Consider the following 85183-nt stretch of genomic DNA (forward strand, 5'->3'; position numbering starts at 1 on the left):
CACCTTTTTCTTTTTTGGTGTATGTGGTTCTGTTTTGTTTTTGGGTGGTGTTTTTTTGGTCTCTAGTCGGTTTCATTTTAAAATTTAGGGGGGGGGGGCCCGTGGGCTCCTGCGGGCCCCCCTTCGTGTATCGGAACGCCCAGTGTTTCGGGGCGCACCGAAACGCGTCACACGCACGATGACGAGGACCAGATGACGGTGAAGCCCCTCTACCGACGTGTCTTGCTGAAAGCGTCGGGCGAAGCGTTGATGGGCGAGCAGCATTTCGGCATCGACGTATCGGTGGTCGACCGCATCGCCGCCGACATCGCCGAGGCCCGCGCATTGGGCATCGAAGTCGGTGTCGTCATAGGCGGCGGCAACATCTTCCGTGGCGTCGCGGTTGCGTCAAAAGGCGGAGACCGCGTCACCGGCGACCATATGGGCATGCTTGCCACGGTTATCAATTCGCTGGCGCTGCGCACCTCGCTCAACAAGATCGGCGTCGACGCCGTGGTGCTGTCGGCGATCGCCATGCCCGAGCTTTGCGAAAGTTTTTCGCAGCGTCAGGCGACCGCCTACATGAACCAGGGCAAGGTCGTCATCTTCGCCGGCGGCACCGGCAATCCGTTCTTCACCACCGATTCGGCTGCAGCCCTTCGCGCCGCCGAGATCGGCGCCGATGCTCTGTTCAAGGGCACCCAGGTCGATGGTGTCTATTCGGCTGATCCCAAGAAGGACCCGCATGCGACACGTTTCGAGCGGATCAGCCATGACGAAGTCATCAAACGCGGGCTTTCGATCATGGATACGGCGGCGATTGCACTTGCGCGCGAAAACAACATTCCGATAATCGTCTATTCGATCCACGAGAAGGGTGGCTTCGGCGATATCCTGAGGGGCGGTGGCCGTTGCACGGTTGTCGCAGACGATTGACCGGACCATGAACCCGAAAGGGACCGGTTGCGGATGAGGCTCGAACAGGGCCTAAGCAGTGAACCCGGGTTAACGGGTCGAGGAGACGATGATGAGTGGCGAGTACGACGATCTCAAACGGCGCATGGACGGGGCGATCGCCGCGTTCAAGCATGATCTGGCTTCGCTGCGCACCGGCCGCGCGTCGAGCAACCTGCTCGATGCCGTCCAGGTGCAGGCCTATGGCACCACCATGCCGATCAACCAGGTGGCAACAGTGTCGGTGCCGGAACCGCGCATGATTTCGGTTTCGGTCTGGGACAAGTCGATGGTCAGCGCAGTCGACCGCGCCATCCGTGAAGCCAATCTCGGCTTCAATCCTATCGTCGACGGTACCAATCTCAGGATTCCGCTGCCCGAGCTCAACGAACAGCGCCGCAAGGAGCTGGTCAAGATCTCGCACGGTTATGCCGAGAATGCCCGCGTCGCCGCACGCCACGTTCGCCGGGACGGCATGGACTTTCTGAAAAAGGCGGAAAAGGACGGCGACATCAGTGAGGACGACCACCGCAAACGGGCCGACCAGGTTCAGAAACTGACCGACGAGACAATCAGCACCATCGACCACCTGCTTTCCGACAAGGAAGCGGAAATCATGCAGGTCTAGGGTCTGGCCACGCCTGGCCCGGAAGCGAGAATATGGCAACGCCCGCGCATGTCGCGATCATCATGGACGGAAACGGACGCTGGGCCAAGGCGCGCGGCTTGCCGCGGCTGGCCGGTCACCGCGCCGGCGTCGAGGCGCTGCGCAAGACAGTGCGCGCCGCCCCCGGCCTCGGCATCTCCTTCCTGACCGTCTACGCTTTTTCGTCGGAAAACTGGTCACGGCCGAAATCCGAAGTCAGCGACCTCATGGGCCTGCTTAAGCTTTTCATCCGACGTGACCTCGCCGAGCTGCACCAGAGTGGGGTGCGGATCAGGGTCATCGGTGACAGGGCAGGGCTGCAGCCCGACATAAGGGGGCTGCTCGAGGAAGCCGAAACGCTCACTCTCGGCAACGAGGCGCTGACACTGGTCATTGCCTTCAATTACGGCGGGCGCGACGAGATCGTGCGCACCGCGCGCAAGCTCGCAGCGGCGGTGGCGCGCGGTGAGATCGAGAGCGAGGCGATCACGGCCGATTCCTTTGCCAGCTCGCTCGATACAGAGGGCATTCCGGACCCGGAACTGGTCATCCGCACCAGCGGCGAGCTTCGGCTGTCCAACTTCCTGTTATGGCAGGCCGCCTATAGCGAACTCGTTTTCCTGCCTTGCTACTGGCCCGACTTCAGTCGCGAGCACCTGTCCGATGCACTGCGCGATTTCGCCGGCCGCGAGCGCCGCTTCGGCGGACTTGCCGCCCAAGATGTCGCCTCAGGCTGAGGAATGAGCAACCTCCAACTCCGGGTCATTTCGGCCGTCGTGCTTGCCATCGTCACGCTTGCCCTGACCTGGCTCGGCGGACTGTCCTTCCGGTTGCTTTGCGCCGCCATGGCGGCGGTGATCTTCTACGAGTGGACGCGGATGAGCCGCCCCGTTGCCCCGGCAGGTGCTGGTGCTACGGCAGGTCTCGGCTTTCTGCCCGAGGCGCTGATCGTGGTCTTTATTGGTGCCCTCGTCGCCGGCCTGCCTGCGTCTTTGCTGCTGCCGCTCGTCGCGGCTCTGGTTGCTGTCACTGCCGTCGCTTCTTCCATGCGCAGGGCAGGACCGTGGGAAGCATCCGGCCTTGCCTATGCGGCCGTGTCCGGCTTGTCGCTGGCCTTCTTGCGTGACGGCGACCATTCAGGGCTGCTGGCCATTCTGTTCCTATTCGCCGTGGTTTGGGCGACCGATATCTTTGCCTATTTCGTCGGCCGCTCCATCGGTGGTCCAAGGCTGGCGCCGTCGATCTCGCCGGGCAAGACGCGGAGCGGGGCGCTCGGTGGGGTGGTCGGCGGCGTCGTGGCCGGGCTGCTTCTGGCCGCCGTAGCCGGAACGGGCAACCTCGTCGTGCTTGGCGTGGTCGCACTGGTGCTTTCGATTGTCGCGCAGGCCGGCGACCTGTTCGAATCATGGGTCAAGCGACGCCACGGCCGTAAAGATTCCGGCACGCTGATACCCGGCCATGGCGGCATCATGGATCGGGTAGATGGGCTTGTCGCGGCGGCTTTCGCCCTATACGTCATCGGCTGGATTTCCGCGACCGCCGACCATCCGGCACAGGGGCTGTTTCCGGTTTGAACGGCATCGTCGGTGGGCCGGCGCGGGGCTGCGTCATGGATTCGCCTGGATTGATGTCACAGTCGCGGCGTGATCTGTGCCGTGGATGAATTTGAGGGCATGAATTGAACGAGATTTTTCACGCGGTTTTCAGCACAGAGGGCTTTGTCCTCGGCACGCTGGTGCCTTTCCTGTTCGTGCTGACCGTGGTCGTTTTTGTCCACGAAATGGGCCATTACCTCGTCGGGCGTTGGTGCGGTATCGGCGCAAAAGCCTTTTCGATCGGTTTCGGCCCAGAGATCATCGGCTTCAACGATAGCCGCGGCACGCGCTGGAAGCTTTGCGCCATACCGCTCGGCGGCTACGTCAAGTTCGTCGGCGACATGAACGCGACGTCGAGCCAGCCCAGCTCGGAGGAGATCGAGGCGCTGAGCGACGAAGAACGCAAGGTTGCCTTCCACACGCAGCCGATCTGGAAGCGGGCGGCGACCGTCGTGGCGGGGCCGCTGTTCAACTTCCTGCTGACGATCGCCGTCTTTGCCGTGCTGTTTTCCGTCCATGGCCGGCCCGTGCTGGAGCCGATGGTGGCTGAGGTCACCGTCGGCAGTCCGGCCGCCGCGGCCGGCATCATGCCCGGCGACCGATTCGTCAGCGTCGACGGCAGCAAGGTCGAGACCTTTGCCGACGTCCAGCGTCTGGTCTCTGGCCGCGCCGGCGACAGCATCACCTTCGTCATGTTACGCGCCGGCAAGGAAATCACCGTCACGGCGACGCCGCGCTTGATGGAACAACAAGACGCACTGGGCAACAAGGTCCAGGTGGCCGTGATCGGCGTCGTCAACAACAAGGAACTCGGCCAGCCACGGCTGATCACCTATAGTCCGGCCGGGGCGGTCGGGGCAGCGGTCCAGGAAACCGGACACGTCATCCAGCGTACCGGCCAGTTCCTGCAACGTTTCGTTGTCGGTCGCGAGGACAAGTGCCAGCTGGGCGGCCCCATCAAGATCGCCAAGATGTCGGGTCAGGCGGCAAAGCTCGGCTTTGAATGGCTCGTGCAGCTTGTTGCATTCCTGTCAGTCGGGATAGGGATTCTCAACCTTTTGCCGATTCCCCCCCTCGACGGAGGGCATCTTCTGTTCTACGGCGTGGAGGCTGTCATCCGGCGGCCGGTGTCCGAACGCATGATGGAAATGGCTTACCGAAGCGGCCTCATATTGGTGCTCGGGTTCATGGGCTTTGTTTTCTGGAACGATCTGTTTGGGTGCTGAAATCATGAAGGAATTTGGCTTCGGCACGAGCAATGTTGAGACGCCGTTTACCATGCGTGGGGATATGCGTGACGCGAAAGCCACGCCTCAGGGTTAAGTAAATACAAATTAACCAGAAGCCTTGCGTGTAGGGAAAATCCGGTTAATACGGTAGGGGAAATTACCGCACGTCCGGTTTTCTCGCCGTGGGGACTTCGAGAAAAGGTACAAAAGCCCGATGAAGGCAGCATCCAAGTTTCTGAGCGCCGCGTCCGCGGTGGCTATGTCCGCCGCTCTGGTTGTACCAGGCGCGCTCGCAGTGCAGTTCGTTGCCACATCGGCCGCCGAGGCGGCTGTCGTCTCCAGAGTCGAAGTCACCGGCAATCAGCGTGTCGACGCGGACACCATCCGCAATTACGTGGCGATCAAGCCCGGCAAGGCGTTTTCCAGTTCGGATATCGACGATGCGGTCAAGGCGCTGTTTGGCACTGGGCTGTTTTCGGATGTGCAGATCAACCAGGTCGGATCGACGCTGGTCATCAAGGTGTCCGAATACCAGGTCGTCAACCAGGTGCTGTTCCAGGGCAACAAGAAGCTCAAGGACAACGCGCTTGAGGCCGCGGTGCAATTGAAGCCGCGCGGCACCTTCTCGCAACAGCAGCTCGATGCCGATGTCGAGGCGGTCAAGGCCGCATACCGGCGTATCGGCCGCGACGATGCCGCCGTGACCACCCAGATCATGGATCTCGGCGACAACCGGGTAAACGTGGTCTTCAACATCAACGAAGGCGGCCGCACCCAGATCGCAGCGATCAATTTCGTCGGCAACAGCGCCTATTCGAGCCGCCGTCTGTCGGACATCATCTCCACCAAGCGTTCGTCCTTCCTGTCGTTCGTGCTGCGCGACGATGTTTATGACGAGGACAAGCTGCGCGCCGACCAGGAGCTGCTGCGCCGCTTCTATTATAATCACGGCTATGCCGACTTCCAGGTCGTCTCGGCTGTCGGCGAACTCGACGACACAACCAACAAATACACCGTCACCATCACGGTGCAGGAGGGCGAGCGTTATACGTTCGGGGATGTCAGCGTCGAAAGCACGATCCCCGAGGTCGACGCCAAGTCGCTTGAATCGGTGGTCGAGACCCACAAGGGCGATGTCTACAACGCCAAGAACGTCGAGGACACGATCATCGCCTTGACCGAAAAGGTCGCTGGATCCGGCTATGCCTTCGCCCAGGTGACGCCGCGCGGCGACCGCAACTTCGAGAACCACACGATCTCGGTCGTCTATACGGTCGATCAGGGGACCAAGGCCTATATCGAGCGCATCGAGATTCGCGGCAACGATCGGACGCGCGACTACGTCATTCGCCGCGAGTTCGATGTCAGCGAAGGCGATGCTTTCAATCAGGTGCTCATCCAGCGCGCGAAGAGGCGGCTGGAAGCGCTCGATTATTTTGAAAAAGTCGAAATTTCCACCGTTCCGGGTTCTGAGCCGGACCAGGTTGTGCTGGTGGTCGATGTGGTCGAGAAATCGACCGGTGAGTTCACGGTCGGCGCCGGTTATTCGAGCGGCGGTGAAACGTCAGGTCCGTCCGTCGAAGGTTCCGTCAGTGAGCGCAACTTCCTCGGTCGCGGCCAATTCATCAAGGTGGCGGCGGGCGGTGGCAAGAACTCGCGCGACTACAGCTTCTCTTTCACCGAACCCTATTTCCTCGGCCGCCGGATCGCGGCCGGCTTCGACATCTACAAGCAGAGCCGAAACTACGACCATTACGACAGCGACACGACAGGCGCGACCGTCCGCTTCGGTCTGCCGATCACCGACAACATCTCAACGCAGCTGGCTTATAATATTGCGCAAGAGAAGTACGAGTTCGACGAGGGCTGCGTTCCCGTTATCAATGGTGGCACCTGCGACGTCTCCCAGGCGATCGTAAACGGCGTTGAAGAGAGCCCATGGCTCAAGTCCTCGGTCAGCCTCGGCCTGATCTACAATACCATCGACGACATGAAGAACCCGCATGACGGTATTTATGCCAATGTCGGCACCGAAGTGGCCGGCGTCGGCGGCGATGCCAAGTTCATCAAGGTCACGGCGCGCGGCAGCATTTATCAGACGTTGTCCGAACAATTGGACCTGGTGGGCCTCGTTTCGGGCGGCGCTGGCCATGTCCAGGGATATGGCAACGGCGATCTGCGCGTCTTCGACCATTTCCAGAGCAGCGACCGTATGATCCGCGGTTTCGAATATGGCGGCATCGGCCCGGTTGCTTCGGACAACAGCAATGACCATCTCGGCGGCACTACCTACTTCAATGCCTCGGCGGAAGCTCAGTTCCCGCTGCCGGTCATCCCCGAAAGCTTCGGTTTGCGTGGCGCTGTGTTCGCCGATGCGGCAACGCTCTACGGCAGCAAAATCGCAAGTGGCCTTGTCAATTCTTCGACAACCGGCATGGAATGGCGCGCTTCCGTCGGTGTCGGTTTGATGTGGGCATCGCCTTTCGGCCCGATCCGCATCGACTATGCGATCCCGGTCAAGAAAGAAAAGACCGACGACGTGCAGGAATTCAACTTCGGCATATCGACCCGCTTCTGATGTAGCGGGCAATGATGCTTCCGGCTCGTTTGGATCCGGATGGCAGTGATCCGACACTACAGCGCAGCGCGTCCTATCGGACGCGCAAAGGACGTTGTAGCACTTTGATTTGCGCATGATCCTTTCCGAGGGTCGATTTCCGATTTTCGGGGTCATGCGCTAGCTGGATATTGCTTCTGGAATGACCGATCCGGTGTTCTTCGCGCCCTCACGCCGGTATACGGCCGGCGAAGTCGCGAATCTGACCGGTTCGACGCTTGTTGATTCCGGTCTCTCCGATGTATCGATCGAGGCTCTGGCACCCGCCAACGAAGGCGGCGAGAACGCCCTTGTCTTCGTCGATGGCAGGCGCAATTTCGCCCTGATGCAGTCACTGCGGGCGGCGGCGGTTCTCTGCCCTGCCGAATTTGCCGGCAAGGCGCCGGCGGGCATCGCGGTGCTGGTGCATCCGCGCCCGCAGCAGGCCTTCGCAATGGTCGGGCGTCTGCTTTTTCCGGCGGCTGCAACGCCTGGACCGATGACCGGCGAAACCGGTATCTCGCCGCACGCCCATATCGATGCGACCGCCCATGTCGAGGCCGGTGCGATCATCGAAGCGGGTGCGATCATCGGACCTCGCGCTGCCATCGGCAGCGGGACCGTCATTGCCCCGCATGCGGTCGTCGGTCCGTCCTCGCAGATTGGCCGCGACGGCTATGTCGGTCCAGGTGCCAGCGTGCAATATGCGTTGATTGGCAATCGCGTCATCATCCATGGCGGTGCCAGGATCGGCCAGGATGGCTTCGGTTTCGTGGCCGGCTCCAAGGGTCCGGAGCGGGTTCCGCAGATTGGCCGCGTCATCATCCAGGACGACGTCGAGATCGGGTCGAATACGACCGTCGATCGCGGCGCCATGTCCGACACGATCATCGGCCAGGGCACCAAGATCGACAATCTGGTGCAGATCGCGCACAACGTTCGCATCGGCCGCAATTGCATAATAGCCGGGCTTTCGGGTATTTCCGGTTCCGTGACGGTAGGCGACAACGTCACCATGGGTGGCGGTGTCGGCCTTGCGGATCATTTGACCATCGGGTCCGGGGCCAAGCTTGCGGCAAGAAGCGGGTTTATGAGCAATGTGCCTGCCGGTGAGATTTGGGGAGGATATCCGGCGCAGCCGATGGCGGAAGCCATGCGCGAGATAGCGGCCTTGCGCAGACTTGCACGGACGCGCAAACAGGGTGAGGGGGGAAATGGCTGACATCGCAGCGGCGACGCTCGAAGCGGTTGACATAATGCGGCTGATGAAGCTCCTGCCGCACCGCTATCCGTTCTTGATGATCGACCGTATTGTCGACATAGATGGCGACGAATCCGCCATCGGCATCAAGAACGTCACCATAAACGAGCCGCATTTCCAAGGTCATTTCCCCGACCAGCCGGTCATGCCCGGCGTGCTGATCATCGAGGCGATGGCGCAGACGGCCGGCGCCATCTGCATCCGCAGCCTTGGTACGGAAAAGCCGTCGCTGGTTTATTTCCTGACCATCGACAATGCCAAGTTCCGCAAGCCGGTCGTTCCAGGCGACCAGCTGAAAATTCATGTGAAGAAAATCAAGAAACGCGGCAATCTTCTCAAATTCGCTTGCGAGGCCCTCGTCGATGGCGCCAAGGCGGCGGAAGCCGAGATCTCGGCGATGATGGTCGCAAGCGGCTGACAAACGAATGCTAATGAAAATCCAGACAGTCATCCATCCATCGTCGGTCATCGAGGCAGGCGCCCAAATCGGCGAAGGCGCCCGCATCGGGCCCTTCTGTCACGTCGGCCCCGACGCCGTGATCGGCGACCGCGTCGAACTGGTCAGCCATGTCTCGGTGATTGGCGCGACCACCATCGGTGCATCGACCAAGGTCTATCCGATGGCGATACTGGGCGGGGCGCCGCAGAACACCAAGCACAAGGGCGGCCGTACCACGCTAGTGATCGGCGAGAACTGCACGATCCGCGAAGGTGTCACCATGCATGTCGGCACCGATTCCAGCCGCGGCGAGACGACGATCGGCGACAACGGCAATTTCCTTGCCTATGCCCATATTGCCCATGACTGCGTGGTCGGCAAGAACGCCACCTTCGCCAATCAAGCGACGTTAGGCGGGCATTGCGAAGTCGGTGACAATGTCTACATCGGCGGCCTTACCGCGGTTCATCAGTTTGTCCGCATCGGCGATAACGCCTTTCTCGGCGGTTGCTCGGCGATCGTCGGCGACGTCATTCCTTACGCCATCGCCGTTGGCAACCGTGCCAGCCTTCGCGGCCTCAACATCATTGGCCTGAAGCGCGCCGGCCTGCCGCGTTCGGAGATCCACTTGCTGCGCAAAGCCTACAAGACGATCTTCGATCGCTCCCGGACCGTCGGCGAGAACATCGAATTCGCCAAGGCGGAATTCGCCTCGTCGCCGACTGCCATGAAGATCGTCGACTTCATCGCCGGTCGCGGCAAGCGGCACTACGCCGTGCCGTCGCTCAAGGGTAGCGACGGCGACGATACCGATGATGAAGACTGAGGGCAGATGACGAAGATTGAGGCTGCCGGAAAGGGCCTTGATCTCGCGCCAGATGCCAAGGTCGGCATCATCGCCGGCGGCGGCAGTCTCCCGGTCGAAATTGCCCGAGCGCTCGCCCGGCAAGGCAAATTGCCCTTCGTCGTGATGGCGGCCGGCGAGGTCGATCGCATAGCCGATTTCGAGCCCTATGAGCAGGCAACCTTGAGGCTGGAAGACGTCGGGTCGCTGCTGCCGATCCTTAAGCGGCATCACGTTACGCATCTCGTAACCGCGGGTCATATCACGCGCCGCCCCAGGCTGAGCGCCATGCGCCTCAATTTGGGCCTGCTCGCGTGGCTACCCAGCCTCTTCGTCGGTGTAACCCGGGGGGACGATACGGTTCTGAAACTGTTCGTGCGCAGGATCGAGCGCAGCGGCATCAAGGTCGTCGGCGCTGACGAGATCGTGCCGGAGCTGGTCGCCGCCGAAGGCCTGCTGACCAAGGCGGCGCCACGCAGATCCGACTGGCGCGACATCGAGGCGGCGCACGCGGCGGCAAAAGCCATCGGCGCGCTGGATATCGGCCAAGCGGCTGTTGCGGTCGGCGGCCGCGCCATTGCGTTGGAAGGCGTCGAAGGCACCGACGGGCTGCTCGAGCGGACAAGGGAGTTGCGCGGGCACGGCAGGCTGGCCGGCGGGAGCCGCGGTGTTCTGGTCAAATGCGCCAAGCCCGGTCAGGAACTGCGTGCCGATCTGCCCTCCATCGGCCCGCTGACCGTCGAGGCGGCGCATGCCGCCGGACTGGCCGGCATTGCCGTCGAAGCCGGTCGCTCGCTGGTGCTCGAAGGTCCCGCCACCATCGGACGTGCCAATGCGCTCGGCCTGTTCGTGATTGGCCTGCCTGCGGAGCCGGCGCATGGCGAATGAGCGGCCGTTGAAGATAGCCGTCGTCGCCGGCGAGGAGTCCGGCGACCTACTTGGCGCCGACCTTGTGCAGGCGCTCAAGCGCATGACCGGGCGCGAAGTTCGGCTTGTCGGCATCGGCGGCCGCCATTTGCAGGCGCTCGGCCTGGCGCCATTGTTCGACGGCAGCGAGATCGCACTGATGGGGCTTAGCGCCATCCTGCGCGACCTGCCGCGCCTGATGCGGCGGATCGGCCAGACGTCAAACGCGATTGCCGGTGAAAAGCCCGATTGCCTTATCACCATCGACAGTCCGGATTTCTCGCTGCGCGTCGCCAAGAAGGTGCGTGCCGCCGATCCGACTATCCCGATCGTCCACTATGTCTGCCCGAGCGTGTGGGCGTGGCGGCCGGGCAGGGCGGCGGCGATGAAGCCATATGTCGATCACATTCTTTGCATCCTGCCGTTCGAGGTGAAGGAACTCGCTCGCCTGGGCGGGCCGCCCGGCACCTATGTCGGGCATCGCCTTGCACACGATCCGGGCATAATCAGTGCCGCCAGGGCGCAGGCGCAGCCGCGTGACCTGTCCGCAGATCACGTCAAAACGTTGCTTGTACTGCCTGGTTCGCGTCGTGGTGAGGTGCGACGCATGGTCGGGCCGTTCGGCGAGACGGTGTCGATCCTGCGGGCGCGCGGGCACCGCTTGCGCCTGCTGTTGCCGACGGTGCCGCACGTCGCCGACCTGGTCAGGACCTCGGTCGCGAGCTGGGACGAGAAGCCGGAGATCATACTCGATGCCGAACGCAAATGGCAGGCCTTCGGCAAGGCCGATGCGGCGCTGATCGCATCGGGGACAGTATCGCTGGAACTGGCACTGGCGAGTGTGCCGATGATCTCCTGCTACCGGCTCGATCCGGTCATGCGCATGGCGCAGCCGCTGATCAAAGTATGGAGCGCAGCCTTGCCCAATCTCATTGCCGACCGGCCGGTTGTGCCGGAACACTACAATCAATATGTGCGGCCGCATTATCTGGCGCGGCAGTTGGAAGCGCTGTTCTCCGATACCGCCTACCGCACCTGGCAGAAGGACGGTTTTGCCGAAATCGCCAGGCGTATGGCAACCGACGAGCCGTCAGGCGAGATAGCCGCGGGTGTGGTGATGGGGATGGTGAGGAAGTGAGTGAATTGTGAATAGTGAATTGTGAATAGTGGTTTCTATGGACAGGGAGCGACGCTTCGCTACTCCCATTCACCATTCACCATTCACCATTCACCATTCACCATTCACCATTCACCACCTTCACCGCTTCGCGATTGGCACGTAGTCCCGTTCCGGCGCGCCGGTATAGAGCTGGCGCGGGCGACCGATCTTCTGGTGCGGGTCCTCGATCATCTCCTTCCACTGCGCGATCCAGCCGACGGTGCGGGCGACCGCGAACAGCACGGTGAACATGGTGGTGGGAAAGCCCAGCGCCTTCAGCGTGATGCCGGAATAGAAATCGACGTTCGGATAGAGCTTCTTCTCGATGAAATAGGAATCGGTCAGTGCGATCCTTTCCAGCTCCATGGCGATGTCGAGCAGTGGATCGTCCTTGATGCCGAGCTCGCCCAGGACCTCGTGCGCGGTCTTCTGCATGATCTTGGCGCGCGGATCGTAATTCTTGTAAACGCGGTGGCCAAATCCCATCAATCGGAACGGATCGTTCTTATCCTTGGCGCGCGCAATGAATTCCGGGATGTGATCGACATGACCGATCTCGCCCAGCATGTTCAGGGCTGCCTCGTTGGCGCCGCCATGTGCGGGACCCCACAGGCAGGCGATGCCGGCAGCGATACAGGCAAAAGGATTGGCGCCCGACGAGCCGGCCAGGCGGACGGTCGAAGTCGAGGCGTTCTGTTCGTGATCGGCGTGCAGGATGAAGATGCGCTCCATCGCGCGGGCCAGCACCGGATTGATCTTGTATTCCTCGCAAGGCACGGCGAAGCACATATGCAGGAAATTGGCTGCGAAATTCAGCTCGTTCTTCGGGTAAATGAATGGCTGGCCGATGTGGTATTTATAGGCCATCGCCGCGATCGTCGGCATCTTGGCGATCAGCCGCATTGACGCGACCATGCGTTGATAGGGGTCCGAGATATCGGTGGAATCGTGATAGAAGGCCGACAGCGCGCCGACCACGCCGCACATCACCGCCATCGGATGCGCATCACGGCGGAAGCCGGTGAAAAAGCGCGACATCTGCTCATGCACCATGGTGTGGCGCGTCACCCGGTAGTCGAAATCGTCCTTCTGCGCCTTGGTCGGGAGTTCACCATAGAGCAAGAGATAGCAGACTTCGAGGAAGTCGCCGTGCTCGGCCAATTGGTCGATCGGGTAGCCGCGGTGCAAAAGAATGCCGGCATCGCCATCGATGAAGGTGATTTCCGATTCGCAGCTCGCCGTCGACGTAAAACCGGGATCGTAGGTAAAGACGCCGGCGGTGTTGTAGAGCGAACCGATGTCGATGACGTCAGGTCCTACCGAACCACTTCGTATCTTGAATTCATGGATTTTGCCGCCGAGTTCCAGTTTGGCCGTCGATGCCTGGGTTTTGCCGCCAAATTCCATTTTTGTCGCAGGTTCGGTCATAGCAAACTCCTTTTTGTTTCCTCAGGCCGGCAAAGGCAAAATATCTGAACCCAACACGTCAAAAACATCGGAATACGCACATTTGCGCCCGCAATTAAATCTGCGCGGCAGATTAGGCCAAGACCCAATGTTGCACTGCGAAACACACCTTTCAATGCCAATCTTCTTGGGCCAGTTTGCTAATCGATTTGATCAGCGATCCGCGCCAGGCTTTCCTCGCGGCCAAGCACGGCCAGCACATCGAAGACACCTGGCGAGGTACTTTTGCCGGTGAGCGCGGCGCGCAAAGGTTGGGCCACGGCGCCGAGTTTATGGCTGGCGGCCTGCGCATAGTCGCGGATCGCGGCTTCGGCTGAGGCGGCAGACCACTCCGAAACCGTGGCTAGTGCCGCATGAGCGCCCCGCAGGATCGCGCGCGCCTCACCGCTGAGCAGCGCCGCCGCCTTCTCGTCGACCGGCAGCGGCCGCTCGACGAAAAGGAATGCAGCCCCTTCAACAAGTTCGACCAGCGTCTTGGCGCGCTCCTTCAGGCCCGGCAAAGCGGCAAGCAGTTGCGCCCTGCGTCTGTCGTCGAGGCGCGCCGCGATTGCCGGGCCGCCTTCAAGATAGGGCAGAGTGGCGATGAAGATGTCGAGCAGCGCCGCGTCGTTCATCCGGCGCATATGCACGCCGTTAAGCGCCTCGAGCTTGGCGAAGTCGAAACGGGCGGCGCCCTTGTTGACGTCGCCAATGTCGAACCATGCAATCATGTCGGCGATCGACATGATCTCATCGTCGCCGTGGCTCCAGCCAAGCCTCGCCAGATAGTTGAGCAGCGCCTCCGGCAGGTAGCCCATGGCGCGATAGGCTTCGACGCCAAGCGCACCGTGCCGCTTCGACAGCTTGGCGCCGTCGGCACCGTGGATCAGCGGGATATGCGACATCGACGGCACCTCCCAGCCCATGGCCTGATAGATTACGGTCTGGCGTGCGGCGTTGGTCAAATGATCGTCGCCGCGGATGATGTGGGTGATGCCCATGTCGTGATCGTCGACGACGACGGCATGCATGTAGGTGGGATTGCCGTCCGAGCGCAGAATAATGAAATCGTCGAGATCCTTGTTGGGAAAGCGCACGTCGCCCTGGACGCGGTCATGCACCACCGTCTCGCCGTCTGTCGGCGCCTTGATGCGGATCGCCCCCTTGGCGCCGGGCGGCGCCTCCGACGGGTCGCGGTCGCGCCAGCGTCCATCATAGCGGGGAGGCAGCCCCTTGGCCCGTGCGCTCTCGCGCATTGCCTCTAGCTCGGCAGGCGTCGCATAACAATAATAGGCCTTGCCCATACGAACGAGTTCCTCGGCCACCTCGCGATGGCGCGGCGCACGCTCGAACTGCGACACCGGCTCGCCGTCCCATGTCAGGCCAAGCCAGGAAAGCCCGTCGAGAATGGCCGCGCTTGCCGCATCGGTGGAGCGCTCGCGGTCGGTGTCCTCGATGCGCAGCAGCATCGTGCCGCCTGTGTGCTTGGCATACAGCCAGTTGAACAGCGCCGTGCGCGCGCCGCCAATGTGCAGATAGCCGGTGGGCGAGGGGGCAAAACGGGTGACGACCTTATCGGGCATGGAACTCTCAGGCGGGCGAAGGAAGTGGGTTTGCGGACTTTCGCGCGTTGCGCGTTCATGTAGCATAGGAGGTCGAGGGCGCAAGGGGCAGACCCGATGGCTGTGCGAGGCCGTGGTGCGGGCGAGGGCGAGGACGTTGGCAGCGGCGTCAGCGAACGCTTGCTGTTTGCCGCACCCCCGCCTGTCCTGCCGGCACCGGCATTGCTACCCGCTCCGCGCTTCGATGCTCCGTCGCTGCCGGCCAGCGACCCAGCAACGGTTCTCGTGCCCGCGGGCGAGCCCATCGTACGCCTGCCTAGGCGTTTCCGCCTCCCGTCACCGTCCCGTATCCGCAACAGCGTAACCTCGGCAGCCGGCCTGGAACTCGACCGCGGCATCGCCTTCCTGCTGGTGCCGGTGTTCCTCGCATGCGGGGTGGTCGTATATTTCGGGCTGTCGGTGGAGCCGGCCTTTCCACAGCCGATCGCAATCGCGCTCCTCGCGGCCCTTTGTGCCGTCGTCTCGCGGTCATGGCCCAGGACGCGCCTGTGCTTCATGGTGGCGCTGCTCTGCGCGCTTGGCGTACTTGCCGCCAAGTTCGAGACATGGCGTGTCGGAACGCATATGCTCGGCTCCGAAATCTCGACGCGGCTGACGGGTCGCGTCGTATCGTACGAGCCCATGGCGAGCGGCCGCATCAGGCTGACAATCGATGTGATCTCAACGGCCAGGCCGACACTGCGCTACATGCCGGAACGGGTCCGCGTTTCGGCGATGAAGATACCGGCTGAGCTGACCGCCGGTTCCGAGATCACCGGCTATGTGCGGCTGCTGCCGCCGACCGGCCCGGTGCGGCCCGACAGCTATGATTTCTCCTTCGACAGCTATTTCGCCGGTATCGGCGGCAGCGGCTTTTTTCTCGGCAATCCGAAAGTCGTGTCGTCGGGCAGCATGCCGCTTGCCGCGCAGCTTTCTTCCGCGATCGAAGACGCGCGCGAATCGATCGCCGACCATATCCGCAGCCGCATCGGCGGTGCCGAGGGCGAGATTGCTGCTGCGCTGATCGTCGGCGTGCGCGCCGGCATTCCCGAGGAGATCAACGAAGCGATGCGGCGCACCGGCATCTACCACATCATCTCCATCTCGGGGCTGCATATGGCGTTGGTCGCCGGCACCATCATGGCGCTGCTGCGGGGTGCCTTTGCGCTGTTTCCCGATTTCTCATCGCGACGGCCGGTCAAGAAATATGCCGCGGCCGCCGCGCTTTTTTCGATTGCGGCCTACCTCGTCTTTTCCGGCATTGTCGTTGCGGCCGAACGCAGCTTCATCATGCTGGCGGTGATGCTTATCGCCGTGCTGTTCGACCGGGCCGCGCTCACCATGCGCAACCTGGCGATCTCGGCCATCGCGGTCATCCTGGTGTCGCCGCACGAGGTGGTCGGTCCGAGTTTCCAGATGTCCTTCGCCGCGACGGCGGCCCTTGTCGGCGCCTATGCAGGCTGGTCCGATTACCGCGCCGGCAGGGCCACCACGCCGCCACCGCGGCGGTCGCCGCTACGCTTTGCCACTCGAAAGGTCCTGTTGGGCATGTGCGGTCTGGCGATGACCTCGATCATTGCAGGGAGCGCCACGGCGCTTTTCGCCATATGGCATTTCCAGCGCGTGGCGCCGCTCAGCCTGTTCGCCAATCTGGCCATCATGCCCATCGTCTCACTGGTCGTCATGCCCTTCGCCGTTCTCAGCGCGCTGGCGATGCCGTTCGGTGCGGATGGCCCTTTCCTCTATGTCATGGGCAAGGGGCTGACGGCGATGATCGCCCTGTCCGGGTGGATCTCGGAGCGCTCGCCGATCGATGCGGTCGGGCTGATTTCGCTGAGATCCGTCCTTCTGGTGACGATCGCCCTCGTCATTGCCAGCATGGCGACGACCTGGTTGCGGCTGGCGGCACTTCCTTTTGCGCTCGCCGGCTTGCTGACGACAACGCAGACACGCATACCCGACGTATTGGTCTCGGAGGACGCGCGGCTGGTCGCGCTGCCGATCGGCAGCGGTGAACTCGCGGTCAACCGGGCACGCCCGAATGAGTTCACCATCGACAACTGGAAACGCGCGCTCACATCAGAGGCCATCGTCGCGCCGGAAACGCCTGGAAAGAACGACCCGCAATTCGACATTGCCGATCCGGCCGACCTACCGCCGGGCATGCCGTTCATTTGCACGGACGGCCTCTGCCTTGCCATGCATCCATCCGGCGCGATCATCGCGCAAGCCAAGGACCGCGATACTGCGCGGCCAGCCTGCGCCTTTGCCAGCTTGATCGTCATCGACGACGCCACCGCCCATAACCCCTGCTACTACGACCGGCTGGTCCTCGTCGTCACCAAACGGCAACTGGCGCGCGCGGGAAGTGCCGCCGTCTATTTCGATCCACAAGCGGCAACACGCGCCGAGATCCGCTTCGCCGTCGAAAAATCATACCGGCCCTGGCACGTGCAGCGGAAATTTTCACGCGCGGCACGGGGCCTGCCGCCATACCGCAGGGCCGACAACCCCAAAGCCGGCGCCAAGGGCGGAGCTCAGTAGCGGCGGATCAGTCCGACGAGCTTGCCCTGCACCTTGACCCTGTCTGGTCCGAAGATGCGCGTCTCGTAGGCCGGATTGGCGGCTTCCAGGGCGATCGAGGCGCCCTTGCGGCGGAACCGCTTCAGCGTCGCTTCCTCCTCGTCGACCAGTGCCACCACGATCTCACCGGGGCTCGCCGTATCGGCATTGCGGATGATCACCGTGTCGCCGTCGAAAATGCCAGCCTCGATCATCGAATCGCCTTTGACCTCGAGCGCATAATGCTCGCCGCCCATGATCATATCCGGCGGCACCGAAATCGAATGCGTCTGGTGCTGGATGGCATCGATCGGCACACCGGCCGCGATGCGGCCCATTACCGGGATCGAAACGGCGGCGACGACATCGTCGTCATTGCCGGCTGCAGGGACACGCGACGATGTCGGCTTGCCCTGCCGAGGGGCGCCTTGCCCAAGGCTGCCCTGGATGACACTCGGCGAGAACTTGCGTGCCGCATTGAGGCCGGGGGCGATCGAGTCAGGCAGGCGTAGCACCTCCAGCGCACGGGCCCGGTTGGGCAAACGGCGAATGAAGCCGCGCTCCTCCAGCGCCGTAATCAGCCGGTGGATTCCGGATTTGGAAGCCAGATCGAGCGCTTCCTTCATCTCGTCGAATGAAGGCGGGATACCGCTTTCCTTCAACCTTTCGTGGATGAACATAAGCAGTTCGTGTTGTTTGCGTGTCAGCATAGCGACCCCCAACAGAATCAGAAAAACAAACCCAGAACAAACACTATCTGTTCCAGTTGTGTTCCGCAACTGTTTAAAGTTTAATGAATGCGTTAAGGCTCGGGAAACAAACGACGTCCCCTACCGGCGTACCGCATTTTCACCGCCGCGAGCCTCATCGCCTTGATTCTGCTTTCGTTTGCGCCCTTCTGGCCTCCTAGAAGGCGGCACTGGCATCGGCCGTCGGTCGGCAAAAGGCACGGAATTGAACCCGTATCGACTGTGCGGTTTGGTCAATGCACCGTGAACGAAACGAATTCAAAACGCCAACCTCGGGTTAAGTCCCGGTTTCCACCGCCTGGTCAGGCTGCTTCTCGCCGGTGGAGCCTTGCTGCGCGCAACCAGGTAATGGAAGAACAGTCGATGCGTGTCCGGCGTTGCGTTGGATCTTGGGGGAGCAGACAAATCATGACAGGAATTCCCGATCTCGTGGCCATAAAGGCGATGGATGCCGCGGATCCGTTGCGCGCGATGCGCGACCGCTTTGTGTTGCCGCAAGGAGTGATCTATCTCGACGGCAATTCGCTAGGAGCTGCTTCACGTGCCGCTTTCGATGAACTGCACAAGGCCGCGACCGAAGAATGGTCGCATGATCTCATCCGCGCATGGAACACGGCCGGCTGGTTCAACATGCCGCTTGAACTTGGCGACCAGCTCGGGCGCCTGATCGGTGCCGCGGCCGGCCAGACGGTGGTCTGCGACACGACATCGGTCAACATCTACAAGCTGCTGCACGCCGCCATGGCCATGCGACCGGAGCGGCAGGTCATCGTCGCCGAGGGCGATAGTTTTCCGACGGACCTCTACATGGCCGAGGGTGTGGTTTCGACGCGAAAAGATACGCTGCTGCGCCTCTCGGGGGTCGACGCGCCGACCATCGAAGAGCTGATCGACGAACGCACCGCCGTGGTGCTGGTCAACCACGTCAACTATAAGTCGGGCGAACTGCGCGACATGCCGGCGCTGACGCGCAGGGCTCAGGAAGCCGGGGCGATGATCGTCTGGGATCTCTGCCACACCGCCGGCGCGATGCCAGTCGAACTCGACAAGGCAAACGCCGATTTTGCCGTTGGCTGCACCTACAAATATCTGAATGGCGGCCCGGGCGCGCCTGCCTTCATCTATGCGGCTGAGCGGCATCTTTCCGACATCCAGCAGCCGCTCACCGGCTGGTGGGGCCATGCACGGCCCTTCGCCTTCGAGCCAGGCTATGCGGCCGGCACCGGCATCCGCCGGTTTCTGTGCGGCACGCAGCCGGTCCTGTCGATGCGCACGCTGAAGGGCGCGCTCGACATCTGGAACGATGTCGACATGACGGCGGTGCGCAAGAAGAGCATCGCACTGGCGGATCTGTTCATCGAGCTTGTCGAGGCAAAGTGCGGCACTTACGGGCTCACGCTCGAAAGCACGCGCGATGGGGAAAAACGCGGCAGCCAGATTTCATTCATGCATGAGCATGGCTACCAGGTCATGCGCGCGCTGATCGAACGTGGCGTGATCGGCGATTTTCGCGCGCCATCGACCATGCGCTTCGGCTTCACCCCGCTCTATGTCGGCTATGCCGATGTCTGGCAGGCCGTCGAAGTGCTTGAGGACATCCTGCGCACCGGTGCGTGGAAGGAAGCGCGCTTCGCCATCAAGGCGGCTGTCACTTGAGATTGATGCGAGAGCTGGAATCGTGAGGCTGGCGACGACGCGCCGCGCGATGCTCACGGCTACGTTGCAAGGCTATATTGCCAGGGAGGGCGCAGGGTGTTCGAACGTCACATTGCCGATTGGGACAACGCCTATGCCAACGGCGCCAACATAGCCGGCAGCGATCGCTGGCCGGCGGCCTGGATCGAGCCCGCGCGGGTTTTCCGCGACGTGCTTTCGACCGAGGGCAGGGCGCGGCTCGACATGGCCTATGGCGACAACCCACGCAACCGGCTCGATCTTTTCCTGCCGGCCATCAAGCCCAAGGGACTCGTGGTGTTCGTTCATGGCGGCTACTGGATGGCATTCGACAAGAGTTTCTGGTCGCATCTTGCCACTGGCCCTGTTGATCGCGGCTATGCGGTGGCGATGCCGTCCTACACGCTCTGTCCGCAGATACGCATTGGCGGCATCGTCAAGGAAGTCGGCGCGGCGATCGGCAAGGCGGCGGCGATGGTTCCAGGGCCGCTGATGCTGACCGGACACTCGGCCGGCGGCCATCTTGTTAGCCGGATGGTTACGGCGACGACGCCGCTGGCGCCCGAAGTGGTCCGGCGCGTTCGTCACGTGGTGTCGATCTCGGGGGTGCACGATTTGCGCCCGATCATGCGCACCGGCATGAACGAGACGCTGGCGATCGATGAGGCCGAGGCGCAGGCCGAAAGTCCGGTGCTGCTGCGCCCGATGGACAAGGCCCGCCTGACCTGCTGGGCCGGCGGCGGCGAGCGCGCCGAATTCCTGCGTCAGAGCGCGTTGCTGGCCAACATCTGGATCGGCCTGGGTACCGCGACCAGCTCGGTGGTCGAGCCTGACCGGCATCATTTCAACATCATCGACGGTTTGGCCGATCCAGACCATCCGCTGACCCGGACCTTGATTTCGGAGTGAGGCAGGTTCAGCGTAGCATCAGTACGTCGCAGGGGGAGCCCGCCGCCGCGGCAGGAGCGAACGGCGCGCGAACGATCAGCCCGTTGGCATCGGCCAGCATTTTCAGCATCGAGGAGTCCTGGATGCCGAACGGCGTCGCCACGAGCGTACCGGTGTCATCTATGACAACAGCCCGCACATAATCTTGCCTGAGATCGTTGGCCGGCATGGCAGCACCGAGCCGTGCCCGACGTATATCCTGCTGAAAGGCGCGGCCACCGAGCCGCGCCAGCAGCGGCTTCAGGAAGAGCTGAGTGCAGACCAGGCTTGCCACCGGATTGCCGGGCAGGCCGATGCAGCGAATGTCTCCCAGCCGCCCGAACATCAGTGGCTTGCCCGGCCGCATGGCGATCTTCCAGAAATCGAGCGTCATGCCTTGCCCGGTCAGCACGTCATGGACGAAGTCGTGGTCACCGACCGAGGCACCGCCCAGCGTGACGATGACGTTCGCGCCAGCCTTCACGGCCTTTTCAACCAGCGCAGCGATCGCCTCCCTGCGGTCCGGCGCGATGCCAAGGTCGAGCGCGCGCGCACCGACCGACTGTGCGGCAGCGGCGACACCATAGGCGTTGGAGGAGATGATCTGGTCGGGGCCAACATCGCTGCCCGGCGGCAGCAATTCGTCGCCGGTGGCGATGATGGCGACCAGCGGCCGTTTGACCACGCGCACCTCGGGGTGATTGGCCGATGCCGCCAGCGACAAGGCCGCCGGGTCGAGCAGGCGGCCTTTGGGCAGCAGGACATCGCTCTTGGCGAAATCGAGCCCGAGGCGGCGGATGTTGCGCCCCTGCACCGTCGGTTCCGTCACTTCGACGCTGCCGCCACCGAGATCGCGGACGTTCTCCTGGATGACGATAGTGTCGGCGCCTTCGGGAAGCGGCGCGCCGGTAAAGATGCGCACGGCCTGCCGCTGCTGCACCGTTCCGGCAAAGCCGCGTCCGGCCGGCGCCATGCCGACCACCGAAAGCCTTGCCGGTACGGACGCGATATCGGCCGCCCGCACGGCATAGCCGTCCATGGCGGAGGCGTTGAACGGCGGCTGGGTGCGGAGCGCCACAACCGGCTCCACCAGCACGCGGTCGGCGGCATCCAGCAGTGCGACGCGTTCGCCCGGCAGCGCTGCTGCGCCGTCCAGCAGGCGCTCGAGCGCCTCGGCAACTGGGACCAGCGCCATTATCGGCCTGCCTCGGTGGCCCCGTCTCCGGTGATCTTGTAGTCGCCGGATTTGCCGCCGGTCTTTTCAACCAGCCTGATGCCGGAGATGACCATGGCGCGGTCGACCGCCTTGGCCATGTCGTAGATGGTCAGGCAAGCGACCGAGACGGCACTCAGAGCCTCCATCTCAACGCCGGTCTTGCCGGTGACGCGGGTCAATGCTGTCACCTTCAGGCCGGGCAGCGCGGCGTCCGCCTCGATATCGACAGATATCCTGGTCAGCAGCAGCGGATGGCAAAGCGGGATCAGTTCATGCGTCTTCTTGGCCGCCATGATGCCGGCAATTCGCGCTGTGCCCAGCACGTCGCCCTTCTTGGCGTCGCCGGCGAGGATCATGTCCAGCGTCTCGGGCCGCATCGCGACAAAACCTTCTGCGACTGCCGTGCGCACCGTCTCAGCCTTGTCGCCGACATCGACCATGTTGGCTTCGCCCTGCGCGCCAAGATGAGTGAGGGCGGCCGCCATCCTCAAACGGCCTCTGCCGGCGCCTTGCCCGTCAACAGCAGGCGCGTTGCCGCGGCCACGTCCTGCTGGTGCATCAGGCTCTCGCCGACCAGGAAAGTCGCAATGCCGCTCTGCTCCAGCCGGCGGCAATCGTCGTGCGAAAAGATACCGCTCTCGCTGACCAGATGGCGGTCGGCCTGCACCATCGCTACCAGCCGCTCCGAGGTCTGTAGGCTGGTTTCGAAGGTCCGGAGATTGCGGTTGTTGATTCCGATCAGCCGCGACGACAGCTGCAGCGCGCGTTCCATTTCAGCCTCGTCATGCACTTCGACCAGCGCGTCCATGCCGAGCCCGAACGCTGTCGCTTCGAGTTCTCTTGCCAACGCGTCGTCGACGCTGGCCATGATGATCAGGATGGCATCGGCGCCCCATGCCCTGGCCTCGTAGACCTGATAGGGGTCGAACAGGAAATCCTTGCGCAATGCAGGCAGCTCGACGACAGCGCGCGCAGTGGTGAGGAATTCGGGCGCGCCTTGGAAGGAGGGTGCGTCGGTCAGCACCGAAAGGCAGGCGGCACCGCCCTTCGCATAGGCCCTGGCCAGCGTCGGCGGATCGAAATCGGCGCGGATCAGGCCTTTGGATGGGCTAGCCTTCTTGATTTCGGCAATCAGCGCGAACCTGCCGGATTTGCGCTTTGCTTCAAGGGCGGAAAGAAAGCCGCGCGGCGCGTCGGCATCCGTCGCCCGTGCCTTGATCTCGGCCAATGACACGCGCGCCTTGGCCGCCGCGATCTCGTCGCGCTTGTAAGCCTCGATCTTGCGCAGGATGTCGGACATGGTTTTAACCGTTCGAAATCTCGATCAGCCTGTCGAGCACTTTCAGCGAGCGGCCGCTGTCGATGGCCTGCGCCGCCGTTACCATGCCGTCGGCGAGGGTCGTCGCTTTGCCGGCCACCACCAGCCCGGCGCCGGCATTCATCAGCACCGTATCGCGAAAGGCGCCGGCTGCGCCGGCCAGCATGTCGCGCAGTGCCTGGGCGTTGTGGGCGGCGTCGCCGCCGCGCAACTCGTCCTTGGTGTGACGCGTCAGCCCGACTGCTTCCGGGGTCAGCGTAAAGCTGCGGATCTCGCCGCCGGCCAGTTCGGCGACAAGTGTCTCGCCGGTGGTGGTGATCTCGTCATAGCCGTCGCCATGGACGATCCAGGCATGGTCGGCACCAAGTTCCTTCAACGTTTCTGCCACCGGCATGATCCATTCGGGCAGGAACACGCCGACCATCTGCCGTCTGACACTCGCCGGATTGGAAAGCGGGCCCAGCAGGTTGAAGATGGTGCGGGTTCCGAGCTCGACCCGGGTCGGGCCGACATGCTTCATCGCCGGGTGATGCGCCGGCGCGAACATGAAGCCAACGCCGGCCTCGTGGATGCAGCGGCCGATCGTCTCCGGAGGGATGTCGATCTTGACGCCCAATGCGATCAGCACATCGGCGGCGCCGGTCAGCGAGGACAGTCCGCGATTGCCGTGCTTGGCGACGGGCACGCCGCTGCCGGCGATGACGAAAGCGGATGCGGTCGAAATGTTAACGCTGTGCGAATTGTCGCCGCCGGTGCCGACAATGTCGATGGCGCCCTCGGGGGCTTCGACACGCAGCATCTTGGCGCGCATGGTGGCAACGGCGCCGGCGATCTCGCTGACGGTCTCACCGCGCACGCGCAATGCCATCAAGAAGCCGCCGATCTGGCCGGGGGTAGCATCGCCGGACATGATGATGTCGAAGGCCTCGCGCGCCTCCTCGAAGGAAAGAGCGCTGCCGGCGGCGACCTTGGCGATGTGGATCTTCAGCGCGCTCATCTGGCCAGGGCTTGGGTTACGGCCGTCTGATCGATGCGGACGTCATATTGCGTCTGCAACTGCGCCACCAACTGGTCGAGCAGGTCGTCGGACATGCCGGAGGTGAAGGACTTCTGTGCGTCCTCGGGTACTGAGCTGGCATCGGCCCCGGCAGGCTCGAACACCTCGGCAACCTTGAACAGGATCTGTCCGTCGCCCGTAGGCGAGGGGATCAGCCCGGTGCCGCCTTCGCCGACGCCGAACATCGCGGCGGCGCCTTCCTTGCCGAAATCGACGTCGTCCGCATCGCGCTTGACGCCGCGCTTGGTCTGCTTTTCGAGTTTGAGCTCACCGGCGATCACCTCGAGCGCGGCGCCAGCCTTGAGACGCTTCTCGAGCTCCTGTGCTTTTGCGGTGAGCCGTTTGGTGGTCTCCGCCGCGGTCCAATCGGCCACGACCTTCTGGCGGACTTCGTCCAATGTGCGGTCGCGGGCAGGCGTGATCGCGCTCACGTCGTAGAAGACGAAGCCGTTATCGGCGGTGGTGAGGCCTTCATTGTCGGTTCCGGGTTCGGATTCGAACACCGCCTTGATGAGTGCCGGCGATTCCGGCAGGTCTTTGACGATGCTTCCATCCGGCCGTTGGCCGGTGCGATCGATGGCATCGATGGTGACGACCTTCAGCTTCAATTTGGCGGCTGCCTCGGCGAGCGAACTGCCCGAGGCGCGCATATCCTCGTAATTGTCGTGCACGTCCAGCAAGATGCGGCTTGCCTCGCCCAGTGCCAGGTCCTTGCGGATCTGCTCGGATACTTCGGCCAGCGGCTTCACCACTTCCGGCTTGATCTCGGTGACGCGCAGCAGAACGGGACCAAATGCGCCTTGTACGACCGGGCTGACCTCATTGACATTGAGCTTGAAGGCAGCGTCGGCGACCGCCTTGTCGGCGATCTTGTCCTTGGCCAGCGTGCCGAGCAGCGTGTCGGCCGGCGTCTTGCCTTCGGCAGCGACGATCTTGTCGAAGGTCGCGCCGGTCCTGAGCGAATCGAGCGCCGCCTTTGCGGCATCAGGTGTCTTGAACACAAGCTGCTCGATGGTGCGCATCTCCGGCGTGGTGTAGCGCGCCTTGTTCTTATTGTAGTCGTCGCTGACCTGTTGGTCGGTCACCGCGCTCAAATCCATGATGTCTTCCGGTTCGAGCCTGACATAGAAGAACTTGCGGTATTCGGGCGCAGCGTAGGTTTTCTTGTTTTCCTCGAAATAGGCCGAAAGCGCGCTGTCGGACGGCGCTTCTATCGGCTCGACAAGCGATTTCGGCAAGGTCAGGTAGTCGATGGTGCGATCTTCGCCGCGATAGAGCGCGACCGCCTTGAAGAATGTATCCGGGGCCTTGAGGCCGTCCGAAACCGCCTCGACGATCTGCTGGCGGACCGCGACCTGGGCGCGGTTCTTCAAATAGTCTTCCGGCCGCATGCCGATCTGCCGAAGCAGGTACTCGAAGGTTCTCCTGTCGAAGCTTCCGGCAGGCCCTTTGAACGCCGGGTCTTCACGCGTCAGTTCGGCGAGCCGGTCCTTTGACAGGCCGAGTCCGAGCTTGCGGGCCTGCTCGTCGAGGACAGCGCCCGACACGAGTTGCGCCAGCACCTGGTTGTCGATGCCGAGCGCCGTCGCTTGCTCACGGCTGATGCGCTGGCCGAATTGCTGCGACATGACGCTGAGCTGGCGATCGTAGGCGAGGCGGTATTCGTTGATCGAGACCTTGGTGCCTCCGGCCGTGATCACGGCATCATGGCCGGCAAGACCGCCCATCAGCCGCCCCGAGATGCCCCAGACGGCGAAGCTCAACACCAACAATGACAGCAGCAGTTTAGCGACCCAGGTCCCCGCCGCGCTTCTCAACATACCAAGCATGAGTACTTCCGATTTTTGCGCATTTCGCATGCGCCGAGTCTGAAACAAGCGCAATAGCGCCCTTCCTGCCCACTGTCGATTGCTTTGTGGCCTGATTTTGATAGTGAGGGCCAGCTGGAAATTGCCCGGAGAAACAAATCCCATGACGCCTGGAATCCGCCCGCTCGTCGCCGGCAACTGGAAAATGAACGGCACCAGCGCCTCGCTCAACGAGCTCAGGATGATCGGCAACGGCTTCATGAGTGGGCTCGACGCCGAGACCGAAGCGGTGGTCTGCGTGCCGGCGACCTTGCTTGCGCACGCCGCCGAGATTCTGTCGCGCACGCCGGTGCGGGCCGGCGGAGAGGATTGCCACACCGAGGAAAGCGGCGCCTATACCGGCTGCATTTCGGCCGAGATGCTGAAGGATGCAGGTGCCAGCCATGTCATCGTCGGCCATTCCGAATGCCGCGCCGATCGCAAGGAGGACGATGCCTTGGTCCAGGCCAAGGCCTCCGCCGCATGGCGCGCCGGGCTGGTGGCCATCATCTGCATTGGTGAGACAAGAGCCGAACGAGAAGCAGGAGCCACGCTCGACGTGCTGTCGCGCCAGGTCGCTGGCTCGGTCCCGCCAAACGCCACGGCTTCCAACACCGTCATTGCCTATGAGCCAATATGGGCGATTGGGACCGGCTTGACCCCGACCGCCGCCGACGTCGCCGAGGCACATGCGCATATCCGCGAAGAACTGGCACGGAAGCTCGGCAATACGGCGGCCAAGATGCGCATTCTCTACGGCGGCTCGGTCAAGCCGTCCAACGCCGTCGAGTTGCTCGGCGTCAGGAATGTCGATGGCGCGCTGGTCGGCGGCGCCAGCCTAAAGGCGGCGGACTTCCTCGGCATCGCGGAAGCCTATCGAAACATCGCTTGATACAAGGGCTGCTTGCTGCATTTGAGCGGACGGCCGGCGCCGAAATCGTTGCAAAGGACGCATTGCTTCCCATATTCCGGCCACGGGCTTGGAAATGCCGTCAAAGCATTGTATTGAGCCGCCTCCAAATCAGCGGCCGCACAAGGCCTTGCCAGGGTAAATTATGGAAACCGTACTGATCGTCGTCCACCTCATGGTCGTGCTCGCGCTTGTCGGCGTGGTGCTGCTGCAGCGCTCCGAAGGCGGCGGCCTCGGCATCGGCGGCGGATCGGGCTTCATGACCGCGCGTGGCGCCGCCAATGCGCTGACGCGGGCGACGGCGATCCTGGCTGCCGCTTTCTTCGTCACTTCGCTGACACTGTCGATCGTTGCGCGCTATGGCGAGAAGCCGATCGACATTCTCGATCGCGTGCCGGCGACCTCGGACGGAGCAGGCAAGGGCGTACTCAACCAATTGCCTGGAACCACGACGCCGACGCCGCCGTCGGGCACCACGGCACCGACCCCGCCGTCCGGCAATGGCGCGGCAACGACGCCGCCGGCAACCGCTCCGGCGACGCCGCCAGCGACAAACGGCGCCACCGCGCCGGCCACGCCGCAGGTCCCCAACCAGTAATAGGGCAACTTATGCCGCGATCTGTTGTCGTTTGAACACAGTCGCGGCAAATGCCGCATGATCACGAAGATTCGACTGCGCCTCACGCTTGAGGCGCTTCCGGCTAATCGATTATACGTTGCACGCGGCATTCTCGGCGTCCTTGGGGGGCGCCGGGCGACGCCGTGGGCAACAAGCATTGAACGATCGGATCTTCCCCATGCAGCTTCGCAGCTTCATTTTTGCCGGCCTTTGTGCCGTGCTCAGCCTAGGTGCGCCCGCTTACGCGGCCATGCCGACGGCAAACTCGGCCCACAAAGCCGCAACAACAACCGACGTCGTCAAGGTCGCTGCCAAAAGCGATGCAGCGCAATTGAAGCTTCTCAAGAAGAAGAAAGATCCGACGCCGGACGACCTTGCGCAGATCCGCAAGATCGAAGCCAAGATCGCAGCCGACAAGGAAGCCGCTCGCGCCAAGGCACTCGAAGCCAGGAAGCTAGCGATGCGCGAGGCGGCGAAAGCCAAAGCCGATGCGGAACGGCAGGCGTTCCTTGCCAAGAAGAGCCAGCCGCTCGCAACGGCCAAGGTGGCTGACGCCACGCCGGCCAAGAAGAAGACCGTCAACATCATCGAACCGATTACGCCCATTGCGCCGATCCAGTCGGCCGAGCCGATCCCGGCCGAGGCCATGAACGTTGCGCTGACCGGCAACAATGGCGAGTTGCGCAGCGAACCGGTCGGGCAGAAGCCGCAGAGCGTCGGGCTGTTCGCGGGACTGTTCGGCGGCACATCCACTTCGTCGATGTCGCTGCTTCCGGAAACACGCGCGCTCGACGCCGCGCTCGAAAGGAAGCAGGCCAAGCGGCAGTTCAAGGTCAAGGCGGAATTCGTGCCGCAGGAGGTCGAATTCACCGGCTACAACCCCGGCACCATCGTCATCGATACCGGCGCCCGTCGTCTCTACCTCGTCGAATCATCGTCAACCGCCCGCCGTTATGCCATCGCGGTCGGCCGGGAAGGCCTGCAGTTCAAGGGTACGGTTGCCGTCGGCGACAAGCAGGAATGGCCGCGCTGGATTCCGACGCTGGATATGCAAAAGCGCGAACCCAAGCACTATGGCCAGTACAAGGACGGCATGCCCGGCGGCGGCGACAATCCGCTCGGTGCGCGCGCCATCTATCTTTACGACGGCAAGAAAGATACCCACCTGCGCATTCACGGCACCATCGCGCCGCAGTCGATCGGAACCAGCGCCTCCAATGGCTGCTTCCGCATGATCAACGAGCACGTCATGGACCTTTACCGCCGGGTGAAAGTAGGCACCAAAGTCGTCATCATCTGACGCTTTGACAGATCGTGCCAAAAAGGGCCGGCCTCGCCGGCCCTTTTGTTTTGACACGCCAACGACCAGAGCGCCTTCTTGGGAAAAAGCCTTCGCGGTGGTTTTTTCTCTGGCGGAATCAATTCGGCCGCGTTAAGCGATGACTCCCATGGCGCGATATGTATTCATCACAGGCGGCGTGGTTTCCTCACTTGGAAAAGGCATTGCTGCAGCGGCCCTTGGGGCTCTCTTGCAGGCGCGGGGCTATCGCGCACGCATCAAAAAGCTCGATCCCTATCTCAATGTCGATCCCGGCACGATGTCGCCCTATCAGCACGGCGAAGTCTTCGTGACCGATGACGGGGCCGAGACCGATCTCGATCTTGGCCATTATGAGCGCTTCACCGGCCGCTCGGCCAACCAGCAAGACAACATCACCACCGGCCGGATCTATAAGAACATCATCGAGCGCGAGCGGCGCGGCGACTATCTCGGCGCTACCGTGCAGGTCATTCCGCACGTCACCGACGAGATCAAGAATTTCGTCCTCAACGGCAATGACGACTACGATTTCGTGCTGTGCGAGATCGGCGGCACCGTCGGCGACATCGAAGCGATGCCGTTCCTGGAGGCGATCCGCCAGCTCGGCAACGACCTGCCGCGCAACAACGCCGTCTACGTCCACCTGACCTTGATGCCTTACATTCCGACGGCAGGCGAACTGAAGACCAAGCCGACGCAGCATTCGGTCAAGGAGTTGCGCGGCATCGGCATTGCACCCGACATACTGCTGGTCCGCGCCGACCGGCCGATCCCCAAGGAAGAGCGCAGAAAGCTGTCGCTGTTCTGCAATGTCCGCGAAAGCGCCGTCATCCAGGCGCTCGACGTCCCGCATATCTACGACGTGCCGATGGCCTATCACAATGAAGGGCTGGATTCGGAAGTGCTGGCGGCCTTCGGCATCGATCCGGCGCCGAAGCCGCGCATGGAACGGTGGCAAGCGGTGTCCAACCGCATCCACAATCCGGAAGGCGAAGTGACCATTGCCGTCGTCGGCAAATATACCGGCCTCAAGGACGCCTACAAATCGCTGATCGAGGCGCTGTCGCATGGCGGCCTCGCCAACCGGGTCAAGGTCAAGCTCGACTGGATCGAAAGCGAGATATTCGAGAAGGAAGATCCGGCGCCGTGGCTGGAGAAGGTCCATGGCATTCTCGTCCCCGGCGGTTTTGGCGAGCGCGGCTCGGAGGGCAAGATCCTGGCGGCGAAGTTCGCGCGCGAGCGCAAGGTGCCGTATTTCGGCATCTGCTTCGGCATGCAGATGGCCTGCATCGAGGCGGCGCGTTCGCTGGCCGGCGTCGAGCGCGCATCATCGACCGAGTTCGGTCCAACCGAGGAGCCGGTCGTCGGCTTGATGACCGAATGGCTGAAGGGCAACATGCTGGAAAAGCGCAGGGAAACCGGGGACCTTGGTGGTACCATGCGGCTCGGTGCCTACCAGGCCGACCTCGCCAAGGGATCGAAGATCGCCGAGATCTATGGCGATACCCAGATTTCCGAACGCCATCGCCACCGCTACGAGGTCAATGTCGACTACAAGGAGCGGCTCGAGGATTGCGGCCTGGTGTTTGCCGGCATGTCGCCGGACGGCGTGCTACCGGAAACGGTCGAATATCCCGACCACCCCTGGTTCATCGGCGTGCAGTACCATCCCGAGTTGAAAAGCCGGCCGCTCGATCCGCACCCGCTGTTTGCCAGCTTCATCGAGGCGGCGGTAGAGCAGTCGCGGCTGGTCTAGACTAGCCGCCCATGCAAACTTACGTCGCGCTGCTCTACAGCATTGTCCTGGGCGAGGGGCGGCGGGTCGTCATGTCCGATCTGAAGGCGATGGCCGAAGGCCTGGGTCTGAACAACCCGCGCACGCTGGTAGCGACCGGCAATCTGGTCTTCGAGGCGCAAGAAACAGAACTTGCGGCGTTGGAGCAGCGGCTGGAGGCGGCGTTCGCAAAGACTTTCGGCCGCCACGTCGACATCATCGTGCGCTGCGCCGACGGCTGGCTAAGGCTGGCGGCCGGCAATCCGTTCCCAGCCGAATCGGCCGAGGCCGCGGACCAGGTGGCGGTGCGCGTGATGCGGGCGCCCGTTCCCGCCGAGACCGCCGCGGCGCTTGAGGCATATGCCGGCAAGGACGAGAGGCTGCGGATTGTCGGCGGCGACATCTGGATCGTCTTTTCCCGCGAGACGCCGAGTTCGCGGCTGCTTGCGGCGGTGAGCCACAGACGTCTCGGCGTCGGCACGTCGCGCAACTGGAACACCGTGCGCCGCCTGGCCAAGATGGTCGCAGAATGAACGGGGCGGCGCGCCCCCCCCCGACTCCGTTCAGGCCTTGGCTATCCTGGCTCCGGCACCGAGTGCCATCGTGCGCAGCACGTAGTAGATGACGCCGGCAATTGCCACGCCGAAGAACCAGCCATAGACGCCCCACCATGACGGCAGCAGGCTGGTGAAGTTGGGCAGGATCGAGGAGAAGACCGCGCCGATACCGGCGGCGATGAAGGCATTGACATGCCAGCCGCCCTGAAAGCGGAATTCGCCATTCTCCCTGTAGAGCGCCTCGACGTCGACCTCGCCCTTCCGGATCAGGTAATAGTCGACCATCATCACGCCGAAGATAGGCCCCATCGTCGCGCCAATGATGTTGACGAAGGAGGCGGCACTGCCTTCCCAGGGCGCGAATGGATAGAGCACCAGCGCGATGAGCGCCGCGATGTAGCCGCCCTTCTTGAAGTCGATCTGGCGTGGAAAGACATTGGAGAAGTCGAAGGCCGGCGACACGAAGTTCGCCACCACATTGATGCCGAGCGTCGCCACCGCAAAGGTCAGGGCTGCGAGCGCCGCCAGGAACCAGCTGTCGAATTTCGCCGAAATCTGGTCGGGATGCAGCAGCACCTCGCCATAGACGTCGAAGGCGGCGATCGTCGTGACGCCGGCGACCAGCGAGAACAGGATAAGATTGACCGGCAGGCCCCAGATGTTGCCCTTGCGCAGCGATGCCTTGTCCGGGGCGTAGCGCGCGAAATCGCAGAAGTTGAGATAGAGGGCGGAGAAATAGGTCACCCAGATCGCGGCCACCGCGAACAGCGAGGTCCAGGAGCCTGGCGTGCCCGGCACGCCCGCGTCCTTTGTCTTTTCCAGCAGCACATCCATCGGGATGTCGCTGGTGAAAGCGAAGGTGCCTGCCTTGATGCAAAGATAGATCGCCAGGATCAGCATCATCACCCTCACCGCCGGTCCGGCCCAATCCTGGAAGCGGCGCACCGTTTCCATGCCTTTCTGGATGATCAGGAGCTGCAGCGCCCAGATGATGACGAAACAGATCACCTCGAGCCCGGAGTGGCCGAGGAAATGGGTGCTCTGGTTGAAGTCGGCGAACCATTGCGAGCGGATCAGCAGGGCTACGATCGCCCCGGAGGCGGCCGCCGTCTGCGCGCCGTACCAGAAGCAGGCGACGATGGCGCGCACCAGCGCCGGTATGTTGGCGCCCCAGATGCCGAAGGAGGCACGCGCCAGGACCGGGTAGGGTACCCCGGTCTTCATACCGGCATAGCCGACCATGTTCATCAACGCATAGATGATCAGCGAACCGATACCGATGGCGATGATGAAGTTGACGAAGCCGCCGCAGAACAGGAACAGGCTGGCAGCGAGATAGTAGCCCCACAGGCTGTGGACGTCCGACGTCCAGACGTTGAAGATCGAGAACGGTCCCCAGTTTCGAACCTTCGCCGGTGCGAGATCCTCATTGTACAGGTCCGGTGATGCGCCTTGTATATTGCTATGTCCTCCCCTTGTTACCGCACGCGCCTCCACGCATGGCACGCAGGTTAAGCCTGACGCAGGGGAACCGGCAAGCAGACGATTTGCCGGCTTTGGACTTAAAGACATTCAATGAAAAAGGCGCTTATCGGCGTGGCGTCGTTGAGCTTCTAGCGCCGACGATTCGTGGGGTGACACCGATCGCTCGACCTAAGCTCGCGAGTCCACCTTGTGCGTGATCAGGGCGGCAAGCTTTTTGGGCGCTTGTGCGCGATAACTCTCACCGAGCCATGACTTCAGTTGTCCGATCGGTGGCAGTTCGTCCGGTGCTGGTTCGAACGTCACCCATCCGCTCTTGCCAAGGCCATACTCTGTCGGCGACGCATAGTGGAGCTTTCTCGCCTCGTCGCCGCTGTAGGGGAGTTTGAGGGAGATGCTGAACGGTTCGCCTTCAAGGCTCAAATAAGCAAAGGTCTTTCCTTTCACCGCGAGATCGTCGTGACCAGGCCACGGAGTCTTTGTCTCGGCGCCCGGATAGGTGAGGCCGAAGGCGCGCAGTTCCTTGAGAACGGCATCGGTCGAAGCGCGCGATTTCCTACTCATCAACTCTCCTCCATCGCTGTCAGCGGTTTACGGTCCGGCTTCGAGAAAAGCCCGGGCAAAACCGGGCTGCACGGCTTCTATCGTTCCATCGGGCAACTTCAAAAGCCGGTCGATTGCGATGCCGTAGAGCCGCAATCGGCCCTCGAGCAGCCGCGCTGCTTCGTCGATATTACCCTGTTCGGCCTGTAGCAGGGCGCGGTGCATCACGTCCCGAAAGGTCAGCCGGAGTTGCAGGAACATCTCGGCAAAAGCTTGCGGGTCGGGCACGTCGAGAATGCCTTCCTCGCTTCCCTTCCTGAGCAGATTTGTGATTATCGGCTCGGCCAGTTCCCTGGCCGCCTGGTCGACCCGATGGAAGAGGGCAAGGTTCTCGGGCCGGAACACGACGAAGAACGTTTTTCGCAATTGCGGGGCAAGCTCGACGTTCAGCCGTCGCGAGCCGGCAAAGAGTGCATTGAGCCGGCCAATCCCATCGAGTGACGGATCGTCGAGGAGGGGTTGCAGCTCGGCAAGGCTGTCACGTGCGAGACGTCTGGCGAGCGCCTCCAGCAGGGCCTCCTTCGACGCGAAATAGTGATAGAACGCACCCTTCGACAAGCCGGCCTCGCGGATGATGTCGTTCACCGTCGTGTTGTCGTAGCCATGCTCGAAGAAAAGCCGCTGGGCACAGTCGAGGAGCTCGGTGGATCGTATCTCCGGGGGCTTTATCACTCGGGGCAAAATCGACCTCACAAAGTACAGGGGGCAAGAGGAGCACGAACCGTTTCTTTATGCAACTTTTATAGACCGACGGTCGGTCTAATGCTATGTCTGCCACCGCTCCGACGTTCGCATTCGATGGTGGAAGGAGAGCTTCTTGCGACGGATACGCTGGACTGTCGGCATCGTTCTTGTCGCGGCGACTGCTGCTTTCGGCGCTTGGTATGTGTGGCAGCCGGCCAAGGTTTCGATCGTGACGCCACAACGCGGCGACGCGGCGGAGATCGTTTACGCGAGTGGCTCAGTCGAGCCGCGAACCTGGGCCAAGGTGACTCCCGTTGTCCGCGAGAGGATCGTCGAGCAGTGTAATTGCGAGGGGTCGAGGGTTGCACAAGGCGATGTGCTCGCCAAGCTCGACGACAGCGAGGCCCGGGCCGTGCTTGGCGAGATCGAAGCGCGTCAAGCACTTGCCCAGGAAGAGCTCCGGAGGCTGACCGTGCTTGCCGAAAGGCGTGCGGCAAGCCAGCAGGCGCTCGATCGCGCGCAAAGCGAGCTTGGCCAGATCGAAGCGCTGGTTGCCGGACAGAAAGCGCGGCTCGACACCTACGTCTTACGAGCGCCGAGCGCCGGTATCGTGCTCAGGCAGGACGGCGAGGTCGGTGAGATCGCCGAACTCGGCGCCGTGTTGTTCTGGGTCGGCGAGCCGAAGCCGCTCCTGGTGGTCGCCGAGGTCAACGAGGAGGACATTCCACGGGTCGAGATCGGCCAGCGCGCGCTGCTTAAATCCGATGCGTTCCCTCGGCAGAATCTGGAAGCGGTGGTCGACAGCATCACGCCCAAGGGCGATCCGGTGACGAAGACCTATCGCGTCCGCTTCCGCCTGCCGGACAATACGCCGCTTCGTATAGGCATGTCGACCGACGTGAACATCGTCATCCGCGTTTCGAAAAATGCGCTGTTGATCCCGTCGGTTGCGGTGGATGGGAACAAGGTGTTCGTAGTCGAAGGCGACAAGGCCTGGCGGCGTGAAATCCGAACGGGCATTCGCGGCACCAATGGCGTCGAAGTTATCTCTAGTGTCGATGAGAAGGCTCGCGTCATCTCGCCCTATCCCGCTGACCTCGGCGACGGTGCGCGCGTGAACATCGCCGCCGCGCAGGAGAGATAGGCAACGATGGCGCTGATCGTCGACATTGCCGTAACGCATATCGCCGGCCGCGGCCGCCAGACGCTGGTCGCCATAGTCGGCGTCGCGGTGGGTGTCGGCTTCTCAATTGCGATGGCGGCGCTGATGCAGGGCGGGCAGGACGATTTCGTCAGGCAGCTCGTCGACACGATGCCGCATGTCGACATCACCGACGAGCAGCGCACCGCCCGCCGGCAGCCGGCCGAGGACTACTTCGAGACCGCCGCCATCTCGGGGCTCCGGCCACGCGACGATCGGCGCGGCATCATCAACCCGACCGCCGCGACCTCCTGGCTGGAGAGCTGGATTCCCGGCCGGTTCGCAGCAAGCCTAAAGACGCAGGGCGTGATCCGCTATTCCAGCCGCGAAGTGGGCGCAGCTATCATCGGGGTCGATCCGCAGCGCGAGACCGGCGTTTCACCGATCGTCGGAGAGTTCGTCGAAGGCAGCTTTTCGGCACTTGCCGCGGGCGGCAACAACGTGCTCATCGGCGACACGATGGCGAACCGGCTCGGCGCCGGGTTCGGCGACACGATAACGGCGGTTTCCTCCGAAGGGCTGACGCGCAATTTCAAGATCGCCGGACTTTTCCACACCGGCACTACCGCGCGCGACGAAGGCGAAGCTTATGTGCTTTTGAAGAACGCGCAAATCCTCTCCGCGCGTCCGAATGCCATCAACGAGATCCGCATCAAGCTCGACGACCCCAACCGCGCTGCGGCGGTGGCGCATCGAGCCGAGGCTGAACTGGGCTACAAGGCCGTAGCGTGGCAAGAAGCCAACGAATCGATTCTCGAAGCGCTCGTTGTGCGCAACGTCATCATGTACACGGTGGTCGGCGCGATCATGCTGGTTGCTGGCTTCGGCATCTACAACATCATCTCCACCATCACGCACGAGAAGGCGCGCGACATCGCCATCATGAAGTCGCTTGGCTTCCCGGAGTCCGACATGCGCCGGCTCTTTTTGCTGGAAGGCGTGGCGATCGGCGCTGCCGGCTCTGTGCTCGGCGGGGTGCTTGGCTTCTCCATGACCTATGCACTGTCGCTGGTGCGTTTCGAGATCGCCGCGACTGGCCAGGAGATGACCCGGCTGCCGATAGCCTGGAGCCTGACCCACTATATCATCGCCTCGGCCTTCGCACTGGGCTCGGCGGCGGTGGCTGGCTACCTGCCGGCGCGCCGTGCGGCGCGCCTGAACCCCGTCGAGATTATCCGAGGCGCGACATGAGCGCACTCATCGAGACCGAGAGACTGACCCGCATCTTGCCAGAGACGGTCCCCGTTACGCTGGTCAAGGACATCACGCTCACGATCAACGACAACGAATTCGTCGCCGTGACCGGTCCCTCCGGCTCCGGTAAGTCCTCGCTGCTGTATCTGCTTGGGTTGCTCGACCGGCCGACAGGCGGGACCTTGAGGATAGGCGGACGCGACACCGAGCCGATGAATGAAAGGGAGCGCGCGCGGACCAGGCTTTCGATGCTGGGCTTTGTTTTCCAGTTTCACTTTCTGCTGCCGGAGTTCACGGCGCGCGAAAATGTCGAAATCCCGATGCGCAAGCTCGGCCGGCTGACGCGGCCCGACATGCGTGAGCGGGCCGGGGAGCTGCTTTCATCTCTTGGGCTCGGCGAGCATCTCGACAAGCGGCCTGACCAGCTCTCCGGCGGCCAGCGTCAGCGCGTCGCGGTGGCACGTTCGCTCGCCAACGACCCGCCGCTTATCCTCGCCGATGAGCCGACGGGGAGCCTCGACAGCAAGAGCTCCGAGCAGGTCTTCACGATCCTGGAGAATCTGGTGCGCGAGCGCGGCAAGACCGTCGTGGCGGTTACGCACGATCTCGACATGGCGGCGCGCATGGATCGCCGCATTCACATCGTGGACGGCAAGATCGAATAAGGCGTGTTGATATTCAGATGATCAAGAGACCGGCAAGGCCTCGAAATTGGCCTCGAGCCAGGCTATTGCGCCGGTCACGTCGTCGAGGACATAGGTTGCGGCCGTCGGTCCGTCCGGCTTCACGCGGATGGAGATGCCGCCAATTTTATTGATCGCCTCGAAACCGTGTTCGTCCGATGTATCGTCTCCGAGGAATATCGGCCGCCGGCCGACAAAGGGCGGAATGTCCATGAAACGCCGGATGGCAGCACCTTTGACGGCTTCCAAAGGCATGAGCTCGACGCCGGCGTTTCCCGGAAGCACCCGATAACCCTTCGGAAGCCGGGCCAATGCCTGTTCGACGAGCTGGATTGCGGGTGCAAGCAGTTGCGGTGCTGCTCTTGTATGAACGGCAAGGACCGGCCCCTTGCGCTCGACATAGACCTTGCCGCTGCCCAGTTCGGCTTCGATCTCGTCCGCAAGGGCGGCGATGTCGGCCGGCGCGTCGGCGGCATCGATCGGACCGCTCGGCGTCAGCCGGTGCTCCAGCCCATACAGTCCGGCGATCCGCAGCTTCAGCGGATGGAACAGCTTGTCCACGGCGGGAATCGATCGGCCGGTGATGAAGGCGACCGCACCATCCAGCCGCCGCTCGATGCGTTCGAGCAGATTGCGCAATTCCTCGCCGACGAACACCGCGTCGGGATGGGCAGCGTGTTCCAGCAGGGTTCCGTCGATGTCGAGGAAGAGCGCCCATTGCCCTTCCGACAGGTTCAACGCCGGCGGTTGTTCAAAGCTTTTCACGACGCTGCCTTCCGAGCCCGCTCGAACATCGAGATGACGTTGTTGGTGTTCGATGGCGGGCGCTCGCCGGTCCCGGTCACCCTGTCGAGATCGCCGCGTTTGCGCAGGCGCGCGGCGTCCAGCAGCATACTGCCGGCCCAGCGGTAGACATTGTTGTCGCGGACCATCTCGCGCATCGGCCGCAAACGTTCGCGCTGCTCTTCCGGCGTCATCGTCAGCGCCTGCAACAGCGCCTCGCTCATCATGGCCGCATCGTAGGGGTTGACGATCAGCGCTTCCAGCAGTTCGCGCGAGGCACCGGCGAAGGTGCTGAGCAAAAGCACGCCTTGTTCGTCGTCGCGCGCTGCGACGAATTCCTTGGCGACAAGGTTCATGCCGTCATGCAGACTGGTGACCATACAGATGTCGGCGGCGCGATAGACCTCGTAGACCTGCTCCTGCCGATGATGTTCGGCGACCATCAGGATAGGGCTGTATGTCTCGCTGCCATAGCGCCGGTTGAGCTCCTCGGCACAGCGGCGGCATTCGTCGTGGAGTTGCTGGTAGGCGGGCAATGTCCCCCGGCTCGGCGCGGCGATCTGCAGGAAAACCACCTTGCCTATCCATTCGGGATATCTCGTGAACAATTCGTCCAAGGCATGGAAGCGATCGAGAATGCCTTTCGTGTAGTCGAGGCGCTCGACGCCAACGCATAGTTTGGTATCCGCAGACAGGCCGAATCTGTCGCGCACGCTGGCGCGGCACTCCTCCACAGACGGCAGTTTTGCCAGCAATTGGGCCGGCCATTCTATGGAAATGGGATAGGCGTGGACCAATGTGGTCTGCCCACCATAGGAGATTGCCGCGTCTGCCCGTTCGATCCGGCTCTCCAGAAAGCGGTCGACACTTTCGGTGAAGTTGTTGGCATGGAATTGGGTATGAAAGCCGATGATCGAACTGCCGAGCAGTCCTTCCAGGATCCGCTCACGCCACGGACAGATGCTGAACACTTCCGAATTGGGCCAAGGGATGTGCCAGAAGGTAATGACTATCGCGTCCGGCAGGCGCTGGCGAATCATGCGTGGCAGCAGCGCAAAATGGTAGTCCTGCACCAGCACGATCGGCCGTTCGTTGCGGGCTTCGGCAACCACCGTATCGGCGAATTTGCGGTTGACGGCCTCGTAGGCGTCCCAGTCCGAGGCGCGAAACACGGGGCGGGTGAAGGCGATATGGCAAAGCGGCCATAGGCCCTCATTAGCGAAGCCCAGATAATAACCCTGATATTCCTCCTCCGTCAGCCAGACCCTGCGCAGCGTGTAGGACGGATTGCCTGGCGGTACCTGCACCCGGTCGTCCTTGTCGACGGTGAGGCGGTCTGCCGTGCCGCCGCCATAGGCGATCCAGGTGCCGGCACAGGCGCGGGTGATGGGCTCGAGTGCCGAAACCAGGCCGCTGGCCGGCACCAAAAGTTGGACCCCGTCATCCTTGATGTTGTGGATGTAGGGTTCGCGGTTGGACACCACGATAACCTGTGCGTCCGGCAGGTCGTCGGCCAGGATCTTGCGCAAAGTGTCGGGCGACCATGTGACCAGTGCCGCATCGGCCGACTGGCCGTTCTTTTCGAACTCGCGCAGCACCTTGCGTGCCGCTTCCGACGCGACATCCTCGCTCGGCGTGTATGCGGCCGCCGTTGCGCGGCCGCGACGCTGGCGGGATATCGACAGGAGAATGGCAAAAGCGGAAAAGCCAAAACTTGCAATCAGCAAAACCCAGAGCAGGTTTACAGTATAATCTGACATGGAATGTGATCTCGCCTCCGGCCGGCCGATAGCCGTTTTTTTATTTGTTTTCTGGTTCGCCGCCGTATAACAACGGCAGCGTTCCCGCGCCGCCCATTTTTGCAACGCACAAAGAGGCTATCGGTTCCGGACGATTGCAATGCCGCGCGTCATTTTCGACGCGCCGCAGTGCGGCGGCATCAAGTGCGCACGATGAGCGGCACCATCCCCTCATACCGATCGGCGAGAAAGGCGACGACCCGGTCGCCGACACGCTGGAATGTGAGGTCGACCACTGTCGAGCCGACACCTAGATGCCGCAATGTCAGCGTGTCGATGCCGATCGGCAGCCTTGGGCGGGTGACCCGGATTTCGCTGTTCCAGCCGTCGATTTCGAGCCCAAGGCAGGCCTGCATCAGCATGAAGGCCGATCCCGCCGACCAGGCCTGCGGCAGGCACGCGACGGGATAGGCGATGGGCGCTTCGCCCGGCGACCGGGTAAAGCCGCAGAACAGTTCCGGCAGCCGCATGTTGAAATGGACAGCCGATTCGAACGTGCCGCTCATCAGCCTGACTACGCTGTCGCGCACGCCATAACGTGCCAGGCCGGCACCGCACATGGCGGTGTCGTGCGGCCAGATCGAACCATTGTGGTAGGACATCGGATTGAAGAATATCGCATCGTCGGCCAGCGTCCTCACTCCCCAACCAGAGTGGAACGACGCAGAGAGCAGCTGATCGGCGACCATCTGCGCCCGTTCCGGCTCGGGCAGCCCGACAAAGAGAAGATGGCCGGCATTCGACGTCCGTACCTTGCAGAGCTCGCCTGCACCATCGATCGCCAGTGCATAGAAATTGAGATCGTCCATCCAGAAATGGCGTTCCACCGCGGCGCGCATGGTTTCGGCGCGTTCCTCCCAATGATCGGCCTTGTCGTCCTCGCCGCGGCGGCGGGCGAGCGCCGCCAGCCCACGGAACGCGGCAAAGACGTAGCCTTGCACCTCGACCAAGGCGATCGGCCCCTTGGGCATGCGGCCATCGGCATGGAAGACGGAATCGAAACTGTCCTTCCAGCCCTGGTTGGCAAGGCCGGTCTCGGCGCCGCGCTGGTAGGTAACGAAGCCGGTCGCGCGGCTTGTCTCCTCCGTCCATTCGGCCGCTGCACAGAGCGATGGCCACAGGCTGTCGACGAACGCCATGTCGCCGGTACGATCCGCATAGGCGCAAGCGAGATGAATGTAGAGCGGCGTGGTATCGACGCCGCCGTAATAGCGGCCGAACGGGAGCTCCCGCAGTGCCGCCATCTCGCCCTTGCGGGTCTCGTGCATGATCTTGCCCGGCTGCGAATCGCTGAACGGCGACGTTTCGGTCGCCTGATGCTGGGCGAGAAAGGCGAGTACGCCGCGCGCCAGCCCAGGATTCAACCACAGCATCTGCAGTGCGGAAATCACCCCGTCACGGCCAAATGCCGTCGAGAACCAGGGTATGCCGGCATAGGGGTAAGGTCCGGTTGAAAGCTCGGTGGTCAGCAACGCCACGTCCGCGCGCGCGCGTTCGATCCAGTCGTTGAAGACGCGGCCGGAGCTGTGCACCGTCGCGCCGTGGCGGCGTTTGGCGCGCATGCCGAAGCGAGCGCGGGCGGCGGCAGCCCGAAAACGGTCGCGGTCGGGTGTCTCCGCCACTTCCGGGCCGACCTCGATATAGAGGACCTCGCTGCTGCGCTTCGTCACCGCAACCAGGAAATCCGCGCGGCTGGCGGTCAAATTGTCCGGCGCCTGCGAGAACGAGATCGCCGACAGGCGCACGAGCTGGTCCAGCCCGTCATATCGAAGCACCACGGATGTCGGACTGGTCTCGGCGGCGTGGGCTATTCCGCGCTTGAGCCGGGTCGAACCGCGCACCTCGAACATGTCGCGGAAATCTGCTGCGAAATGCAAGGAAACCCGAATGGCCGACGATTCCTGGCTGTAGTTGGAAAGGGTGATGCGCTCGAACAGCCGGTCCTGCCAAAGCAGCCTGACGCGTTCTATGTGGATCGCGCCCTGCGGAATGTCGCGACCACCGACACTCTGGATCGGCAGATTGGTCAGGTTCGAGGTGAAAAGCACATTGTCCTGGCTGAGCGAGGCGCCGAGCAACGACATTTGCCGGCCACCGACCGTCAGCCGGAATTCCGAAAGCACACGCGTGTCGTCTCGGAAAAAGCCATCGCCGGCGCCGCGGATGTCGCCATAGGCGTCGGCCACCGCGAAGCAGTCGGCTTGCTTGAGGGCGAACAGCCGGTGCGGCTCCCGGGGCGCAACCTCGTCGAGGGAGGCAAGGGCTACGGCGGGATCAAGCTTACGCTCGTCGAGTTGATTCATACGTCACAAGCTCTGTCGTTTCGTTCCAACGTCCACAATAACGCCGATCAGGACGCTCTCGCTTCACCGGGAGTACCGATCAGGCGCGCATAGGCAGCCACATAGTCGTGGGCCATTCTCGTGGCAGAAAAACGGTTTTCGAACACGGCTCTCACCTGTCGCCTGTCGAGGCGCAGCAATTCCGGTATCGAGGTGACTGCGGCATCGACCGTATCGACAAGGAAACCGGTCACACCGTGGTCGATGATCTCCGGCAGGGCACCGCATTTCCAGGCGATTACCGGCGTGCCACAGGCCATAGCCTCTATCGCGGCAAGACCGAACGGCTCCGGCCAATCGATCGGAAACAGCAGGCCGGCCGCCTTGCCGAGGAATTCCGCTTTTCTGTCCTCTTCGATCTCGCCGATATAGTCGACACGGTCGCCGTCGATCAGCGGCTCGACCGTGTCGTGGAAAAAAGGGCGGTCGTCGTCGCCGATCTTTGCTGCGAGCTTCAGTTTCAGCCCGGAGCGCAAGGCGATCTCAATGGCACGCTCCGGGCGCTTGTCGCGCGACAGCCGGCCCAGAAAGGCCAGATACGGCTCGTCCACCTCCGTCTCGAAAGTCGGCTTGTACATGTTGATCGGTAGCCCGTGATGGATGGTCGCCAGCCAATTGGCCCTGGGTAGCCCGGTTCTCTGGCTGCGCGAAATCGAGATCATCGGAAAGCGCGGAAAATGTTCGTAGGCCGGGGCCAGGTCGACATAGTCGAGCCTGCCATGCGGTGTCGTCACCGTCCGGTCGGGCATGTGTTCGAAGAAAGGAAAATGCAGGAAGTGGCTGAGATGGAAATGGATGATGTCGAACTGTTGCGCACGGCTCCTCACCTCGGCGAGCATCGAGAGATGCGCCGCGGTTTCGGATTTGTGCGGGCGCGGATCGAGACGGAGCGCACGCTCGCGACACGCCACCAATTTCGCCGACGTCTTGGTATCGCCACTGGCGAACAGGGTCACGTCATGGCCAAGCTCGACCAATCCTTCGGTCAGATAGGAGACGATGCGCTCCGTCCCTCCATAGAACCGGGGTGGCACGGATTCATGGAGCGGCGCCACATGGGCTATTCTCATGTTTTGGCATTTCCCTCAAAAAGACTGCTCGTGGCATCGAAATGCATCAGCCGCGCTAACGTTCCCGTACAATGGCAAGATGTCACCCAATTGGGGCAAGATGTCACCCAATTGGAGCTGCCGGGCGCGTCCACCGCTGCTCGTCTCGTGCAGCCAACATTTTTCAGGCCAAGCCCTCTTTTGCCGGGAACCAAAGTCGGGTTCGCGAGTTTAGTGGGGTTCGATCGCACGCATCCGGTCGACGGGGAGGAAATGATGGACCGCTTGCAATTCTTTTCGCCCGTGCGGGTTTTGCGCGGACAGGGACAGCCTGTGGAGGAGATCGACAGCGTTGCCGAAGCAATGGCATTCTTGCGAAAATGGCCGGCGGGGCGGCGCGGGCCGGTTTACCAGTGCGCCGTGAATTGCTGCGCTGCGGCCATGGCCGGCCGGATGTCGGCCGAGGAAGCGAGAAAGGCTTTTGCCGGCTTCGCCCGGATCACCCGCCTGCTCGAGGGCGATCGGCCGTTGCCGATGAGCGGCGAGGATCGGCATCGCGATCACGCCTTGAGGCGATAGCGCCGACTGCCGCAGATGGTCCGAGCAAGGGTGGCATTCAGCCGGAGCGCCCGATCGGCGACCGACGAGCAGCGCCGGCAAGGTGTCGTAGAGCGCTGCCCAGTAGGGGGCGTAAAACTCACGCCGGTATTCCGGCACTATCCAGTAGACTGCGGCAATGGTCGTGAGCGTAACGATGAAGCCGATGAGCTTGCGCACGACACGCTCGACTTCAAGCGCTCGCATCGGCTTCGCCTGCAATCCCGTTGAACGCCTTCGAAACGTCTGGAAATAAGCCGTGTCGACCGCGATCATTGCTGCAGTAGTAGCTGCAATGACAGTCATGGCCTGCAAATGCACAGGCCAGCTTCTGTCGGCGAGCATCGCGACGGTGAGCGTAAGACCAAGCAATCCTGCAAGGTCGGTGAGGGGCGCGGTCGCCGATTTCGGTCGGAGCGTCATACTACTACTCCCGTTGTCGTGAGGATCGATCGTCGTTGCCGGCCGCGTGGTCGCCGCCACGGTTCAACTCGAGTGGCGCCGCCACCGGAGCCGCTTGAGCAGCCGCTACACTCCGCCGCTGCCGTTAGACCCGCCGCTGCTTGTTCCGTCGTTGCCGCCACTGGATCCGCTGCTGCCGCTCGAACCGCTGCTGCCGCTCGAACTGGTGGTGCCGCTTGAGCTGCTGGCGCCGCTCGATCCGCTGCTGCTGCTTGAGCCGCCGATGGGCCCCTTGTTGACATTGTGCGGGGAGGGATGGTTGTTAGCGCCCTCGCTTACATTTTCGCATGTGCATTTGCGCTGATATTTGGCGCCGAAGGCACTGCCTTCATTGCTCGCCTTCTGGCAGACCAACCCATGGCAAATCAAAGTCGCTTCGGTTGTCTCGGGGGTAAGCCCGGTGATGACTATTGCGGTTGTCGTGGCCGCCATGGCCATGATCGAGAACCGGAGTAAATTCCGAAAATTTTGCATAGATACCTCGCTTTCTGACGCCTCGCTTCTCGGGCCCGCGCCCAAGCTTCCTGATTGTCGAGTGGGTGTTTGCAACAAGGCCGCACACGGATCGCTTACGCCTCAGCGATCGGGGCTCAGGGGCGGCATAAAAAGTTGGACGAAACGCAGACAATGGTGCCGCATTGCGGTATTTCGACCGGAAAAGGCCAAAGATGCACTTTTGGGGGAATGGATAATGTCGAAACGGCTTAGACTGGTGCTGGGAACGGCCGGCGCAATTGCCGTCGCCATTGTCTGGGGGATCGTCGCCACGTCGATGGGGGTGCCATCGATTCTGATCACTGTAGGAGCGGTCGCGATCGGCGCGGGCATCTACAGCTATGTCGATCGAAGCCGAAGCTGATCCGGTTATCAGGCTACGGGCATAGCGCAAAAATCCCACGGTCGCAGACTGTCTGCGGCAATGCTCAGTGTACGAAAATTACCAACGACAGCGTTCTGTGGAACGAGTGGCCTGCCGAAGCTATTGTGGTGGCGGTCCGAGACACCCCCGCCTCGGGTCATTGGCTCACCCGGCCGAGTGGTCCGCTGCTACCCGATGGCAGCGGACCTTTATCCGGAGGACAGACCCGGAAGACGGACATTGTGCCGAATCGAGGGAGAACGATGGTCGTTGACGAGATTGCCGCGCGGCGCCTGAAAAGTCAGCTCGAGCAATACATGGAGACCAGGAAGAGGCGCCACGATGCGGTTTCCACCGCAGCGGCTGAGATCGCGATCAGGGCTGTCATGCCGAATTGCCCGGCCTCCGGAAAAGCCCTGGACGACATGATTGCGGCATGTGCGTTCGAACACGGGCTGGGGGTACTGTTCGATCGACCTGACGCATGAAGGCCTAAACGCCATGAATCCCAACGCCAAAATCGCACGGTGCTGTCGTGCACAAATCCGACGCTGTTCCTGAGACCGCTTGCGACTAGATAAACCAACCAACCGGAGCAGGCATGCCGAGATATTTTTTTCATTTCCGAAACAATGACGGCCGCTTGACGGAAGATTTCGAGGGTCAGGAGTTGGACGGTTTGTCCGCGGCTCAGGATAACGCAATGGCTTCGGCCAAGGAAATCCTGGCCGAGGGCCTGCTCAGCGGCAGCCCGGTCCTGACAGGCCTTTCCTTCGAAATCTGCGACGAGAACCGGAACCTGCTTTTCCGATTTCCATTCTCGGAAGCTGCCGAAAAGGCCGGCACTCGGCCGTGATTGGCCAAAAGCCCCGCGATGCGGGCGAGCTTTGATCGAGCCTGGCTGAAAAACCGCATGTCGCGGCAAGACGGTCGTTGGTGCAAATCAGCACCATAGGCAAATTAGTAGCATAGCTGCCGGCACAAAGCAAGAACAAATATGGGCTTGCCTTGCCTACGGGGCATTACTTATGTCCCTGCGTGTGCCGGCCCGGGCTATCGTGCGTTTCAGGAACTCGAGGGCAGGCACGGGTAGGGGGCACCAAGCGACGTTGCCATTTCCAACCAGTATGTCGATTTGTCGGGCCGGGTGTTCGTCAACTTACCGAAACGTCTTCGCAGGATGCTGTGATCAGGAGTTCCTTTCTCCCGCGGTTGCGTTTACAGGACGCTCAGGACAGTGTCGTTTGCGCGCCAGCAACTGGACCGAGTTAGGCCGGGCGCACAGTCCCCCTCCGTCAAGGTAACCAGTCCGGCGCCGTTTTTGGAGAACAATGATTTGTGGTGGTCAAATAAGCAAAAGAGATTCAAGGGAACGTGGGACGACCGACTGGACGGCCTATTCTCAGCAGAGGTCGACTACGCCGGGAAATCCATTCTCGATGTTGGCTGCAACATGGGTGTTGTCGCCTATGAGATATCCAAGCTAGGACCGAGTTCGATCCATGGGATCGACATTCTCAAGCCGCATATCGAGACGGCCAGGATGATCTTCCTGGGTTGTCCGGTCCAAAGCCGGTTCGATTGTCTCGATCTTGGCAGCCGGAAGCTGCAAAATGTTCTCCAACCGCAGTACGACATCGTCATGCTGCTGGCGGTCTACCATCACATGCAGTGGAGCCTCGGCGCGGACAAGGCGCGACGCGTGCTGTGCGATATCGCCGGGCGTGCTCAAACGATCGTTGCCCGCGTCCCTCCTGGCAAGGATAAGGAGATGATCGCGGTGCTTTCGGATGTGGGCTTTTCAATCAAAAGCAATCACACATCGCCTCTTGGAAGCCATCTCATGGTCCTCGCGAAACACTGACCAGGCATAGCGCGGCCGACGACGAATGGCGCAAGAGCCGCGTGGCTGGGGTCCGCTATGCTCGCATGCGAGGAACCGACGGTCATAGGCCGATGACGTGCAAGGATCCGGTTCGGCATTGACTGCGGTCGGGAACGAAGCCACAGACAGGTGATCGAAACCGTCTCGCGCTTCAAGATAACGTGAAGACCGGACGGGATCGCAACGGGCGGCGACGAGATGATTACAAAGAAACGAGTGTCAACGGCCCCAGCATATCCGCTGATCAAGCGTCTGATTGGCGAAAATCTGCCGCCGCACAAGATGCTGTATGTGACAGGTTTGCTGTGCTCGATCGCCGCTGCTGCGGCGACCGGCGCGGCGGCCTGGATCATGAAAGTCATGATCAACACCATCTATGTCGAGCGAGACGCTGCCGCTGTATCGGGTATCAGCGCCGTCATCATCGGCATTTTCCTGGTCAAGGGCATAGCTGCCTACTGCCAGACCATCACGACGGGAAAGATTCGCCGGGCTATCGTTTCGGACCTGCAAAACCGGCAATTTTCCCGAATGGTGTATTTCGACATCAGCCGTTTCGCGAACCAGCATCCGGCAAAATTCATCTCCAAAATCATGTTCAACGCGCGCGCCGGGGCGACCGTTATTCTCACCCTCACGAGCAGCGCCGTCTCTGATCTGCTGACCCTGATTGCCTTGGCCAGCGTCATGGTCAAGCAGGACCCGGTGATGTCGCTGATATCCGTGGCGGTTCTGCCGATGCTGTTCCTGTCAGTCGGCGCGATAACAAGGAAGCTCAAGGCGCTGGCGAGGGGCGAGACGGAATTGGCCGCACAAGTCCAGTCGATCGGCACGGAAGCCGTCGAAGGCATCCGCACCATCAAGTCCTTCCAGCTCGAGGACAAGGCGGTTGCCAGCTTTGCAAAGGCCGTCCGCAAGATGGAAAGACGTGGCATCCAGATCAACCGGACGTCAGCATTGATGAGCCCATTGATGGAGACCGGCGGCGGCGTGATCATCGGGCTTTTCGTTATGTACGCCAGCTGGCAGACCCTCGGCAACGGCAAGACGCCCGGCGAATTCATGGCCTTCATTACCGCGTTCCTGCTTGCCTATGAGCCTGCCAAGCGGTTGGCCCGGGTCAATGTCGACATCCAGAAGCAAATGGTCGCCGTCGAGCAGATGTATGATTTGATCGACACGCCCGAGCAACGGCGACTCGCGATTGCGGGCGAGCGTCTGACCGACGTCGATGGTGGTATCCGCTTTGAAGATGTGGCCTTTTCCTATGACGGCAACAGCCCCGCGCTCGAGGGTGTTTCCTTCGACGTGCGACCTCGTGAGAAGCTGGCGATCGTCGGCCGCTCCGGCGCCGGCAAGACCACCATCGTCAATCTGATCCTGCGCCTGATGGAGCCGGACAAGGGCAGGATCCTGATCGACGGAAAGGACATTTCGAAGATCAGCCTGGCCGACGTTCGCGATAACATCGCACTGGTATCTCAGGACGTCTTCCTGTTCGAAGGCTCGATCCGCGACAACATTCGCGACGGTCGCCCAAACGCCACCGATCAGGAAATCGAGTCCGCTGCGAATCTCGCCCGGGTCACCAGCTTTGCGTCTGCGCTCGAAAACGGGCTCGACACGCTTGTCGGGCCGAGCGGCACCAACCTGTCGGGCGGGCAGAAACAACGCGTTGCCATCGCACGCGCCCTGCTCAAGAATGCTGCGGTAATCGTCTATGATGAAGCGACATCCGCGCTCGACGGTGAAAACGAACGGGCGGTCATGGAGGCAGCCTTCGACAACACATTTCAGCGCACGGTGATCTGCATTGCGCACAGGCTGTCTACAATCAAGGCGGCCGATCGTATTCTCGTGTTTGACGCCGGACAGCTTGTCGATGCTGGAACGCATGACCAGCTTGCCAAGCACAGCGAGATATATCGTTCGATATTCCACCTGGAGACGCCCGATCCGATGGTCGAAAGCGGCAAAAAGCTGCGGCAGAGCGTATTGCGCTGAAGGCCGATGACCAGCTTTTATCACGGTTCCTATGTCCGGTATGTGATTGGTGGACTGGGCCTTCAGGTGCGCCGGTACAAAAAGGCGGTGCGCAGGTTGTTTTTCAGTCCCAAGCAGCCTCGTTCCATTCTTGAGCTACAGGCCAAGGTTGAGGCCCTGATCGTGCGCAGGGACTGGAAAGGCCTTGAAGCCGGTACCAATGAGATGGCTGTCACGGCCGATCATAATCGCGACCCGGAGCTGATGCAGAAGGCGGGCCAGGCGTTCGAACGCCTTGGCAACTTTGCGCGGGCAGCTGAGCTTCGGCTTTCCGCTCGCCGGCTGCGGAAAGGGAAGAGCGCCAACGAGTGGACCGGCGAGAATCTCGGATCGGATACACTGCTGATCGATCTTGTGGAGGATGACCCGCGCAGCCTTGGCCGGGTTATCCGCCACGCGCGACTGGCCGGCGCTGCCGCTGCCTATGCCCAAAGTGCAACAATTCGGGTCGAGCCGCGCCTGGTATCAATTCTGCAGCGAACGTTCCCGAAGGCGACCGTGGTCCCGGCGCAGCGGGATGTGGTCGGCGACAAACACGCGACTTTCGAAGATCTCGCCTGGGTGTTCGGACGCGACGCCCAAAAGCTTGCTGCCGACTTCGTACCGCTGCGGGCAGATCCTGAACTCGTCGAGGCATTCCGCAAGCGCTATCGGGCGATGACGGATCTGCCGCTGGTCGGTCTCTCCTGGGGCAGCAAGTCCCATACCAAGGACGTGCCTGATTTTCCTGAATGGGCACGGTTCATCGCCCAGACGCCAGCGACATTCGTTTCGCTCCAGTACGGGCAGATCAAGCCGGCGTTGCGGCGCCTTCGCAACGGCAACGACGCGCGTCTGATCTTTGACGACAGCGTCGACCAGATGGTCGACATGGACCGTTTCGCCGCACAGCTCGCCGCACTCGATGCTGTCGTGACGATCAGCAATACGGCGGCCCATCTTGCGGGAGCCATTGGCGTGCCGACTGTTTTCCTCATCGACGATAATTTTCAGACGGCATGGCCAGTGACTGGCGACCGGACACCCTGGTATCCGAAGGGCATTGTCATTCGCAAGGAGGGGCGCCCTTGGTCGCTGGTGCTCGACGAGGCCGGCCGGCGGCTCTCGTCGATCCTGACGACGCTTTCCGACGCTCCCCGGGGACGATAGAACATCGCCGTGCAGAACAGACGAACCATCCTTCAGAAGGCAAAAACCGCCGATCTGCGCCCGCAAGGCGCCGTCGGCAAGCGGCTGCAGAAGGTTCTCGAGCGGGCAAAGGAACTTCTTAGACGTCCTTCGCGCCACGCCGACGAAAGCGCCGAACGGCATATGAGGCTGATGGAGGAAAGCGTGCAGCGTGGTGATTGGCAAACTGCTCGCGACCATGCACTGGCGCTTGGCGTGCTTGGTGAGCAGCTTGGCGATCTCGGCCTGATCAAGAAAGCGGGGCGTGGACTGAGGCGTCTCGACGGAGGAAATCGCATCTGGCAGTTGATGGCGGCGAGCAAGCAGCTGCGCGGCAGGCCCGATTGGGATGGCAGTGATCTTGCGGGTCGCACGCTTCTCGTCGATCGTCGCGAAGGCGACCTGGCGATCTTTTTCCAGTTCGCGTCTTTGCTTGGTCCAGCAGCTGCGGCTGCCGGTCGATGCATCGTCTTCGTCGAGCCGCGACTGGCACCGCTTTATCGCAGAACATATCCTGCGCTCGATGTCAGGATTGAAGGGGAAGAGGACATGGCGGCGGTGGACGCCGATGTCGTTGCCGGTTTCGAGACGCTCGCAAAGCATTTCTGGCCGGACGACCCGGCGGCACGCGCGCCCTTCGTTCCGCTGGAGCCGGACCGCCGACTGGTTGCCGAGCTGCGCGGCACCTATCTCGATGGCGGCCCAGGTCCCCTGATCGGATTTGCTTGGGGAAGCCTCAACAAGAGCAAGGATCTGCCGGCCCTGGACGATTGGCGGACGCTGTTCAGCAGTCTGCCGGGGCGCCTCGTCAGCTTGCAATATGGCGATGTCGGGCCGGCCCTCTCCGAGTTCGAGCGCCACGCGCCGGGGCGCATCATCCATGACGCTTCCGTCGACCAGTTGACGGACATGGACCGCTTTGCCGCCCAAATTGCGGCGCTCGACGCGGTGGTGACGATCAGCAATACCGGCGCCAACCTGGCCGGAGCGCTCGGCGTGCCGACGATTGTCATGCTCGACGACGGGTTTCGACTGTCCTGGCCTGCCTTCGGCGAGACCGTCGCCGCATATCCGAGCGTTCGACTGGCCCGAAAAGGCGGCCGAGCCTGGGCGTCGGCAGTGCAGGAAGCAGGCGGACGGGTCATGCAAATCATCAGCGGAGCTGGCGATGGAAGGTAGCCTACTTCTCGGCCGGTTGCGCCGCGCTGTCGCGCTTGCAGGCTACAAATACAAGGTCTGGTTCCGACGTCACCGCCGGCAGCTCTTCCTTCGCTGGCGCGACGGCGACATTGCCGATCAGATGGCGGATTATCGGCGAAGCGTCGAGTCCCGCGATTGGCCGGCGGCCCTGCCGAAAGCCCTGGCTCTTGGATCCATTGCGAAGTCGAGGGGCGAGGTCCACCTGATCGACGAGCTCAGCAAGGCGCTGATGCGGATGGGCGCTTATGGCGCAGCCGCCGAACTCAGGATCGCCCGACGCCACATCGTCAACGGCCGCGTCGATGGCGAGTGGCTGGGCCAGGATATTTCTGGCCAGACACTGCTGATTGATCTGATGGAAACCGAAAAGCAGGGTCTGGCCACCGCGATCCATCATGCGAGTTCCGTCGGCTGTGCCCTGGAGCGCGCCGCCCGCTCGATCGTGCTGGTCGAGCGCCGCCTGGTACCGCTCTTTCAGCGCACTTTTCCGACCGCCGATGTGCGGCCGGTCGGCGCTGGCGGCAAGGCCGCCTATGCCGAGGCGCAGGCCTTCGCCGGCGTCCAGCATCTGACTGCCGTTTTCGAAACCGACGAGGCGACGATCCGCGAGCATTTCGTGCCCCTTAAGCCGGATCCGGCCCGGGTCGCTGAACTTCGCGCCCGCTACCGGAAGGAAGGACGGCCGTTGGTCGGTATCGCATGGGGCAGCTCCAATCCCGGCAAAGACCTGCCGCCGCTTGCCGCCTGGCGAAACCTGATCGGCCGACCGGACCTCCGGTTCGTCTCGCTGCAGTACGGCCAGATCGAGACCGATCTGAAGATCCTGACCGACGGTGAGCCGGAGCGAATTCTTCATGACAGATCGGTCGATCAGCTCGTCGACATGGATCTTTTCGCCGCGCAGGTTGCCGCGATGGACGCCGTGGTGACCATCAGCAATACCGGAGCGCATCTGGCCGGCGCGCTCGGCATCCCCTCGGTTTTCATTCTGGGCGACGGCTTCAAACGCTCCTGGCCGGTCGAGGGCGACCGCACGCCCTACTATCCATCGGCCGTGCTGGTCTCGAAACGGGAACGCCCCTGGTCCGTGGTGATGGGCGAGGCCGAGTCCATTCTGGCGCCATGGCTCACAAAAGTGAGTGGCTAATGCATGTCGTCCAAAAGCGCGTCACTGAATACGCTTCGACGCGATGCGCATTAAGGAGTTCGGCCGACGGACCGCGGAATGGAGCGCCCGTGTCGAACAGTCGTCGCAACAGGCCAAAAAACATAAGGCATTCCGAACCGGGATATAGTAAAGGCCAATTCGCCCCGCAGAGGATCGCAATTCTTGCCGGCATTTCTGCCTTGTGTTCGAATTAGCCGTAGGCTTAGGCGCCCAGTAATGGGGTTGGTCTGGCCGGCAGCGGTTCGGGCGCCAGCTCTGATAATCTAAAGGAGGTCTCTCCATGTCCTTTCTAAACATGTCCTTTCTAAAATTTTTCCAGGCCAAAGAGCCGCCTCTTCCTCTTATCGTATCCTTTCCAAAATCGGGGCGCACGTGGCTGCGTGTCATGCTGGACGATCTCGGAGTTGAAGTTCAATACATTCACGACGGAACCGACCACAAGTTACTTCGACCGATATCGGGCCTCAAGGAGAATAAATCTCGATACAAGAAGAGAAGAACAATAATGCTTGTTCGCGATCCAAGAGATACGGTGGTCTCAGGGTACTTTCAGGTTCAGAAGCGCCACATGCTTCCAGCGGGATCGTTCAGCGATTTTATCAGAAGCGACAATCATGGGATTGAAAAGATCATCAGATTTAATCTGCATTGGTTCGCGGCCATGCCCCGGATGCGCGAAATCCGGTATCTTCAATATGAAGATATGCATCGGGATACGGCTGGTGTCCTTCGCGCGATCCTTGGATTCCTGAACCAGCAGGCTGACGATCGGACGCTTGTCGAGGTGGCGAACAACCGAACGTTCGACAAGATGAAAGTGAGTGAATCGACCGGTGATCTGTCCGATCGATACGGCAAGATATTACAGCCGCGCGATGCGAATGATCCCGAAAGCTTCAAGGTGCGCAAGGGCAAGATAGGCGGTTACGGGGAATATCTTTCCGAGGACGACGTGGCCTATTGTGACGAGCAGTTGGCTAAGTTCGAATATTGGGAGAAGCTGGACAAGGTTTTTAGCACGAACGGCTTGTGCTACGCTCGCGTCGATAACCGCGCCCGGGTCGCCTTGGGTTAGGGAGCATTGCCGACATGGTGATGCGGACCGGATTCATTTGCGGCTGCGGCCATAGCGGGACGACGTTGATTGCGACGATCCTTGCGTCGCATCCCGACGTCTACCTGCCGCTCCAGGAAACCAACATTTTCTTCAAGTGGACGCCACTGGCCATGTTCCGCTTCTGGAAACTGAAGCGGGCGGCGCTCGATGCTGGAAAGAACCTGCTGCTTGAAAAGACACCGCGGCATATCCGCCGTGTCGCCCGCATTCGCCGGCTCGTGCCCGGTGCGCGTTTCGTCATGCCGGTGCGAGATGGGCGCGACGTCGTAGCGTCCCTGATCAAACGACTTGGCGACCCAACGGAGGCTCTCGACCGCTGGATCAACGACAATGCGCTGGTTCTTGCGGAACGGGGAAAGCCGGATGTGCTGATCTATCGCTATGAGGACCTGGTCGAGAATCCGGCCAAAGTCGTCGAGCAGATATGCGGCTTTCTCGATGTAACCTTCAGCCCGGATCTCCTCGACTATCACAAGAACCCGCAGCAGTGGTTCAAGCCGACCGACGCCAGCGGCGAGACGCCGCATGCGGTGCTCCGGAACCAACAGGTCAATCAGCCGATCTATGACGGGAGCGGAAGATGGCGCTCCGAACTTGGAAACGCCGAGCTACAGGACCTGGTCCAAGGACGAGGTGCCCAGCTTATGAAAGCATTCGGTTATGCATGATGTCGGTTCGGCATCTGCTTGAAATGCCGTCTACCAATCAATTTTGTCGATCAAACCCGTTTTGAACAGGCTGTGAGCTCCTTCGTACAGCATTGACTGTTCGCTCATCGCGCTGAGAGCGGCTTTACCGCTCGATACCTCATGATACTGGCGATATTTGGAAGCGCCGTTCCAATACTGACCTTCCGCCACCGCGACCTGCGCCTTGTCGTTGAAATCGGCGAAGAACTTGAAATGAAGCAGGCCAGCCAATCCCTTTATATAGTTTCGCCAGTAGGGCAGCGGTGAGTGAATCGACGTAAAAATCGTCTGGCGATCAACATATATCAGAGGAAACTTGGTCAACTTGTGCTGCCTGGCGAAAAGCCGGGTTCTCGGGCCGCCTGTGATCTTGAGATGCCGGGGGCTCCTCGTCACCTCATAGCCGCTGCCGTCGAAATGGTCCGCAACTTGCCATGGCGGCACGATGGGATCGAAGGGTACGTCCCAGATGTTTCCGCTCGGATACATGTCGATCATCGGCGCCAGCAGGCGTGTCATTCCGCGCCGCTTGAGCCAGTCGGCCATCGCACCGAGCGGATGCTGATCCATACCGTCATAGACAAGATATTCGTCCGCATCCACGGTCAGATACCAGCGAGGCTGACCATAGATCTGCACAATCCGCTGACGCCAAAGGTTTCCCAGGTCCGACTGCGAATAGGTGATCGGCGAGCTGAATAGATCGACATCTGGCTGCTCGGCCAGAAGCTCAGCTGTTCCGTCTGTCGAGCGGTCATCGAGGACGGCGAATCTGGTGACGCCGAGTTCGCGATAGTGCTTCAGGAACGGGCGTAGCCTGTCCGCCTCGTTGCGGATGACGAGGATCAAAGGCAGGTCATTCGCTTTAAGGGGCGTTATCGGCCGCAGCGATGACACTTCTGCCCGTCTTCCGAAGGTGTGTCTCAGCCGATATATGGCGGTGTCGGTAATCGTCCGGCGGACAATGGCGGGCCAGGTTGCTTTGCTCAAGCCATCGATTCCCCTCATGGCGGTCACCGCCCGGCTGGAGCTGGCGCTGATCCGCTGTTTGCAGTTAATTTCTACATGCAGCACCGTTAGGCAAATCGCAAGCAGTTGCGGACAATGGACACAGGCCTGTTCTGAGTTCCGGCGGGTGAGCTTTCCAAGTGTTGCCGATGCGAGCTGGCCTCTATAGACATCGTCAGATGGCAACAAGGCCGGAGCCCAGACCCCATGTACGCCGGCATTCGTGGCACCGAAATTCAATTCGACAGGCCGCTCCTGTTCGTGCGCCAGCGTTATGCGCCTTTCGGTGGCGGCGAGATCATGTTGGAAAACATCATGGCCGCATTCGCCGCGCGTCAGCGGCGGGTGGCCGTGCTGTCCGGCGACTGGCCGCGTTATGAAGGCATCGAGTTCATCCATTGTGCCGGCCGCCGGTTTCCGCGTTCGCTGCGGGCGACGTCCTTTGCCCAAGCTGCCTGCCGCAAGATCGCCGAGATGCCGCCGGCGCTGGTGCAGAGCAACGATCGCCTCCCGTGCTGCGATGTCTTCCGGGCCGGGGAGGGCGTTCATGCCGCCTATCTTGCCGAGCGGCGGCGTTTCGAGACGCGGCTTGGCAGGGCGGCAATGGCGCTGAGCCCCTTTCACCGCCAGACGCTGCGCCTTGAACGTGCAACCTACGCCAGCCCGAGGCTCAAAGCTGTCATTGCCATTTCGAAGATGGTGGCAGAGGACATTGTCCGTCACTACGATTATCCGGCGGAAAATGTGCACCATATTCCCAACGGGGTGGATCTCGACCGCTTCAACCCGCAGCTGCGCCAGCAGCATCGGGCGACAATCCGCGCGCGGCTCGACGTCGACGAAAACAGGCCGGTCGTCCTGTTTGTCGGCTCGGGCTTTGCGCGAAAAGGACTTCTTGCACTGATGAAGGCGGTCGCTAGGCTCGATGGCGAGCCTGAATTGTGGGTCATCGGCCATGATTCGCGCGCCAACGCCTTCAGGCAGGCCGGTGACAGGCTCGGTCTCGGCGCACGGCTCAAGATGCTGGGGCCGCAGAAAGACATGCTGCCGTGGTACGGCGCGGCCGATATTGCCGTGCTGCCTTCCATCTATGATCCTTTCGGCACAGTGGTCATCGAAGCGATGGCCAGCGGCTTGCCCGCCGTGGTAAGCACCGGCTGTGGAGCGCGCGAGCTTGTCGAGCGGTTCGAGCCGACGCTCGTTTGCGATGCGGCCAGCGAAAGCGACCTCGCTGCAGCGCTCGCGCACGCGCTGCAGTTGTCGTCACGACCTGAGACCGCAGCCCGGGTGAGAGCGGCGGCCGAACACTATGATTTCAATGTCATGATCAAGCGAATGATGGCGCTGTATGAAGGCCTTGATCTGAAATGATTTTCGACTTTGTTGAATTAGGTTAGTACCCTCAGTGTGCTAACGGGCCGGGAGCCGATGCTGCAGATGCATTCGAATGACAGTGGCAGCTTTGATGCCGGAGCATTCTGACCGTGCCGGCGCTCTCGGTCATTATCATCACCCGCAACGAGGAGGCATCCATCGCGCAATGCCTTCGGTCGGTCCATTTTGCCGATGAGATCGTCGTTCTCGACAACAACAGCAGCGACAGAACCAGGGAGATTGCCGGTGCTCTGGGAGCAAAGGTTCTGATGACCGTTGATTGGCCCGGTTTTGGTGCGCAAAAAAACCGTGCGCTGGCCGCGGCAACGGGGGATTGGATCCTCTCGCTGGATGCCGATGAGTGGGTGGAGGCGCCGCTCGGCGCGGAAATAAGGGCCGCAATCGCCGACCCAAAAGCCAATGACGGCTTCGAAATACCGAGAAGATCGCGCTTTTGCGGGCACATTGTCCGCCATAGCGGCTGGTCGCCCGATCTGGTGCTCAGGCTCTTCCGTCGCCGCTCCGGGCGGTTCAGCGACGACACCGTGCACGAGAAGGTATTGGTGAACGGGAAGGTCAGCCGATTGTCTCAGCCGATCGAGCACGATTCCATTACCGACTTGGCAGATGCCCACGACAAGATCGGCCGGTACGCAGAAGCGTCCGCCGCGCAACTGCTTGCCGAGGGCAAAAAAAGCTCGATAGGCAAGGCGGTTTTGCGCTCGGTCTGGGCCTATGTGCGCAGCTATATTTTCCGGCTGGGATTTCTGGACGGTTCCATTGGTGCGATGGTGGCCGCGTATTCGGCCAGCTACACCTATCAGAAATGGGCCCGTGTCGCATTGGGAATGCGAGGCCCGGTCCACCCAAAAAAGCAACGCTGAGGCCAGGACAAATCTGTGAGAAACCGGCTTGGTTGACCGCAATTGTTGCCGAGCCATCGCCAACTAGTTAGTGTACGACCGTAAAAATCGAAAGCCAGGGTAGTGAATATGACTGATGCGTTTAGGGTATTTATCGGATGGGACAGCCGTGAGCCGATCGCGTACGACGTCGCGCGACACTCGCTGCTCAAACATGCGTCGGCGCCTGTCTCCGTCATTCCGATCAAACAGGACGAGATGCGTGCCCGCGGGCTATATTGGCGGGAAAAAGATCCGCTCGCCTCAACGGAGTTCACCTACACGCGCTTCCTCACGCCCTTTCTCGCCGACTACACGGGTTGGGCCCTGTTTTGCGATTGCGATTTCCTGTGGCTTGGTGATGTCGCAGGCCTGCTGAAATATACGGACTCGGACAAGGCGGTCTATTGCGTCCAGCATGACTATACGCCGAAGGCCACAACCAAGATGGATGGTGTGGTCCAGACGTCCTATCCTCGGAAAAACTGGTCGTCGCTGATGCTGTTCAATTGCGCGCATCCTTCGGTCAGATCGCTCACGCCAGAGGTCGTGAATCAGGAAAGTGGCGCCTATCTTCACCGAATGCAGTGGGTTGCCGACAAAGATTTGGGCTCATTGCCGGTAGAGTGGAATTGGCTCGAAGGTTGGAATGAAAAGCCTGCGGTCGGCACACCTAAGGCGGTCCACTATACCAGCGGCGGCCCGTGGTTTGCCGAATGGCAGAATGTCGACTACGCTGATTTGTGGATAGCAGAACGCGACGAGTTCCTGGCTTCCTATCAAGCGGAATCTTCGCAGAGCGCCGTTCGATAAGAACATCGTGTTGGCAGGTGACCTGGCGCTTCCGAAAGTGGCATTGATTTTCGTGTCGCCAAGGGCGCAGCAACCAGCCGTCAGGCGCTGGGCGTCGACAACAATGCATGTTGCCGCCTGGGGGCGGGACCGAGGCAGATTGCGCCTACGAATCTGGCGGCTCCGGCCGGGTAAACATGCCGCGCTGAGATAAGGATCAGCTCGCGGCAATATGATCGGTTTTGGGGTCCGTCAGCTCTTTCATCGGCCTAGCCGGCACGCGAAAGTCGACCATGCCGTCACTGCGAAGACGCCTCGATCGTTTCCTGGAGAACCGCGGGCCTAAAATACCGCGGCTGCAGCTGAACCATGTCGAGCGCCTGGCGCTGGTCCGTCGCCACGGTGATTTTTCCCTTGCCTATTCGACCGCCGTGCAGAAGGGGCTTCACTACTTCGGCGATGCCCAGGGCTACATCGCTTACGGCAGCAAAACGCGACATCATTTCGCGCTCGGTGATCCAGTGGCTGCCCCGGCCGATCGGCGCGACTATATCAGACGTTTCATCGAGGTTGCCGGCAGCCCGTGGTTCGTGCAGATCGGCGACCAGACGGCGCGCGTGCTTGCCGGGCTTGGCTATCAGGTCAACCGCCTCGGCGTCGACACCAGGCTTGTCCTGCCCAGACACGACTTTTCCGGAAAGCGCAATGAGACAGTGCGCTATTCCGAACGCTGGCTCTTGAAGAAGGGTTTTTCCTTCGCAGAGGACAACGGGACTGTCTTCCTCGACGAGATTGCCAGGCTCTCCCAGAATTGGCGGGCCGACCGCATCGTCAAGCGCTGGGAGATGAGATTTCTCAACAGGCCCTTTGCCGATCACCTTGGCGTCGATATGCGCCGTTTCGTCCTGCACGGTCCGGATGGGGAGCTCGTGGCCTTGCTGGATTTCGATCCGCTGTTCAGCGACGGCAAGGTCATCGGCTACACCACCTCGTTCAAGCGCAAGCACATCGATGCCTCGGCGCATGCCGAGATCGGCCTGACCAAATTCGCGGTCGACCGCTTTCGCGATGAAGGTGTTTCCGTCGTCACCCTAGGCCTGTCGCCGCTTGTCGAAATCGGACCTAGCGGGTTTGCCGAAAGCGATTTCTGGCGGCACGCCTTCCAGCGTGCCTATGACTCCCTCTGGGTCAATCGCACCCGCTTCAATCTGCAGGGGCAGGCGACCTTCAAGCGCCGGTTCCATGGTGTCGAAGAGCCGACCTATCTTGCCTTTCGCAAGGGGACCTTTTTCGAAGCGCTTTCTCTGCTCCGGCTGATCAGGGCCGTCTAGTGCCTAGTGGCTGAGCGCTCGTCGTCTCCTAGTATCGTCGACCTCACACCGGTCAGGCTCGTTGTTTAGGTGGGAAAGGAATGCCGCGGCGGGAAGCAAAAGACCGGCTGCGAATCGCCGGCCCATTCTGCGGCGTCCCCCAGTCCCGCCGGGCACGTTTGGCAGCCTGAGAACGGCTTCGCGTCAGCGCCAAGGGGTCGGATTTACGGTTGCTGCAGCGTACCGCCGGGAATAACGAGGGTACCCTGGCCTGGCCTTGAGTATCTGAAGCCTATGAAGAACAAAGCAACGATGATCAAACAAATGACGATGACCGCGACGACGCTGCCAGGATGGTGTCCGGTATCTGGCGGTTGGACCATTGCCTTCCCGTATGGCTATCGCCGCTGACCTTCTTCATCTTCCAACCGAGCATGACGACTGTCAATGGATACGGGAGTTGCGCCCGCCATCCAATCAGCCGACTGCAGCGTCGATCACGTTGCGCGTTGCTGACCGAAGCTGATGATGGACCTAACCACAGCTTGTCCCCAAGCACGCTTCCATCGCTGCGAAGCGTTGAAGGGCGGCGATCCACCGCGGCTTAGTCAGGCCGGAAACAGGAATGCAGCAGCGGGATCGAAAAAGACCTGCCGGCTGCAGGGCCACACATCCTGCGATTGCATGGCGGCGGAGGTCGGCCTGATGTCAACCTCCTGTCCAGCGGCGATGCGCGCGACGATCCGCCGGCGCTCGCCGTAAAATGCGATGTCGACGATCTCGACATTCAGTTCCGCGCTCGCCGGGCTCCGCTCCATGCTAAAGGCTTCGGGCCGGATCATCAGCCTGGTCTTCTGGCCTTTGCCGAACGTGCCGTTGGCCCTGACTCCGGATATCACCGAACCGTCTGTCATGCGGATCGTTGTCGTGCCGTTGGTGGTGCCGAGATGTTCGGCGGCGAGGAAATTCGAATTGCCGATGAAGCCGGCGACGAAATCGGTCGCCGGCCTGAGATAGAGATCCTCGCCGGTGCCGGTCTGCTCGATGCGGCCATCCTTGAACAGGGCGATTCGGTCCGACAGATGCAGCGCCTCTTCCTGATCGTGGGTGACGTAGAGAATGGTGACGCCGGTCTGGCGATGGATGCGGCGGATTTCGCCCTGGATTTCCTCGCGCAGCTTCTTGTCGAGCGCCGACAATGGCTCGTCCATCAAAAGGATCGGAGGATCGTAGGCCAGCGCCCGGGCCAGCGCGACGCGCTGCTGCTGGCCGCCCGACAGCGCACCGGGTAAGCGTCCGGCAAAGCTTTCGAGCCGCACCAGGGCCAGCATGTCGGCGACCTTTTTCTTCACGTCGGCGTCCGGCCGGCGGCGAACCCGCAGCGGAAAAGCGACGTTTTCGGCCACCGTCAGATGCGGAAACAGCGTGTAGCGCTGGAAGACCATGCCGATGTTGCGCTTATGCGAAGGCACTGCAAGCAGTGATTTTCCTTCCAGCAAGACATCGCCGGAAGTCGGGTCCTGAAAGCCGGCGATCGCGTAGAGCGTCGTCGATTTTCCCGAACCGGAGGGCCCGAGGAAGGTCAGGAACTCGCCCCTGGGAATGTCCAGCGTGACGTCGTGCACGGCGACGATCGCCCCGAACGCCTTGCGCAGATTGCGGATGGAGAGGAAAGGGTGGGTCATGTCCGGAACTTTCGGTGCAGCAGCGCCGTCATCACCATCAGGGCAAGCGTCAGCCCGACCAGCAGGCTGGAGGCAGCGGCGATCACCGGACTGAGGTCCGACCGCAGACTGCCCCAGATCTTGACGGGCAAGGTTTGCAAGCTGGGGCTGGCCATGAAGATCGCCACCACGACTTCGTCCCACGAGGCGAGGAAGGAAAAGATCGCGGCGGAGAAGATGCCGATCCGGATCGACGGCAAGGTGATCCTGAGCCTGGCCTCGAGCGGGCTTGCCCCGCAGACGATTGCCGCGTCCTCGATCGACTTGTCGAACCCTTCGAGCGCGGTGGCGATCGGAATGATGGCGAAGGGCAGCGCCAGCACGGTGTGGGCGATGACGAAGCCGATGGTGGTGCCGCCGAGGCCAAGGCGAAGGAAGAAGGCGTAGATGGCGATGGCGAAGACAACGACGGGCAGCACCATCGGCGTCAGCAGCAGGCCGCGCAGGATCTCACGTCCGGCAAACCGTCCGCGAACCAGGGCAAAGGAGGCGAGCAGGCCGATCGCTACTGCCAGGATCGCCGTCATGGTGGCGATTCGGGCGCTGGTCAGCGCGGCGTTGAGCCAAGCCGGATCGGCAAAAAGCTCCTGGTACCATTTGAGCGTCCAGCCGGGCGGCGGAAAAGCCAGCCAGCGCGACGAGCCGAAGGAGAGCAGGACGATGAAAACCACCGGCAACAGAAGAAAGCCGGCGACCAGCGCGGTGAAGCCGAGCAGGGCAACCCGTAGCCAACCCATGCGGTCATAGTCGAGCAGCATCTCAGATGCCTCCGCTCGTGCGCCTGGCACCGACAAGGCGCAGCTGCAGTGCGTAGAGAACCATGGTGACGACAAGCAGGATGAAGGCAGCGGCGCTGCCGAGCCCCCAGTTGAGCAGCGACTGGACCATTTGCGCGATCATTTCGGCAAGCATCATGTTCGACGTGCCGCCGAGCAGTGCCGGCGTTACGAAGTAGCCGAGCGACATGACGAAGACCATCAGGCCGCCGGCCGCGACGCCGGGCAGCGACAGCGGCACGAGGATGCGGCGGAACGCCTGGAAAGGGCTTGCGCCGCACAGCGACGCCGCACGCAGCGTCATCGGATCGATCGCCCGTAACGTGCCGACCAGCGGCAGGATCATGAAGGGCAGCATGATATAGACCATGCCGATGGTGACGCCGGTGAGATTGTTGATGAGCGGCAGCGGGTGGTCGATGACGCCGATGGTCATCAGCGTCCGGTTGATCACGCCGGTACGCTGCAGGAGCACCATCCAGGCATAGGTGCGGGTGAGCAGGTTCGTCCACATCGACAGAATGATGATGCCGAAGATGATCGAGGCCAGTCCCGAAGGCATGATCGCCAGCATCCAGGCGACCGGAAAGGCGACAAGGACCGTGGCGACGGTGACCAACGCCGCGACCAGGAATGTGTTGAAGAACACCCGCGCATAGGTGCCGTCACCAAGCAGGGCCGCATAGTTCTGCAAGCCTGGCTCGGGCTCCGTGACACTGCGCAAAAGCAGCGCCAGCACGGGGACGACGAAGAACAGCACAATCAGAATCAGGGCCGGCAGCAGGCCATTGAGACCTGCCGGCACCCGCACCGTTCCAAGGTTCCGGCGTGTTTCGACCGACATGACAGCGACCCGGCTACGGGACGAGACGGAGCGAACCGTCTCGTCCATTGCGGTTCAAGGGCGGGCTTATTTCGCCTGCCAGGCATACCAGCGCGCGGCGATGGTGTCGCGATTGGCGGCCCAGTAGTTCATGTCGAGATTGATCTGTCCGTCGACATGAGCGTCCGGCAGCGATTTCACGGCATCGGCCGGCATCTCTGCCTTGGCCTTGGTGTTGATCGGCGCATAACCGCTGGTTTCGGCAAATTTGGCCTGGCCGGCGGGGCTGCTCGCCGCGGCGAGGAATTTCATCGCCGTATCCTTGTTCTTGGCACCCTTCGGTACCACCAGAACGTCGGCGGCGGTCAGGTTCTGATTCCAGGAGACGCCGACATCGGCGCCATCCTTGTCCAGTGCGAAGACGCGGCCGTTCCACAGCTGGCCGAACGTCGCTTCGCCGGATGCGATCAATTGCTGCGACTCCGCCCCGCCGCTCCACCAGACGATGTCCGACTTGATGGTGTCGAGTTTCTTGAAGGCGCGATCGAGATCCAGCGGATAGAGCTTGTCCGCCGGGACACCATCGGCCAGCAGCGCGATCTCGATGACACCGGGCGCCGACCATTTGTAGAAGGTCCGCTTGCCCGGGAACTTCGTCAGGTCGAACATGTCGGCCCAGCCGGCCGGTTCACCCGAAACGGCGCCCTTGTTCCAGGCGAGCACGAAGGAATAGTAGAAACTGCCGACGGCGTGATCGGTGGTGAAGCGCGGATCGAGGTCGGCCTTCGGCACGGCCTTGAAGTCGATCGGCTCGAGCAGACCGTCCTTGGCCGCCTTGATGGCGAAATCCATCTCGACATCGACGACGTCCCAGTTGACACTGCCGCTGTCGACCATCGCCTTCAGCTTGCCGTAGTCGGTCGGGCCGTCCTGCATGACCTTGATGCCGGATGCAGCGGTGAACGGCTCGGCCCAGGATTTGGTCTGCGCTTCCTGGGTCGTCCCGCCCCAGCTGGTGAACACCATGTCCTCGGCTTTTGCGGCCGTCGTTGCCAGAACTGTCGTTGCAATAAATCCGGCAAGGAAGCCGGTGATGATCAGTTTCATGTCGTTCTCCTCTGTTGTTTTCGTTGTTGTCTGTTCGCGATCGGTCGTTTTCGCCTTGATCGCGCATCTCCGGCCAGCGGCGGCTACCGCATGACAAAAGGATCGGGAATCGGGTCGTCGGAGGTGCGTATCCACACCGATTTCGAACGCGTGTAGTCGCGGATCGCATCGAGGCCGCCCTCGCGGCCGAGCCCGGATTGGCCGTAGCCGCCAAACGGAACCAGCGGCGAGACCGCCCGATAGGTGTTGATCCAGACCACGCCGGCATGGATGCCGCGCGCCATGCGGTGGGCTTTTGCCAGATTGGTGGTGAACACGCCGGACGCCAGGCCGAACTTCGTGTTGTTGGCGAGCGAAAGCGCTTCAGCTTCGCTGTCGAAGGCTAGCACACAGAGCACCGGGCCGAAGAGCTCTTCGCGCACGCAGGCAAGGGTCTGATCAGGCGCGTCGATAATCGTCGGCGCGTAATAGAAGCCGTCCGCCATGCCCGCGGGGCGGATGCCGCCGGTGACCAGTTGCCCGCCCGCGGCCAGGCTTTCAGCAATGATCTTCTCTATCCATTCGCGCTGGCGCGAGGTGGCGAGCGGTCCCATTTCGATCGCGGGATCCTGCGGATCGCCAATCCTGATCGCCTCGGCTTTGCGCTTGAGCCGGGCGAGGAATTCGTCCTTCACGGAGCGCTGGACCAGCAGCCGCGAGCCGGCGACGCAGCTCTGGCCGGTGGCAGCGAAGATGCCGGCAACGACCGCGTTGGCGGCGCTGTCCAGATCGGCATCGGCAAACACCACGACCGGGCTTTTGCCGCCGAGCTCGAGCGTCGTGAAGGCGAGGTTTTCCGCCGTATTCCTGACGATCTGCCGAGCGGTCGAGGGACCGCCGGTGAAGGCGACGCGGGCGACGAGCGGATGACTGGTCAGCCGGTGACCGCAATCGTGGCCGAAGCCGGTCAGGATGTTCACGGTCCCGGCGGGAAATCCCGCCTCATGGACGAGTTCGGCGAAGGCCAGCAACGGGGCAGGGCCGTCTTCCGATGCTTTCAGAACGATGGTGCAGCCGGCCGCCAGCGCCGGCCCGAGCTTGACGGCGGACAGGAAGAGCTGCGAGTTCCACGGCACAATGGCGGCGACGACGCCAATTGGCTCCGGCCGGATGGTCACTTCCATGTCGGCCTTGTCGATGGGGACAAACGAGCCCTCGTGCTTGTCGGCCAGCCCGCCATAATAGCGGTAATAGTCGCCGACATAGGCGATCTGGGCGCGGGTCTCGCGGATGATCTTGCCGGTATCGCGCGTCTCGAGTTCCGCCAGCCGGTCGGCATTGGCGACCACCAGATCGCTGAGCCGCACCAGAAGCTTGCCGCGTGCCGTTGCCGTCATTGCCGGCCACGTGCCTGAGCCAAGCGCCCGGTGAGCAGCTTCGACGGCGCGGTCGACGTCATCAGACGATGCAGCGGGCATCTTCGCCCATGGCGCGCCCGTCGAGGGATCGATGCTGTCGAAGGTCGCCGCCACTTCGACGAAGCTGCCGTCAATATAGTTCCTGAATTGAGTGGTGCTCATCGCAACCCAGCTTTCGGCTCGGAAAAGGCCGGCATCACCCTGTCGATGAAGAGCTGCAGCGATTTCTTCTTGCGCCGATGGGAAAGGCCGCTGTCGATCCAGATCGAATACTGATCGTAGCCGAGCGCTTCGTAGGCTTTCAGCCTGGCGATCACCTCGTCGGCTTCGCCAATGACCAGGTTCTGCTTGATCTTGTCAGGCGCATATTGCGGCATGGCCGCGATCTCGTCTTCGGTCAGCGCTTCCATTATGCCCTGGTGCACCGGCTTCTTGTTCTGGAACCAGGCGCCGAACTGGCAGTAGAACTGCGACAGATCCTGCGCGAGCCGGTCAGCCTCCGCGGCATCCTCGGCGACGAAAGTATGCATCAGCAGCATGATCTCCGGCCTTGGTACGTCGGGGTGGGCATTACACGCTGCGTTGAAACGCTCCATCAGGCTGGCCACTTCGCCATCGCCGGAGGCAAGCGGCGTCACCTGGACGTTGCATTTGCTGGAAACCGCAAAGTCGTGCGAGTTCGGATCGCGTGCGGCCACCCAGATCGGCGGATAAGGCTTTTGCAGCGGCTTGGGCGACGAGGTGGTCGACGGAAACGACCAGAACTCGCCGGCGAGTTCGAAATCACCATCCCAAAGGCCGCGGATCGCCGGCACCATCTCGCGCATACGCTGGCCGGCACCCCAGGCCTCGAGGCCCGGGAAAAGTCGCTGGTATTCGTAAGCGTAGGCGCCGCGCGCAATGCCGATGTCGAGACGGCCGCCGGTGACGACGTCGGCCATCGCTGCTTCGCCGGCAAGCTTGATCGGGTGCCAGAACGGCGCGACGATGGTTCCTGTTCCGAGCCGGATGCGCCTGGTTTTGGCGGCGAGCCAGGCGATGTTGATGAACGGGTTCGGCGAGATGGTGAATTCCATCCCGTGATGCTCGCCGATCCAGGCAGTCTCGAATCCTGCCTCTTCCGCCTGCAGAACCAGCTCCTCCAGCTCGCCGACAAGCTCGGAATGCGGCTTTGCCAGATCCGATCGCTCCATGTGCACGAAAAGCGAAAACTTCATCGGTTTCACCCGCGGCCGGAAAGAGGAATTTGAGAAGGCGAGGGCTTGGCGAGCGGCCGGACTTCACCTTCGACCTCGTTGCCGACATAGACGCCGAATGCATCTTCCGTACGTTCGCGCGCATAGCGGGCAAGCATCGAACGCACTGCGGGATCGGCGATCTTCAGATCCGCGATCTTCTCGATGTCGACAAGCCGCATCTGGCGATCGTCGGAATAGGATCCCTCGACCGTTCCGCGATAATAAACATGCGTGCGCCAGGGTTCGGCGGCATCGTCCCACACCGCGAACAGGAAGCCGAGCTGGGCGTCTATGGCCCTGGCGGCAAGGCGCCCCTTGAGGCTGCGCGCATCGTTGGGCGTGCCCAGTCCGCGCCCCGCAGGCAATTCATAAATCCCGTCGGCCGTTGCGAAGAACAGCACACGGCCCTCGTTCTCGAGAATGGCGCCGACCTCCGTATCGGGGGGCGCCGCCGCCAGCGCCTCCTGGCTGAGGCCAGGCGTGACGTAGGTGCCTCTGCAATAACCGAGGGGCTGGGCTCCGTTGTGGCTGAAGTCGCGGACGCGGCCGATGAGGATCGAGTGATCGCCAGCATCGACCAGCTGCTCCATGCCGCAATCGAACACCGCAACGCAGCCGTCGATCAGCGGATTGCCAGTGCGGCCCGGTTGCCAGCTCACGGCCGCGAACTTGTCCGCTGCTTTGGAAGCGAAGATGCCGGAATGGGCCTTCTGGTCCTCTGACAGGATGTTGATGGCGAAACCTCTCGACGTCGAAAAAGCACTGTGCCCCAGCGCCCTCTTGGCGATGCAGACAAGCACCAGCGGCGGCTCGAGCGAGACCGAGGTGAAGGAGTTGGCGGTGAAGCCGCGCGGTTCGCCTTCCGCGCTGATCGTGGTGACGATGGTGACGCCGGTCAGGAACGAGCCGAGTGCGCGCCGGAATTCGCCGCTGTCAAAGACTGCATCCGTCTCCGGCTTCACGCCAGCGTCTCCTTCCGTGTCGAGAAATTCCATGATGTGTTTGGTCACTTTTTCAGGTGAAGCCATTGCCATCATGTGCCTTTCTCCATTGAGCACGAGGCATTGACCGTGCGGCGCAAGCCTCGCCATCGCCGCCGACATGGCCGGGGTCGAATTGCTGTCTTGCGACCCGGTCATGAACAGGGCTGGTGCGGCAAGACCGGGGAGAGCATCGGCATGCTCGGCATCGGCACGGGCAAAGAGGCGATAGGTGCGCGCGTAGCCTTCGGGTTCGACCCTTTCAAGGGCGGCGCGCGCTGTGGTGGCCGCCCCGATAAGGTTCGCCGGCAGCGGGTCGCCGAACCAGCGGGCAAGCGTAGCCGCAATGGCGGAAGGGTTGCCACGAGGGCCAAGCGCGGCCGCCCGCTCGCGCACGGCCTGCGTCAAGGCCGCGGGGCGGCGGAACACCGCGTTGAGGCACACGATGGCGCGAACGCGCAAAGGGGCGCGAAGGGCGATTTCCAGTGCGACCAGCGCGCCCATCGAATGGCCGACGATCGACACCGACGCCACGCCAAGATGGTCGAGCAGGCGAACCGCCTGATCGGCGAAATCCGACAGGCTGGCTTCTTCCGGCGGCAGCGGTGAAACGCCGTGGCCGAGCATGTCGATGGCGATCAGGTCATGATGGTCTTTCATCGCCGCGATCTGATCGTGCCAGATCGCGGCGTTCATGCCGACACCGTGAATGAGCAGAACCGGCGCGCCGGAGCCGGCGCGGATGAAGCCGGTGCCGTCCGGAGCCGTGTCCCGGACCCATGCGGTGGCAGCGACGTCAGCCATGCAGGTCTCCGACCTCCTTGAGGTCCTGATAGCGGTCGCCGATACGATGGTGCGGGCGGCCACCAATCGAAGCGCCAAGCGCCACTACCAGCTCATCGGGCGCTGGCGCGTCGCCGATTTGGAAATGTACGGTCAGATAGTGGGAGCGGCGGCCTTCGTCGTTCTTGTCCATCAGCGGGATCATGATCGGGGTGTTCGGCCCTCCGCGCAGATTGGTGAAGGCGAGATAGGTCTTGGCGCCGACGGCGCGACGGTAATGGTTGCCGAATGCAGCGTATGGATCAGCGCCGATGCATGCTCGATCTCGCCCGCCGTGCCGCAGACCGCGGCCTTGCCATAACCCTCTATCGCCTCGCCGGAACCGGCGACGGCGATAATCTCGCGGGTCAGCAGTTCACCGAGGACGGGAGCAATAGCGCGGATCTCCGGCGACAGGTCGTCGGTGAAACCGCGGCCGGCCCAGGGATTTGTCAGCACAGCCGCGACACCGATCAGACGCAGCGGTTTTGGGGCTTCCTTGCCGCCCTCGATTAACGTGTTCTCGATGTACGTGACGATCTTTCGAATGGCTGGTTTCATGAAAGTCCTCGGTCGCCACGGCGCTGTGCAACGCCGAAATCTTTACATCATCTTATGGTATACCATACTATGGAGCACCAGAAGCCTTGTCAATCGGCTATGGAATCTGTTTTGTGGCCGGATCGGGGTAGGGAGAGAAAATGTCAGGCGATACGCTGCGGATCGACCGCTCTGCCAAGACGCTGAGGACGCTGGCGCTGGAGCGCATGCGTGAGGCGATCATGGGCTTCCATTTCCAGCCTGGTGAAAGGCTGGTCGAGCGGCCGCTATGCGATCAGCTCGGGGTAAGCCGTTCCGTCGTGCGCGAGGTGCTGCGGCAGCTGGAGGCGGAAGGCCTGGTGCAGATGATACCGGGCCACGGACCCGCCGTGGCCAAACCGGATCTCGGCCGCACCGACGAAATCTATGAATTGCGGGCGCTGCTCGAGGGCATCGCGGCGCGGGCTTGCGCCCTGACAGCCACGGACGCGCAGATCGCCTCGCTCGATGCCGCCTTGACGAACCTGCTTGAGGCGTGGGCGTCCGGTGCGCCTGTCGAGGTGATGCGGGCAACGACCAAGTTCTACGAAACGCTGTTCGAGGCGGCGGACAAGCGCATTGCCTGGGAAATCGTGACGGGGCTGAATGTCCGCATCAACCAGCTCCGCTCAATGACGATCGCGTCGGAGAACCGCCGCGAGCCGGCGATCGCCGAAATGACCGAAATCATGGATGCAATCCGGTCGCGCAAGCCGGACGAGGCGGAGGAGGCGGCGCGGCGGCATGTCGAATCCGCGTGGCAGATCGCCCGCAACACGCTTCGCCTTGGCTGACTGGTATGCCGCCGGCGGTCCATCGTTCCACGGCAGGCATCTAACTGGTGCGTACAGTGACATGTGTGACATGCCAATTTGCTTTCAGTTGCGGCGGCAAAATCGTATATCGGGTCAGTTAGGTGTGCATCTCTTGCCAAATTGCTCTGTCATTCGAACGGAGTATCGGACGGACTGAGACAGAAAAAATAGTAAAATGAATATGTTACGCCACAAAGTTGCCGTGGCGCCGATGATGGACTGGACGGACCGGCACTGCCGGTTCTTCCATCGCCAGCTGACGCGCGAGGCGCTGCTCTACACCGAGATGGTGGTGGCCGATGCGGTCATCCACGGCGCACGCGAGCGGCTGCTCGGCTTCGTCGACAGCGAACATCCGGTGGCGCTGCAACTCGGCGGCGCCGATCCGGGAAAGCTGGCCGAGGCGGCGCGCATCGGCGAAACCTTCGGCTATGATGAAATCAACCTCAATGTCGGCTGCCCGTCCGACCGCGTCCAGTCGGGCACCTTCGGCGCCTGCCTGATGAAGACGCCCGTGCTCGTCGCGGATTGCGTCGCGGCAATGAAGGCGGCGGTGAAAATACCGGTTACCGTCAAGTGCCGCATCGGCGTCGATGAGCAGGATCCGGAACCGGCACTCGATGCGTTGGCCGATGCTGTTTTCGCGGCCGGCGCCGACGCGCTGTGGGTGCACGCCCGCAAGGCCTGGCTGGAAGGACTGAGCCCAAAGGAAAATCGTGACATCCCACCGCTCGACTATGACCGCGTCTATCGGCTGAAAGCCAGAAAACAAAACAAATTCATCGGCATCAACGGTGGCATTCAATCTCGCGCAGAGGCGCTGACGCATCTCGACCATGTCGATGGCGCCATGCTCGGCCGCGCCGCCTATCACACGCCAGGGATACTGACCGGCATCGATGCCGCGTTTTACGGCAGCACTGCTGAGTCGTTCGATTTTGCCGCACTGATCGATGCCATGGCGGATTACGCGTCACGCCATATCGAGCAGGGCGGACGCCTCGGGCATGTCACCCGGCACATGGTCGGGCTGTTTCACGGCCTGCCCGGTGCACGCCGCTACCGGCAGATCCTCTCCACCGATGCGACACGGCCGGGTGCCGGACCGGAGGTGCTGAAGTCAGCCTTCGCAGAGGTCGATTTCGGCCGGACCGCGGAGGCGGCCTGAGGAAAAACTTAATCCCGCAAAATCATGCGATCGCCACGGACGTCGAAGCCCGATAGCGAGCCGATGAAATTCATGCCGAGAAGGCTCTGGCCGAGCGTGCCTGGTGCGGCGATCATGATGGGCATGTCCTTGCGCACGATGCCGCCGATCGACAGTTCGTCGGTTCGCACCGCCGCCGCGCGTGTCATGCCGTTGGCGGTAGAGATCGGTATGGTGAAGCGGAGAGCCGCCGAATTGAACCCGACCGCCAGAGCGTCCTCGGCGGTCAGCACGGTGCTGGTCGCGCCGGTATCGACAACCGTCAGGATCGGCGTGCCGTTGATCGTGACGCGCGCTTCGAAATGGCCGCTGCCGGCCTTGTCCAGGGTGACGGTGGCATGGCCTTCTTCCACGCCCAGCGCCAGCGGACTGCCGGGAACAAGGCCGGCGGTGACGCGGCTGGCGAAATCCTGCAACTCATAGCGGTACTGATAGCCGGCGATCAGCGCCAGCACGATGGCACCCCAGGCGCCGAGGCTGCGGGCCATGGTGCCTAACGGCCTGCCCGATCTGAGCAGGCCGGCGCCGACGAGCGCCGCTAAAGCGCCAAGCCAGATCAGCTGGCTGAAATCGTAATTCTCAATGCCGAACGTACTGCCGGCGGAATCGTTGAGCATGAGCAGGAGCACACCCACCCCGATCGCGACGATCAGAATCCACAACAGTCGGTTCATCTCTGCGGCCGGTTCACGAGAGGGCGTCGCGTTCGCGTGCCATGCGGCTGCGACGGGTTTCCCGGCGGGGGCGTCGCTCGACCGTTTCCAGCCTTGCCGGCAGCTCGGCCATGACGCTGCGGCGGGTTTGCGGGGTCATGTCGATCCAGGCGGCGATTTCCTCGCGCGTGCGCCCGCAACCGAAACAGAAGCCGGTTTTCATATCGATCGAGCAGACCAGGATGCACGGGGATTCAATGGCCGTCATAAGGATTTCCTTGGCTAGCCTCCACATGGTGCAACGACAAAGTCAATGCAAGCCCTCCGGGAAGCGCCGCCAACGAATGCTTTCGCGTCAATACCGCCAAGTTGTACCGGGCCTGGAGGTTGTGCCGGCTTGAGGTTGTGCCGGCTGGCCAAGGCGGCTATGCCGCTCACCAATTCACACGGACGATCGCCATCGACATGACCAGCGCGCTGCCTTTCGACGATTTTCGCGACCTCCTGGTGAGCCTGCCGCCGGGAGATATGGCGGCCAAGGCCCGCGTGCGTCAGTTGTTTGCCAAGGCAGACAAGCCCAAAGGCTCGCTTGGCCGCATCGAGGACATCGCCGCCTGGCTTGCCGGGTGGAGCGGCCGCGCGCCGCCGGCGGTGACGCGGCCATTGGTGGCGATCTTTGCCGGCAATCATGGCGTCACCCGCCACGGCATTTCGCCGCGCCCCGCCGCCGCCACGGCAAATGCAGTCGAGCTCTGCGCCGCCGGCGGTGCAGCAATCAACCAGATCTGCATCGCCAACGATCTCGGCTTGAAGGTGTTCGATCTGGCCCTGCACATTCCGACAGCCGACATTACGGAGGATGCGGCACTGGACGAGCGCGGTTGTGCCGCTACCATGGCCTTCGGCATGGAAGCGATTGCCGGCGGTACCGACCTGCTTTGCCTTGGCGACCTCGGCGTCGGCAATTCGACTGTCGCCGCGGCCCTTTGCACGGCACTGTTCGGCGGCACCAGCGCCGACTGGGTCGGCCCTGGATCAGGGGCGGACGCGGCGATGCAGAGGCGCAAGGCGGAGGTGGTCGATGCCGCGGTCGCGTTTCACGGCGCGAGCCTCAAGGACCCGCTGGAAGCGCTGCGCCGGGTCGGCGGGCGGGAATTCGCCGCGATCTGCGGCGCCATTCTGGCGGCGCGGATGCAGAAGATCCCGGTGCTGCTCGATGGGTTTGCGGTGACTGCGGCCGCTGGTGTCCTACATACCGCCAACCCCGCCGCGCTCGATCATTGTCTCCTCGCAAGCCTGTCGCCAGAGTCTGGTCATGCCAAGGCCGCCGAGCGCCTCGGCCTTCGCCCGCTGCTCGATCTGGGCGTCAGTCAAGGCGAGGGGGTAGGGGCGGCGCTTGCCGCCGGCTTGGTCAAGGCGGCCGCGCTGACCAGCTCCGGCATGGCAGCCGCGGTCCGCGGTTAAGCATTCAGCGCCGGCGCGAGGCAACCGCCTTGGTCGGCAGCGCCGGCAGTTCCTCCATCACCCGGCTCAGCGGGAAGATGGCGATCGCCTCGGTGCCTTCGCGCAGCCTGGAATGGAGCTGGAATTCGCCGCCATGCATGGCCAGCAGGCCTTGCACGATCGGCAGGCCAAGCCCGGTGCCCTGTTCGGCGCTCTTGATGGCGATCGAGCCCTGGCCGAAGGCCGAAAGCACGATCGGAATCTCGTCTTCCGGTATGCCCGGCCCATTGTCCTTGACGGAGAGATATTGCCCGCCGCCCGCCGTCCAGCCGACGCGCACGCGGATTTCGCCGCCGGTGGCGGTGAACTTGATGGCATTGGACAACAGGTTGAGCGCAATCTGCCGCACCGCGCGTTCGTCGGCGAACAAGCGCGGCAAGGCGTTTTCGAAATCCTGGACGATGCGGATGTCCTTGTTGCGCGCCTTCAGCTCCATCATGTGGCAGCAATCCTCGACGACGGAGAGCAGCATCATCGGCTCCTCGTTGAGCTGGTAGCGGCCCGCTTCGATGCGCGACAAATCGAGAATTTCGTTGATCAGGTCGAGCAGATGCTGTCCGGAGTCGTGCACGTCACGGGCATAGTCGCGATAGGTCGGGTTGCTCATCGGGCCGAGCACCTCGTTGGCCATCACTTCGGAAAAGCCGAGAATGGCGTTGAGCGGCGTGCGCAGTTCGTGGCTCATCGAGGCCAGGAAACGCGATTTCGCCAGATTGGCGTCTTCCGCCCGCCGCCGTGCCTCGTCCGACATCGATTTCGCCGTCTCCAGTTCGGCGATCAGCGCATCCTTTTCGGAGCGGAACGACAGCAGCATCAGCGAGGAACGGTTGAGCTGGCGCGCTACATAGGCGAAGAAAGGCAACGAGGCGATCAGCAAGCCTGCCATGATCACTTCGACCGGCATCCATAATTTCGCACTGGCATAAGCATAGATGGCGACCGGGAGGGCGAAGGTCGCCAACAGCGCACCGCGCAGGGACGAGGCCAGGATCGCGGTTGCCGACATGGCGAGCAGCAGCACCACCGCCTTGGCGACCTGGAACTGATCCATTTGGCAAGTTTCGCAGCCGAGCCATGCGAACCAAGCCCAGCCAAGCCCGCACAGAAAATGGCCGATCAGGAAATCCCTATGCGTTTCCAGCGGGTTGAGTTCGGACGCTTGAGTGACGCGTCTGGCCATGAATGCAACGATGGTATAGCAGATGAATGTGAACAGCGCCCAGACGCCGATCTCCTTGCCGATGCCCGCGAACAGGCCTGCCGCGGCCGTTGCCAGAACGAGCAGCGGAATGACGATCACGCCGCCGGTCATCGAAAGCGCGTGGAGCTTCAACAGCTCGCGGTCGAAGTCGGGATTTCCGGCTTGCTGCGAAAGACGGTCGCGCGTCTTGCGCACCGCGCGCGCGACATCGCTGTTGCGATGGCGTTTCCTGCGGTCCACAATAAACTTGTCCGCCGTGGTCGAGCGTTGCAGGGGCATGAAGTCTTCAATTTACGCGGGCAGCAATTTCAAATCGTTAAGCTACGTTCGAATGATTAACCAACGGTTTGCCATATGAGCCGTTCGTGGTCGCGATGGCCGCGCCAGCGATACTATGCGCCACGTCCGCGAAGCCTGTGGCGCCGAGTAATGGACTATGGGCTGACACTCATCGTGCTCGGCCTGGCGATCCTCCTGGCGGCGCGCCTCGACCGGATCGAGACGCGCAAGACGGAGGGCGCGGCCACCGTCAATGACGGCGATAGCATCACCCTCGGCAGCGAGCGTGTCCGCATGCGTGGCATCGACGCGCCGGAATATTCGCAGATCTGTCGCAAGGACGGTGCCGACTATCCTTGCGGCAAGCTCGCGCGGCAGTCCCTGGTGCGGTTGATCGGCGGCAAAGCCGTCTCCTGCAGCGGCTGGCAGCGCGACCGCTACGGCAGGCTGCTCGGCGACTGCAAGGCCGGCGGCAAGGATCTCAACCGCGCGCAGGTCGAGGCCGGCTGGGCGGTCGCCTTTGGCGATTTCGAGACCGAGGAAGCTGCTGCGCGCGCGGGCAAAGCCGGCATCTGGGGCGGAACTTTCGACGAGCCGAAGAACTGGCGCGAGAGCCACGGCCACGAGCTGGTCGAAAGAAAGCACGGCACCTTGGCGTCGATCGGCGATGCCTTGCGTGAAATTATTCGCTTCTGGTGAGTTGTGCCTATAGTTCGTCGGGACGGACGAGGAGGATAGAGATGAAGCTGTTCGACGGCGGGCGCGCGCCCAATCCACGCCGGGTTCGGATTTTTCTGGCCGAAAAGGGACTTCAGGTTCCGCTGGTGCCCGTCGACATGGGCGCGCTGGAGCACAAAGAGCAGCCGGTCAGCTCGCGCAATCCGCTGAAGCGTCTGCCGGTGCTCGAGCTCGATGACGGCACCATCATCACCGAATCCGTCGCAATCTGTCGTTACTTCGAGGAACTGCACCCCAAGCCGGCTTTGTTCGGGGATGGGGCGCTCGGCAAGGCAATCGTCGAGATGTGGCAAAGACGTGTGGAGTTCAATCTGTTCGGCTGCGTCGCCGCGGCGTTCCGGCATATCCACCCCGCAATGAGGGAATGGGAGATCCCGCAAATCCCCGAATGGGGCGAGGCCAACAAGCCGAAGGCGATCGAATTCCTGAGGTTTCTGGACACTGAGCTCACCGGCAGGGAATTCGTCGCCGGCGATGCCTATTCGATCGCCGACATCACCGGGCTGGTCGCCATCGACTTCATGAAGCCGGCTCGCATCAAGGTACCTGAAGAGTGCACCAACGTGCTGCGCTGGTATCGAGAAATCTCCAGCCGGCCGAGTGCCGCCGCCTGACAATGAATTCCGAATGAGCGAAGAGTTGGAAGCCTTGACGGCGCGAGTACGCGCTTGCCGCATCTGCGTCGATAACCCGGCCGGCAGGCCGTTGCCGCACCAGCCGCGTCCGGTGCTCAGGCCATCGTCGAGTGCGCGTATCCTGATCGCCAGCCAGGCGCCGGGTACCAAGGTTCACATTACAGGGATGCCGTTCACCGACGCCTCCGGCGACCGGCTGCGAAGCTGGCTGGGCGTCGGCAGCGAGGAATTTTACGACACGGACAAATTCGCCATCGTGCCGATGGGCTTTTGCTTTCCCGGCCAGGACGCCAAGGGCGCCGACCTGCCGCCGCGCCGCGAATGTGCGCCGGCCTGGCGCACATCGCTGATGGCGCTGATGCCGCAAGTCGATATGGTGCTGACGATCGGCATCTACGCGCAAAGCTGGCATATGGGCGCGGCGCGCCGTCCCTCGCTGACGGAAACGGTCATGGATTGGCGTGCCATCTGGGCGGCGGCAATCGACCCGAAAGTCCTGCCGCTGCCGCACCCGTCCTGGCGCAACACCGGTTGGCTGAAGCGCAATCCATGGTTTGAAATGGATTTGCTGCCCTTCCTGAGATCGGAAATCCGCTATCGCCTCGGCTAGGCATTCAGCAAGAAATCACTCGCTTTCGCACTATGCGGCAGAATTTCTTTCTTGTAATAGGCTCGAGCAAGAGGGATTATGGTAATCCATTCCTCGAAGCGCGTCGCGCATGAGGGGACGCGCGTTAAATTCTTGTTTTTATGCATGTCGTTGTGCCAAGGCCGCTGCGCACTTGGACGACTTGCATCAGGGGAGCACCCAATGGACCGCCTTGATAGAAAAATTCTCCGCCTCCTGCAGGAGGATGCGACGCTTGCAGTCGCCGACGTCGCCAAGAAGGTCGGCCTGTCGACGACGCCGTGCTGGCGGCGCATCCAGAAGCTCGAGGAAGAGGGCGTCATCAAGCGGCGCGTCGCCATCCTCGATCATGAAAAGGTCAATGTGCGGGTCACGGTGTTCGTCTCGATCCGCACCAATTCGCACAGCCATGAATGGCTGCGGCGCTTTTCGGAGGTCATCCAGGAATTCCCGGAAGTGGTCGAATTCTATCGCATGAGCGGCGACGTCGACTATCTCTTGCGCGTCGTGGTGCCCGATATCGCCGCCTACGACGCCTTCTACAAGCGGCTGATCGCCAAGATCGAGATCCGCGACGTGTCGTCTTCCTTCGCCATGGAGCAGATCAAATACACGACCGAGATGCCGCTGGATTACATGATGCTCGACAAGGAATCCGGCGCCAACGCCGCCTGAGATTCGTCTGTTTAGTTCTTCTTTTTGTTCAGGAAAGTCCATGGCGAGTTGACCGGCAGCGTGATCGTGTCCGGCACCGTATCGACGTTGACCACCTCGGCCTTGTGCACGGTGTAACCCGACTGGATGACGCTGACGCCGTCAAGAATGAAAAGCTGGCTCTTCTCCATACCCGGTTGCAAGGCGCCGGTCACCGAAACCGGCTGGTAGGCCTCGGACATCCTGTAAGGGTGTGCAGGCGTGACGAGGACGATCTGGTTGGGCGGCGGCGTCGGCATGTGGCTGCAGGCTCCCGTCCACGGCACCAGCAGGAACTGGTAGACGAGATCGCCGTCGCGATCGACTGGCAGCGCATAGCCCGCGAGCTGCACGATCTTGTCCTGCAGATTGAGAGACAGCGTCTCGCCATGATCGGGCATTTTGGCCGCGATCATCGGCAGTCCGACGCTTTCGGCGGCTGCCTGGGTCGCCGGGCGCAGATCCTTCCAGAAAATATGCATCGTCCCGGCGCAAGCACTGTCTGCCACAATGGACACGAACACCGCGGCCGCCAGGATCGCTCCTGATTTGAGACGGTTGCTCATTGCTGCTCCATTGTTGAGCCTTGATCTGCGGCCTATGCCAGCAAGTAAAGCTGCCGCTGCCCCACAGGTCAACGCTCAAGCCGCATCACATGCCGGCGCGAGCCGGTCATGCCGATCTCGCGAAAGCCGCGGGCGACGAACATGTCGCGAAAACCCATGAAGCTGTAGCTCGGCGAAGCCTGGTCGACGGGATAGGCTTCGATCGTCCTGGCGCCTTTGGCAAAGGCGTGATCGATGGCCGCGTCGAGCAATGCGCTTGCCAGCCCGCCGCCGCGCAGCGCTTTCGGTACATAGAAGCAGACGATCGACCAGATGCCCATCTCGCTATCGTCCTGCTGCCGTGACAGCTTGCGGTAGGTCTCGCGCGGCGCAATCGAGCACCAGCCGACGGTCCGGCCATCGATCTGGGCGACAATGCCGACCGGCGTGCCGGCGTCGATCAGCGTCATCATCGCGCGTTTCTTCTCGTCGTTCTCGACATGCTCGCGGCGGTCGAGATTGCGCCAAGCCATACACCAGCAGTATTTCGGCCCGCCGGGTTGCTCGAACAGGTTTTCGAAATCGGCGCGCGTCGATTGCGTCACCTCCGTGAAGCGCACTTCGCTCAGGTCAAGCTTTTCTGGCGGCGAGCCGCTCGAGCGTCTTGGCATCGGAAAGTTCCTTCACGGCGTCCTTGCCGATCCAGCGTGCGGTCCTGTCTGTCGAGGCCGCCAGTTTTAGCGCCACGGCAAGGGCAGGGCCGTGCAAATTCATCGATCGCTTGCCGATCGAACGAAGCGCCCAGTTCACGGCCTTCTTCACAAAATTGCGGCCGTCGGTCGCATGCGCTTCGATGATCGGCAGGAATTCGAGGAAGGTCGTCTCGGGTTCCTTCTTCCGGTGGACCACCGACCAGGCCATCATCGCAAAAGCCGTGCGTCGAACGAATTCCCGTTCGTCGACCGCGAATTCGGCGATCAATTCCTTCCAGCAATCCGTATCGACAAAGAGATCGGAGACCCCGTCGACGATATCCCACGAGTCGAAAGTCGCCGCCCATCGTCTTGCATCCGCGGCGGAGAACCGCTCCGGATCGGCTGTCACGGAAGCGATGAACTGCGCCTCCATGATGCCTGTCTGCCAAAGCTCGAAGGCACGCTCATGGTTGCGCTTGATTTTCTTGGCAATCTGCCGCTGCACGCCATGCGAGATACCGAGCGCACGTTCGATCTTGATACCGTAGCGCAGCATGCCAAGTCGATTTTCCTCTGAGGCGATCGAGCGCAGATGAGCGACGATTTCATCGGCGCTGGATTGAGGCGAAAGCTCGGCCACAGTGAAATCCTATTTCTCCAGCCGCGCCAGCAGCGAGGACGTGTCCCAGCGCTTGCCGCCCATCGCCTGCACGTCCTTGTAGAACTGGTCGACAAGTGCCGTCACCGGCAGTTTGGCGCCGTTGCGGTCGGCCTCGGCGAGGCAGATGCCAAGATCCTTGCGCATCCAGTCGACGGCGAAGCCGAAATCATATTTGCCGGCATTCATCGTCTTGTGGCGGTTCTCCATCTGCCAGGAACCGGCGGCGCCCTTGGAGATAACCTCGATTACCTTTTCGATGTCGAGCCCAGCCTTCTTGCCGAAATGGATGCCCTCCGCCAGGCCCTGAACGAGGCCGGCGATGCAGATCTGGTTGATCATCTTGGTGAGTTGGCCAGCCCCGGCCGATCCCATCAATCCGACCATGCGGGCATAAGCATCTATGACTGGCCTGGCCCTGTCGAAGGCGTCGGGCTCGCCGCCGACCATCACGGTCAGCATGCCTTTCTCGGCGCCTGCCTGACCGCCGGAGACCGGGGCGTCGAGGAACGCAAACCCGAGCGCTTGCGACTGCTGCGCCAGTTCGCGCGCGACCTCCGCCGATGCCGTGGTGTTGTCGATGAAAATGGCGCCTTTCTTCATGGAATTGAAGGCGCCTCCGGCACCGGTCGTCACCGAGCGCAGATCGTCGTCATTGCCGACGCAGGAAAAGACGAAGTCCTTGCCCGCGGCCGCCTCTGCTGGTGTCGCGGCGAAGCTGCCGCCATGCTGGGCAACCCACTGCTCGGCCTTGGCCCTGGTGCGGTTGTAGACGGTGACGTCGTGACCGCCCTTGTTCTTGAGATGTCCGGCCATCGAATAGCCCATGACGCCAAGACCAAGAAATGCCACCGAAGCCATGTTTTCGAATCCCTTAGAAGCCTGCTTTGCGGTCTTCTTACCGGATCAGGCAAGGCGATGGGAGTCAGCGGTGCAGATGGATGGTGATGCGCCGTTCGATCCACTCGACGCCGTGGCGCAATGTTTCCACGATGATCAGATAGATGATCGCCGCCCAGATATACGACTGGAAGTCGAAGGTGCGCGCATAGGTGAGCCGGGTGATGCCCATCAAATCGTAGACCGTGATGATGGCGACGATTGCCGAGCCCTTGATCATCAGGATGATCTCGTTGCCATACGGGCGCAACGCGACGATCAGCGCCTGCGGCAGGATGATCTTCCACATCGTCTGCAGTTTGTGCAGGCCGAGCGAGGCGGCACCTTCCCACTGGCCCCTTGGCACGCTCTCGATCGCGCCACGCAAAATCTCGGCCTGGTACGCGGCCGTATTCAGCGAAAAGGCGAAGATCGCGCAGTTGAACGCTTCGCGGAAGAAGCCCCACAGTCCGACCATCTCGAGCTCCGGCCGGAAGGAGCCGACCCCATAGTAGACCAGGAAGGTCTGCGCCAACAGCGGCGTGCCGCGAAAGAAATAGACATAGGCATAGGCGAACCCCGAAAGGATCGGGTTCTTCGACATGCGTGCATAGGCGATCGGCACGGACAGGATCGCGCCAAGCACAATCGAGATGGCAACCAGCAACAGGGTGATGCCGAGGCCGGATATGTAGCCGGGTGCATATTTCTGGAAGAACTCCGGGTTCCACGCAGCGACCAGGTAGACGACCATGCCAATGCCGAGAGCGATCCACAGGCCGACTAGGACATGGCCGAGGATGCGTTGGCGCGACCAGCCGCGTGCGGGCGGCGGCGGCCGGTCGACTTTCAGCGTGTCGGTGGCAAGGCTCATCTCTTGACCTCGCTGCCGCCGACCGCTCGTTCGATCGCGTTGATGCCGAAGGAGGAGACGATCGCCAGCAGGAGATAGATGAGGCCGGCGAAACCGTAAAACAGGAACGCGTGCTTGGTGACGCGAGCGGCAACCCCGCTCTGCCGGAGGATCTCGTTGAGGCCGACGGCCGAGACGAGCGCGGTGTCCTTGAGCAGGATAAGCCAGAGATTGGCAAGTCCGGGCAACGCGATGCGGATCAACTGCGGCAGCACGATCAGCCGCATCGTCTGGCCGCTGGACAGGCCAACCGAATAGCCTCCCTCATATTGCCCTTTTGGAATCGCGCGGAAGGCGGATAAAAACACCTCGCTGGAATAAGAGGAGAAAATGAAGCACAGCGCGATCATGCCGGCGACGAAGCTGTTGACGTCGGCGGACGTTCCGGGGCTCACCAGCCGGACAATGTACTGCAGGATCAATGGGACGCCGAAGAAGATCAGAAACAGCGTGAGCAGCTCGGGTATTCCGCGAAAAATCGTGGTGTAGATGTTCCCGGCCAGTCTCAGCGACGGCTCTTCCGATTGTTTGGCCAGCGCCACGAAAAAGCCGAGCGTCAGCCCGAAGGGCAGAGTGGCCAGCGCAAGACATACCGTGACAAACACACCCGCGGCGATGTCGTCGAGCCAGCCTTCGGGTCCCCAACTGAGAAGCGTCAGTGCGCTCTGCATCCGCCTGCCTGTTCTCCTTGAGGCTCTTTGAGACCCGTGCCGCGTCACCCCTCGTGCGCGGCATCCTTATAAGAACGGCGGGAATCTCCCGCCGTTCAAGTCCTCGTATGTCGGTCGATCAGGACTCGCCGCCATAAACATCATATTTGAAGTATTTGTCGTTGATTTCCTTGTACTTTCCGTTTGCTCGGATGGCGTCGATCGCCGCATTGAACTGGTTGACCAGATCGGTCTCGCCCTTGCGCACGGCAATGCCGGCGCCCGGACCGTGGATTTCGATGACCGGCTTGATTGTGCCGACCAGCTTGCAGCAGGCGCCGTCCGGCGAATCCAGCCATTGCTGCAGCACGACGATGTCGTCATTGGCGGCATCGAGCCGGCCATTGGCCAGATCGAGCTGGTATTCCTGTGCGGTCGGGTACGGCTTGACGGTGCTGTCGGTATAAGTCTTGGTCGAATAGTTGAAATGCGTGGTGGACGCCTGCACGCCGATCGTCTTGCCGGCCAAATCTTCCTTGGTGACACCCTTGATGTCGGTGTCCTTGGGCGCGGCAATCGCCGGCGGCGTATTGTAATATTTGTGGGTGAAGTCGACCTTCTCGGCGCGTTCCGGCGTGATCGACATCGACGCGACGATGGCGTCGAACTTGCCTGCCTGAAGGGCGGGAATGATGCCGTCCCAGTCCTGCGCGACAAAGGTGCACTTCACCTTCATCTCGTCGCAGAGCGCCTTGGCAATGTCGATATCGAAGCCTACGAGCTGGCCGTCGGCTGTCAGATTGTTGAATGGGGGATAGGCTCCCTCGGTGCCGATCCTCAAGGTCTTTTCCTGGGCCTGGGCAACGCCAAGCGTCAGCAGCGCAGCCGAAGCGGCAAGCGCGATACGCAGTGCAATACGCATAATGGTCCTCTCTGTTGGTCCCGGCCGTCGTTCCCGAACGGCTCTGTGGGCGGTGCTTTTGACCGCCCGCTGATGCGATATTCCCATTCTTTCCCAAGAAAAAGCAACTGCAAAACCGTCGCTTGAGGGAAGGTCATGTTCAGAAAGCGATGACGCTGGGTCAGACGCCTAAATTGGAAAGCAAGTGGGCGGAAACTGTCTTCTGCCGCATTTTCAGCGCGACAGGCTTGTGGCGCGCTCGATGAAGTCAGCTATCGAATTCGTGTCGTCGAGATCGAAGGCCGGCAGGTCTTCGCCGACAATGGGGAAGTCGGAGGCGATGGCGACAATGTGTGGATCGCCTGCCGAGAGCGGTGTCCGGTCCTTGGCCTCGAGCCGTCTCGTCTCGATTTTCTTGTGCGCTTCGCGCTTGTAACCCTCGACCAACACGATGTCGCACGGTGCCAGCCGTGACAGGATCGCGTCTAGCGTCGGCTCGTCCTCGCCGCGCAATTCGTGCATCAGCGCCCAGCGCCTGCCCGACACGACCGCGACCTCCATCGCTCCCGCCTGCCGGTGGCGAAAGCTGTCCGCTCCGGGTTTGTCGATGTCGAAATCATGATGGGCGTGTTTTACCGTCGACACTTTCCAGCCGCGCCGGACGAGTTCGGCTACCAGCTTTTCGGTCAATGTCGTCTTGCCGGAGTTCTTCCAGCCGGTGATGCCGAAAATACGTCTTTTCATGGCTCGATGCTCTGCAACAGATGCACTGCCTGGGCAAGGTCGTCGGGAGTGTTGATGTTGAAGAACGGATCGATCTCGGCCCCGCCGGATTTCAGGATGGGAAATTCCACCTCGACAAAACCGTGCCGGTCGATGAACGCCGCAACGCGCCGGTTGTCTTCCTCGACGAGAAATTGTCGCAAGACCTGATCTAACCCTAGCGGCCAGAGTGCAAAGGTCGGATGCCGTTTGCCGCCGGAACAAGCGACCGCAATCGAGCCGGGGCGTTCGTCGGCTGCCGCGAGCAGCCGCTCGACCATATCCCTGGGCAGGAAAGGCGTGTCGCCGGCAGCCGTGACCAGCGCCTGGCAGGTCGTGTCGGAAGCCCATTCGAGGCCGGTCAGGATCCCGGCAAGCGGCCCGGCATAACCTTTGACAGTGTCGGCAAGCACCGGAAGCCCCGTTGCGGCAAACCGTGCCGGATCGCCGTTGGCGTTTAGCGCAAGCGGTCCGACCTGCGGGCCAAGGCGCGAAACGACACGGTCGAGCAGGGTGCCGTCGCCAAGCGCAAGCAGCGTCTTGTCGCCGCCGCCCATCCGGCTCGACCTGCCGCCGGCCAGAATGATCCCTGCGATATGTCGGCCCATCGTTTGCTGCCTAGACCCAAAATCCAGTTTTCAAATCAGACAGTCGTCGACAGTCACTCTAGTCGACAGTCACTCTATATGCCGTCCGGCGCCATGTCCGGTCCAGTGCTTTCGGCGGCTGTTTTTCGCCGTCCGACGATCCGTTCGCGGTAGAGCGCATAGAGGCCTGACGCGATGATGATCGTGGCACCGAGGATCATCGGCAGATCGGGGACATCGCCGAAGATCGTGAAGCCAAGCAAGATCGACCAGAGCAGGGCGGTGTAGCGAAACGGCGCGATGAAGGAGATATCGCCCACCCGCATCGCCGTGATGATGAAGTGATAGCCGATGAGCACGAGCACCGCCGCCAGCGCCAGGAACGCCGTGCTTTGTCCTGTCATCGGTGTCCAGCCGCCCATCGGCGAAAGCAGTGCCGCGCCCAGAACTGTCATGGCAAGTGCGGTGGCGGTCGACACCAGCAATGTCGGAATTGCCTGCGGGATCCGCTTGGTAGCGAGATCGCGCACCGCGCAGCATGCGACGCTGGCCAGCGCCAGCAGAGAAAAGACGCTGAACCCTTCGAAGCCGGGCCGCACGATGATCAGCACGCCGGCAAAACCGACGGCAATAGCCAGCCAGCGCCGCCAGCCGACGCCCTCGTTGAACACAAGCGCGGCGCCCATCGTCACCGCCAGCGGCAGCGCCTGCAGCACGGCGGAGACATTGGCGATCGGAAGATGTGCCAGAGCAACCAGGAACGACACGGTGGCGCCGGCCTCGCCGGCGACGCGCAGCGCAACGGTCGGCTGCAGCATCGAACCTGGCCGGGCAAGCGCGCCCCGTTGCCACGCAAGCAGGCCAACGAAAAGCGAAGCGAAGGCGCCGCGGATCAGCATGACCTGCGCCATGTTCATCGATTCCGATGAGAATTTGGTGATCGCGTCGTTGAGAGTGAAACCAGCCATGGCCACCATCATGAACAACGCGCCGCGGAGGTTTGGCGAAAGAGGCAAGGCGATTACCGGGTGAGTCCTGCAGCAAGCGTCTAGCAGGCACCCACAAGACAGCAACGTCAAAGGGCTGGGCCACAGCCTTTCTGTGGCCCGTGACATCTGCCGCGCAAGAGCGGCAGATCCCATGGGGAGTGGATCGTGGCCCGCACTCTGGCAGAGTGGGCCATCGCAACTCGCTCTTTGGAGGCCCTTTCATGCAT

General features: G+C 62.0%; 80 protein-coding genes and 2 pseudogenes. 45 read left to right on the forward strand and 37 right to left on the reverse strand.

Translation table 11 applies throughout. The annotated features are described in order from the left end of the window. The first annotated feature begins 192 nt into the window (after positions 1-192). The 11 genes from pyrH (at position 193) to lpxB (ending at position 11587) form a co-directional block, all read left to right on the forward strand. Positions 193-915: a UMP kinase gene (gene pyrH, locus NKJ32_RS23830; protein WP_023674934.1), complete on the forward strand. Its 723-nt coding sequence runs from the start codon at positions 193-195 to the stop codon at positions 913-915. Positions 916-1006: 91 nt separating this feature from the next. Beyond that, positions 1007-1561, forward strand: coding sequence for a ribosome recycling factor (gene frr, locus NKJ32_RS23835; RefSeq protein WP_084640965.1), 555 nt, complete (start codon positions 1007-1009; stop codon positions 1559-1561). A 32-nt stretch (positions 1562-1593) separates the two neighbouring features. After that, positions 1594-2316 carry an isoprenyl transferase gene (locus NKJ32_RS23840; RefSeq protein ID WP_352448819.1) on the forward strand — a complete coding sequence of 241 codons (723 nt, stop codon included), beginning with the start codon at positions 1594-1596 and terminating at the stop codon, positions 2314-2316. Between the two features lie 3 nt (positions 2317-2319). Further along, positions 2320-3153, forward strand: a complete 834-nt coding sequence (locus NKJ32_RS23845; RefSeq protein WP_352474281.1) for a phosphatidate cytidylyltransferase — start codon at positions 2320-2322, stop codon at positions 3151-3153. 104 nt (positions 3154-3257) lie between these two features. Continuing rightward, positions 3258-4400: an RIP metalloprotease RseP gene (gene rseP / locus NKJ32_RS23850; RefSeq protein ID WP_023674938.1), complete on the forward strand. Its 1143-nt coding sequence runs from the start codon at positions 3258-3260 to the stop codon at positions 4398-4400. 217 nt (positions 4401-4617) lie between these two features. After that, complete coding sequence (gene bamA / locus NKJ32_RS23855) at positions 4618-6981, forward strand: outer membrane protein assembly factor BamA (protein ID WP_352568696.1); 2364 nt, start codon at positions 4618-4620, stop codon at positions 6979-6981. Between the two features lie 181 nt (positions 6982-7162). Beyond that, a complete protein-coding gene (lpxD, locus tag NKJ32_RS23860; protein ID WP_352568695.1) occupies positions 7163-8221 on the forward strand; it encodes a UDP-3-O-(3-hydroxymyristoyl)glucosamine N-acyltransferase in 1059 nt (352 codons plus the stop codon). Further along, the gene (fabZ, locus tag NKJ32_RS23865) at positions 8214-8678 is read left to right on the forward strand and encodes a 3-hydroxyacyl-ACP dehydratase FabZ (protein ID WP_023674942.1); all 465 of its coding nucleotides are present in this window, start codon (positions 8214-8216) and stop codon (positions 8676-8678) included. Before lpxD ends, fabZ begins: the two co-directional genes overlap by 8 nt. A gap of 13 nt (positions 8679-8691) precedes the next feature. Continuing rightward, a complete protein-coding gene (lpxA, locus tag NKJ32_RS23870; RefSeq protein WP_352829065.1) occupies positions 8692-9525 on the forward strand; it encodes an acyl-ACP--UDP-N-acetylglucosamine O-acyltransferase in 834 nt (277 codons plus the stop codon). Positions 9526-9531: 6 nt separating this feature from the next. Further along, positions 9532-10431 carry an LpxI family protein gene (locus NKJ32_RS23875; protein ID WP_352568694.1) on the forward strand — a complete coding sequence of 300 codons (900 nt, stop codon included), beginning with the start codon at positions 9532-9534 and terminating at the stop codon, positions 10429-10431. Beyond that, entirely contained in the window at positions 10421-11587 is a 1167-nt protein-coding gene (gene lpxB / locus NKJ32_RS23880) for a lipid-A-disaccharide synthase (protein WP_352829067.1), read from the forward strand. The genes NKJ32_RS23875 and lpxB overlap by 11 nt, the downstream gene beginning before the upstream one ends. 120 nt (positions 11588-11707) lie before the next feature. Here lpxB and gltA read toward each other — a convergent pair whose 3' ends face one another. Continuing rightward, positions 11708-13036 carry a citrate synthase gene (gltA, locus tag NKJ32_RS23885; RefSeq protein WP_352568691.1) on the reverse strand — a complete coding sequence of 443 codons (1329 nt, stop codon included), beginning with the start codon at positions 13034-13036 and terminating at the stop codon, positions 11708-11710. 179 nt (positions 13037-13215) lie between these two features. Next, entirely contained in the window at positions 13216-14637 is a 1422-nt protein-coding gene (gltX, locus tag NKJ32_RS23890; protein ID WP_352568690.1) for a glutamate--tRNA ligase, read from the reverse strand. A gap of 96 nt (positions 14638-14733) precedes the next feature. Here gltX and NKJ32_RS23895 point away from each other — a divergent pair, with 96 nt between their 5' ends. Further along, on the forward strand, positions 14734-17199 hold the full coding sequence (locus NKJ32_RS23895) for a ComEC/Rec2 family competence protein (protein WP_352646139.1): 2466 nt from the start codon (positions 14734-14736) through the stop codon (positions 17197-17199). On the opposite strand, the gene lexA is transcribed toward NKJ32_RS23895, so the two are convergent. After that, on the reverse strand, positions 17193-17927 hold the full coding sequence (gene lexA, locus NKJ32_RS23900; RefSeq protein ID WP_023674949.1) for a transcriptional repressor LexA: 735 nt from the start codon (positions 17925-17927) through the stop codon (positions 17193-17195). The genes NKJ32_RS23895 and lexA overlap by 7 nt on opposite strands. Before the next feature lie 447 nt (positions 17928-18374). On the opposite strand from lexA, the gene kynU reads away from it, so the two are divergent. Then, positions 18375-19622, forward strand: a complete 1248-nt coding sequence (gene kynU, locus NKJ32_RS23905) for a kynureninase (RefSeq protein WP_352568688.1) — start codon at positions 18375-18377, stop codon at positions 19620-19622. A 96-nt stretch (positions 19623-19718) separates the two neighbouring features. Beyond that, a complete protein-coding gene (locus tag NKJ32_RS23910) occupies positions 19719-20549 on the forward strand; it encodes a hormone-sensitive lipase (RefSeq protein WP_352568687.1) in 831 nt (276 codons plus the stop codon). Between the two features lie 7 nt (positions 20550-20556). On the opposite strand, the gene NKJ32_RS23915 is transcribed toward NKJ32_RS23910, so the two are convergent. From NKJ32_RS23915 to NKJ32_RS23935, 5 genes are read right to left on the reverse strand one after another with little or no spacing between them, the layout of a single operon-like run. Next, positions 20557-21762: a molybdopterin molybdotransferase MoeA gene (locus NKJ32_RS23915; protein ID WP_352568686.1), complete on the reverse strand. Its 1206-nt coding sequence runs from the start codon at positions 21760-21762 to the stop codon at positions 20557-20559. Continuing rightward, complete coding sequence (gene moaC / locus NKJ32_RS23920) at positions 21762-22268, reverse strand: cyclic pyranopterin monophosphate synthase MoaC (protein WP_352448833.1); 507 nt, start codon at positions 22266-22268, stop codon at positions 21762-21764. Before moaC ends, NKJ32_RS23915 begins: the two co-directional genes overlap by 1 nt. Before the next feature lie 2 nt (positions 22269-22270). After that, positions 22271-23083, reverse strand: coding sequence for an indole-3-glycerol phosphate synthase TrpC (gene trpC / locus NKJ32_RS23925; RefSeq protein ID WP_352829070.1), 813 nt, complete (start codon positions 23081-23083; stop codon positions 22271-22273). A 4-nt stretch (positions 23084-23087) separates the two neighbouring features. After that, positions 23088-24098, reverse strand: coding sequence for an anthranilate phosphoribosyltransferase (gene trpD, locus NKJ32_RS23930; protein WP_352646134.1), 1011 nt, complete (start codon positions 24096-24098; stop codon positions 23088-23090). Beyond that, a complete protein-coding gene (locus NKJ32_RS23935; protein WP_352829072.1) occupies positions 24095-25987 on the reverse strand; it encodes a SurA N-terminal domain-containing protein in 1893 nt (630 codons plus the stop codon). Before NKJ32_RS23935 ends, trpD begins: the two co-directional genes overlap by 4 nt. Before the next feature lie 142 nt (positions 25988-26129). Between NKJ32_RS23935 and tpiA the strand changes: the two genes are divergently transcribed. From tpiA to NKJ32_RS23960, 5 genes are all read left to right on the forward strand, one after another. Continuing rightward, the gene (gene tpiA / locus NKJ32_RS23940; protein ID WP_023674957.1) at positions 26130-26897 is read left to right on the forward strand and encodes a triose-phosphate isomerase; all 768 of its coding nucleotides are present in this window, start codon (positions 26130-26132) and stop codon (positions 26895-26897) included. A 163-nt stretch (positions 26898-27060) separates the two neighbouring features. Continuing rightward, on the forward strand, positions 27061-27513 hold the full coding sequence (gene secG, locus NKJ32_RS23945) for a preprotein translocase subunit SecG (RefSeq protein ID WP_254817294.1): 453 nt from the start codon (positions 27061-27063) through the stop codon (positions 27511-27513). Between the two features lie 199 nt (positions 27514-27712). Then, a complete protein-coding gene (locus NKJ32_RS23950) occupies positions 27713-28834 on the forward strand; it encodes a L,D-transpeptidase (RefSeq protein ID WP_352829074.1) in 1122 nt (373 codons plus the stop codon). Between the two features lie 148 nt (positions 28835-28982). Continuing rightward, positions 28983-30611, forward strand: coding sequence for a CTP synthase (gene pyrG, locus NKJ32_RS23955; RefSeq protein WP_023674960.1), 1629 nt, complete (start codon positions 28983-28985; stop codon positions 30609-30611). An 11-nt stretch (positions 30612-30622) separates the two neighbouring features. Next, the gene (locus tag NKJ32_RS23960) at positions 30623-31162 is read left to right on the forward strand and encodes a DUF1697 domain-containing protein (RefSeq protein WP_352829076.1); all 540 of its coding nucleotides are present in this window, start codon (positions 30623-30625) and stop codon (positions 31160-31162) included. 30 nt (positions 31163-31192) lie between these two features. On the opposite strand, the gene NKJ32_RS23965 is transcribed toward NKJ32_RS23960, so the two are convergent. From NKJ32_RS23965 to NKJ32_RS23975, 3 genes are all read right to left on the reverse strand, one after another. Next, entirely contained in the window at positions 31193-32683 is a 1491-nt protein-coding gene (locus NKJ32_RS23965; protein WP_352829078.1) for an NCS1 family nucleobase:cation symporter-1, read from the reverse strand. A gap of 156 nt (positions 32684-32839) precedes the next feature. After that, on the reverse strand, positions 32840-33232 hold the full coding sequence (locus tag NKJ32_RS23970) for an MmcQ/YjbR family DNA-binding protein (RefSeq protein ID WP_352829079.1): 393 nt from the start codon (positions 33230-33232) through the stop codon (positions 32840-32842). A 27-nt stretch (positions 33233-33259) separates the two neighbouring features. Beyond that, a complete protein-coding gene (locus NKJ32_RS23975; RefSeq protein WP_502898068.1) occupies positions 33260-33943 on the reverse strand; it encodes a TetR/AcrR family transcriptional regulator in 684 nt (227 codons plus the stop codon). Positions 33944-34088: 145 nt separating this feature from the next. Here NKJ32_RS23975 and NKJ32_RS23980 point away from each other — a divergent pair, with 145 nt between their 5' ends. From NKJ32_RS23980 to NKJ32_RS23990, 3 genes are read left to right on the forward strand one after another with little or no spacing between them, the layout of a single operon-like run. Then, the gene (locus tag NKJ32_RS23980) at positions 34089-35099 is read left to right on the forward strand and encodes an efflux RND transporter periplasmic adaptor subunit (protein ID WP_502898067.1); all 1011 of its coding nucleotides are present in this window, start codon (positions 34089-34091) and stop codon (positions 35097-35099) included. 6 nt (positions 35100-35105) lie between these two features. After that, a complete protein-coding gene (locus NKJ32_RS23985; protein WP_352829081.1) occupies positions 35106-36347 on the forward strand; it encodes an ABC transporter permease in 1242 nt (413 codons plus the stop codon). Beyond that, positions 36344-37015 carry an ABC transporter ATP-binding protein gene (locus NKJ32_RS23990; RefSeq protein WP_352568678.1) on the forward strand — a complete coding sequence of 224 codons (672 nt, stop codon included), beginning with the start codon at positions 36344-36346 and terminating at the stop codon, positions 37013-37015. The genes NKJ32_RS23985 and NKJ32_RS23990 overlap by 4 nt, the downstream gene beginning before the upstream one ends. Before the next feature lie 21 nt (positions 37016-37036). Here NKJ32_RS23990 and otsB read toward each other — a convergent pair whose 3' ends face one another. The 4 genes from otsB to NKJ32_RS24010 all read right to left on the reverse strand — a co-directional run bounded on the left by otsB (position 37037) and on the right by NKJ32_RS24010 (position 43027). Next, positions 37037-37798: a trehalose-phosphatase gene (gene otsB / locus NKJ32_RS23995; protein ID WP_352568677.1), complete on the reverse strand. Its 762-nt coding sequence runs from the start codon at positions 37796-37798 to the stop codon at positions 37037-37039. Beyond that, entirely contained in the window at positions 37795-39576 is a 1782-nt protein-coding gene (locus tag NKJ32_RS24000; RefSeq protein WP_023674969.1) for an alpha,alpha-trehalose-phosphate synthase (UDP-forming), read from the reverse strand. Before NKJ32_RS24000 ends, otsB begins: the two co-directional genes overlap by 4 nt. 179 nt (positions 39577-39755) lie before the next feature. Further along, positions 39756-41918, reverse strand: coding sequence for an amylo-alpha-1,6-glucosidase (locus NKJ32_RS24005; RefSeq protein WP_023674970.1), 2163 nt, complete (start codon positions 41916-41918; stop codon positions 39756-39758). A 47-nt stretch (positions 41919-41965) separates the two neighbouring features. Further along, a complete protein-coding gene (locus tag NKJ32_RS24010) occupies positions 41966-43027 on the reverse strand; it encodes a glycosyltransferase family 4 protein (RefSeq protein ID WP_352616111.1) in 1062 nt (353 codons plus the stop codon). A 255-nt stretch (positions 43028-43282) separates the two neighbouring features. Here NKJ32_RS24010 and NKJ32_RS24015 point away from each other — a divergent pair, with 255 nt between their 5' ends. From NKJ32_RS24015 to NKJ32_RS24070, 12 genes are all read left to right on the forward strand, one after another. Next, positions 43283-43585 carry a DUF982 domain-containing protein gene (locus tag NKJ32_RS24015; RefSeq protein ID WP_084640966.1) on the forward strand — a complete coding sequence of 101 codons (303 nt, stop codon included), beginning with the start codon at positions 43283-43285 and terminating at the stop codon, positions 43583-43585. A 535-nt stretch (positions 43586-44120) separates the two neighbouring features. Beyond that, complete coding sequence (locus NKJ32_RS24020) at positions 44121-44369, forward strand: hypothetical protein (protein WP_352681174.1); 249 nt, start codon at positions 44121-44123, stop codon at positions 44367-44369. 27 nt (positions 44370-44396) lie between these two features. Then, the gene (locus NKJ32_RS24025) at positions 44397-44924 is read left to right on the forward strand and encodes a hypothetical protein (protein ID WP_352829083.1); all 528 of its coding nucleotides are present in this window, start codon (positions 44397-44399) and stop codon (positions 44922-44924) included. 263 nt (positions 44925-45187) lie between these two features. Beyond that, positions 45188-45412 carry a hypothetical protein gene (locus tag NKJ32_RS24030; protein ID WP_352568673.1) on the forward strand — a complete coding sequence of 75 codons (225 nt, stop codon included), beginning with the start codon at positions 45188-45190 and terminating at the stop codon, positions 45410-45412. Positions 45413-45525: 113 nt separating this feature from the next. Next, positions 45526-45780 carry a DUF6894 family protein gene (locus NKJ32_RS35550; protein WP_023674976.1) on the forward strand — a complete coding sequence of 85 codons (255 nt, stop codon included), beginning with the start codon at positions 45526-45528 and terminating at the stop codon, positions 45778-45780. 465 nt (positions 45781-46245) lie between these two features. Next, positions 46246-46788 (forward strand): class I SAM-dependent methyltransferase, encoded by a 543-nt coding sequence (locus tag NKJ32_RS24040; RefSeq protein WP_352568671.1) that lies wholly within the window; start codon positions 46246-46248, stop codon positions 46786-46788. 237 nt (positions 46789-47025) lie between these two features. Next, on the forward strand, positions 47026-48813 hold the full coding sequence (locus tag NKJ32_RS24045; protein WP_198023529.1) for an ABC transporter ATP-binding protein: 1788 nt from the start codon (positions 47026-47028) through the stop codon (positions 48811-48813). Between the two features lie 6 nt (positions 48814-48819). Continuing rightward, positions 48820-50001: a glycosyltransferase family 9 protein gene (locus tag NKJ32_RS24050; RefSeq protein ID WP_352829085.1), complete on the forward strand. Its 1182-nt coding sequence runs from the start codon at positions 48820-48822 to the stop codon at positions 49999-50001. 9 nt (positions 50002-50010) lie between these two features. Then, positions 50011-51198, forward strand: coding sequence for a glycosyltransferase family 9 protein (locus NKJ32_RS24055; RefSeq protein WP_352568668.1), 1188 nt, complete (start codon positions 50011-50013; stop codon positions 51196-51198). After that, entirely contained in the window at positions 51188-52366 is a 1179-nt protein-coding gene (locus NKJ32_RS24060) for a glycosyltransferase family 9 protein (protein WP_352646114.1), read from the forward strand. Before NKJ32_RS24055 ends, NKJ32_RS24060 begins: the two co-directional genes overlap by 11 nt. 301 nt (positions 52367-52667) lie before the next feature. Beyond that, positions 52668-53462 (forward strand): sulfotransferase domain-containing protein, encoded by a 795-nt coding sequence (locus tag NKJ32_RS24065; RefSeq protein ID WP_352568666.1) that lies wholly within the window; start codon positions 52668-52670, stop codon positions 53460-53462. Positions 53463-53476: 14 nt separating this feature from the next. Continuing rightward, the gene (locus NKJ32_RS24070) at positions 53477-54172 is read left to right on the forward strand and encodes a sulfotransferase family protein (RefSeq protein WP_352568665.1); all 696 of its coding nucleotides are present in this window, start codon (positions 53477-53479) and stop codon (positions 54170-54172) included. Between the two features lie 30 nt (positions 54173-54202). Here NKJ32_RS24070 and NKJ32_RS24075 read toward each other — a convergent pair whose 3' ends face one another. Next, on the reverse strand, positions 54203-55600 hold the full coding sequence (locus tag NKJ32_RS24075) for a glycosyltransferase family 2 protein (RefSeq protein ID WP_156937290.1): 1398 nt from the start codon (positions 55598-55600) through the stop codon (positions 54203-54205). On the opposite strand from NKJ32_RS24075, the gene NKJ32_RS24080 reads away from it, so the two are divergent. From NKJ32_RS24080 to NKJ32_RS24095, 4 genes are all read left to right on the forward strand, one after another. Next, positions 55517-56572: a glycosyltransferase family 4 protein gene (locus NKJ32_RS24080; RefSeq protein ID WP_210164203.1), complete on the forward strand. Its 1056-nt coding sequence runs from the start codon at positions 55517-55519 to the stop codon at positions 56570-56572. The genes NKJ32_RS24075 and NKJ32_RS24080 overlap by 84 nt on opposite strands. Before the next feature lie 113 nt (positions 56573-56685). Next, positions 56686-57459 carry a glycosyltransferase family 2 protein gene (locus NKJ32_RS24085; protein ID WP_352471919.1) on the forward strand — a complete coding sequence of 258 codons (774 nt, stop codon included), beginning with the start codon at positions 56686-56688 and terminating at the stop codon, positions 57457-57459. A 108-nt stretch (positions 57460-57567) separates the two neighbouring features. Beyond that, positions 57568-58290: a glycosyltransferase gene (locus NKJ32_RS24090; RefSeq protein ID WP_352568663.1), complete on the forward strand. Its 723-nt coding sequence runs from the start codon at positions 57568-57570 to the stop codon at positions 58288-58290. 272 nt (positions 58291-58562) lie between these two features. Next, positions 58563-59600 carry a phosphatidylglycerol lysyltransferase domain-containing protein gene (locus NKJ32_RS24095; protein WP_352754753.1) on the forward strand — a complete coding sequence of 346 codons (1038 nt, stop codon included), beginning with the start codon at positions 58563-58565 and terminating at the stop codon, positions 59598-59600. A 587-nt stretch (positions 59601-60187) separates the two neighbouring features. On the opposite strand, the gene NKJ32_RS24100 is transcribed toward NKJ32_RS24095, so the two are convergent. The 8 genes and pseudogenes from NKJ32_RS24100 to NKJ32_RS24135 all read right to left on the reverse strand — a co-directional run bounded on the left by NKJ32_RS24100 (position 60188) and on the right by NKJ32_RS24135 (position 69007). Continuing rightward, positions 60188-61264 (reverse strand): ABC transporter ATP-binding protein, encoded by a 1077-nt coding sequence (locus NKJ32_RS24100; RefSeq protein WP_352568662.1) that lies wholly within the window; start codon positions 61262-61264, stop codon positions 60188-60190. Further along, positions 61261-62061, reverse strand: coding sequence for an ABC transporter permease (locus NKJ32_RS24105; protein WP_023674990.1), 801 nt, complete (start codon positions 62059-62061; stop codon positions 61261-61263). Before NKJ32_RS24105 ends, NKJ32_RS24100 begins: the two co-directional genes overlap by 4 nt. A gap of 1 nt (position 62062) precedes the next feature. Next, the gene (locus NKJ32_RS24110) at positions 62063-62923 is read right to left on the reverse strand and encodes an ABC transporter permease (RefSeq protein ID WP_352568661.1); all 861 of its coding nucleotides are present in this window, start codon (positions 62921-62923) and stop codon (positions 62063-62065) included. A 66-nt stretch (positions 62924-62989) separates the two neighbouring features. After that, the gene (locus NKJ32_RS24115; protein ID WP_352568660.1) at positions 62990-64009 is read right to left on the reverse strand and encodes an ABC transporter substrate-binding protein; all 1020 of its coding nucleotides are present in this window, start codon (positions 64007-64009) and stop codon (positions 62990-62992) included. An 83-nt stretch (positions 64010-64092) separates the two neighbouring features. After that, positions 64093-65568 (reverse strand): aldehyde dehydrogenase, encoded by a 1476-nt coding sequence (locus tag NKJ32_RS24120; protein WP_352568659.1) that lies wholly within the window; start codon positions 65566-65568, stop codon positions 64093-64095. After that, the gene (locus tag NKJ32_RS24125; protein ID WP_023674994.1) at positions 65565-66623 is read right to left on the reverse strand and encodes an LLM class flavin-dependent oxidoreductase; all 1059 of its coding nucleotides are present in this window, start codon (positions 66621-66623) and stop codon (positions 65565-65567) included. The genes NKJ32_RS24120 and NKJ32_RS24125 overlap by 4 nt, the downstream gene beginning before the upstream one ends. A 5-nt stretch (positions 66624-66628) precedes the next feature. Further along, a complete protein-coding gene (locus tag NKJ32_RS24130; protein ID WP_352568658.1) occupies positions 66629-68428 on the reverse strand; it encodes an alpha/beta fold hydrolase in 1800 nt (599 codons plus the stop codon). Beyond that, positions 68421-69007 (reverse strand): annotated as a pseudogene (locus NKJ32_RS24135) (amino acid synthesis family protein). Before NKJ32_RS24135 ends, NKJ32_RS24130 begins: the two are co-directional and overlap by 8 nt. Before the next feature lie 140 nt (positions 69008-69147). On the opposite strand from NKJ32_RS24135, the gene NKJ32_RS24140 reads away from it, so the two are divergent. Further along, positions 69148-69819 (forward strand): GntR family transcriptional regulator, encoded by a 672-nt coding sequence (locus NKJ32_RS24140; protein WP_023674997.1) that lies wholly within the window; start codon positions 69148-69150, stop codon positions 69817-69819. Positions 69820-70015: 196 nt separating this feature from the next. Then, positions 70016-71008 carry a tRNA dihydrouridine(20/20a) synthase DusA gene (gene dusA / locus NKJ32_RS24145; RefSeq protein ID WP_352724792.1) on the forward strand — a complete coding sequence of 331 codons (993 nt, stop codon included), beginning with the start codon at positions 70016-70018 and terminating at the stop codon, positions 71006-71008. Positions 71009-71016: 8 nt separating this feature from the next. On the opposite strand, the gene NKJ32_RS24150 is transcribed toward dusA, so the two are convergent. Then, positions 71017-71721 (reverse strand): TIGR02281 family clan AA aspartic protease, encoded by a 705-nt coding sequence (locus NKJ32_RS24150; protein ID WP_352754751.1) that lies wholly within the window; start codon positions 71719-71721, stop codon positions 71017-71019. Between the two features lie 13 nt (positions 71722-71734). Then, positions 71735-71968: a DUF1289 domain-containing protein gene (locus tag NKJ32_RS24155; protein ID WP_031193575.1), complete on the reverse strand. Its 234-nt coding sequence runs from the start codon at positions 71966-71968 to the stop codon at positions 71735-71737. Between the two features lie 197 nt (positions 71969-72165). Here NKJ32_RS24155 and NKJ32_RS24160 point away from each other — a divergent pair, with 197 nt between their 5' ends. Continuing rightward, a complete protein-coding gene (locus NKJ32_RS24160; RefSeq protein ID WP_023675001.1) occupies positions 72166-73164 on the forward strand; it encodes a nicotinate-nucleotide--dimethylbenzimidazole phosphoribosyltransferase in 999 nt (332 codons plus the stop codon). A gap of 4 nt (positions 73165-73168) precedes the next feature. Here the strand turns inward: NKJ32_RS24160 and NKJ32_RS24165 are convergent, their stop codons facing one another. Then, positions 73169-74683, reverse strand: coding sequence for a sensor histidine kinase (locus tag NKJ32_RS24165; protein ID WP_352698903.1), 1515 nt, complete (start codon positions 74681-74683; stop codon positions 73169-73171). A 75-nt stretch (positions 74684-74758) separates the two neighbouring features. Here NKJ32_RS24165 and NKJ32_RS24170 point away from each other — a divergent pair, with 75 nt between their 5' ends. The 4 genes from NKJ32_RS24170 to NKJ32_RS24185 all read left to right on the forward strand — a co-directional run bounded on the left by NKJ32_RS24170 (position 74759) and on the right by NKJ32_RS24185 (position 77359). After that, positions 74759-75382, forward strand: a complete 624-nt coding sequence (locus NKJ32_RS24170; RefSeq protein WP_352698901.1) for a thermonuclease family protein — start codon at positions 74759-74761, stop codon at positions 75380-75382. A 41-nt stretch (positions 75383-75423) separates the two neighbouring features. Beyond that, positions 75424-76035 (forward strand): glutathione S-transferase, encoded by a 612-nt coding sequence (locus NKJ32_RS24175; RefSeq protein WP_352681211.1) that lies wholly within the window; start codon positions 75424-75426, stop codon positions 76033-76035. A 13-nt stretch (positions 76036-76048) separates the two neighbouring features. After that, positions 76049-76666: a uracil-DNA glycosylase family protein gene (locus NKJ32_RS24180; protein WP_502894617.1), complete on the forward strand. Its 618-nt coding sequence runs from the start codon at positions 76049-76051 to the stop codon at positions 76664-76666. A gap of 201 nt (positions 76667-76867) precedes the next feature. Then, positions 76868-77359: an Lrp/AsnC family transcriptional regulator gene (locus NKJ32_RS24185; protein ID WP_023675006.1), complete on the forward strand. Its 492-nt coding sequence runs from the start codon at positions 76868-76870 to the stop codon at positions 77357-77359. A gap of 11 nt (positions 77360-77370) precedes the next feature. Here NKJ32_RS24185 and NKJ32_RS24190 read toward each other — a convergent pair whose 3' ends face one another. The 10 genes and pseudogenes from NKJ32_RS24190 to NKJ32_RS24235 form a co-directional block, all read right to left on the reverse strand. Next, on the reverse strand, positions 77371-77943 hold the full coding sequence (locus NKJ32_RS24190) for a DUF3299 domain-containing protein (protein ID WP_352568651.1): 573 nt from the start codon (positions 77941-77943) through the stop codon (positions 77371-77373). 68 nt (positions 77944-78011) lie between these two features. After that, positions 78012-78593, reverse strand: a complete 582-nt coding sequence (locus tag NKJ32_RS24195; protein WP_352568650.1) for a GNAT family N-acetyltransferase — start codon at positions 78591-78593, stop codon at positions 78012-78014. After that, positions 78553-79257, reverse strand: coding sequence for a DNA alkylation repair protein (locus tag NKJ32_RS24200; RefSeq protein WP_254817259.1), 705 nt, complete (start codon positions 79255-79257; stop codon positions 78553-78555). The genes NKJ32_RS24195 and NKJ32_RS24200 overlap by 41 nt, the downstream gene beginning before the upstream one ends. A 9-nt stretch (positions 79258-79266) precedes the next feature. Continuing rightward, a pseudogene (locus tag NKJ32_RS24205) lies at positions 79267-80142 on the reverse strand (NAD(P)-dependent oxidoreductase); the annotation flags it as partial. A 58-nt stretch (positions 80143-80200) separates the two neighbouring features. After that, complete coding sequence (locus tag NKJ32_RS24210) at positions 80201-81028, reverse strand: ABC transporter permease (protein WP_023675012.1); 828 nt, start codon at positions 81026-81028, stop codon at positions 80201-80203. Beyond that, a complete protein-coding gene (locus tag NKJ32_RS24215; RefSeq protein ID WP_352568649.1) occupies positions 81025-81738 on the reverse strand; it encodes an ABC transporter permease in 714 nt (237 codons plus the stop codon). Before NKJ32_RS24215 ends, NKJ32_RS24210 begins: the two co-directional genes overlap by 4 nt. Positions 81739-81856: 118 nt before the next feature. Then, the gene (locus tag NKJ32_RS24220) at positions 81857-82639 is read right to left on the reverse strand and encodes an ABC transporter substrate-binding protein (protein WP_023717637.1); all 783 of its coding nucleotides are present in this window, start codon (positions 82637-82639) and stop codon (positions 81857-81859) included. A gap of 213 nt (positions 82640-82852) precedes the next feature. Next, positions 82853-83362, reverse strand: coding sequence for a molybdopterin-guanine dinucleotide biosynthesis protein B (gene mobB, locus NKJ32_RS24225; protein WP_023675015.1), 510 nt, complete (start codon positions 83360-83362; stop codon positions 82853-82855). Then, positions 83359-83988, reverse strand: coding sequence for a molybdenum cofactor guanylyltransferase MobA (mobA, locus tag NKJ32_RS24230; RefSeq protein ID WP_352754748.1), 630 nt, complete (start codon positions 83986-83988; stop codon positions 83359-83361). The genes mobB and mobA overlap by 4 nt, the downstream gene beginning before the upstream one ends. Before the next feature lie 74 nt (positions 83989-84062). After that, positions 84063-84983, reverse strand: a complete 921-nt coding sequence (locus tag NKJ32_RS24235) for a DMT family transporter (protein ID WP_352568646.1) — start codon at positions 84981-84983, stop codon at positions 84063-84065. Positions 84984-85183: the final 200 nt, after the last annotated feature.

It is taken from the genome of Mesorhizobium sp. M0159 (assembly GCF_040322295.1).
Taxonomy (GTDB): domain Bacteria; phylum Pseudomonadota; class Alphaproteobacteria; order Rhizobiales; family Rhizobiaceae; genus Mesorhizobium.

What these genes read in the sequence shown, in the direction of transcription:
- mobA (WP_352754748.1), bottom strand. Translation starts at nt 83,988, where the DNA reads ATGGGCCGACATATCGCAGGGATCATTCTGGCCGGCGGCAGGTCGAGC.
- bamA (WP_352568696.1), top strand. Translation starts at nt 4,618, where the DNA reads ATGAAGGCAGCATCCAAGTTTCTGAGCGCCGCGTCCGCGGTGGCTATG.
- fabZ (WP_023674942.1), top strand. Translation starts at nt 8,214, where the DNA reads ATGGCTGACATCGCAGCGGCGACGCTCGAAGCGGTTGACATAATGCGG.
- NKJ32_RS24100 (WP_352568662.1), bottom strand. Translation starts at nt 61,264, where the DNA reads ATGACCCACCCTTTCCTCTCCATCCGCAATCTGCGCAAGGCGTTCGGG.
- NKJ32_RS23895 (WP_352646139.1), top strand. Translation starts at nt 14,734, where the DNA reads ATGGCTGTGCGAGGCCGTGGTGCGGGCGAGGGCGAGGACGTTGGCAGC.
- NKJ32_RS24215 (WP_352568649.1), bottom strand. Translation starts at nt 81,738, where the DNA reads ATGCAGAGCGCACTGACGCTTCTCAGTTGGGGACCCGAAGGCTGGCTC.
- NKJ32_RS24125 (WP_023674994.1), bottom strand. Translation starts at nt 66,623, where the DNA reads ATGAAGTTTTCGCTTTTCGTGCACATGGAGCGATCGGATCTGGCAAAG.
- NKJ32_RS24050 (WP_352829085.1), top strand. Translation starts at nt 48,820, where the DNA reads ATGACCAGCTTTTATCACGGTTCCTATGTCCGGTATGTGATTGGTGGA.
- NKJ32_RS24060 (WP_352646114.1), top strand. Translation starts at nt 51,188, where the DNA reads ATGGAAGGTAGCCTACTTCTCGGCCGGTTGCGCCGCGCTGTCGCGCTT.
- pyrG (WP_023674960.1), top strand. Translation starts at nt 28,983, where the DNA reads ATGGCGCGATATGTATTCATCACAGGCGGCGTGGTTTCCTCACTTGGA.
- pyrH (WP_023674934.1), top strand. Translation starts at nt 193, where the DNA reads ATGACGGTGAAGCCCCTCTACCGACGTGTCTTGCTGAAAGCGTCGGGC.
- NKJ32_RS24150 (WP_352754751.1), bottom strand. Translation starts at nt 71,721, where the DNA reads ATGAACCGACTGTTGTGGATTCTGATCGTCGCGATCGGGGTGGGTGTG.
- NKJ32_RS24195 (WP_352568650.1), bottom strand. Translation starts at nt 78,593, where the DNA reads ATGCCAAGACGCTCGAGCGGCTCGCCGCCAGAAAAGCTTGACCTGAGC.
- NKJ32_RS24155 (WP_031193575.1), bottom strand. Translation starts at nt 71,968, where the DNA reads ATGACGGCCATTGAATCCCCGTGCATCCTGGTCTGCTCGATCGATATG.
- lpxB (WP_352829067.1), top strand. Translation starts at nt 10,421, where the DNA reads ATGGCGAATGAGCGGCCGTTGAAGATAGCCGTCGTCGCCGGCGAGGAG.
- NKJ32_RS24000 (WP_023674969.1), bottom strand. Translation starts at nt 39,576, where the DNA reads ATGTCAGATTATACTGTAAACCTGCTCTGGGTTTTGCTGATTGCAAGT.
- NKJ32_RS24170 (WP_352698901.1), top strand. Translation starts at nt 74,759, where the DNA reads ATGAGCCGTTCGTGGTCGCGATGGCCGCGCCAGCGATACTATGCGCCA.
- NKJ32_RS23915 (WP_352568686.1), bottom strand. Translation starts at nt 21,762, where the DNA reads ATGGCGCTGGTCCCAGTTGCCGAGGCGCTCGAGCGCCTGCTGGACGGC.
- NKJ32_RS24120 (WP_352568659.1), bottom strand. Translation starts at nt 65,568, where the DNA reads ATGAGCACCACTCAATTCAGGAACTATATTGACGGCAGCTTCGTCGAA.
- NKJ32_RS24090 (WP_352568663.1), top strand. Translation starts at nt 57,568, where the DNA reads ATGACTGATGCGTTTAGGGTATTTATCGGATGGGACAGCCGTGAGCCG.
- gltX (WP_352568690.1), bottom strand. Translation starts at nt 14,637, where the DNA reads ATGCCCGATAAGGTCGTCACCCGTTTTGCCCCCTCGCCCACCGGCTAT.
- NKJ32_RS24220 (WP_023717637.1), bottom strand. Translation starts at nt 82,639, where the DNA reads ATGCGTATTGCACTGCGTATCGCGCTTGCCGCTTCGGCTGCGCTGCTG.
- trpC (WP_352829070.1), bottom strand. Translation starts at nt 23,083, where the DNA reads ATGTCCGACATCCTGCGCAAGATCGAGGCTTACAAGCGCGACGAGATC.
- NKJ32_RS23970 (WP_352829079.1), bottom strand. Translation starts at nt 33,232, where the DNA reads ATGAGTAGGAAATCGCGCGCTTCGACCGATGCCGTTCTCAAGGAACTG.
- NKJ32_RS24065 (WP_352568666.1), top strand. Translation starts at nt 52,668, where the DNA reads ATGTCCTTTCTAAACATGTCCTTTCTAAAATTTTTCCAGGCCAAAGAG.
- NKJ32_RS23845 (WP_352474281.1), top strand. Translation starts at nt 2,320, where the DNA reads ATGAGCAACCTCCAACTCCGGGTCATTTCGGCCGTCGTGCTTGCCATC.
- dusA (WP_352724792.1), top strand. Translation starts at nt 70,016, where the DNA reads ATGAATATGTTACGCCACAAAGTTGCCGTGGCGCCGATGATGGACTGG.
- NKJ32_RS24030 (WP_352568673.1), top strand. Translation starts at nt 45,188, where the DNA reads ATGGTCGTTGACGAGATTGCCGCGCGGCGCCTGAAAAGTCAGCTCGAG.
- secG (WP_254817294.1), top strand. Translation starts at nt 27,061, where the DNA reads ATGGAAACCGTACTGATCGTCGTCCACCTCATGGTCGTGCTCGCGCTT.
- NKJ32_RS23840 (WP_352448819.1), top strand. Translation starts at nt 1,594, where the DNA reads ATGGCAACGCCCGCGCATGTCGCGATCATCATGGACGGAAACGGACGC.
- NKJ32_RS24095 (WP_352754753.1), top strand. Translation starts at nt 58,563, where the DNA reads ATGCCGTCACTGCGAAGACGCCTCGATCGTTTCCTGGAGAACCGCGGG.
- NKJ32_RS24175 (WP_352681211.1), top strand. Translation starts at nt 75,424, where the DNA reads ATGAAGCTGTTCGACGGCGGGCGCGCGCCCAATCCACGCCGGGTTCGG.
- NKJ32_RS23990 (WP_352568678.1), top strand. Translation starts at nt 36,344, where the DNA reads ATGAGCGCACTCATCGAGACCGAGAGACTGACCCGCATCTTGCCAGAG.
- frr (WP_084640965.1), top strand. Translation starts at nt 1,007, where the DNA reads ATGAGTGGCGAGTACGACGATCTCAAACGGCGCATGGACGGGGCGATC.
- NKJ32_RS24070 (WP_352568665.1), top strand. Translation starts at nt 53,477, where the DNA reads ATGGTGATGCGGACCGGATTCATTTGCGGCTGCGGCCATAGCGGGACG.
- NKJ32_RS24080 (WP_210164203.1), top strand. Translation starts at nt 55,517, where the DNA reads ATGGCCGCATTCGCCGCGCGTCAGCGGCGGGTGGCCGTGCTGTCCGGC.
- NKJ32_RS24075 (WP_156937290.1), bottom strand. Translation starts at nt 55,600, where the DNA reads ATGGATGAACTCGATGCCTTCATAACGCGGCCAGTCGCCGGACAGCAC.
- kynU (WP_352568688.1), top strand. Translation starts at nt 18,375, where the DNA reads ATGACAGGAATTCCCGATCTCGTGGCCATAAAGGCGATGGATGCCGCG.
- NKJ32_RS23985 (WP_352829081.1), top strand. Translation starts at nt 35,106, where the DNA reads ATGGCGCTGATCGTCGACATTGCCGTAACGCATATCGCCGGCCGCGGC.
- NKJ32_RS23950 (WP_352829074.1), top strand. Translation starts at nt 27,713, where the DNA reads ATGCAGCTTCGCAGCTTCATTTTTGCCGGCCTTTGTGCCGTGCTCAGC.
- moaC (WP_352448833.1), bottom strand. Translation starts at nt 22,268, where the DNA reads ATGGCGGCCGCCCTCACTCATCTTGGCGCGCAGGGCGAAGCCAACATG.
- NKJ32_RS35550 (WP_023674976.1), top strand. Translation starts at nt 45,526, where the DNA reads ATGCCGAGATATTTTTTTCATTTCCGAAACAATGACGGCCGCTTGACG.
- NKJ32_RS24130 (WP_352568658.1), bottom strand. Translation starts at nt 68,428, where the DNA reads ATGGCTGACGTCGCTGCCACCGCATGGGTCCGGGACACGGCTCCGGAC.
- NKJ32_RS24115 (WP_352568660.1), bottom strand. Translation starts at nt 64,009, where the DNA reads ATGAAACTGATCATCACCGGCTTCCTTGCCGGATTTATTGCAACGACA.
- NKJ32_RS24110 (WP_352568661.1), bottom strand. Translation starts at nt 62,923, where the DNA reads ATGTCGGTCGAAACACGCCGGAACCTTGGAACGGTGCGGGTGCCGGCA.
- NKJ32_RS23875 (WP_352568694.1), top strand. Translation starts at nt 9,532, where the DNA reads ATGACGAAGATTGAGGCTGCCGGAAAGGGCCTTGATCTCGCGCCAGAT.
- NKJ32_RS24180 (WP_502894617.1), top strand. Translation starts at nt 76,049, where the DNA reads ATGAGCGAAGAGTTGGAAGCCTTGACGGCGCGAGTACGCGCTTGCCGC.
- NKJ32_RS23935 (WP_352829072.1), bottom strand. Translation starts at nt 25,987, where the DNA reads ATGCTTGGTATGTTGAGAAGCGCGGCGGGGACCTGGGTCGCTAAACTG.
- NKJ32_RS24185 (WP_023675006.1), top strand. Translation starts at nt 76,868, where the DNA reads ATGGACCGCCTTGATAGAAAAATTCTCCGCCTCCTGCAGGAGGATGCG.
- NKJ32_RS24005 (WP_023674970.1), bottom strand. Translation starts at nt 41,918, where the DNA reads ATGAATCAACTCGACGAGCGTAAGCTTGATCCCGCCGTAGCCCTTGCC.
- gltA (WP_352568691.1), bottom strand. Translation starts at nt 13,036, where the DNA reads ATGACCGAACCTGCGACAAAAATGGAATTTGGCGGCAAAACCCAGGCA.
- NKJ32_RS24165 (WP_352698903.1), bottom strand. Translation starts at nt 74,683, where the DNA reads ATGCCCCTGCAACGCTCGACCACGGCGGACAAGTTTATTGTGGACCGC.
- NKJ32_RS24190 (WP_352568651.1), bottom strand. Translation starts at nt 77,943, where the DNA reads ATGAGCAACCGTCTCAAATCAGGAGCGATCCTGGCGGCCGCGGTGTTC.
- trpD (WP_352646134.1), bottom strand. Translation starts at nt 24,098, where the DNA reads ATGAGCGCGCTGAAGATCCACATCGCCAAGGTCGCCGCCGGCAGCGCT.
- NKJ32_RS24210 (WP_023675012.1), bottom strand. Translation starts at nt 81,028, where the DNA reads ATGAGCCTTGCCACCGACACGCTGAAAGTCGACCGGCCGCCGCCGCCC.
- lpxD (WP_352568695.1), top strand. Translation starts at nt 7,163, where the DNA reads ATGACCGATCCGGTGTTCTTCGCGCCCTCACGCCGGTATACGGCCGGC.
- NKJ32_RS23960 (WP_352829076.1), top strand. Translation starts at nt 30,623, where the DNA reads ATGCAAACTTACGTCGCGCTGCTCTACAGCATTGTCCTGGGCGAGGGG.
- lexA (WP_023674949.1), bottom strand. Translation starts at nt 17,927, where the DNA reads ATGCTGACACGCAAACAACACGAACTGCTTATGTTCATCCACGAAAGG.
- NKJ32_RS24015 (WP_084640966.1), top strand. Translation starts at nt 43,283, where the DNA reads ATGGACCGCTTGCAATTCTTTTCGCCCGTGCGGGTTTTGCGCGGACAG.
- NKJ32_RS24105 (WP_023674990.1), bottom strand. Translation starts at nt 62,061, where the DNA reads ATGCTGCTCGACTATGACCGCATGGGTTGGCTACGGGTTGCCCTGCTC.
- tpiA (WP_023674957.1), top strand. Translation starts at nt 26,130, where the DNA reads ATGACGCCTGGAATCCGCCCGCTCGTCGCCGGCAACTGGAAAATGAAC.
- mobB (WP_023675015.1), bottom strand. Translation starts at nt 83,362, where the DNA reads ATGAAAAGACGTATTTTCGGCATCACCGGCTGGAAGAACTCCGGCAAG.
- NKJ32_RS24140 (WP_023674997.1), top strand. Translation starts at nt 69,148, where the DNA reads ATGTCAGGCGATACGCTGCGGATCGACCGCTCTGCCAAGACGCTGAGG.
- NKJ32_RS24010 (WP_352616111.1), bottom strand. Translation starts at nt 43,027, where the DNA reads ATGAGAATAGCCCATGTGGCGCCGCTCCATGAATCCGTGCCACCCCGG.
- NKJ32_RS24160 (WP_023675001.1), top strand. Translation starts at nt 72,166, where the DNA reads ATGACCAGCGCGCTGCCTTTCGACGATTTTCGCGACCTCCTGGTGAGC.
- lpxA (WP_352829065.1), top strand. Translation starts at nt 8,692, where the DNA reads ATGAAAATCCAGACAGTCATCCATCCATCGTCGGTCATCGAGGCAGGC.